Genomic DNA, 115,343 nt, shown 5'->3' on the forward strand with positions numbered 1-115,343 from the left:
GAAGTCAAACAGCTGTTGCATTTGATGATCCATTCTTTGTATTCCAACAAAGAAATTTTCTTGCGTGAACTGGTCTCCAACGCTGCGGATGCAGCGGACAAGCTGCGTTATCTGGCGTTGACCAATGATGCTCTGTATGAAGGCGACGGTGAACTGCGAGTCCGTATCAGTGCTGATAAAGAAAAAGGCACTGTGACCATCGAAGACAACGGCGTGGGTATGACCCGTGACGGCGTGATTGAGCATTTAGGCACAATTGCTAAGTCGGGCACCGCTGATTTCTTTAAAAATCTATCGGGCGAATCCTCAAAGGATTCACAGTTAATCGGCCAGTTCGGTGTCGGTTTCTATTCAGCCTTTATCGTGGCCAAGAAAGTCACGGTTCGCACTCGCGCTGCCGGTCATAAGGCCGATGAAGCTGTATTGTGGGAATCAGAAGGCGAGGGTAACTTCACCGTTGATACCATCACTAAGGCGAGCCGTGGTACTGAAATCACCCTGCACCTGCGTGATGAAGAAAAAGAATTTGCCGATGATTGGCGCCTGCGTTCAATCATCACTAAATACTCAGATCATATCTCTGTGCCGGTCGAAATGTGGCAAGAGGGTACGCCAGAAAGTGATGGTGCTGATGGCGAAAAAATTCCTGCGACCGAAGGTCAATGGAAAGTCATGAACAAAGCGACTGCTTTGTGGATGCGCAGCAAAGCTGACATCAGTGACGAAGAGTATCAAGAATTTTACAAACACATTTCTCACGATTATACCGACGCGCTACTGTGGAGCCATAATCGGGTAGAAGGTAAGCAAGAATACACTAACTTATTGTATATTCCTGCAAAAGCACCTTGGGATATGTGGAACCGCGACCGTAAGCACGGCCTGAAACTGTTTGTGCAACGTGTGTTCATCATGGATGATGCTGAGCAATTTATGCCATCTTATCTGCGCTTCGTGCAGGGCTTAATTGACTCAAACGATTTGCCGCTGAACGTATCCCGCGAAATTCTGCAGGATAACCACGTGACCAAAGCGATGCGTACTGGTATCACCAAACGTGTTCTTGGCATGCTGGAAAAACTGGCGAAAGACGATGCGGAAAAATATCAACAGTTCTGGGCTGAATTTGGCCAAGTGTTGAAAGAAGGGCCAGCGGAAGATTTCGCCAACCGCGAACGTATCGCAGGCTTATTACGTTTTGCCTCGACCCACACGGGCAGTGCTGCGCCGACTGTGTCACTCGATGACTACATCAGCCGCATGAAAGAAGGCCAAACTAAGATTTATTACATCGTTGCCGACAGCCATGAAGCCGCCGCTAACAGCCCACATTTAGAGTTGTTACGTAAGAAAGGCATCGAAGTCTTACTGATGTCAGAGCGTATCGACGAGTGGCTAATCAACCACTTAACTGAGTACAAAGAGAAACAACTGCACTCAGTGACCCGTGGTGATTTAGAACTTGGCGAGCTGGAAGATGCATCTGAAAAAGAAGCGCAAGAAAAGCTTGAGCAAGAATCGGTAGCTTTAGTTGAACGCATTAAAGCGGCATTAGGCTCGACTGTTGCGGATGTGAAAGTCACGTCACGCTTAACCGACACCCCAGCCTGTGTAGTGGCGGGTGAAGGCGAAATGTCGACTCAGATGATCAAGCTGATGCAAGCTGCGGGTCAACCTGTGCCAGAAGTGAAGCCGACATTTGAGATCAACCCAGCGCACCCATTAGTGTCGCGCTTAAATGATCTTCAAGATGAAGCCGCCTTCGCGGATTGGTCGAATCTGCTGCTGCAACAGGCACAATTGTCTGAAAAAGGTAGCCTTGCGGATCCATCGGCCTTTATCAAGCTGATGAACCAAATGTTGCTGGCTAATATGAAGTAAATGATGATCGGGGCCTTTCTTTGAACGGCCCCGATATTGTTTCTAGTGCAGGAAGAGTGGTTTGAGCCTAGCCTGTCACTCAATTCAAATACAAGCTGTTAAGACAACGATTTTAAAATAGCGCGTTAACACTCAGTGCTAGCGCTTCGTTTTAAAAGCATAAGGCCTCCCATGATTGAGGCCTTAAACGTTAAGGGAATACTATGGACAATATCCTCAGCCTGACTAAAGACAATATTCAGCAAGTGGTTGATGCCTCGATGCAGCAGATCGTGGTGTTAGCATTTTGGGCACAGCCGCAGGAACAAAGTGTGGCTATGCTGCACACTTTAGAGCAAATTGCCGCGCAAAATGCGGGTCGATTCGTACTCGCTAAAGTTGACTGTGAAGCAGAATTAGAAATTGCCAATTACTTTCGCATTCAAAGTCTACCGACCACGTTAGTATTGGATAAAGGTCAGCCTGTCGATGGTTTTGCTGGCCTGCAAGATGCGGCGCAAGTCACAGCCATGCTGGATAAACATTTACCGCCTATGTGGCAGTTACAGTTAGCACAGGCCAAAGCATTACTCGCCCTTAGCCAAGTAAGCGCAGAGGATCTTGCCACTGCTGCCGTGTTGCTTAAAGACGCGCATGCAGGCTCAAATCAAGCGGGTGAGGTGAGTTTAGTGCTCGCCGATGTGTATCTGATGCAGGGCGAATTAGTGTTAGCGCAAGCTATGCTTGAGAAAGTCGGGTTTGCCGACCAAGATGGTTACTACCAGAGTTTAAAAGCCAAGCTCGCACTTGCCCTAGATGCAGCGGATACCCCTGAAATTCGCGATTTACAGCAAAAGTTTGAGCAAAATCCAACAGATTTAGTGTTATTACTCGAGCTGAGTAAGGCATTGCATGCCGCCCACCGCGATGATGAAGCATTAGATCTGTTATTCGGTGTGCTCAGTAAAGATTTAGGTGCTGAAAATGGCACAGTAAAACAAGTGTTTATGGAAGTATTAACGGCACTTGGCCAAGGTAATCCCATAGCCAATCAATACCGCCGTAAGCTCTATACCTTGCTCTATTAATGATAAAAATGCTTAAGGAACGGCAGTTTATTTGCGGTTTCTGAGGCTAAAGTCGAAGCTAAAAGCCTTCTCAATGGCGGCGAGATGTGCGAAGATCGCCGCCCTAAGAAGAATATCAATGCGAAAAGAGGACTCTTGAGATGCGCATTATCCTATTGGGCGCCCCAGGTGCCGGTAAAGGTACCCAGGCCCAGTTCATTATGGAACAGTATGGTATCCCACAAATTTCCACTGGTGATATGTTACGTGCCGCGGTAAAAGCCGGTACTCCACTGGGTTTGGAAGCGAAGAAAGTGATGGATGCTGGTCAACTGGTTTCTGATGATCTGATCATCGGTCTGGTTAAAGAGCGTATCGCACAGGAAGACTGTGTTAAAGGTTTCTTGTTAGACGGTTTCCCACGTACTATCCCACAAGCGGATGCGATGGCGGCAAACGGTATTAGCATTGATCACGTGATTGAAATCGATGTGCCAGACGAAGAAATCGTTAAGCGCATGAGCGGTCGCCGTGTTCACCCAGGTTCTGGCCGTGTTTACCATGTGGTTTTCAATCCACCTAAAGTGGAAGGTAAAGACGACGTGACGGGCGAAGATTTAGCTATTCGTCCAGATGACGAAGAAAGCACAGTGCGTAAACGCCTCGCGATTTACCACGAGCAAACTAAGCCGCTGGTTGAATACTACGGTAAAGTGGCTGCAGCTGGTCAAACTCAATACAACAAGTTTGACGGTACTCAATCGGTTGCGGCCGTGAGTGAGCAGCTTGCCAGCGTGTTGAAATAACCGAAAAAGCTTAATTTACGAGAACGAGTTCTCATATTAGAAAAAAGCCTGCCGATGCAGGCTTTTTTTATGGGTATCGCAATGTTAGCCTCCAAGTGAACTTCATTAACCATGAGCCTAACGTTGAATCCTTCCCCTGCTTTTGGTGTGTTATTGGTTAACCTCGGCACGCCTGATGAACCTAGCCCTAAGGCCGTAAAACGATTTTTAAGTCAGTTTTTAAGTGATCCCCGTGTCGTCGATTTATCGCCGTGGATTTGGCAACCGCTGCTGAACGGCATTATCCTCAACACCCGTCCGGCGAAAGTCGCCAAACTCTACCAAAGCGTGTGGACGCCAGAAGGCTCGCCCTTGATGGTGATAAGTGCACGCCAAGCACAAAAGCTGGCGGTGGACTTAAGCGCTACGTTTAACCAGACCATTCCGGTTGAACTGGGTATGAGTTACGGCAATCCCTCCATAGATGTGGGATTTGAACGCCTGAAAGACCAAGGGGCAGAGCGCATTATTGTGCTGCCTTTGTATCCCCAATATTCCTGCTCGACGGTGGCAAGTGTGTTTGATGCCGTTGCCAGTTATCTTAAAACCGTGCGTGACATACCTCAGGTTCGCTTTAATAAAGACTATTTTGATCATGATGCTTACATAGCAGCGCTGGCGCATAGTGTGACGCGTCACTGGAAAACCCATGGGCAGGCCGACAAGTTACTCTTGTCATTTCACGGTATTCCACTGCGTTATGTGAAAGAGGGCGATCCATACCGCGAGCAGTGTTTTGTCACGGCGAAACTGTTAGCGCAAAAACTGGCGCTTAGCGAGTCGCAATGGCAAGTGTGTTTCCAATCTCGCTTTGGCCGTGAAGAGTGGCTCACGCCTTACGCTGATGAATTATTGGCCGAGTTACCTGCACAAGGAATCAAAAGTGTCGATGTGATTTGCCCAGCGTTTGCGACTGACTGCCTCGAAACCTTAGAAGAAATCTCCATCGGCGCTAAGGAAACCTTTTTAGATGCAGGTGGCAGCGACTATCGGTTTATCCCTTGTTTGAACGACGATGAGTTACACATTGAATTATTACGGCAATTAATCCAAGAACAAGCGGTATCTTGGGCCCATACCCAAGCCACCTGAAGAGTCGAGTTTCAGAGCGCCTAGGGTGATTCAATTCAAGGCGCATCAATGACAGAATGTCGGCCACCTTTTGAATTGATGCAACACGGAAGTGAAGTGCCCTAGGCGCTCCGTCCCGGGGGCAGATGTTAAACACGAGGTAATGCACTTTATACTGTGTTGACTATTTTTAACTTAGCCCACTAGGTCTGCAAATAGCCGCAATCGCCATGGATGGCGTGAATGCCAATAATGCAGGAGCAATAAATGGCCTTGCCTAAACCATTCCGTTAACTTCAGCCGCTGAATTCTGCATCTTCAGGTTGTTTGGGTATTGGAGCACTGGCTTCGAACTGATTTTGTGATAGAATCTGCGCCCTTCCGGCTAAGGGGTGGTTTTTTTGTCTCGCTAGCCTAGACTCAATATTTTTAGGATGCTGCTTGGCTTGACCGCCTCGGCAGACGCCAATTAGCATGGATGCCAGGAAAAGAGAGCCACTATGAAGTTTCCCGGTCAGCGTAAATCAAAACATTATTTTCCGGTTAAAACCCGAGATCCGCTGCTTGAACAGCTGACTCAACAGCCTCAGCCGTTTGCGACCTATATCAGCGGTATTGATCAAACTTTAGTGGATATCGAAGCGAAAGTGGAGGACGAATTGCTGAGCCGTTATGGCTTACCAAAAGGTAATTCGACCCTGATCAATGATGAACAGGCCCACAGACTCTACACTGAGTTAAAAATTCATGGCTTGATTAGCGATGAGTTTGCTGGTGGCACGATTGGCAACACAGTGCACAATTATTCTATTCTGGCCGATGACCGTTCAGTGTTATTCGGGGTGATGAGTCAGAATATCGAAGTGGGCAGTTACGCCTATCGCTATTTATGTAATACCTCTTCTAAAGTCGACCTTAACTTTCTACAGCCTGTAGATGGCCCAATCGGTCGCTGTTTTACCTTGATTTCTGAGTGTGGCGAGCGGACATTTGCGATTAGCAAAGGCTCGATGGATAAACTTACGCCTGAATATATTGATAAAGATGTAATACAGGGCAGCTCTGCCTTAGTGCTGACCGCGTACTTGATGCGCGCCAGCGATGGCGACCGTATTACCGATGCGGCCATGTGCGCCATCGAATACGCAAAAGCCGCCGAGGTGCCGGTAGTATTGACCTTAGGCACGCGTTTTTTGATTGAAGAAGATCCGCAATGGTGGCAAAACTTCATCAAAGAACATGTCACCATTTTGGCGATGAATGAAGATGAAGGTGAAGCCTTAACCGGTTCACGGGATCCTCTGCTCGCCAGTGAAAAAGCCTTGGAATGGTGTGACATGGTATTAACCACAGCGGGTCCAATCGGGCTTTATACTGCGGGTTATACTGAAGATTCTGAAAAGCGCGAAACCGTTCATACCTTGTTGCCGGGCGCGATCCCAGAATTTAACCGTTATGAGTTCTCCCGTCCAAAGCTTAAGAATGACTGTGAAACACCAATCAAAGTGTTTGCCCACATTTCACCTTATATGGGCGGTCCAGAAAAAATTGGGAATACTAATGGGGCAGGTGATGGCGCCTTATCGGCGTTATTGCACGATCTGGCGGCCAATACTTTCCACAAGACTAACGTGCCGGGTTCGAGTAAACATAAGCGCGATGGCCTGTGTTATTCCTCGTTTTCTCAAGTGTGTAAGTACGCTAACCGCGTCGCCTATGAAGTCTTAGCCCAGCATAGTCCGCGTTTATCCCGTGGTTTACCTGAGCGCGAAGACAGCTTAGAAGAATCCTACTGGGAAAGATAAGCCAGTACCTGTATTGGTATTAAGCTGACTGATTTACGCTAGGGCAATAACGGCAAACCGTTGTTGCCCTTATTTTTATGGCGTTTATCAACAATCAATCGGCCAAGCGCTAATTTTAACTACAGGCAGTTGCGAATAAATGTTAACGTTAGTCGGGTTCAGATAGTCCAAATACAGCGATTATTTAAGGTGGAATTTTCGGTGAAAGCGCAAATCTTAAGAGAAATGAAAGTACTCACGGCCATAGAGCCTGAGTTCGAAGTGCAACGTCGGGTCGCGTTTATTAAAACCAAACTAAAAGAAGCGCGCAGCAAGGCATTGGTATTAGGGATCAGCGGTGGGGTGGATTCTTCTACCGCTGGGCGTTTGTGTCAGTTGGCGGTGGACAGTCTAAACCACGAAAATAGCCAAGGCGATTACCAGTTTATCGCCGTGCGTTTACCCTATCAGATCCAAAAAGATGAGCATGAGGCGCAATTAGCCTGTCAGTTTATTCAGCCCTCTAAATTGGTCACAGTGAATGTGCATCAAGGTGTTGATGGCGTGCACAGCGCTACCGTCGCCGCGTTAGCCGAAGCTGGATTGCCTTTGCCCGATGTGGCAAAAGTGGATTTTGTTAAGGGTAACGTTAAAGCTCGTATGCGGATGATCGCCCAGTATGAACTCGCCGGACTCGTGGGCGGACTCGTGGTGGGGACAGATCACAGCGCTGAAAACATCACAGGTTTTTACACTAAGTGGGGCGATGGTGCCTGCGATTTAGCGCCATTATTTGGTCTTAACAAGCGCCAAGTTCGCCAACTTGCCGCGTATCTTGGTGCGCCAGAGTCTTTAGTGCATAAAGCGCCGACCGCGGATCTAGAAGACAATAAGCCGCTACTCGAAGATGAAGTCGCACTAGGGCTAACCTATGCGCAAATCGATGATTTCCTTGAGGGAAAAGATGTAGGTAAGGCGGTTGAAGACAAGTTGATTGGTATTTATAAGGCGACGCAGCATAAGCGTCAGCCTATCCCAACGATCTACGACTAACGCTAAATCGTACTCGAATAAGCACTCGTTTGAACTCCGTTCACGAGTGCTTTTTTATGCCTTTTTCTTACTGAGTCATTGAGCTTACTGCATTTGGCAATGCATCTTCTAGTAGGGATTATGGAACGGCTAAGTGTTGGCGTGTCAGGGCGATCAGTTGATTTGGGTATTGGCGATAATCCAAATAGGGCGTGAGTAAACAATGCTGCCCCTGCGAAGATGGAAGCGTCATCGCGGTTATGGATTTGTTTTGGGCGGTTAAATGCTGCGCATGGATATCGCTTGCAGAAATGGTGAGTCCTAAACACTTTACAGCCACTTGCCCCGCGATGAGATGGATCTTCGCGTTTGCCATTAACTCAGTGCCGCCTATGCAGAGAAGTTCATTTTGCTTGAGTAACACTTGGTCACGATAGCCACGCCAATCCTCTCCGACCGCGCTGATTTTTGCCATAATAGTGAAGATCTTACGCCAATGATTGCCATTTAACGCTATCAGAGTCGCGACAGCGTCTGGTTGAGTGTAATGCCAGTTGTCAGGTATCAGCGGCGCAGTAGGAAGATAGTAGGCGAAGCTAGCGTGGGGATTACCGATAATCATCGAGAGCGTATAAGTTTCGTTGGAATAAGGCGCTTTCGATCCTAACCCAATTAGGGCTTATGCAGTTAATAAAATAGCGCGGTTTATGGCTGTGGATGTTATTACGGTAAAAAGTTTGAAGGATGTTTTTTTCTAACCGTATAATTGGCTTGCTCATTTTATCTTATTGTTATGTAGGAACAGCCATGAAGGCCATCATCATAGGTTCGACAAAACACCTATTCTTAGCCGCAGTGTATGCGAGCATTGGCATAGCGCTGGCGTTACTCGCGACCGGGATTTACTTTCTCAATGCGCGTCCAGAATTGTCACTTTGGCATACGGTCGAGCTAGAAAATGAGTTCCATTACAATACTAAACTCGCTAATTTTAATGAGTACTTAGCGCTAGAAGAGCGCCTATTCGCCGAAGTTGAGCGCAAAGTCGTCCAAAAGATTCCCGCCAATGAGTTTTCTCCAGTTAACCGCTATGTCAAAAATAGCTTATCCGATCCTGCCCATTGGCCCCAAAATTGGAATCGCAGTTATGAATGGCCCGTAGTCGACGCCGAGTTTGGAGTATTGCTGCTCCATGGCATGTCAGACTCGCCCTATGCCTTATCCAATGTGGCAGCGCATTTTAAAGGTAAAGCCCATGTGCTGGGTTTAAGACTACCAGGACATGGCACTATTCCGAGTGGCTTGACTGAGGTTTATTGGCAAGATCTCGCAGCCGCAGTGAACTTAGCCACAGCGCATATGCGGCAATCTCTGAAGGGTAAACCGCTATTTGTTGTAGGCTTTTCGACCGGTGCCGCCGTAGCGCTTAACCATGAGTTAGAACGTATTAGCCAAGATAAAAAACCAGATTATGCTGGGATGATTTTTATCTCTCCCGCCATAGGGTTAGCGCCATTAGCGGCGGCCGCGCGCTGGCAGAGTTGGATAGGCCGGTTGCTGGAACTGGATAAACTGCAGTGGAACAGCATTCAAGTGGAGTACGATCCGTTTAAATACACTTCTTTTGCGGTCAATGCGGGCGATGTGGTGTATCAATTAGCGCTACGTAACCAAGGTTTATTGGCTGGGTTAACTTTGCCGCAAAGGGCACAAATTCCATCGATACTCACTTTTCAGTCGGTAGTGGATGCAACCGTTTCAACCTCGGCTGTGGTGAATCATCTTTATCAGACATTGCCTGAAAATGGTCACGAACTCGTGCTGTTCGACATGAACCGACTCGATGTGAATGCTAAAATGGTGTCCAATGATCCGCTGGCGGGCTTGTTGGCGAGCATCAATAGTCCTGCGCTGCATTATCGCGGCACTGTGGTGGAAAATATCAGTCATGAAACCACGCAAGTTCAAGCGCGCAGCTTTGGTTTAGCTGCACAGGGTAAAGTGGTCACAGAAGGCAATGAACAAGTGCGTGCATTAGATCTGTATTGGCCCGCTGGCGTGTATTCCTTGTCCCATATTGCGCTACCCTTTGGTGTGGATGATGGCCTCTATGGCGCGATCATTCAACCTGATTCACATCGGATCCAAATCGGTGCGACGGCTTCACGGGGAGAGCGCGGCTTGTATAGTGTGTCGGCATCGGAAATGTTGCGCCAGAAATGGAATCCCTTCTTCCCGTATCTACTTGAGTGCATGGATGAGTATCGACTCGCCCATATGCACTAGGATTTCGTGATTTATTAACCGCTCAGGTGTCATTACGCCTGAGCTTTCATTGATGATCACGCTGTGTAAATGTGCACTCAGAATCAAGCAGAGCCGTGCAACTTAGCCCGCTAGCATTCAGTACAATCCTGCGCAATCCAATAGTGACTGCTTGCAGCTCAGTTAATCTGACCTAAACCTTCTTTACCTTTGAACGACAATCTCCTCAACAGCTTTCTCTTAACCAAGTTCCAGTTAAACAATCAGGCTGCAAACAACCCGATCACGCCCCTGTTCCTTTGCCAGATACAAGTTATTGTCGGCCTGCTTAAGCCAGTACTCTAAGGAGTCGCTATAGGTGGCATTGGCAATCACAGCGCCGATACTCGCCGTGACATTAAAGCTTCGATGATCCTGCGGATTGATGATCACAGTGCCTGCGAGTTGCCGTTTAAACTCATTGAGATGTGCTTCGACTTTCAAGGCATTACACATAGGTAAAATCAGCAAAAATTCTTCGCCGCCGTAGCGGGAGATCAAATCAATATCTCGCTTGAAGAGCGAGGTTAAGAGTTCAGCAACCACTTTTAAACACTCGTCGCCACCCAAATGGCCATAAGTATCATTGATTTGCTTAAAATGGTCTAAATCCAATATGGCAAGCGTCATGGCATCTTGACCCCGTTCGCACATCTGTTGGATAAGTGGAAATTGATGCTCGGTATAGCGGCGATTATAGAGATTCGTCAGCGGATCGCGCTCGGCTAAATCCTTTAATTTCACATTAGCGGCCTCTAAATCTTGGGTGCGCTGCTGTACTTTTTGCTCAAGTTCTTGTTGGTGTTCGAGTAAGGCTTGTTGGTTCGAGGCCAAACTTTCATACAAGCTATAGATTTCTTTAGGGGTGCTTTTATCGAGTAGATCATGCTCAAACTTCTCGTCACTGGCTTTTTCTTGCTTAGCGGGACCGAAATGCTGCGCTAAAAGCGACAGAGGTTCGGTCAGTAACTTACTGATGGCTTTAGTAATAAAAAAGGCACCGACTAAGGAGCAAAACAGCAAAATTACCGTGTTGACATATTGGCGCTCAGCCAGTTTTAGAAGCGGCACAAAAGGTTCTAAAACATAGAGTTGCCATCCATTGTTTAACTTATGCTGGGCATAGATGTACTCAGGAGTATTTGAATCTAGGTTATGCAGGTTCATCAGTTGAAGCTGGGCGCGATAAATCTCACTGCCTTTGCTGAATGACAAGGGGGTGATCGGTGCTAGTCCTAACCCTTCGGAGGCATAAATCAGATTATTGTTCTCATCTGTCAGTAAAATAGATTGCTGCTCATGGTGCAGGTTTTGTTTATCTATGCTGGAAAAATAGCGTAAATCTAAGCTGCCTTCGACTATCCCTCTGGCTTGATTGGGATCATTTTGACTAAAAATCGGGGCACTAATGGCAATGATCACGTCATTACCAAAACCTCTGCCGATAAACGCGGGTGATACAAAGGTTTTATGGTTATAAAACGCTTGGGTAAAGTACTCCCTATCGCTCACCGAAGAAATGTCAGAGAGACTGTCTAATTTTACTACATTAGTCATTGGGCTTACAGCGAGTAAGTTGCCTTTTTCATTCGCAATCAGCATGGTTTTAAAACCTTGATTACTATCGTGTATGCTCGACAGTAATGCCTGCCACTCATTGATATCTGCATTCGACAGACTCAAAAACTTGGCTGTGCTAGCGATGACTTGGGTGTTGTAAGCGAGATAGTTGTCGGTTGCATGGCTTAAATGGGTTGCCGTATCGTCCAGATTGCGATTAATCATCACCTGTTGTTTGTCGATGAAAAAGTGATTAAAGACTAAGGATGAAACTAATAAACTCACAGTAATGATTAAGGTAAACAAGTAACTGAGCTGCGAGCTAGAAGTCCGACGGCTAAGATTGGTCAGCTTGCCTTTAAAATGCCACAGACTTGGAATAGCAACTACGCAGAGTTCACCAATTGCAGCGTAGAGCATGCCATTAACGGCTTGTTTTATTGCACTAAAAGGGATGTGGCTGGCAGGCATTCTAGCAATAACAGCCACATAAATGGCTAACAGCGGGATCCCCAATAACACCCAATAACTCACACTGGCATAGAGTATTTGAATGTCTCGGCGCCTTGCAAAACCAAGCCATAATGCTTCGAGTAAAAACAGTAAATACACGTGCGGGCTCGACCACACGATCATGAGTCCCGTTGCGGTAAATAGGGCGGTGATCAATGCATACCAAGGCCCTAAGAGTATTGCCACTATCACAACGGCCACGTTGCCGAGAATCAATTGCACATTAGCGAATAAAGGGATGGGAAAAAGATTCAGGACTAAGCCGAATACACCCAGAATAATGGCCAGTCTGAGATGAGCGGTTTGGAAGGCGGGTAAATGCAAAGAAAAGTCCCTTTGAAAATTTGCTTGTGTTAACTGTCTGTGATTATGGCACAAATAAACCCAATGCCTCTATCCCAGAGCTTCAATTGAAGCCCCCAATATAAAGCCATAATAGAAATGAATTGTAGGAACAGATTATGGGAACGGATTAAAGAAACGAATTATAGAAAGTAATAGTGCCAGTACTTTATCTAGGTAAACATAGGCTGAATTACTGGTCAGTAACAGGCAGATTAGTCGTATAGCTAATGGATGAGGCCATTTCCGAACTATTATCGACGAAAATTGTGTCATTCAGAACATAAACTAAGCAGTCGATCAAAGAGATGTAATGAAGCCCTTGCGCAGTTGCAAGGCAATTGCTACAGTTCTGGCTCACTTAAGATAAACCCCATAAACAGTATCTTAGGTGATGAGTGATTGAAGAAATTAGCTTGAAATAGCCACTAAGTTATAACGGACTCAATCAAGGCTGATAATTCAATTCACTTAAAAAATTTCGGTATGTAGCGCAGCCCGGTAGCGCACTGTCATGGGGTGTCAGGGGTCGGAGGTTCGAATCCTCTCATACCGACCAAATTAAATGCTTAATTGTTAGGCTGTTTTAATTATTAAGATAAGTGACAGTTAAGTAAAAACAAAACCCCGTGGTAGCATTGCTATACGGGGTTTTGTTTTTTTATATCTTTTTTGTGGTCATGAGGACTAACGCTAATCGTTTCAGCTCCAGTAGTCGACTTCATTGGTACAGTAAAGACAAAAATTCTTAACGTGAAATGACACGTTTCACATCGATATTTGCATTCGCCATTTAGCATTTAAGACATTATTGAGTAGGACATTTACCTATGCGCGCGTTTGTTTTACGAGCAAGATCAGCACCTACTGACAGTCAGTTGTTTTTGGCTTCTGTCGGCCAAGAGGCGCACACCGAGATTTTGGCTCATACCCTGATGAACACTATCTTTGTGGCTCAGTCCCATCGAAACGATGTTGTCGTTTATCTAGTGTTAGAAAGTACCCATGATTTTTCCCGCACTATTTGCTTTGATACCCGAAATATTTGCCATATTGGCGGTTTTCACGAACAAGCTTTGCTGACGAAAATTGCCAAGGCCTTAGATATTTCTCGGGGCATGACGAAAGAGCAAACTCGCGTTGTGGATGAGGGCATTACTGTGAGCACCATCAGTTTTGAAAAGCTGGTGCAGGACCTCGCGGTGGATTATCAATTGTTTATGATGGATAAGAAGGGCACTTCTATCCGTGAGCAGGAGTTTGTGGGTAATCCGTGCTTTTTGCTGACCGATCATATTCCTATGCCGAAGAAAAGTTTTAATACCTTGAAACGTCTTGGTGCGCAAAAGATCAGCCTTGGGCCTAAGATGCTGTTTGCTTCCCAGTGCGTGGTGTTGATCCATAATGAATTGGATATCAATCAGTAGCTTCGCCGCGCGTGCTGGCGGCATTAGCGATTATTGAAACTTTGAGTATTACTTCAAAATGAAGAATTATGTACCTCATCCAAGATATGGATCTCAACCAATTACCTCTGGTCACGTTTATTCTAAAGACGAAATTGAAAGTGCCCACTGGCGCTATGCTAGCTTGAAATATTTTCCTGAAACTGCAATACCTGCTGAACCAGAAAAACAGAATTATGCAGACTATTTTCGAAAACTGTACGTTGATATTGAAGAGACTTGTAAAGGTTGCCAAAGAGAGTTTATATTTTTTGCGCTTGAACAAAAATACTGGTTTGAAGAACTAAAATTTTGGGTTGATTCTCACTGTATCAAGTGCGTCAATTGCCGAAAAAGAGACTTTGAAATAAAGCAAATGCAAGTTGAATATTCAAACCTTATATCCAAAGTGGATAGAACAGCAGAGGAAACGCAGATAGTAAAAGCTATCGGGCAAGAGCTTTTTGAGCTGGGCTACATTAAAAATATAAATAAATTAAAGAAAATCAGCTATCAAACGCCAGCACAATGCGCCTTCGGCGTTTGACTCATCACATAGATACCTACGGTGCAACGTGCAGGATGACTTTATTCCTCTGCCAGAATAAGGGCTTGCTGTCTTTAATGAAGACAGCAATGAATCGGTTTTATATTTTCCCCTTTAAAAATGTGATCGCTTTTTGGGCTCTGCGTGACAAGGGCCATTCCGCGCGGTGGATAAGCCAAATGGTGTCTACAACTTGGCTGCCACATTCCACAACATAGATATCTTGTTGTCGTTCAAAGGCTTTGCGGGCGTATTGCGGTATAACTGTAAATCCTAGTCCTTTCGCGACAGGCTCAAGGATCAGGCTGATTTGGTTGGTAAATCCTTTACAGGGAATGTCCTGAATACCGGGATTACTTGGATATTTTCGGCTAAGTAACCGGGTTGCCATGGCCTCGCCATCGGGATGGGAGATAAACCCTAGCCGTTGTAAATCAACCCATTCATTTTGTTTGTGGCACGCAGGTACGACGAGCTCAAGCGGCTCTTCGGTGAAATGCGTGCTGTGAATGCGAGGATCAGACGGTTTTAAGGTCACCATGCCGATTTCATGTTCATTGGCTAATACCGAGGCGACTATTTCACTGTCAGGGGCAAAACGGTGGCGAATGTTTAACGCCGGAAAGGCTTGTTGAAGTTCGATTAACAACGGAAAGAGTGTTAAACCAATGCTTCCCGGAGTGATGATGCTAATGTCGCCGACCTCAGCATCATCATGGATCAGTTTCTGCTGTAAGCGTTTGTGCGCGCATTCGACGTCTTTAACATAGGTCAGCAGGTTTTCGCCAATCGGAGTGATTTCAAGTTGACGGGGGCGGCGTAAAAACAGTGTGCCGTATTCCTCTTCTAAGCGACTGATATGTTGGCTCACGGCCGCTTGGGTAATACCAATGGCTTCGGCGGTTCGGGTGAAGTTACCTTTCTCGACCAGAACAGCAAAGGTGTGTAACCACTGTGGATTTATCATAAGCAAACTTTATCAACTCTATAATCTGTGCGTGCTTTTAATTATGACACGATAAGGCTAGTCTGTCGTCATTCAGTATTCCATTCCTTTTTGATTCTATTTGACACAGGAAACACCCATGGCCGATCTATTTTCATCCTTCAAACTTAAAGACATCACCCTCAAAAATCGTATTGCCGTTGCGCCCATGTGCCAATATCAAGCCACGGACGGACTCATCAACGACTGGCATCAGGTGCATTACACTAGCCTTGCCCGTGGCGGAGCGGGTCTTGTTGTGGTTGAAGCCACCGCAGTTTCTCCCGAAGGACGTATTACCCCAAAATGCCTTGGGTTATGGAATGACGAACAAGCCCAAGGTCTCGCAAAGGTGGCTAGTGCTATTAAAAATGCCGGTGCAGTAGCTGGTATTCAGATTGGTCATGCGGGCCGTAAAGCGAGTGCCAATATCCCGTGGGAAGGCGATGATCATATTCCCAATGGTGAAGGACAAGGCTGGCAACCAATTGCGCCGTCTGCTGTTGCCTTTGGTGCAAACTTACCTAAAGTGCCTACCGCCATGACGATTGAGGACATTGAGCGCGTTAAAGCAGACTTTGTGGCGGCGGCAAAACGGGCCTTAGCCGCAGGATTTGAATGGTTAGAGCTGCATTTCGCCCACGGTTATTTAGCCCAAAGTTTCTTTTCAACCTATGCCAATCAACGCACCGACCAATATGGTGGCAGTGCAGAAGGGCGGGGACGCTTTTTGTTAGAAACCATTGCCGCGGTAAGAGACGTTTGGCCACAGCATTTACCCTTAACGGCGCGATTTGGTGTGATTGAATTCGACCATAAAGATGAAGAAACGCTAACTGAATCAATCGCCTTGGTGAAGCAATTTAAGCAAGCGGGGCTCGATATGTTAAACGTCAGCATTTGCTTCTCTACGCCGACGGCAAATATTCCATGGAGCCCGGCATTCCTGGCGCCTATTGCCGCGCGGGTTCGACAAGAAGTGGGTTTCCCCGTTGCGACGTCTTGGGGTATGGATAATCCAAACCATGCCAATGCTGCCATTGAAGATGAACAAATGGATTTAGTGATGATAGGTAAAGCCTTTTTAGCGAATCCACATTGGCCATATCAAGCGGCGCAAACCTTAAAGATAGCGCGCCCATCTTGGGTATTACCCGCTTCCTATGCTCATTGGTTGGAGCGCTACTCCACGGTTAAAGCCGATTGATTACGAATAGACTTGATCGTGAGTGAGTTCATTGCGAGCTAATTTTATGGTTGATTGGTTTGATTGTGACTTAGTTTTATTGTGGATTGGCGTAAGTTAAGTTCTTAATATTTAGCCCTAGTCTAAAAAGCCGTTATCTCTGGATAGCGGCTTTTTGTTTTGGGGATACGCAAACTCAGGTGGAAGGGGAATCGGTTAATCATCTTGTGATGAACTCTGATTTCTAAGCATTTCTTCTGTCGCTAGGGGAATAAAAAAAGCCCCAATCGGGATTGAGGCTTCTTCGACGAATATCACGAAGATCAATGATTGTAGAAACGTCGACCTTCGCGCATTACTTCAATCAACTCAGGCGCACTCATTTTCTTATTGAGCCTATGTTCATAGTTTTCATCGTAAATACGGTATTTGCCGTGGCGGTCAATCACTGTCACTTCGGCTTCTTGGTAGATTGCGAAGATGCGGCTATCACCAATATAGATCCACGTTTCTTTACTCGGCTGTAATAAGCTGCGGCCAGCGCTGTATTCTGTGGTGTTATTGGTGCAACCGAGCACATGGGTCATCAGGGTCGGCGCGATGCCGTAATGGCTAGTGCGGTATTTGACCTTAGAGGCGCCCGTATTGGGCCAGTGGATCACTAAGGGCACTTTGACACTTTGTGGTGACAGGTTGCGATTCGCTTCGTCACTGTTACTGGTGAACATCTTGCCATTTACCCCTGTGATAATCACTAAGGTATCCTTGGGCACATTGGCCAGCATTGCCTTAAGTTGTTGATCGACAAAATACAGTGATTGGCGATATTGATTAAACAGTACCTTTTGCGCCGGCATTAGGGCGGGATCGGCTTTTACTGTTTCAATGCCAAGGAAACCCACGGGAGTATCGAAATTCTCTGGCGCTTTTAAGTTAACGAGCGCAAACCAAGGTTTATTTTGGATGCTGTGCCACTCGTTAAAACTGGCCACTGTGTGCAAGTCGGCATCGGCGCTGCCATTGGTTTCTTTAGCAATCACAGGATTGAAATCATTAAACATTGCCTGTGACGAACGCAAATTAAGATTGGTTTCAGGCAGGAAAAGCCCCAGTTCATAACCCGCTTGCTGGAAGCTTCTGGTCATTAGCGGACTGGTGCTATTAAAAATTCGCGCATCGCCATAACTGCCTTGCAGGCCGTAGAGTAGCGAAAACATGCCGGTTCTAAATTGGTTGCCGCCGCTGAAATGCTGGGTAAAAGACTGATTACTTTCAGTGTATTGCTGCAAGAATGGCATGCTTTTACCATCAACCATATCCGCACGCAAACTATCGATGGTGATCATCAATACATTGATTTTAGTGTCAGCTTGGCAGGTCAGTGGCTGCTCGGGATAATTGAGTACACTGGTATTGTGATTGACATCGTCACCTTGTGACGAGCCATCAATACCGTGACTTTCCATAAAGGAGCGCGCAGTCGCAGGGTATGATAAAGGATAAGTATCATCGAAACGGGTAATTTCAGTGATATCGGCGGCATCGGCCCAAATGTGGATCAAGTGGCTACTGACAAAACAGATACCCACTAAGGTGATGACTTTATTGCCTAAATTCAGCTTTTGGATCTTCTCTATTCGCTTCCACAAAAAGTTCGCTGCCGTAAGCTCAATAGCAATAATGGCGAGTGGCGTGACAATATAGGAAGTACCGTGGAGCAGGGCATTGAGATCCGCCCAGGCCAAATCGAAGGCGAAGGGGCTCAAGTGCATGCCGTAATCGGCGTAAACAATAGTATCGTACAATAAGATACAGAGACTTAGGGTCGCAATCACCGCCGCGACGCCTCTTAATATCTTCGAATAAGGCAATATCAAGGTCAGTGGGAACAGACAGATCAAATAGGCGATAAAGGCGAGAAAGCTAAACTGACCAATAGTGCTGACGCTTAGATAAACCCAGCCATACCAAGTTTCTGGATAACCCACGCTGCCAAGATATCGGCTGCCGACTATCATGGCTAATATGCCATTGAAGAAGGCGAACCAATGTCCCCAGTTGATGAGCCGGGAAACCCGATCGCGGCTCATTTGCTTTTTTCGCTCGACCATAGTGATCCGCTTATTCCTAAAAGACCTTGTATCTTATATTCTTTTGACGATTATTACCCAGTTAACTTACTGGGATTTAACCGATTGTGCGAGTGCTTTTGCAAATTGTTCGGCCACGGCTTGGCGCGATTCGCTTGGTACTTTACGTTCTAGCAGGTTTGTCACGCAGTTACCCAATGCCATCAGGCTCAGGTCAGTCGGTGCTTTATGCTTTTCTAACACAGCCAATATTTCGGCGATTAATGATTCAACTTGGGTGTTTGAGTATTTCGATTGGATTGCCATAATCAAAAAATGTTTCACTTTGGAATGGATTAGCGGCATATAATAGCGGATTTATCCCAGTATCACTATCAGGGCTTATGAGTATTAACATCGAACACGCAATTATTCACGAGATTTCTCAGGACAGTCAGGGGCAATTACGCTGCCGTTTGCGTCCTCAACCTCTGCTGAACGGTCAGGCGGTCGAGGTGATGCTCGACGAGTTACACCAGACTTATACGGGAAAGGCCGGTAAAGGTTTTGGCTATTTTGGTATCCATGGCGACGACGGTGAGGCCAATCCTGCTTTTGCCAATGCGCTAACTCAATACCGTGGCGGCGATTTAGGATTTGTGGAATTTTCTGGCCAAGCCAGTAAATTACTGCAAGAAGAATTGTCGAAATACGATTTCAGCCAAGGCGGTTTTTTGCTGATGTCTTGTTACACCAGCATTACCAGCGATTATCTGTTTGTCGCCTTATTAAGTGCTAAGTCATCGATGACTGTGTTAGACGATATGGAACTGTCGCAAAATAATCATTTGGATTTAAACAATATCCAACTGGCGGCACGTATCGATTTGACCGAGTGGCAAGCCGATAAAGACTCGCGTAAATACATTTCTTTTATCCGCGGCCGTGCGGGACGCAAAGTCGCTGACTTTTTCCTCGACTTTATGGGTTGCGTCGAAGGCGTCAACACTAAAGCGCAAAACAAAACCCTGATGAACGCGGTTGAAGATTTTGTTGCCAGCAGTGAGCTGACGAAAGACGAGCGCCAGCAGTGCCGTAATAAAGTGTTTGAATATTGCAGTGAGCGCTTCGATGAAGGCGCTGACATTGAGATCAAAGATTTGGCTGATGAGTTAGCCGATCAAGGTATGGATTCATTCTACGATTTCGCCCGTGGTGGCAGTTATGATCTCGACGAAGAGTTTCCGGCCGACAAATCAACCCTGCGCCAACTGAAGAAGTTTTCAGGTACTGGCGGCGGCGTGACCTTAAGTTTTGATGGCGGCCACTTGGGCCAACGGGTGATTTACGATCCCATCTCGGATACGATTTTAATCAAAGGTGTACCCGCAAACTTAAAAGATCAGCTCGACCGTCGTCTTAAGGGCGAATAAACCGCGATAAACCTGTTGGTTTAATCAAGGTAACGAACATGAAAAGGCCGAGAGTGTTTACTCTCGGCCTTTTTGTTGGGTCTGTTCCGTCCTAAATAGCGTTGTCGATTTAGTGACTATTACTACTTTAATAGCTCATCGCTAACTGGCTTGCTACTCATTGGATCATGGCTAAAAGGCACTGGGCGCGGTGTGTTCTTGTTGGATGGCGGCAAAATCGGCAAGGTGATCTGAGGTTGATCCCCCGTCAACGAGACGAGAAAGGCGACCATTTCTAGATTTTCTTTGTCCGACAGTTTTTGGCCTAATTGAATATCGGCCATAGTGTTCACCGCTTCTTCTAAGGTCCAGACACTGCCGTCGTGGAAATAGGGATAGGTGAGTTCAATATTGCGCAGTGTCGGCACTTTAAAGACAAACTTATCGGCTTCTTTACCTGTGACGGCGATACGACCTTCGGCGGGATTATTAGTGTGGAAAGGTTTAATCAATCCCATCTTCATATACATAGTGCCACCGACGGCTGGACCGTTATGGCAGCTTACGCACCCTTTGCTCTTAAACAGTTGGTAACCCGCTTTGGCATCCACACTGATCGCATCTTGCTTACCCAATAAATATTGATCGAACGGACTATTTGGCGTGACTAAGGTTTTTTCAAAGGTGGAAATTGCATCGGTTAAGCGATCAATCGTGACGTTTTCATCGCCATAGACTTTGGCAAAATGCGCCCGATAGGCAGGCATAGAGGCAATAGTTTGTGTCGCGAGTGCATGGCTATAGCCCATTTCCTTAGGATTCTCGATAGGGCCAGCGGCTTGCGCTTGTAAATCACTGGCGCGGCCATCCCAAAATTGCGCCAGCATATAATTGGCATTGAGCACTGTGGGCGAGTTAATCGGGCCTTGTTGCCAATTATGGCCAACAGAGGTTGGTAGGGCATCGACTCCGCCAGTGGCTAAATTGTGGCAAGAGTTACAGGAGATGTAGCCCGATTTGGATAGCCTTGGTTCGAAGAACAGCATTTTACCGAGTTCAACTTTCTCCGGTTCAGTGACTTTCACCGCTTTTATCACTTCGATGGGTTCAGCACTGATGGCATGGGCACTGGCGAAAATACCCGCAATGAAAATAGCAATAGATGTGAGTTTGGTCATCTTGTTTTCCCTGTATAACCTTAATTAAATTGTGGTTTACAAGGGGATGGTAGAGGTTAATGTTAATAATTGATAACACCTTGTTTCGATTGGGTCTATCGCTGTTGCGGATTAAGCTTTTGCGATCTCATTCGCTGTTTTGACTGTGTTATTTTGCTAGGTTGAATCTTGTTTCAGTTAGGGTTTTATCTGTTAATCGGCAAGGTCGATGCATAGTGACTTTTTTGTCTATCAATATCTGATGATTACTCTATTTTCTCGATTAATATCTCGCATGATTAAGGTAGGGATAAACCCAAACAAGCAAAATCCTGGACGCGGGCGTGTTAAGGCGTGGGATATTGGCAGCGTTAGCGTTGAAAATGGCGGACTCATTTTTGGGCAAATGCACTTTTTGTTAGAATTAATGCAATACTCGGCTTGAGTGCAGGGCTAAGTTTTAATGCGTTTTAATACACAGTAGTTTTTTAATAAAGAATAGGGTTTTAATACAGCTCAGGATCAGACTGCTGCTCTGGGTTTGAACCAAAAACGGGTTCCTAAACTAAGCATTAAGTATCATTGCTGGATTTTTGCGTACCTGATACAAAAATAGAGACTCAACCCAATACAAATTTGCGGCAGAGCTGATTCATTTGTCGCGACAAGCGGCGGAATTGATTAGAATCTCCATTCATGTTGAGTTTACTCGTTTTGGGTACTCAAGTTAGCACGCTCGGCCATCGCTAAGTGGTGCTTTCAAATTAAGTAGGTGGACTGTTTTTCTGCCGAGGAGCGTTAATGCAACTGTTTGTCAAAGATTTAACTGTGATCGATTTTTCCTATTTGTGCCCAAAGCGCGGCATGGTGGGGGAGAGTTGGATTGTCGATGTTCTGCTTGAGGGCGGATTAGACGAGCAAAACATGGTGCTCGATTTTGCTAAGGTGAAACGCACCATCAAGCAGACCATAGATGCGGTGGCCGATCATCGTTTACTTGTGCCTACGGCGTGCAGCAGTGTGCGTTGGCAGCAACAGGGCGATAGAGTGTGGATGGATTTTGATAGCCAGTTAGGTGAAATCCATTTGGCCTGTCCTTCCCAAGCCTTTGCCTTAGTACCGACTGAACAAATTGATATTCCAAGCGTGAATGCCTTTTTACAGAAAGCGTTACGCGAAGCCTTACCTAAGAATGTCGAAGGGATCACGCTCACTTTGAGACATGAAATCCTCGATACGCCTTATTATCATTACAGCCATGGTTTACGTAAACACGATGGTAATTGCCAGCGTATCGCCCATGGACATCGTAGCCCAATTCATGTGTTTGAAAATGGCAGCCCAGCACCAAAGTGGGATGAGTATTGGGCCAAGCGCTGGCACGATATTTATTTAGGCAGTGAAGAGGATTTGGTTTCTGTTGACACCCTGAATTTATCGTCGCAAACGCGGATCACCGATGACAGTCATTATGGTTTCCATTACCAAGCGCCCCAAGGGGATTTCCAATTGGCGATGCCAAAGGAAGGCTGTGATTTAATTCCCCACGACACGACGGTTGAGTTGTTAGCCGACTATATTGCCACGACACTCGTCGCTAAAGTGCCCGGAAGTCAGTTTAAAGTGGTGGCATTTGAAGGTGTGGGTAAAGGCGCTATTGTGTCTAAGGGATAAGCTTGAGTAATGGCGTCGAGTAAATATAAATTACTTGCTCAATGAGCCTCGGCAGATTGTCGGGGCTTTTTTGTGTCTTCATAACCTTAGATAAAGCGCGATTGCTATTGTATGCAATACATCATTAGCTATTTGCGCCGCTGTGGATCGATTTTTATGGCGGGTTAGGTTAACGTGGCACACATGTTTAATTGGTAGTGTTTAGCGATTCAGTGTTAGTGATGAGTCAGTGATGTGCTGGTGATACGTTAGTGTCGTGCAGAACGCATTCAGTTGGCCTTGGCCCAAGTTGACCATCGATAAGGATTTTTGTAAAGATGTCCAAGAGTAGAATATTAGGAACTCAGATTTTGGAAACTATTGGTTTTGGAAACGTTTCGGGAAGAAATAAGATGTTGGGAAATCGTTTAACGGCATGGTTAACCTTGGGTTTAGTGCTTATGGCGCCTCATGTACAAGCAGCGGTGAGTTTGCAAGGCAAGTTAGAGCAAGGCGCATTAATGCGTGGTCAAGCGCCAGCGGGCACTCAGGTTAGTTTAAATGGTAAAGCCATCAAGGTCACGCCCGACGGTCATTTCGCCTTTGGTTTTGATCGCGATGGCGAACTGAGCCAGCAATTAACCTTAGTTTATCCCGATGGTTTGACTGAGGTTAAGCCTTTAACGTTAACCAAGCGTGAGTACAACATTCAAAGTGTGAAGGGCATTAGCTCGAAGATTATGAAGCCCGATCCCGTCGCGCAGGAAAGAGCGGCGAAAGACACGGCGCAGGTCAAAGCGGCACGGGCCACATTTAGCGAGCAAACGGCCTTTTTACAGGAGTTTATTTGGCCGCTGACTGGGCGTATTTCCGGTGTTTACGGCAGCCAACGTATTTATAATGACGTACCCGGTAATCCACATTTTGGTGTGGATGTGGCGGCGAAAACGGGCACTGTAGTGGTCGCCCCTGCCGATGGTGTGATAAGTCTGTCTGTGCCCGACATGTTTTATTCGGGTGGGACTATGGTGATCGATCATGGTTACGGCGTGAGTTCAAGCTTTTTGCACTTGAGTAAGCTGTACGTCAATGCGGGTGAAGTGGTTAAGCAAGGTCAAGCCGTGGCAGAGGTGGGTTCGACAGGCCGTGCTAATGGCCCGCACTTAGATTGGCGAGTGAACTGGTATCAAATGCGCCTCGATCCCACGACCATAGTACCACCAATGGCAACGGTGCTGGCGAATGAGAAAGCTAACAAAGCGGCTAAAAAGGGCTAGGTACGATATACAGTTCATGCTCACTAAAATGGCGCAATGATGCGCCATTTTTTATGATTCTTATCCTTAGCACTCAGTGAGTTGGATTTTTCTAGACTCGTTTGAACTGTCCGCTTGCAGATAATGAGTTTCAATCGATTAGCTTAAAAAGATTACTTCAACAATGGATGATCGGCGGGTAGCTGGCGGGTGATCCACAAAATCAGTTTGTGTTTCATGTTTGGCCCATCTTCTTTATCTTTGGCCAGTGGCTGGATCAAGTTGTCTGTGACCAATAAACGGTAAATACATTCCACTTTGTCTTTGGGCGAGATGCCCTTGTCGAAGTCCGCATATCCGCGTTTTTTGGCATATCCAACACCGATTTCCATGGCGAACTTCAATATTTGCGCTTCGTTCTTGTGTGGCTTCATTGGCGATCCTCTGTTTGCACATCGAATCCCTCAAGTGGACTCGATAATGTGTGCCTGATGGCATCTGCGAGTTATACATCCTAAGTTACGCTAAATATGCTGTTTTCTAGATTTAATTTTGGCAATTTTTGACAAAACCACCAAAAAACGGGCCTAAAAATAATCTGAACACTGAGTCTGATTAAATAGTCATCAGCTCAGGTCATCACTTAGGCATTATCTTCGATTTTGACTTAGTTTTTGACCAAGTTTTTAATTCAGATTTTAACTCAGGTATTCGCTAAGGCGAGTGCGGCAAGTGCCAATGTAAATCTAAGCTCAGTGTTCTCTTCTTTCAGATTTTAAGCCCGCCTAAAACACCTTCGCTACATTTGCTCGCTGGCGATCACTGCCTTTATGCCATGGGGATGCACTTTAATGCACACATCATCGCGTTTAAAGGCGATCGTCGGATTGGCTAAACGCTCTTTATCTCCTTTGGGCGAGCTCATCTTAATTTTTATCCCAGCAAGGGATGCTAAGCCTTGTGAACTCAAGTCAGGTGATCTTGACAGAACTGGCTCAGCAGCCTGTTCTGGTGGCAGTAAAGCGCTGAGTTTTGGACACAGGGCGAGCAAATCTTGGCTCAGGGTATCGCACTCTGTCGCTTTTGAATCAATGACTAGTTCTATGTGTTCCCAGCCTTCCTGCGGATAGACTTTGTCGCTGGGGTAGGGAAGTTCAACACAGGCAATGCTGAATTGACCGAGCGTGAGTGGGGTATCCAGTTCGATAATCAGAATCGTACGGCCATTGATAATATTGTCTGAAATGATCTTACCGACGCAGCCAAAGGCATCGCGCAGGGCATCGGCACTGGCGATGGAATTAACGCGCAGCGCGACATGATCGCAAACCAGTGCTTTATCCGCTAAACCTAAGGTTTCAAGTAAGGCTAAAATCTGTGCTTCGAAGGCGGGCCAGCTTTGGGTTAATTGCTCATAGCTGATGCTTGTGCTCTGCGGCGCGGCAGCTTCATTGGATGATGACATAAAGACTCCAAGTTATTTATTATTGCCGTCAGTTTTTATCCCTTACACAAATAACGGGGATAATACAGCTAACGATATGATGTAAATGGTTAAATGCTAAATAAAAACGCCCATTAAGCTGGGCGTGTTTGATATCGTGCAATTATCTATTTGGCGTGTTGCCATCGGGAAGTTGGCTAAGGTTACGGCCAAATCTCAATCGGCGTTCCTTCATCGACGACTTTCCACACTTCATCCATTTCGGCGTTGGTAATCGCGATACAGCCGTCTGTCCAGTTGTATTGCTGGGCTTGTTCTGGCGTCAGCGGCGACTTAGGGTTCTGGCCGTGGATCATGATCATGCCACCGGGTCTAATGCCTAAAGCTTTGGCTCTGAGTTTATCTTCTTCGTTGGGATAGGAAATATGGATCGATTTATAATAGGCACTGTCTGGCTTTTTATAATCTAAGGTATAACGCCCCTGTGGTGTGCGCTGATCGCCTTCCTTTAATTTGTGTCCTGCGGGCAAGTCACCCATGGCAATGCGATATTGTTTGAGTATTTTGCCATCGCGCAATAAAGCCATACTGGATTCGGATTTTGTGATCACCACAAGATCCACTTTACCCATGCCAGAGGCATGTAATACGGGTGAAACGAGTGCCGCGATAGTCACAGTGAGGGAGGTCAATGTGGAAAGTAGGGTGGCGCGCATGAAGTCCTCGAAAATTAACACTAGTTGTTGGCTTTTTTCGGCATCATACCGCAATTTTATCCTGCTGTGAGTAGATAATTTTGAGCTGAGTGCAATTGCATGGCAGACTCGTGGCATATTTATGATGTAATACCAATCGTATTAAATATCTGTTCATTCAGCTGGAGTTCAACGCGCTTTAGACAAGGCGAAGGCTTGAAGGCATAGTGGTGCTCTGTCGAAAGCCTTAAACGCAGTATAAAGCGCGTTGCCATGTAGTGAACATCAGCCGCCCTTCGGGAGCCACACAGGCATCCCACTCCGGTGTTGCATTGACTTAAAAGGGAATAACCATTTCTTCGTCAATGCGCCTTGGATTGAGATGCCTGTGAGGCTCTGAACTGATTAGATATTTAATGTGATTGGTATAATCCCAGTGTTACTTAGTTTGTTGCAAGGAAGTCAAAGTTTCTATGTCTGAAAATATCGAATCCGAAAGCCCATTAAAACGTCAATTACGCACCATTATTTTTGGCACTGATACCCCCGCTGGCCGCTATTTTGATATCGCCTTAATGGTGTGCATTGTGCTGAGTGTCGGTTTGGTGTTCCTCGATACGGTAGAAATGTTCCATCGTGAATATGGGCAGATTATTCGCGTCTTGGAATGGGTCTTTACTGTCATCTTTACCATTGAATATGGTCTACGTTTGTACTGTGCGACTCATCCTGTGTTATATGCCCGCAGTTTTTATGGCGTAGTCGATTTATTATCGGTATTGCCAAGTTATCTGGCGTTACTGATCCCTGGCGCCAACTTTACCTTAGTCATCCGGATACTGAGGTTATTTAGGATTTTCCGCGTACTCAAATTACTGCGCTATTTGAGTGAAGGAAATGTGCTGCTTAGGGCGATGATGCAGTCGAGCCGTAAGGTATTTTTGTTTTTCTTCTCGGTCAGTTTGATCGTTATGGTGCTCAGTGCGGTAATGTATGTGGTTGAAGGGCCTGATAATGGCTTTAGTTCAATTCCTAAATCTGTCTACTGGACTATTGTGACGATTACCACTGTAGGTTACGGCGACATTACCCCTAAAACGGGATTAGGACAGGCGATTGCGGCTTTTACTATGCTGATTGGTTACTCGATTATTGCGATCCCAACGGGGATTTTAACTGCCGAAATCTCCCAAGAAGTAGGGCGTCATCGAGATTTACGCTCGTGCAATCAATGCCATAAAACCGGTCACGATCTTGATGCCATGTACTGTAGCCGTTGCGGATGCGAGTTAGATAGTCTAGATACCCCCGTTGAAAAAGGCGCTTAGTCATTGCGTTGGCGGACACTTATTATTTTTTGCAGGTAAAACACACGTATGACGCAAGCCAAGTTTGTTGAAGGCCCCATATTACGCCACATCTTAGTGATGAGTTCGACCGCCGCAGTGGGGATTTCTGCCTTATTTGTGGTGGATTTACTGGATATCTTTTTCCTGAGCTTATTGGGGGAGCATGAGCTTGCGGCGGCTGTGGGTTATGCGGGCAGTATCTCCTTTTTCACTACGTCCATTGGGATAGGGTTATCAATTGCATTAGGCGCCTTAGTGTCTCGCTCGATAGGCGCAAAAGATGTGGTGCTGGCAAAGCGGTTATTACTCAATAGCGCAGTGGTGACAACGCTGATTAGTGTGCTGGTGGCCGCGGTGGTCACTACCTTCATCCCTGAGTTGGTTGCCTTAGTAGGCGCGAGTGGTCATACGGCTGAGCTCGCTGCCAGCTACTTGTATATCTTAGTGCCTTCCTTGCCCTTTATTTGTCTTGCGATGGCGCTCGGCGGGGCTTTGCGCGCCGTGGGTGATGCTAAGTTATCCATGATGTCGACCTTAGCGGGCGGCGGAGTCAATGCGGTGCTCGACCCGATTTTTATCTTCATGTTCGCCATGGGGATAGAAGGCGCGGCATTGGCATCCGTCTTAGCGCGGGTGGCGGTATTTGTGATTGCTGGCCGCGGCGTTGTGGTTAAGCATAAGTTGTTAGGTCATTTCGATAAGGCGCACTTTGTCGCCGATCTTAAACCCATTTTTGCCATTGCGGGACCTGCGATGTTAACTAATGTGGCAACGCCTATCGGTAATGCCTTTGTGACCCGAGCCATTGCCGATTTCGGTGACGCTTATGTGGCGGGCTGGGCGGTATTAGGGCGCTTAATCCCGGTGACCTTTGGGATGATCTTTGCGCTCTCGGGCGCGATTGGCCCTATTGTTGGGCAAAACTTTGGTGCGGGGCAGTTTGACCGAGTGCGCGAGAGCTTAACGCGAGCTATCCAGTTTTGTGCTGTGTATGTGTTGGTGATGTCATTAGTGCTGTTTTTACTTAAGTCGCATCTTGTCAGTGTGTTTGATATGAAGGGTGACAGCGCCGATTTAATCACTTTTTTCTGCAGTTATATCGCGGTATTCTTTATCTTTTCGGGGATTTTATTTGTGGCAAATGCGTCCTTTAATAACCTCGGCAAGGCAAAATACTCCACCCTGTTCAATGTCGGTAAAGCCACCTTAGGCACAGTGCCTTTTGTGTATTTTGGTGCACTCTGGGGCGGAGTTTACGGCGTATTGATTGGGCAAATATTAGGGTCTATTTTGTTTGGCACCTTAGGTGTGTGGGTTGCTTATCGTTTAGTGGATAAAGTGGCGGCGCAGGCACAGTTCTCCGCGATGGTGAATGTCGGTGGCGTCAATGCTGTTCCCCGCAATGTTGCGCTGACTGAGGAAGAAGAAATCGCTAACTGTGTGGCGGAGAACTTGCCGAGCGCGACCAATCCGCTTTCATCCTCCTGCGTGCAGATGGCGCAATTAACCGAGGAGCAAGAGAGTGAGTCGGTATTGCCGATAACGTATTTGGAAGAAGGTAAAAAGCCGAACTGACTTTAGAGGCTATGTGGTTTGCCAAAGCAGGCTAGCAGCGCGCCCTTAGGAATACTGAAAAACAAAATGCCACAAGATTGCTTGTGGCATTTTTGTTTGAAGCGGCGTCTGCAGTTAATCTAGTCGGGTTAACAATTCACAACAATACGCCGCTAGAAAGCGTTATTCTGCGGTACGCTTATTCTTCAGTACTGCTTATTCTTCAGTACTGCTTATTCTTCAATGCTTGGCGCGTCTTGTTGGCCTTCGACTTGTTCAGTCGTGGCTTCTACTGCCGCCATTTTTGCGCGATCGGCCTTAGAGATGTAACCTGATTTCGCTGGCGAGCCGATAGTCACGGGATCGACTTTATTCAGTCTGGCCTTAGCGCGTTTAGCTATTTTCTTGATGATCTTTTGTTTCTTGTTCATGACGTCTCTAATTTCGTTTCGCACCCGCTATGCGCAGGAATATGAGGCCAAGGGCTCAATTGAGGGCGGATTCTAACTCAATCTGAGCGAACTGACTATGTTTTGCTGAATTGTTTTATTGAAAGCTGTCGAAAAGAACCGCAATTTTTGGGCGACGAATTTGGCGGTCAATTTGACAATAGCGCGTTTTCACGGGAGTTTGACTCAAGTGGCGGTACAACGTTTAGTGCAATCGATGTCGAGTATTTTGCGCTACCTGCTGTCAGTAGGCGTTAAAAGCCATTATATTGCCCCGCATTATTAGTTCGATAAACTGACGCTAATGTCATTTTTATTGCTCCTGTACTACCCGAGGATAAGCTGTGTTACTCAATAAAATCACTTTTTTCGAGCGTTTTGAACACGATATCTTAAGTGGCGCGAAAACCATTACCCTGCGCGATGAAGCCGAATCCCATGTGATAACGGGGCAAATTCTGCCTGTGTCCACCTTTGAAACTGAACGCTGGTTTTGTGATATCCAGATTATCGATGTCACGCCAGTAAAGTTAACCGAGCTCACCGAGGTGCATGCTAAGCAAGAGAATATGACTCTGCCACAGTTACGCGATGTGATTGCAGAGATTTATCCCGGCCTTGAGCAATTGTTTATGATCCGCTTCAGGATTTTGTCGCAGTAATCTGTCACAGTAAAATGTGCAGTGAGACATTCTCGCTCAATTCTAAATAAAAAAGGCTGCGCTGCAGCCTTTTTGTTCATTGTTTTAATGTCACTTGCTTCAAAAGCATATTCAGTTGTTGAAGCTTGCTACACTGTCCAAGGTAGTAGCTTTTGAGCTACGCGGTCGGCTTGGCCTAAACGAATGGCGGCACGATGGCGCATTCGATACAAGGCTTGGTAGCACAAGGGTACTAAGTACAAGCTAGTCAAAGTCGAGAACGACAAGCCACCAATAATGGCGATTGCCATGGGCGAATACGGCGGGCCGCCGCCACCGATTTGGGTTTCACCCATCGCCAGTGGCACTAAGCCCAACACTGTGGTGCCCACTGTCATCAATACTGGGCGCAAACGCGTGATACACACATCTCGAATGGTGGCGGACAATTTGTCGAGATCCGGCGTCATCTGGTTAATTTGATCCACCAGAACGATGCCGTTATTCACCACAATTCCCATTAAAATCAAGATGCCTATCATGGCCATCACAGAAATAGGCGTGCCCGTGATGAACAGCGCCCAGAATACACCTGTGATAGAAAATAGGATTGAAGTGATAATCGCCGTCGGTAATAACAGAGACTCAAACAGCGCCGCCATGACGATATAAATCATCGCGACAGCCAATAGCATATTGGTTGCCATCACATTCTGATCTTCATCTTGACGCTCGAATCCACCGCGTAATGAATAGTCGTAACCATTAGGGAAATGGATATTTTCCATCACTTGCTTGATCTTAGTTTGCGCTTCTTCCGTGGTGAGGTTTTCTAAGTTAGCGCCAATCGACAAAGAGGTTTGGCGATTAAAGTGCTTAATCGTATCGAAGCGAGGTTGGATCTCAATCTTCGCTAAGTTATCCAAGGTGTACACCCTTTGGTCGATGCGCACTATCGGTAACTGCTTGAGTTTTTCGAGCGACTTTTGCCACTCTTTCTCATAGGCCATTTCGATGCGCAGTTCGCCATTGGGATCGTGACGGAACGAGCGCAGCGGTGAACCACGCAGTGCCATAGAGATACTCGAAGCGATTTCATTGAGTTTTAAATCTAACCGCGCCGCCATTTGCCTATCGATGCGGATAACCACTTCCTGTTGCGCACCGTTAAGCTCAGAGCGAACATCTTGCATTCCTTTGATATTTTGCAGTAAAGGGATTACTTGTTCGCTTAAGTTAATCAGCTCAGAGGTTGAGCGACCTGTGAGCGTCACGCGCACACCAGAGTTGTCATTACCCCAACCAAATTGCGGTTTGGCGATCGAATACTTAGGGAAGCCGCTGCGGATTTTCTTTTTCAACTCATCCAGTGGCATAGGTAAGTCTTTCTTCAGCAAGATCACTGATGAACCATCGTCGGATGAGTAGTAGCTGTAGACAGAATCAATATGAAATTCCTCTTTATTCTTATAAAGATACTCTTCCATTTGATTGACCATTGCCTCAGTGACATTGAGATTATGCCGACCTTCCACTTGATAGTTGATGTAAATCCGTTCCTTGCTCTGGCTGTCTTCTTGATCCTGTTTGACCATCGACAGCGGCAGGGCGGTGGACGCGAGAATGGCCACCGCAATAAAGCCTGAACGCCAAGGCCTCAGCAATACCCAGTTAAGCGTATTGTTGTAGAAGCGCTGTAACTTACCGGCATCCTTCTCGGGCGCGATGTCGAAGTGGAACTTAGTCAACATCAAAGGGATCAAGGTTTTAGCAACCAGTAGCGATGCCGCAAGCGAGATACAAATCGCGATGGCAACATGCTCGAGGAAAATTGTCAGCTCCACTTTCACGCCAAAAATATTGGGCAAAAATACGATGGCAGTGGTCATAGTACCCGCCAATACGGCGAGGGATACTTTATCGACGCCAGTCATCACTGACTCTTCATTATCCTTGAGTAATTTGCCTTGTTTCTCCTGCAGTACGCTCTCGGTCACCACCACAGCGTTATCAATTAACATACCAATGGCGAGTAAGAGTCCCATCATAGACAGGATATTCAAGCTGTAACCAAGTAAATACATGGCGGCGAGCGTCATACCGATTGAAATCGGCACAGACGACACGACCACTAAGGTCATTTTCAGATTACGCAGGAATAAGTACAGCACCACAAAGGACAGCAGGGCACCGATTAAACCCGAAAACAGTAAGTCCATCAGGGAGGATTTTACCCCTGAGGCTTGATCTTCCATGATAAACAGCCGAATACCTTGGAACTGTTGATCTTGCTTCGCTAGTTCGATGACTTTTAGTACGCGTTCTGACACTTCGACTAAGTTAGCGCCTGATTCCTTAAACACATCTAAACCGACAGCATAGTGCTGATCTAAATGGCGACCTTCGATACGCTCTGGCAAGGCAAACTGCACATCTGCAATATCGCCTAAGGTCAATCCTGGGATCAGCACCAGTGCTTTGATATCTTCAAGGTTTCTAAACTCGCCCTTCGGCGACACTTGGTAAACGATGTTACTGGCCCTGAGTGTGCCAGCGCTAATCACAAAGTTTTCTCTGCCGAGGCGGGCTTGCAAGTCGGTGGCTGAAAATCCACTGGCGGCAAGACGGTCGGCATTGATGCGCACTTCAATCTGCTTTTGTTCAACGCCGTACAGGCTGACCTTAGAGACACCTTCAACACGTTCAAGCGGACGCTTGAGCTGTTTATCGAGTAAATCGAATGCGCCTGACAGCTCGCGGTCGCTCGATATACGTATCGTGAGCACTGGCATGTCGGCGGTGGAGAATTGGCGGATAAAGACCCGCTCAACATCCTTTGGCAGTAAATGCCGCACCGCATCGATTTTTTCCCGCGCTTCTAGGCTCTTAGTGGCAACGTTTTCACCCCACTTCATGTTGATTTCGATTTCAGAACCTTCTTGGGAAGATTCTGATTCGAGCTCATCAATCCCACCCATAGTGGCGAGGGATTCCTCTAGCACTTTGGTGATATCGCGCTCTACTTCAGCGGGGGTTGAGCCCTTGTAGGGCACTTGCACCACAATCTGCGGAATATCGATACCGGGGAACATTTCCAGTGGTAACAAACGACTCGAGGCGAGACCAAACAGCAAGATAGCAAAGAAGAACATGCTGGTGGTCACGGGACGCTTAATGGCTAAACGGGTGAGGTTCATGGGCGAGCCTCCTCAACGTCATGCGCGATATTTGTTGCTGCAACGTCATACACTTTACGGTCGAACAGGGCGTAGAGCACTGGCAGCACAATTAAGGTCAGTAAAGTGGATAAACTCAGACCAAAGATCACTGTAATCGCCATAGGTGCACGCACCTCTGAACCATCGCCTAACCCCAGCGCCATCGGCAATAAGCCTAAGGTGGTGGTGAGCGTTGTCATCATAATGGGGCGTAGGCGTGATTTAGCGGCGGCGCGAATAGCATCGAGTTTTTCAACACCTTCACTACGCAGTTGGTTGATGCGATCAACAAGCACAATCGCGTTGTTCACCACGATACCCGCCAACATGATAAGGCCGATAAACACCACCACACTCAAATGGGTTTGGGTGATATACAGGCCCAGCACGCTACCCGCCAATGCCATGGGTACGGCAAAGAGGATAAGCAAGGGATGTAGCAGTGACTCAAACTGACTCGCCATCACTAAATACACTAAGAAAATCGCTAAGATAAGGGCAATTTTGAGTGACTGGAATGAGTGCTCCATTTCCTCATTTTGACCACCAAAGCGGGCTTGAACCGAAGCGGGTAGTACCTGTTGCGACAGTATTTGCTGCGCCTGTGCCACCGCATCGCTTAAGTCACCGTAGGCGAGGTTAGCCGACACCAGTGCCACACGTTGCTGGCTGATACGGTTAATCGCCGAGGGGCCTAATTGTAATGACACTTCGGCAACCGCACTTAAAGCAATAGGTTGATTGCTGTTCGGGTTGATGATTAAGGCATCGATATCGCTGATTTGATCGCGCTCGGCGAGTTCACTGCGCACCAGAATATCAATCTTACGATCACGTACCGTGTATTGGCTGGCAATGGTACCGCCAACGCGCTGAGCAATGCGGTTCGCAACTGTTGGCGCATCCATTCCGAGCGCTGCTAACCTTGCATGATCGAAACGGATACTCAGCTCAGGTTGACCATCACGCAGACTGGTATTCACGTCAGCAAAACGATCTGATGCGGATAATGCTTTGACTAGACTATCGGCACTGCGCTTGAGCAAGTTCAAATCGTAACCTGTGAGCTCAATCTCGAGTGGCGTTTTAAAGCTGAATAACTCAGGTTGCTCAATTTTTGCTTCAAGTTCAGGAATGCGGCGCGCGGTATCACGCAGCACTTGAGTGATCGCGTTATAGGCACTGTGATCTGTCAGTACCACTTGTAAACGGCCCCAGTTTTCACCACCGCGGGCAGTATCTGAAGTCATCAAACCACCGCTACCGGCTTGGCTATAGGCATGTTTGACTTCGGGTCTGTCCTTGATAGACAACGCGAGTTGTTGCAAAACCTTGTCGGTTTCACTCACCGCCGTACCTGGTGGCAGTAGGATTTCTACATAAAACTCGCCCTGATTCATTGGCGGAATAAGCTCCATACCTAGGCGAGGTAACAGGCTAATACACGCGCCCGTTATCGCAATGGTGAGCAGTAGCGTGGTCATTTGTTGACGCAGCGCCGAGGCCAGCAGCTTGTGATAAACCTTTTCGATACTGTGGTAGACAAAGTTAAACCCTGAACTCAAAGGACGCATGATAAGACCGATTAGCCACGAGAAGAAGCGGCCTAAAATCAGTACTAAGGTGAGTAGCGCACTGGGTGAGTAGCTAAAAATTAATAGTATAGGGAAGGAGAACACAGTCGCGCTATAGTGTTTAAACTTACCCATTTTAGTGGTGGGTTTATCCTTAGGTGTGGTTTTTATCAGTGCGGGTAAGGTTTTAAAGCCTTCGCGCGATGCCAGCATAGGGATAGAGGTTAAGGCGACTAATAGCGAGGCCAACAGGGCAAACGTGACTGTTAGCGCTTGGTCAGAGAACAGAGCGCCGGCAATCCCATCGACAAAGACTAAGGGCACAAACACCGCAAGGGTCGTCAGTGTGGAGGCGAAAATCGCGCCAGCTACTTCTTTCGTGCCTGTGACTGCGGCGTCTAACTTACTCATGCCTTCGCTACGACAGCGGTCAATGTTCTCTAATACCACAATGGCGTTATCGACTAATAGACCAATGGCCAGCGCGATACCGCCTAATGACATGATGTTTAAGCTGATATCGGCAAAATACATCATGTTAAAGGTGGCGATGACCGAGAAGGGGATCGAGATGGAAATAATCAGCGTTGGGATGATGTTACGCAGGAACAGGTAAATCACCAGCATAGATAATAAACTGCCCATCAGCGCCGAAGAGGTGACTTCACTGACCGCACTTTCGATAAACTCGGATTGATCGTAAATCACTTCGAGTTTGTTTTGCTTAGGATCTAGATTAATTTTGACGAGTTCATCGCGCAGTTTTTTGGCGACGGCGACAGTGTTAGCATCACCTTCTTTATAAATCGCAAGTTCAATCGATTCTTGGCTACCGATACGGGTGATATCGCTGCGCTCTTTATAGGCATCCGTAATCGTAGCGACTTCGAACAAGCGTACTAAGGTTTGCTCGTCGCGATAGACGATCACTTGGCCCAGTTCTTCCAATGAATTGAATTGGTTAAGTGTGCGCACCAAGTATTCGCGATCACCTTGGATCACTTTACCGGCAGAGAGGTTGATGTTTTCCTCATTAATACGACGTTTAATGTCGTCGGCATTGAGATTAAGTTGCGATAGTTTTTCTTGATTGAGCTGAATGTGTACTTCTTGCTCTAAACCACCGGATAAACGCACGGCGGCGACGCCAGAAAGCGCTTCTAAGCGACGCTTAAGCTCTTCTTCTGCGTAGGTGCGCATTTGCTTAAGATCGGCTTCTGAGGCATTGGGCACAGACAGCGCGAGACGCATGATTGGGTCAAGGTTGGGGTTAAAACGCAGTAATAATGGCTTTTTAACGTCCAAAGGCAGGGCGATAGTGTCGAGTTTTTCGCGCACATCTAAACTCGCCATGTCCATTGTGGTGCCCCATTCAAACTCGAGCACTACATCTGACATGCCTGAGCGCGAAATAGAACTGATTTTACGTAAGCCTTTGACCACGCCAACGGCTTCTTCAATCGGTTTAGAGACGAGCTGTTCAACTTCTACTGGCGCCGCACCGTCATACATAGTGCGAATGGTTAATGTGGGATAGCTTAAGTCTGGCAGTAACTTCACCGCTAAGCGGGAAAAGCCCACCATACCGAATAAAATCACCGCCAGCATGAACATCCATACCGTGACTGGCCGTTTAACGGAAGTGCTGATAATTGACATGAAAGGCTCCTATCAGTTCTTAGCAGAAGCAAGATCGAGTGGGGTGATCACTTCGACTAAGGATTGGTCTTTCAAGTTTTGCTGGCCACGGGTCACGACTTGTTCACCTGGGTTAATGCCTGCAATCACTTCTACAGAGTCACCTTCACGGTAGCCAATTTCGACTTCACGGCGGTTAGCATTAGTGCCATCGATAACATACAGAGCTTGCCTGTTATCTTGGTTAATCAGAGCGCTGTAGGGAACGGTAATCACGTTTTCATGGGTGTCATACTTAAGCTCAACACGGGTAAACATCCCTGCTTTTAGGCGCGCCTCTTGATTCGGTACGGCTAATGTCACTTTAAACGTGCCACTTTGTGGGTCAACAATCGGGCTTATCCGCAGCACTTTGGCATGGATAGCATTTTTACTTTGTTGATTGCTGAATACTTGTGCTTCTTGGCCGAGTCTTAAGCTGGCAAGTTGTTGCTCTGGCAGATGGACTATACCGTGGAGTTCATCTTGATTAACGATATAAAACAAGTCGCCAAATTCCTTCGCCATGTTGCCTGCTTTCACATAACGCTTAGCGACGACGCCGCTTATAGGGGACAGTACGCGGCTTTCTCTAACTTGTAGCTCGGCAAGATCTTTCTTAGCGATGGCGGCTTGCAAGTTATATTCAAGTTTTGCCATCGAATCTGCGCTGATAAATTCTTTGTTGCCCATTTTCTTCAGACGATTCAATTCCTGCTCAATGATTTTAACTTCGGCTTCTGAGCGGTCTAAATCGTATTGCTGTCTTTTGGCATCGATAACGGCGAGCACTTGCCCCTTCTGCACGCGGTCACCTTCTTCAACGGCCAATGATTCAATCAGTCCAGAGATGCGGCTGACGACATTGGCTTCTTGAGGCGCTTCTAAGGTGGCTGTTGTGCTGTAGAAAGATGAAACGTTTCCTTGCATCACTGTGGTGGTTTCGACGGGAATGGCATATTTTTCTTCTTTTTTAGCCACTTCTTCCTTACCACAGGCTGCTAGCATTGAAATCATTAGCAGGGGGAGGGCGAATTTAGCAATGTTTGACTTTTCCATAAGTGTGTTACCTGTTGTCTTTATTGTGATGCCATTTGATAGCAGAAACCGTGCCAACATTAAATATAGCTTAATTTCATATAGTTAAGCTATATTTAAGTTAAGGCTAATGTGCGAATCCCACTAAATGTAGCTAAAAAGTTTAAAAAGTGATGAGAATAACTAAAGGCGGTTAACAGCGGTTACGCAAGTAGGCAATTGCAACAATGTATTTTGTCTAACAAGGGGAGTGTCAAAGGGGATTTTTTGATATGAAAAAAGCGCCCTCAGGCGCTTTTTAATGCGTAAGTCGTGGGACTTAGCGTTTGTCTTGTGCGACGAAATCACGCGCAGTTTCGCCAGTGTATAACTGACGTGGACGGCTGATTTTGTGGCCTGGTTGATCTAACATTTCTTTCCAGTGTGCAATCCAGCCTACAGTACGTGCCAGTGCGAACAGCACAGTGAACATACTGGTTGGAATACCAATGGCTTTCATGATGATGCCAGAGTAGAAGTCGACGTTTGGATACAGCTTCTTAGAAATGAAGTATTCGTCTTCAAGCGCAATGCGCTCAAGCTCCATCGCCACATCCAATAGTGGATCGTTAACTTTCAGTTCTTTCAGCACTTCGTGACAGGTTTCACGCATAACTTTGGCACGTGGGTCAAAGTTTTTGTAAACACGGTGTCCAAAGCCCATCAGACGGAATGGATCGTTCTTGTCTTTAGCACGTTCAATGAATTCAGGAATGCGGTCAACTGAACCGATTTCTTCTAACATTTGCAAACAGGCTTCGTTAGCGCCGCCGTGTGCAGGGCCCCAAAGAGACGCGATACCCGCTGCGATACACGCAAATGGGTTAGCACCTGAAGAACCGGCTAAACGTACGGTTGAAGTCGATGCATTTTGTTCATGATCGGCATGTAAAATGAAGATCCTGTCCATTGCACGTTCAACGATAGGGTTAACTATGTATTCTTCACATGGCACAGCAAACATCATGCTTAAGAAGTTGCCCGCATAGCTTAAGTCATTACGTGGGTACACGAATGGCTGGCCTGAAGAATACTTGTAGCACATGGCTGCTATCGTAGGCATTTTTGAGACTAAGCGATAAGCGGCGATTTCGCGGTGACGTGGATCGTTAACATCCAGAGAGTCTTGGTAAAATGCAGATAATGCACCCGTCACACCACATAACATGGCCATAGGATGAGCATCACGACGGAAACCTCTAAAGAAGAAGGCTAGCTGCTCGTGAACCATAGTGTGGGTTTTAACTGTATGTACAAACTCAGTATATTGCGCTTTTGTCGGCAGTTCACCGTAAAGCAGCAGATAACACAGGTCTAGGTAATCGGAGTCAACGGCGAGTTGATCGATTGGATAGCCACGGTGTAACAATATACCCAGATCACCATCAATATAGGTAATTGCAGATTCACAGGAGGCAGTCGCTAGAAAACCTGGATCAAAAGTGAAGTAACCTTTGCTGCCAAGTTTACTGATGTCGATTACGTCAAAACCAGCGGTTCCCTGCTTTACTGGCAATTCTATCGAGTCGTTCCCTGGTAATTCTAATTTGGCTTTTAAATCAGCCATACCCCGTTCTCCTTACTTAGTTCTTATCTGTGAGTGCGGCATGTCAAACCGCCATTACTTTACAGCCATTCTAGATCACATTTCAATTTAAATAAGCGTTTTAATTTGTTAGACCATGGTATAAATGCCTTTACTTTCCCATGCGGAACTGGCACTTACAGTAAAAAATCGTCAAAAAAACATAATTTGCATTCTGTGATGTTTGTATTTGACATTTGCCGCGAGTATACTTGCCTCGCCCAATAAGGGCCGCAAACAACGATTATAAAGCACCCTTTGTTTACATGTTAAATGAGTGCGTGCTCAGATAGTTAACTGTTTGTTTAAACTTTGCTTTTGTGTTTACTTTTGCCGTGATTCACATCCCAGTTTAAAGTTTGTACAAAAGCGGTTCACATAACAAAAAAAATGCTCAATGGAGCTGAGTGAGCAGAACGTGAAAAAGCAAAGACCTGTCCATTTAGATCTGCAGACCATTCGCTTTCCTGCAACAGCGATTGTGTCAATTCTTCACCGTGTTTCCGGTGTCATCATGCTGTTCGCAGTTGGCATTCTCATTTGGTTGCTAAATTCATCTTTAGCATCAGCTGAAAGTTTCGCTGGCGTACAATCTCTATTCGATAACTTCGTTATGAAGTTCATCATGTGGGGCATTATGACTGCACTGGCGTATCACTTGTTCGGTGGCCTGCGCCACTTAGTAATGGATACCGGTCGTTGGGAAGAATTGTCATCGGGTGCCGCATCAGCGAAAGCTGTATTTGCCTTAACGGTAGCCTTTTCAATCATAGCGGGGATTTGGGTATGGTAACCAATGCAGCAAGTTTTGGACGCAGTGGTGTTCATGACTATATTCTACTACGCGCTAGTGCAGTGATCCTCGCCTGTTACACCATTTTCTTGGTTGGCTTTATTGCATGTAGTTCCCCTCTCACCTACGACGTGTGGCATAGCCTTTTTAGCGCTCTGCCGATGAAAGTGTTTACACTTCTGGCGCTGGTAGCATTATTAGTACACGCTTGGATTGGTGTATGGCAAGTGCTGACAGATTACGTCAAGTGCACGTCGTTACGTGGTGTTTTACAGTTCACCTTTGTCGTTACCGTATTTTGTTATTTAGCGGCCGGCATTGTTATTGTGTGGGGTGTCTAAGTGAGTATTCCAGTACGCGAATTTGATGCTGTAGTGATCGGTGCCGGTGGCGCTGGTATGCGTGCAGCGCTGCAGATTTCCAAAGAAGGTAAAAGCTGTGCGCTTTTATCAAAAGTATTCCCAACTCGTTCTCATACCGTATCTGCGCAGGGTGGTATCACTGTTGCGTTAGGTAACGCCCATGAAGATCATTGGGAACAGCATATGTACGATACCGTGAAGGGTTCCGATTTTATCGGTGACCAAGAAGCGATTGAATTCATGTGTAAAACCGGTCCTGAAGCCGTTATTGAACTTGAGCAAATGGGTTTGCCTTTCTCTCGTTTCGAAAATGGCACGATTTACCAACGTCCGTTTGGTGGTCAATCTAAGAACTTTGGTGGCGAGCAGGCTGCACGTACTGCGGCAGCTGCCGACCGTACTGGTCATGCTTTGTTGCACTGTTTATACCAACAAAACGTTAAGCATAAGACGCAAGTCTTCTCAGAATGGTATGCATTAGATCTCGTTAAAAACGATGATGGCGCCGTTGTGGGTTGTACTGCGATTGAAATTGAAACAGGCGATATCGTTTATTTCAAAGCCAAGGCAACGATTCTAGCGACAGGTGGTGCAGGGCGTATTTACGCTTCGACCACTAACGCGCATATCAACACCGGTGACGGCGTCGGTATGGCAATGCGTGCTGGCGTGCAAATGCAAGACATGGAAATGTGGCAATTCCACCCAACTGGCATCGCCGGCGCGGGTGTACTTGTGACTGAAGGTTGTCGTGGTGAAGGCGGTTATCTGCTGAACAAAGACGGCGAGCGCTTCATGGAGCGTTATGCCCCTAACGCGAAAGATTTGGCATCACGCGACGTGGTAGCACGTTCTATGATGACTGAAATCCGCGAAGGTCGTGGTTTAGACGGTCCATTAGGTCCACACTGTTTACTCAAGCTTGATCACTTAGGTAAAGAAACATTAGAAGCACGTTTACCAGGCGTGTGTGAATTGTCTCGTACCTTTGCCCATATCGATCCGGCCGATGGTCCAATCCCAGTATTACCAACCTGTCACTACATGATGGGCGGTCTGCCAACTAAGGTCAGTGGTCAAGTTATTCGTAAGAATGAAGACGGCACTGAACATGATGTTATCGGTCTGTTTGCTGTGGGTGAGATTGCCTGTGTATCTGTTCACGGTGCAAACCGCTTAGGTGGTAACTCATTGCTCGACTTAGTGGTCTTTGGCCGCGCAGCGGGTCAGCATTTAGGTAAAGCTTTGGATGAGACAGACGATCCAAAAGACGCAAGCGATGCGGATATTCAAGCATCTCTGGCGCGTCTGAATCGTTGGGAAAGCAACAAAGATGGCGAAGATCCAGCGCAAATCCGTAAGGATCTGCAGCTGTGTATGCAATTAAACTTCTCTGTATTCCGTCGTGGCGATGCTATGGCTGAAGGTTTAGAGCAATTGAAAGTCATCCGCGAACGTCTTGCAAATGCTAAATTGTCTGATAACTCTCGTGAATTCAACACTCAACGTATTGAATGCTTAGAGTTAGATAACTTAATGGCAACGGCGATTGCAACGGCTTATGCGGCTAACTTCCGTACTGAAAGCCGCGGTGCTCACTCACGTGAAGATTATTTAGAGCGTGATGATGAGAACTGGTTATGCCACAGCTTATTTGACCCAATCACTGAAACGATGGATCGTCGTGCAGTTAACATGGCACCTAAGTTACGTGAAGCATTCCCGCCGAAGAAACGTACCTACTAGGAGTTGCAAAGATGAAATTGACATTTGCAGTTTATCGCTACAATCCTGACGTAGATACTAAACCGTATATGCAGGATTACACCTTAGAAGTGGCTGAAGGCTCTGACATGATGGCGCTCGATGCACTGATCAAGTTAAAAGAGCAAGATCCGACTCTGTCATTCCGTCGCTCATGCCGTGAAGGTGTGTGCGGTTCTGACGGCGTGAACATGAATGGTAAAAATGGTCTGGCGTGTATTACCCCAATTTCAACCTTTAAAGGCAAGAAATTAGAAATACGTCCATTACCAGGTATGCCAGTTGTTCGTGACTTAGTCGTTGATTTAACTCAGTTCTATAAGCAGTATGAGAAGATCAAGCCTTACCTCATCAATGATGAGAAAGCACCAGCCCGTGAACACTTACAATCACCTGAAGAGCGTGCTCATTTAGATGGTCTGTACGAATGTATCATGTGTGCCTGTTGTTCTACGGCTTGCCCATCATTCTGGTGGAATCCTGATAAGTTTATCGGTCCAAGCGGTCTGCTTCACGCATATCGTTTCTTGATCGACAGTCGCGATACAGCAACAGAAGAACGTTTATCTGAGCTGGACGACGCCTATAGCGTGTTCCGTTGCCACGGCATCATGAACTGCGTTGACGTTTGTCCAAAAGGTCTTAATCCGACTAAAGCAATTGGTCATATTAAGTCCATGCTGTTGAAGCGAGCAGTGTAATGCGAGAACCCGAGCTGAAACCAATAATAATATAGCTCTTGAAGAGTCACTTTCTGGTAGCAGAAGGTGACTCTTTTGCGTATGTAATGGAAGACAACGCGCCGTATATCTGGACATCTAGGGGCGGCAGAAATTATGCGTCGAAGGTAATCTCTACAGACTGCATATTTAATACTATGGCTAAGCACGTGTATAAAGTTTGAAAGGAATAGAAATGCACCAAGGCATCATGAAAGCCTGGCTCGAATCATCTCACTTAAGTGGTGCAAATTCGACCTACGTAGAAGAGATGTATGAAGCCTATCAAGAAGACCCACAGTCAGTCGCTGATGATTGGCGTGCGGTATTTGATAATCTCCCTCCTGTGAACGGTGCCTCTGTTGATGCGCCTGAAGCTGCTCACTCAAAAGTACGTGATTATTTTCGCAGTTTAGCGTTAGAAGGACGCCATAAGAGCTCTGCTCGTGTGACGGATCCTGAAATGGATGCTAAGCAAGTTAAAGTCCTGCAGTTAATTAACGCCCATCGTTTCCGTGGTCACCAAGGTGCTAACCTTGACCCGCTTGAGCTGTGGAAACGCGAACCCGTTGCTGATTTAGATCCTGCCTTCCACGGCCTGACTAAAGAAGACATGGACCGTGAGTTTAATACAGGTTCTTTTGCTCATGGTGGCGAAACCATGAAGCTCGCGGATTTGGTAAAAGCGCTGAAAGCCACCTACTGTGGTTCTATCGGTGCTGAATATATGCACATTACCGATACCGATGAGAAACGCTGGATCCAACAACGTCTCGAACCTTCCTTAGGTAAAGCTAACTACGATAAAAGTGTTAAGACACGCATTCTTGAAGGCTTAAACGCCGCAGAAGGCATTGAAAAATACTTAGGTGCTAAATTCCCTGGTGCGAAACGTTTCTCGTTAGAAGGCGGTGATGCGTTAGTGCCTATGATGCGCGAAATTATTTATCGTGCAGGTGAAGCGGGTACTAAAGAAATCGTCGTCGGTATGGCTCACCGTGGTCGTCTGAACGTGTTAGTGAACGTATTAGGTAAGCGTCCTGCTGAACTGTTTGACGAGTTCGCGGGTAAGCATGCTGATACCCACGGTTCCGGTGACGTTAAGTACCACCAAGGTTTCTCTTCTGATTTCGAAACGCCGGGCGGCAATGTGCATTTAGCACTGGCCTTTAACCCATCGCACCTTGAAATCGTTAACCCTGTGGTCATTGGTTCTGTACGTGCCCGTCAAGACCGTCGCGGTTGTAAGGATGGCTTACAAGTCATGCCTATTACTATTCACGGTGACTCTGCAATTGCGGGTCAAGGGATAGTACAAGAGACATTCAACATGTCTCAAACTCGTGGTTTTACCGTCGGCGGCAGCATTCGCATCGTAGTGAACAACCAAGTGGGTTTCACGACGTCTAACCATGCGGACACTCGCTCGACTGAATACTGTACTGACATCGCTAAGATGGTTCAGGCACCGATTTTCCACGTTAACTCTGATGATCCAGAAGCCGTTGCTTTTGTGTCGCAGTTAGCCGTTGATTATCGTAACGAGTTCAAACGTGATGTGGTGGTTGAATTAGTCTGTTATCGCCGTCATGGCCATAACGAAGCCGATGAGCCAAGTGCAACTCAGCCGCTGATGTATGCCAAGATCAAGAAACACCCAACGCCACGTAAGATTTATGCAGATAAGCTAATCGCTGAAAACGTGATGGCTGCTGATGATGTGACTGGTCTTATCAATAATTACCGTGATGCATTAGATCAAGGTGATTGTGTGGTGAAAGAATGGCGCCCAATGACGCTGCATTCTGTTGACTGGACACCGTATATCGGTCGTGAGTGGGACGAAGCGTATCAAGCCTCTATGTCGGCTGAGCGTTTACAAAGTCTTGCTGACAAAATGAGTTATGTGCCTGAAAGCCATCCATTGCAATCACGCGTTGCTAAGATTTATAGCGACCGTTTAGCAATGGCGAAAGGTGAGAAGCCACTCGATTGGGGCTTTGCAGAAACCTTGGCTTATGCCTCGATTCTGGAAGACAACAAGCGTGTACGTATTACGGGTCAAGATTCTGGCCGTGGTACTTTCTTCCATCGTCATGCGGTATTGCACAATCAAAACGATGGCACGACTTACATGCCACTGCGCAACATCGCCGATGAGCAAGGCCCAGTTGATATTACTGACTCAGTATTATCTGAAGCCTCAGTGCTGGCATTTGAGTATGGTTATGCGACAGCAGAACCCGGCGGCCTGACCATTTGGGAAGCGCAGTTTGGTGACTTTGCTAACTGTGCCCAAGTGGTTATAGACCAGTTCTTGTCATCGGGTGAGCAGAAGTGGGGCCGTTTATGTGGTCTGACTATGCTGTTACCCCATGGCTATGAAGGTCAAGGCCCTGAGCATTCAAGCGCCCGTTTAGAGCGTTTCTTGCAAATGTGTGCTAACCACAACATGCAAGTGTGTGTGCCTTCTACGCCGGCACAGGTTTACCATATGTTGCGCCGTCAAGTGGTGCGTCCTATGCGTCGACCACTCATCGTTATGTCGCCTAAATCATTGTTACGTCATCCATTAGCGGTTTCAAGCTTGGACGATTTAGCCAGTGGTAGTTTCCAAAACGTGATCGGTGAAATCGATACGTTGGAAGCGAGCAAGGTTGACCGCGTTGTCTTCTGTAGTGGCAAAGTGTACTTCGAGCTACTGGAAAAACGTCGTAGAGAAAATATCACTAACGTAGCGTTAATCCGTGTCGAACAGTTATATCCGTTCCCACATGATGAAATGATCGTTGCTTTGGCTGATTACCAACATGTTAAAGATTTTGTTTGGTGTCAGGAAGAGCCACAGAACCAAGGTGCTTGGTACTCTAGTCAACACCATTTCTGGGCCGCGGTTCCTGCAGGTGCACAGTTAACTTATGCCGGTCGTGAAGCGTCAGCTGCGCCAGCATGTGGTTACCCTGAGTTGCACGCACATCAGCAAGAATCTTTAGTGAACAGTGCCCTGAAACTTACAATCACACTGTAGTAATAGACATTTTATAAAAGGATAGTTTTTCATGAGTATCGAAATCAAGGTACCCGTACTACCAGAATCTGTTGCCGATGCCACGATTGCCACTTGGCATGTGAAAGTGGGCGAGCAAGTTTCTCGTGATCAAAACCTGGTTGATATTGAAACCGATAAAGTGGTTCTTGAAGTGGTTGCGCCAGAAGATGGCCACATTGGCGAGTTTTTGTTTGAAGAAGGCGCCACTGTTCTGGGTGAACAAGTGATCGCTAAATTCTTCGCCGGTGCTGTATCTGGCAAAGAAGTCACTAAAGCGCAAGCTGAAGCGGCAACGCCTGCAGCTGAAACCAGCGATGAAAGCAGTGATGCGTTAAGCCCATCTGTACGCCGTTTACTGGCTGAGCACAATGTTGATGCCAGCAAAGTAAAAGGCACAGGTGTGGGTGGTCGTATTACTAAAGAAGACGTTGAAGCCTTTGTTAAGTCTGCCCCTAAAGCAGCGGCGCCAGCAGCACCTGCTGTGGCTCCGTTAGCGGCTGGCCGTAGCGAGAAGCGCGTGCCAATGACACGTCTGCGTAAGACAATCGCTAACCGCTTGTTAGAAGCGAAAAACTCTACCGCTATGCTCACGACGTTTAACGAAGTGAACATGAAGCCAATCATGGATATCCGTAAGCAATACCAAGATATCTTTGAAAAGCGCCACGGTATCCGTTTAGGCTTTATGTCTTTCTACATCAAAGCTGTGACTGAAGCGCTGAAACGTTTCCCAGAAGTCAACGCGTCTATTGATGGCGATGATATCGTTTATCACAACTACTTCGACATCAGCATCGCAGTATCAACGCCACGTGGTCTGGTAACACCAGTGTTACGTGACACTGATACCATGAACTTAGCTGAAATCGAAAAAGCTGTCCGTGACTTAGCCCTTAAAGGTCGTGACGGTAAGCTGACTGTGGCTGACATGACTGGCGGTAACTTCACTGTGACTAACGGTGGCGTTTTCGGTTCACTGATGTCTACACCAATTCTTAACCTGCCACAAAGCGCGATTTTAGGCATGCATGCCATTAAAGATCGCCCAATGGCAGTCAATGGTCAGGTTGAAATCCTGCCCATGATGTACCTGGCACTCTCATATGACCATCGTATTGTTGATGGCCGTGAGTCTGTTGGTTTCTTGGTGGCGATTAAAGACTTCCTAGAAGACCCAACTCGTCTGCTGCTTGATCTGTAAGCCAACTCGCTAAGAGTTTGCGCTTAAAGAAATAGCCAGACATACCCTCGTGACTGGCCCAAACGGGCCAGTTGGATTTGATTAGAAGTATACGGATAGATCATCATGAATTTGCATGAGTATCAGGCAAAATCCTTATTTGCCGAATATGGTTTACCAGTGTCAGAAGGTTTTGCATGTGATACAGCCCAAGAAGCTGTAGAAGCGGCAGGCCATATTGGCGGAAATTTATGGGTTGTTAAGTGTCAAGTACACGCAGGCGGCCGCGGTAAAGCGGGTGGCGTTAAAGTCACTGGCGATAAAGAAGAAATCAGAGCCTTTGCCGAACACTGGTTAGGCAAAAATCTGGTGACTTATCAAACTGATGAGAAAGGTCAGCCAGTTGCTAAAATTTTAGTAGAAAGCTGCACCGACATCGCTAACGAACTGTACCTAGGTGCCGTTGTTGACCGCGCGACTCGTCGCGTCGTGTTCATGGCGTCGACTGAAGGTGGTGTTGAAATTGAGAAAGTGGCAGAAGAAACGCCAGAACTCATCCACACTGCAATCATCGATCCTTTGACTGGTCCACAAGGTTATCAAGCACGTGATCTTGGCTTCAAGTTAGGTTTAAACCCAACTCAAATGAAGCAGTTCACTAAGATTTTCATGGGTCTGGCGACTATGTTCGTTGATCATGATTTCGCATTGCTTGAAATCAACCCACTGGTTATTACCACTGAAGGCAACCTACACTGCCTAGACGGTAAAATCGGTATCGACGGTAATGCACTTTATCGTCAACCAAAAATCAAAGGCATGCACGATCCATCACAGGATGATGCCCGCGAAGCTCACGCTGCTAAGTTCGAGCTGAACTACGTTGCATTAGACGGTAACGTTGGCTGTATGGTGAACGGTGCTGGTCTTGCGATGGGTACTATGGATATCGTTAACTTGCACGGTGGCAAGCCAGCGAACTTCTTAGACGTAGGCGGCGGCGCGACGAAAGAACGTGTAGCTGAAGCATTCAAAATCATTCTGTCTGACAGCAATGTGAAAGCGGTTCTGGTTAACATTTTCGGCGGTATCGTACGTTGTGACATGATCGCAGAAGGTATTATCGGCGCAGTTAAAGAAGTGGGCGTTAAAGTACCTGTTGTGGTTCGTTTAGAAGGTACTAACGCTGAACTTGGCCGTGAAGTATTAGCTAAATCAGGTCTTGATATCATTGCAGCTACCAGTCTGACTGACGCGGCTGAGCAAGTTGTTAAAGCTGCGGAGGGCAAATAATGTCTGTCTTAATCAATAAAGATACCAAGGTAATTTGCCAAGGTTTCACTGGCGGTCAAGGTACATTCCACTCACAACAAGCTATCGATTACGGTACGCAAATGGTGGGCGGTGTGTCTCCTGGTAAAGGCGGTCAAACTCACTTAGGTCTGCCAGTGTTTAACACTGTGAAAGACGCTGTTGCTGCGACTGGCGCGACTGCTTCTGTGATCTATGTACCGGCTCCTTTCTGTAAAGATGCCATTCTTGAAGCTATCGACGGTGGCATTGAGCTTATCGTTTGTATCACTGAAGGCATTCCTACACTGGACATGCTGCAAGTTAAAGTGAAGCTTGAAGAAACTGGCGTTCGCATGATCGGCCCTAACTGCCCAGGTGTTATCACCCCAGGTGAATGTAAGATCGGCATCATGCCAGGTCACATCCACTTAAAAGGCAAAGTGGGTATCGTTTCTCGTTCAGGTACTCTGACCTATGAAGCGGTTAAGCAAACGACTGATGAAGGTTTCGGCCAATCTACTTGCGTAGGTATCGGTGGTGACCCAATTCCAGGTACTAACTTCATCGACGTATTGGAAATGTTCCAAAACGATCCACAGACTGAAGCGATCGTGATGATCGGTGAAATCGGTGGTAACGCTGAAGAAGATGCGGCTGCTTACATCAAAGCACACGTGACTAAGCCTGTTGTGTCTTACATTGCTGGTGTAACTGCACCTGCTGGTAAGCGTATGGGCCACGCTGGCGCGATTATCGCTGGCGGTAAAGGTACTGCAGAAGACAAATTTGCTGCATTAGAAGCAGCTGGCGTGACGACTGTCCGCTCGCTAGCTGATATCGGCAAAGCGCTGCGTATTCGTACAGGTTGGTAAGCTAACCTTACGATGATAAAAGGCGCCTAAGGCGCCTTTTTTATTGGCTGTAAAATACTAATCGGATTGTGATAGGTATAAGTTGCAAAACACAGTAAATGATAGGAATGGGATTGAGCTAACACCATGAAGACTAGATATTTTTTCTTCTACGGGTTAGATTGATGCTTCTCTGCTCGGCAGTCGCCTGCGCCATGGGCGAGCATAGCGTGAGTAGAGCCATTAACCATGAGCCAAGTGCTTATGGCTTCAGTGCTGTTTCTGCAAAATATCTTGAATTCAAATTTATATCACACGGTTGCAGCCTTTCGCTGTGAGCGTATTTGTATTATGGGGCTTACCGCATTGGGGGAGGGTAAGCCACTGAGTCGATGTTAGCCACAGTAACGGCTTGAACATCACGTTTCTTTACGAGGGAAAGACTGTGAAAACACCTAAAATCATTATTTCGGAAATCGACTTAGAAAGACTAGAGCGATTATTAGAGTCACTGCCGGCAAATGCGTTTCCGGGCAAAGCGGCATTGGAGGCTGAATTAGACAGAGCCGATATCGTGCCTGCGTCGCAGATGCCAGCGAATGTGGTGACCATGAATTCGGAAGTGAAATTTAGCGTTTCATCCAGTAATGAGACTTTCTGTTTACGGTTAGTGTATCCAAAAGACGTAAACGGCGCGGGCACGATTTCTATTTTGGCGCCAGTGGGGAGCGCATTATTAGGGCTGTCACAAGGCGATGAGATTGAATGGCCAGGCCCTGGTGGTTCCATGGTAAAAGTGCGTATTGAAGAAATATTGTATCAGCCTGAGCGCAGCGGTGATTTTCACCGTTAAGATTTATATATTGGATATACACTGGCGTAGTGTCGTTGACCTTACGCCAGTGATCACCATGCTAACGATTGAGTGATGCGTCAAGCGATCCATTTTTGAAGGAGTAAAGATGATAACCCAAACTGAACGGTTAATTATTCGGCCATTTACCGAGCAAGATTGTGAAGCCCTGTATTTGATGAACAGTAATCCGGCGATGCTGAAATACATTCCCTCTGCCGCTTTTACGTCTCGCGAGCAGGCGGTTGAGTTATTTCATAAGGTGATCCAAGGCGATTATCAGCAACATGGTTTTGGCCGTTGGGCGGTAGAACACAAAGCCGACAAGCGTGTGATCGGATTTTGTGGTCCGAAATTTATCCCAGAATTTAATGAAGTCGAGTTAGGTTATCGTTATTTCCCTGAGTATTGGGGTACTGGGATTGGTACAGAGGCTGCATCCGCTGCATTAGCCGAATTTAAGCGCTTTGGGATTGAGCAGACGATTGCACTTATCTTAGAAGGGAATCTCGGCTCCGAAGGCGTGGCTAAGCGCGTCGGCATGCACTGGCGTGAGCAAAATGAGTTTATGGGGCATAAAGTGAATATCTACGCCAAGGTGTTATAGCGGCTTGCCTGTTCACATCGTCCAATAAAAAACCAGCCTCTGGCTGGTTTTTTGTGTCAAGCTGATGAAAGCTGAAGTCGACTAAGCGTCGTTATGCTCACAGGTATCATTGGTGCAAGTGCCATACAAATATAGGCTGTGATTTGTCAGCTTAATATTGTGTTTCATGGCTATTTCATCTTGACGACGTTCAATCATATCATCAGAAAATTCAATTACTTTGCCACATGATAGGCAAACTAAGTGATCATGATGATGCTGAGTCGAGAGTTCGAAAACGGCTTTACCGCTTTCAAAATGGTGACGACTGACAATACCTGCATCATCAAATTGGTTTAACACACGGTAGACGGTGGCTAGACCAATTTCTTCACCCAAATCGAGCAGCTTCTTGTACAAATCTTCTGCGCTGATATGTTGGTTTTCAGGCCCTTGCATCAGTTCTAGGATCTTGACTCGTGGCAGGGTAATTTTCAAACCCGCTTTTTTTAGCGCTTGATTTCCATCTGTCATTGCTAATCTCTTGATTGCAGAACCAATAGGTTCATCCGTGGATAGTGTTTGCCATTATAGGGGCTCAGGTTGAAAACTTAAACCTTTGTTCTGGCTTTATGGGGCGATATGCAGATAAATTGTGTCAATAGGCGTTAAATCACAATATTTTACGGCAATTCAAGCATAGTTTTTGTATGGTTATACCAAGGAATAATATTCACGGCCGCCAAAGTCAGTGAGAATAATTCAAATAAATAAAATAATAAGGAATCGGCATGTACCAGCAAATTGTGGTGTTAACCGGCGCAGGGATCTCTGCTGAGTCGGGATTACGCACCTTTCGCGATCAAGATGGTCTGTGGGAAGAACATCATATTGAAGACGTGGCTACGCCAGAAGGGTATGAACGTGATGCTGAGCTGGTGGAACGCTTTTACAATAGTCGTTGGCAGCAATTGCACAGTGGCACAGTTGAGCCCAATGCGGCGCACCTTGCCTTGGCAAAGTTAGAGGCAGAATTTCAAGGCCAGTTATTGATCGTGACCCAGAATATTGATGATTTGCATGAGCGTGCGGGTTCACGTCGATTACTGCATATGCATGGCGAGCTATCTAAAGGGCGCTGCCCGCGCTCACGTCAGACCTTTATTCTGCGTGAGCCTTTTGGTGTCGATAATTGTTGTACCTGCTGTATTCCTGCCCAGCGTTTACGCCCCCATGTGGTATGGTTTGGCGAAATGCCCTTAGGGATGGATCGTATCCACGATGCGCTGGATAACTGCGACTTGTTTATTGCCATTGGCACCTCTGGTACTGTGTATCCTGCCGCGGGCTTTGTGGATACCGCTAATCATCACGGTGCGCAAACGGTTGAAGTAAATATGATGGCACCCGATAGACACAGTCAGTTTCAATACCATCTGACTGGCAAAGCGGGGGAGTTAGTGCCTCAGTTGGTCGAGACTATTTTAGCGGGCCGAGTGATTGGCAGTGAGTCGAACACATGAGTGATAAAATCGCGATAATTATGCGTGGTTTACCGGGCAGTGGTAAGTCACATTGGGTTGAAACTTATATCTTTTCTCTTCCTTTAGAAAAAGCCATTGGCGTGCGCCAACGCGGCGTATTTTCGACCGATAGTTTTTTCTATCACCAAGATGAATACCGCTTCGATGCCAAGAAGTTACCTGAGTACCATCAATGTAATTTGACGGGGTTTATTCAGGCGCTGTCTTCAGGCGAGCCTGTGGTGATTTGTGACAACACTAATTTGTGCCGCTGGGAATACATGGCCTATGAAGCGGCGGCAAAAGCCTTAGGTTATCAAGTCCGAATTATGCTGATAGGCGAACCGAGCAATCCTGCTCATCAGTTGGAATGCGCAAAACGTAATCGTCATGGCGTGCCTTTGGCGCAAATTCAACGTATGGCAAAGGTATTTGAGGATTTTTAATCTAAGTGGCTTATCATCATGAGTGCCGTGACGCTTTTGTCGCAGTAAATCTGATTAGGCCCTTTACTTTACCTATGGCCTGCGATGTTTTCGTACTGTCACTTTTCGTCCTGTAACAAGGCTGTTGTACGCTGTTTCAAACCATTGCTTTTGCATAATGTCACTCACCATTTTCCTTCTCTCTTTGACCATGAGCCTTAAGCTTGATCCCAAAGACAGTTTATCCACTTAAGTCAGCGTATGATGGCCAATGTATAATGCGCGAACTTATGTGTGGCATTGACGAGTTAATGCTCGATTGTAGTTGGCATTATATTAATTATTGCGCGCAGACTAAGTACATCAAAGGAAGGGGCCATGCTCACTAAAATTTTACTGACAGTCTTAGTCATTGCTGGCGCTTGGTTTTTGCTGATGAAGCGCCAGCGACAAATTGTGCCTCAGGCCGCGAATATCAGCACTAAACGTTTAAATGAATCCCTGTGGCGTCGTTATTTACTCACAGGCGTGTTTGTGGTGCTCGGACTGAGCGTGCTCAGTTATAGTGTTTGGTATTGGCGCGATCAGCACAAAATAGTCACGGTAAGAATCGTGTCACCCAATACCGACAATAACGGCGAGTATCGCGTGCGCAAAGGCGATATTTCAGATTCGAAAATGGTGACGCTCGATGGCATCCATATTCGCTTTTCGACCCAAGAACGGCTGGCAATCATCGAGACCGACTAAGGCATATTTATTTTACTAAATTATCTTTCGCGCCTTTTCATTGCCAACTTATGCGGTAAACTAGCGACAATTTTTTAGCCTGCACTTAAGTGGGATCGTTAACTTAAGTTTTTTTCAGGAGGACAAATGATTACTGCTTATGTGTATGAAAATCGTCACCTTACCGTGACAGAGCTCGGCATACTGGACAGTATTCCCGCATCGACCATTTGGTTAGATCTGTATAAACCCGATGATTCGGAGCGAGAATGGTTAAGTCATTTTTCTGTTGAAGAAGTGCCTGACGAAGAAGATATCAATGAAATTGAGGCCTCGGCACGTTTTTATCAAAACAGCGATGGCCTGCATATCAATTCGTTATTCCCCCAGCGTGTCGGCCAAGATGTGCGTGGCGTTAACGTGTCCTTCAACCTTCGCACCAATTTTTTACTGACAATCCGTGAAGAAGACGTGGGTCTTATCCGCTTGCTGCGTAACTATTTACGTTTGGGCCGGTTAGATGTGTCGACGCCGCAGGAACTGTTTCTCGAATTATTTAATCTGAAAGTGGATTATCTGTCTGACTTAATCGAAGACGTTTACACAGTTCTCGAAAATGTCGGTGAGCAAGTATTTGATAACGATGAGCTTGATGATGTATTTAAGCTTATCACTCTGCAAGAGGACTCCAATGGTAAAATCCGTTTGAGTTTGCTCGATACCCAGCGTTCACTGCGTTATATGCAGCGTTACTATCGTGGCCAGCTATCCGATGAGCACTTAAAGGACTTGCGGGAAATGTTGTCGGATATCGAGTCGCTGATGCCCCACAGTCAGTTTATTTTCGATAAGTTAAACTTTTTGCTTGATGCGGCCATGGGTTTCAGTGGTCTGCAACAAAACAAAATCATTAAAATATTCTCGGTTGCCGCTGTGGTGTTTCTACCGCCGACCCTGATTGCCAGTAGTTATGGGATGAACTTTACCAGTATGCCTGAGCTTGAGTGGCAATACGGTTACCCGATGGCGATTGTGATGATGTTAGCCAGTGCCGCCGGTACTTACTTCTTCTTTAAGCGCAAGCATTGGTTATAAGTCAGGCGCTAGTAGCGTTGGTTTCTCAAATTAAAAAATAAGGGTCGAATGCAATATTCGACCCCTTCTTTTTATCACTGCTATTTAATCACGTTTATTCAATGGCTTTTACCAACGAGTTTGACTCGATGACTTTGATTAAATGCGTGAAATCCGTTAGGCATGAATCGCTATGCCGGTTAACTAATCAGCTATTTACGACTATCACCGCCAAAGTAGTAACTTACTCGTTCGCGGGGATTCAGGTACTCGTGGACCTTTTCGGGAAGCGCCGCAGGCGGTAAGCAGCGCACTATGCTGATCCCTTCAATCTCTAAATCAACGATAGGCGCTTGATCTTTAGGGACTAACGCATCGTAAACCAATAACTTAGGGCATAGCAGCTTGCTTAAGTTAACTGACATCACCATGGCATATTGACCGCTGGATAATTCCACCACACTGCCAGGAGGATAAATGCCTAACATCTTGATCATCTTGCCAATATATTCTTGATTGAGCTTAGTCTTGTATTGCTTGTACAAATGCCCCAGAGCGGCATAGGGCATTCTGGCTTTGCCCTGTTGGCTTGGGTAACACAGGGAATCATATTCGTTCACTACCGCAATCAGTTGCGATACTTTGTCTAACGCCTCTTCCTTTAAGCCTTTGGGATAACCACTGCCATCGAGACACTCGTGGTGATTGGTGATGGGAGCCAAGGCCGCTTGGGGGAAATTATCGGCTAATTTGAGCAGTTCTATCCCAAGTAACGGATGCTGCTTGATGAAATTAAGCTCTGGCGCTGACCAAGGGGTCGATTTTTTAAGAATTTGTGGTGGGACTTTTAATTTACCCACGTCGTGGAATAGGGCACTGAGACCTACTGTTTCAATCTCACTTCTATCCCATTCGAGTTCTTTGGCGATCAACATAGAAAGAATTGCGACGTTCAAAGAATGGTAGTAAATGCTTTCATCTTGCTTAGCATCGCTCATTAAGTGCAGCACTAAGTTATCTGAGTTGAGCAGCTGCTCGACTATGGTGTGCACCAAATCTTTAGCGTCATCGACCGCATTTAAGGGGCGATTACGCAGCTTAGAGATAAGGCTGCGCATCATGGCGACCGAGCGGGTAAAGTTTTGCTCGGTTTTATGAATGTCGCGGCGTAATTTCTTTTGCACTTCGATTTGTTCGGCCTTGTACTGATCCATGTCGTTTTTAAGCACATTGATCTCAGCACTTGGCGGTAATTTGATTGGGTTGACCGCATCAGCATGTATCGGGGCGACTTCACTGCGTTCTAAATCGACGATGACATGTTCGATGCCCAGATTTTTAATCAACTCGATTTGCGCAGCTTGTTTAATATGAAAGCTACTGAATAAAAAGGGGTGATCTTTCCAAGCCACGGGCAAACGCACAAAGTTGCCGACTTGAAGTTGATGGACTGAGACTTTACAGCTTTTTTTCATATTCTTGTTATCGTGAAGCCTAATGTGGGTTATTTTATCTCAATGATGCTGCTTTACAATTACTTAACTAACATGTCAGCATAGTAAGCCTAGAAAGTAGCCAATCCATTGAGGAAGTATGGACTTTATTGAAGTATACCCTAATGCGTTGCCAAACGACTTGTGTGACCGTCTCATTCTGGCATTTGAGCAACATGCTGGCGTTGTCGACGGACAAACGGGCAATGGCGTTGATCTGGAGAAGAAGATCAGCCGCGATTTGACCTTAGATAGTTTCGCCGACTTGCAGCCCCTCAGAAACGAACTCTTAGGTTATACCTTAAAGGGCGCGGTAGATTATTTCACAAAGTATTCAATGGCGTTAATGGGCGCGGTCGCTGTGTCTGTGAGTGATGCACAAGGCCAACCTGTAACGCTAACCCCTGCTAATTTTGCAGCGCTGGGTGCGCCTAGAGCCGATGGTTTAGTCAAGTATTTGTATCGCAGTGGCAGTATTAATGTTCAAAAGTATCAGCAGAATAAAGGCGGTTATCCCCACTGGCATTCGGAGCAATTCCCGCAAAATGGTCACAATGAAGCCTTGCATCGCGTCGTGCTTTATATGTTTTATTTAAATGATGTGGAAGCGGGCGGTGAAACCGAATTTTATTATCAGCAGCGTAAAATTTCCCCGAAAAAAGGCACTATGGTGATAGCACCTGCGGGATTCACTCATACGCATAGGGGTAATAAACCTGTGAGTGGTGACAAATACATTGCCACCTCTTGGATCATGTTCAATCGAGCAGAGCAGTTATACGCTGTGATTGCCTGATAAGTATGAGTATCCACATAGTTACACATCCTTGTTTTAACTATTTGTATTTGGTTATTTTGTATTTAGCCTTTGTTGTGAGTTATCCCTGTCCTTAAACAGGGATACTGATCCTAAATAGTGCACCTTCTAAGCGGCTTTCCTCTATTTTTAAACTACCACCGTAGCTGTGAACGATTTCATCACAGACGGCTAATCCGATACCTTGTCCTGGTGACTGGGTATCGGCCCGCACGCCGCGTTGGATAATCTTTTGTCTTAGGCTTTCTTCGACACCTGGGCCATCATCCTCGACAATAAGTTCAAACTCACCTTGTGAACTAATCTTAGCTGATACATGCACTTGGCTGATACATAAGCGGAAAGCGTTTTCCATCAGGTTGCCACACAGCTCCATCAAGTCGCCCTTGTTGCCGGGAAACATCAAGGAGGGAGGAATGCTCGCCGAGAACTGTACTTGCTTATCGCGGTAAATTTTAAATAACATTTGCGCTAATTGATCGACTAAGGGCGCAATCACAGTCTGTTCTTGCTTCAGGCCTTGGCGGCCTAACATGGCGCGTTTTAATTGATATTTGACCAGCTGATCCATCTGGCTGACCTGTTCCATGATCTTTTCGCTCGCCGATTGTTTACTCAAACTGGCGTCATCTGTGATGGCATGCACAGCCGCTAAGCGGGTCTTAAGACTGTGGGCTAAGTCGTTCATGGCATTTTGATAGCGCTGTTGTTGGGCGCTCGATTGTTGCAGCATTTGGTTGAGTGCTTGAGTTACCCCTTCGAGCTCAACAGGATAACCCTCTGAAAGTGATTTACTCTTCCCTTGGTTAATCGATTGCAGTTCATTCTGCATTCGTACTAAGGGTCGCATTCCCCAATAGGCGGCGCTGACCAATAGAATTAACGCTAAGGCTAATACCATGGCGAGTCGAATATAAGTGCGTTTACTGAACTTACTGTATTCCTGCTCGAGTTTGGCGGCATCTTTGAGGACGAGCAGGTTGTAATGTACGCTAGCAATTTCCACCGCGAGCAGATAGACGAAGTAACCTCTGTCATCGGCCATAGTAAGATAATAGGGCGGGGAGTCGTTGCGAATTTCGTTAAAACGCTCGCAAGTATCAAATAAACCACGGTCTACTGCGAGGGATGAAGTCCAAACTTGTTTGAATTTTTCATCGCAACTCGCAATCACATAGCGTTCTTGCTTATTATTTTCTTCCAGCCACGCACTGGTATCGGGGATGAGGTCGTGCTCCCGCAATTCGGCGGCGACTTGGGGAATTTCGGCAATGAGTTGTGCGGTTTCTTCGTTATAGCTATTTTGCGCATGCAGAATATTCACCATCCATGCGAGACCAAAACCCACTAAGGCAATAATCGATAGCGAGGTGAGAAACATCCGCGTCAGTAGACGTTTCTTAAATTTTAATCTTAGTTGCATGGCAGGTTAAATTTATATCCTTGGCCGCGAATGGTGACGATGGGATTGTCTATCCCATCGCGGGTCAATTTTTTACGCAGGCGGCTGACCATCACTTCAATCGTATTCGGATCGCCTTCTTTATCGCCGTAAATCACATCGAGCAAACGTTGTTTGGCAACCACCTCGTGGCAATGACGCATTAAATATTCGAGGATCAAATATTCAAAGGCAGTGACTTCCATGATTTCATCGCTCAGGGTGACTTGTTTGGCGGCGAGATCAAGTTTTAATTCTCCACTGCAAATCACAGGTTTAACAAAACCTGCGCTGCGGCGTACTAAGGCATCGAGCCTAGCGACGAGTTCTTCTTTTTGAAAGGGCTTGACTAAATAGTCATCGGCACCAGCATTAAGGCCTTCGACCTTATCCTGCCAATTAACTCGGGCGGTGAGGATTAATATCGGCGCTTTAAGACCCGCTTCTCTGAGTTGTTCAATTAAGCTAATGCCATCTTGATCGGGTAAACCTAAATCGACAATAGCCACATCGATGGGATAATTCGTGGCTTGATAGAAACCTTCTTTGGCAGTGAGCGCCACTTGAACTTGATTGCCGAGATCGCTTAATTGCACTTTTAAGTGGTGGGATAAAATAGGATTGTCTTCAACAACCAAAATTCTCATAATATACATGCCTTAAAGTGGATGAGCTAAGCCTTAGTTAGCAAAGCAGTCTACGCAAAATCACACTGATAACCAAATAGAGTATCAGCATATCTTAGTTGAACTTAACCTTTGCTGACCGAGCAAAACGTGTGGTCAAAATAAGTACTCATTTATTGTTGAATAAGAAAGTTTTACTGATGGATTGCTAGCGTATCGGTGAATTTCCCCAAGGAGACTTTTGTTTTCTGATCCGCAAAATACCGTTACCACAGATAATTGCACCTAAGGTAAATAACATCACCGCCATCATAATCAAAGATAATCTTAACCAAGGCGCTTCTTGCGCTAAACGCACTTGTATCACTTCGATCGTCGTAACGCCCCAGACGGCAAAGACACTCACAAATAATAAAGTTTGTAATAAACGCAGTAAGTAAACCGAGTTAAAGAATAAAACTAAGGGCGCAATTGCAAAGGGAATGGCAAAGCTAATTTGTTCATATCGTACAAAGTGGGCACACAATAGCCAGCAAGCTATCAGGATCCAAAGACTTCTCCACCACATTTATTTAGCTCCATTTAACGTATTAAGATAGTAAAAACAATGTAGCTAAAAACAAACTGCCATACTATTGGCATGTTCACATTTTGCTAATTGTAGAAAAATTAATTGGGCTAAGTACAGATAAAAGTGTAAACAAAAAGTGCAAACAAAAACGCCCAACACAGAGGCTGGGCGTGATGGGTATTTAACTAAGGCTAGTTAGAGCTATTTGAATGATGAACTTGCTCATCAAAATTTCTAGCAACCTTACCCGCTTGAGTGTCGTTAAACACTTGCTCGTTAAATTCACCTTCAGATTTCGCAATGACCACGGTCGCCACACAATCACCGGTGACGTTTACTGCGGTACGTACCATGTCGAGTAGGCGATCAACACCGATAATCAGTGCAATACCTTCAACCGGTAAGCCAACTTGATTCAATACCATGGCCAGCATGATAAGTCCGACACCCGGAACGCCTGCGGTACCAATTGATGCCAATGTCGCTGTCACAACAACGGCGGCATAATCGGTGAGCGAGAGTTCAATGCCAAAAACCTGGGCGATAAACACTGTGGCCACACCTTGCATGATTGCAGTGCCATCCATGTTAATGGTTGCACCTAACGGGAGCGTAAAGGCGGCAATCTTATTATCGACACCTAATCTATGCTCAGAGGCTTCTATGGTAATCGGTAAAGTGGCATTTGAACTTGCTGTTGAAAAAGCAAACAGCTGCACATCACGCATTTTACGAATGAAAATAAAGGGATTGAGGCCTGAGAAAAGTTTTAGAAGTGTAGGGTAAACAATAAATGCATGGACCAGTAAAACACCGAGAACCACGAAGAAATATTTAACTACGCTACCAAAGGTTTCTAAACCGAGCGTTAATGCAAGTTTTGCCATCAGCGCAAACACACCATAAGGTGCAAGCTGCATGATCAGTGTCACGACGCGCATGATGACTTCATTTAAATCTTCAAACAAAGCCGCAACGCGTTTACCTCTCTCACCAATATGGGCAATAGCAAAGCCAAAAATCACCGCAAAAATAATGATTTGCAGCATATTGCCTTCACTCAATGCTTGCATCGGATTGGTGGGGACGATATTGATAATCACGCTTGAAAGACTTGGCGCTTCTTTGGCGATGTACTCCATTTTCTCTGTAGCCAGTGAAGCGTTCCCAGGATGTATAAGGACTGCACTGACAATCGCAACCACGAGAGCAATAGCGGTGGTGAATAAATAGAAAGCGAGGGTTTTGCCCCCTAAACGGCCCAATTTTGAAGGCTCACTCAGTGAGCAAGTTCCACAGACTAGTGAAATAAAGACTAAAGGAACCACTAACATTTTTAAGCTGGAGATGAAAATGGTGCCGATAACATGTAAGAAACCTTCGGTAATATAGTCTTTTACGATATCGCTTTCTGGAAAGGTATTGCGTAGTAGGAGACCTAAGGCAATACCTGTTCCCATACCGATCAGAATTTTACTTGTAAGGCCGAGTTTATTTTTTATCGAAATTGCCATGGGGAGTCCTGTGTGTTTTTTATACATTCTATTTTTTGGCGCTCACAAGACTAGCAAGAAAACGGCGAAGATGAAATGACAAATAGCGTTAAAGTATTTGTGTTATTTGTGAGATAAAATAAGGTTCTAGTGAGTAAAATTGGTGAAAATTGTGTAATGTTAGCCTATAAGTAATAAGCGTCTAGCTTAAGTATTATCATCAGAGTAACAGGGAGCCTGACAATGAAGTCAGCGTATAAGGTTTTTCTCGCAGGATTTTGTTCGCTTTTATTAATTGCATGTGGAGGTGGAGGCAGCATCTCCAATGATGGTTCCGGCATCACGCCATCTGATATTTATAGCATCAAGCTGGAGCTCGTAAATTCTAGTGGTCAATCAATAACTGAAGTATCAAATGCTATTCCTGGCAAATTGAATGCGACACTAACCAAAAATTCAAGTGCGTTTTCTGGTGCGAGAATAGTCTTCAGTATTGATGGTCAAGGGGTGCTAACTCCTGATAATGGAGTCACAGATCCTGAAGGTAAAGTTTCGATCAATGTGTTGCCTGGAAATATTTTGGGTTCAGGGACAATCACTGCAACATATTCTCCTTCAGGTGTCAGTGCTGTTACTAAGGAAATCTCCTTTAACACTAAAGGAGATGGTGGTGCCGCTACTGGTGGTGTTCAGATGAGCTTAATGCTGACCGATTCATCCGGTACGGCTATTCAGAGCATTACTTCGACAACTCCAGGCGTATTAACGGCAACTGTGACTGGTTTATCGAAAGCTGCCATTGTCACTTTCGAAAGTACTGTTGGTGATTTACCAGTAAAAACGGCAATCACAGATTCAAATGGTAAAGCCAGTGTGACTTTATATGCTGGCAGTTCAATAAATGCGGGTACTGCAACGGCTTCATTAAGTTCTGGTGAATCTGATTTGATAGCGTTTAGTATTGGAGCCACTAACGTTGTTATGGGCAGTGGTTCGCCCTTTGTATCCGGAAAAGCCGATGTCAGTGCCGCAACATTATCTGCTGGCGGGACCGCTACAGTTTCAGTGTTATTGCAGGATAGCGATGGTAATCCTTTCACCGAACCTGTAGATGTCAAGTTTTCATCTACCTGTGCTAACAAAGCAACGCCTGAAGCTGTGCTGAGTACCCCTGTAACCGCAGTTGGTGGTCAAGCGATCAGTACCTATCTTGCTAAGGGATGCTCTGGAGATGACCCTATAACTGTAACAGCTGATGTGGGTGGTAAGACGCTTTCTGCAACGGGTACGATCAATGTATTATCCGCTAGTGTGGGTAGCATAGTCTTCCTCGATGCGAACCCTAAAAATATTGGTATAAAAGGTACGGGTGGCATAGAGTCATCGACATTACGCTTTAAAGTGCTCGATACCAATAACAATCCAGTTGCTAATAAAACGGTTAATTTCACTTTGAATAACCAGTCCTCGGCGGGAGCGAAAGTAAACCCATCGAGTGCAACTTCGAACAGTGAAGGGATTGTACAGACTGTAGTGAATTCAGGAACTATTGCTGAAACAGTTAGGGTGACAGCGACTATCGTAGGTTCATCAATTTCGAGCCAGTCGAATTTATTGGTTGTTTCTACAGGGAAACCTGATCAGGACAGTTTCTCGTTATCTGCAACGGTATTAAACGTTGAAGGTTGGCAATACGATGGTGCAGAAGTCACTATTACAGCCCGTTTAGCCGATGCCTTTAATAACCCTGTGCCAGATGGTACTGCTGTTTACTTTACTGCTGAAGGTGGTTCAATTGAAAGCTCATGTACCACAAATAAAGGTGTCTGTTCTGTTGTTTGGATTAGCCAATTACCGAGGCCTATTGGCTCGAACATTGGTTTCTTCGATATCAATGGAATACAACAGAAAGATCCTTCGGCTATTCTCGAAGAAGAGGAAAATCTTGTAGGCGATAAGTATTATGGCAATAAGTTTGGTCAACCTTATGGCGGACGAGTAACAATTACAGCTACTGCGATTGGTGAGGAGTCATTTCCTGATTTAAACAGTAATAATATTCTTGATACTTTGCAAGAGTTTAAGTTGTTCAGGGGCACTGTTGTTGCGGAAGGTAATGTTACTTGTGGACGTGATAATACCGGTGATTGCTATAACTTGAGCGATGCTTTTGTAGACCATAATGAGGATGGAATTTACACTCCTTATTACATAAACAAGCTTGAAATGTCTGAGCCATCGGGTGAACGGGAAACTCTTTTAGATTTCTCTTCAGGCTCCTCCAATACCTCAGGCGTTTTTGACGAAGCAGATAATGGTTATAACGGGGTGTTATGTGATTCTGCTCAATCTACTGAAATAATTTGTAGTGAGCAAAAATCAATTTATGTTCGCCGTTCACTTGTGCTTGTTATGTCAGGTAGTGACGCTATAGCAACGAGAACTGCAAATGTGGGAGTTGTAGATAATCTTGCTGGTAATGGTCAGATTGATATCGCTATCAAAGGTACAGCTTCAGTGCAATTTACTATTTCTGATATCAATAACCAGCAAATGCCAGCGGGCACTGTAGTGAGTTTTAAAGCTACTGGTGCAACAGTCACGAGTTCAGCAAGTTACACTTGGCCAAGCACTAATTACAATGGCGGACGTGAGTTTGTGGTCAGCTTAAAAGGCGGTGAGCAAGCCGATTCTGGTAACTTTATCGTAACTGCCACAACCCCAGGTATCAGCGGTTCAGGTATTGAAGGTACAACGACTGAAGTACTGAATATCCCGATTGTTGTAAAATAAATTTAAACTGTACTCAGTATTCTAAATAAAAAATAAGGTGCTAATAGCACCTTATTTTTTCATGTAAAACTGAATCTATCGCTGGAACTGATATGCACTTCCTAGTTTCATGATTTGCGTTAGCTCATCTAATGCTGTACGTGATTCGATGATTAGCTGAGGGTCAGCAAGATCTTGGGTGGTTAATCTGTCACGGTAATGTTTGTCTACCCAAAGGTTTAAACGCGCAAATAAGGCATCATTCATTAATGTGTGTTGATTTACTGCCGCGACTTCCATCTCATTCATCGCAACACGTAAACGCAGGCAGGCGGGACCGCCGCCGTTTTGCATGCTTTGTTTTACGTCGAAGTAAAGCACTTGCTTAATGGGGGTGTTTAGTGTCAGTAGTTCATTTAAATAGGTAAATACTGCGGGATTTTCTTGGCAATCGGTTGGGGCAATAATGGCCATTTCACCAGAGGGAAGCGTAATAATTTGGGTATTGAATAAATAGCTTTTGACTGCGTCGTTAATTGCCACTTTAGCGGTAGGCACTTCAATGAAATACAGTTCGGTATCGAGCTTACGTTTAATTTCATCAATTTTATGTTGGGTATTTAAGAAGGCTTGTTCATGATAGAACAGCACATTCTGGTTACCGACTGCGATAACATCGTTATGGAATACACCTTGATCAATGACATCAGGATTCTGCTGGATGAAGACGCAATTATCCTCTTCAAGCTGATGTAAGCGTGCCACTGCCATCGATGCCTCTAAGGTTTGTCTTGCTGGATACTTTTGCGGTTTAGGCGCATTGGGATTGGTGGCTTCTTGTCCATAAACGAACAATTCTACACCTGCATGGCCGTACTCGTTGCATAGCCGAGTGTGGTTCGCCGCACCTTCATCACCGAAGCTATTATGCTCAGGTAAGTGACTATGGTGATGAAAATAGTGGGGATCACTGAAAGTTGCTGTTAATATGCGCCCCGTTGTGAGGGGCTCGATGCTGCGATGCAGTTTATCGACTAAATTTGCTGGGGTGAAATGCAGTTTGCCGTCACGCGTATCTGCACTTGGTGAGACAGTTGCGGCATTGGCAGTCCACATACTGGACGCACTGCAGCAGGCATTAAGCAGCATAGGCGCTTCTTTCACAGCCTGTTTTAATACATTGGCGTCAGAGCCGGAAAATCCAATTCGGCGCAATGTATAGAGGTCTGGGCGCTCTTGAGGGGCTAACATACCTTGAACCATGCCCATATCGGCAAGTGCTTTGGCTTTTTGGAGTCCTTGTTTCGCAGCAGCTTTGGGGTTGGAAACTAAGGCGGCATTGCTGAGCGAGGCGACATTGCCAAAAGACAACCCTGCGTAATTGTGTGTTGGTCCAACGAGTCCATCAAAATTCGCTTCAAAGTGCTTCATTGCTTATCCTTGTGATAGGGAAAGTTATTATTTGTTCATATGGTCCCTGAGGGAACCCAGTATACTGAAGCTTTTCGAGTGCACAAGCGGACGGTTTTGTGCTCAAAGCGACTTTTTCACGATAAATGCATAACTATTTCTTGCTTGCTGGCAAATAATGAAATATTAGTTTTTAATTACGCATATTATATTTTTACATTTTTTCAACTTTGATTAAAAAGTGACTCGCTGGTACATATAAAAGAGGGATTAACTTGAAACTATCAGTACAACCCTCTATATATGGTGCCAATTTCCACCTTCTTGAGATTTTTTGGCGCAAATTAAACTATGGGTAAATCGCTAGTTATTGTCGAATCACCGGCCAAAGCTAAGACTATTAATAAATATCTTGGCAAAGAATTCATCGTTAAATCGAGCGTAGGTCACATCCGTGATCTGCCGACATCATCGACTTCAGAAGGCAATGAAAAGGTTAAATCCGCTGCCGAAGTTAAGAAAATGTCGCCAGAAGAAAAAGCTCAATATAAAAAGGTGAAAGATCAGCAAGCGCTGGTGTCTCGCATGGGCGTAAACCCTGAAAAGGGCTGGGCGGCTAAGTATCAAATTTTGCCGGGCAAAGAAAAGGTCGTTAAAGAGCTACAGGCACTTGCCGATTCTGCCGACCAAATCTATCTCGCAACCGACTTAGACCGTGAGGGAGAAGCTATCGCCTGGCATTTGCAAGAGGTGATTGGCGGTGATCCTTCACGGTATCAACGTGTAGTTTTCAACGAAATTACTAAGTCTGCGATTCAAGATGCTTTTAGCAAGCCTTCAACGCTCGACACTAACATGGTTAATGCCCAGCAAGCCCGTCGCTTCTTAGACAGAGTTGTCGGTTTTATGGTGTCGCCACTGCTGTGGAAAAAAGTCGCTCGCGGTTTATCCGCTGGCCGAGTGCAGTCGGTTGCTGTTCGCTTAGTGGTTGAACGTGAAAGCGAAATTAAAGCCTTTGTACCGGAAGAGTTTTGGGATGTACATGCAGAGCTGAGTACGCCAGCCCAAGAAGCCTTGCGGATGGAAGTGGTTAAGCATTTAGATGCGGCCTTTAATCCCATTAATGAACAGCAAGCGATGGCGGCGGTTCAAGCGTTATCGGCGGCGAGTTTTACCGTGCTGGCCCGCGAAGACAAAGCGACTCAAAGCAAACCTTCTGCGCCCTTTATTACGTCGACATTACAACAGGCGGCGAGTACGCGCTTAGGTTTCGGTGTGAAGAAGACCATGATGATGGCTCAGCGACTTTATGAAGCTGGTCATATCACTTATATGCGTACCGACTCGACCAATTTGAGTCAAGAAGCCGTTGAAAACTTGCGTGATATGATTGCCAAAGAGTTTGGTGATAAATATCTACCCGCTGAACCCATTCGTTATGGTTCTAAGGAAGGCGCACAAGAGGCTCACGAAGCGATTCGTCCATCGAACGTTCATGTCCAAGCGGCGACCTTATCGGACATGGAGCGTGATGCTCAGCGCCTATATGAGCTGATTTGGCGTCAGTTTGTCTCGTGTCAGATGACGCCAGCCCAATATGATGCCACTAAGTTGACCGTAAAAGCGGGTGACTATGAGCTCAAAGCAACGGGACGTACTTTACGTTTTGATGGTTGGACTCGCGTACAAACAGCACTCAAGAAGAAAAACGAAGAAGACAATACGTTGCCATTTGTGGCACAAGGTGATGTATTAGCGTTAAAAGAGTTGCAACCTAAACAACACTTTACTAAACCGCCTGCACGATATAGCGAAGCTTCTTTAGTTAAAGAATTAGAAAAACGCGGTATTGGCCGCCCATCGACCTATGCAACTATTATTTCAACGATTCAAGATCGGGGTTATGTAAAAGTTGAGAATCGTCGTTTTTATGCCGAAAAAATGGGCGAAATTGTCAGCGAGCGATTAGTCGGCAGTTTTGCTGATTTAATGAGCTATGACTTTACCGCCAGTATGGAGCAAACATTAGACGATGTGGCTCGCGGCGAATTAGATTGGAAAAAAGTGCTCGATGGCTTCTATGCTGACTTTACTAAGCAATTAGAAAAAGCGGAGTTGGATCCCGAAGAAGGTGGCATGCGTCTTAACCAAATGGTGATGACGGATATCAAGTGCCCAACCTGTGGTCGCCCTATGGGTATTCGTACGGGAACAACCGGTGTTTTCCTGGGTTGCTCTGGTTACGAATTACCTCCCAAAGAGCGCTGTAAGACAACGATGAACCTTACGCCTGGCGTTGAGGCGATTAGCGAAAACAGTGAAGATGCCGAGACTGATGCACTGCGTGCGAAGCACCGCTGTAGTATTTGCGGCACAGCGATGGACAGTTACCTAATTGATGAGAAGCGTAAGCTACACGTCTGTGGTAACAACCCGATTTGTGAAGGCTATGAAGTCGAAGAAGGCCAATTCAAGATCAAAGGCTATGAAGGTCCGCTGATTGAGTGTGATCGCTGTGGCCACGACATGGAACTGAAAAACGGCCGTTTTGGTAAGTATTTTGGTTGTACCAATAGCGAATGTAAAAATACGCGTAAATTACTCAAGAACGGTGAGGCTGCGCCACCAAAAGAAGATCCTATCTATTTGCCTGATCTGAAATGCAGCAAATCGGATGCCCATTTCGTATTACGTGATGGTGCAGCAGGGATCTTCTTAGCGGCCAGTACCTTCCCTAAATCAAGGGAAACCCGTGCACCTCTGGTTGAGGAACTGGTTCAATACCGCGAGCTGCTGTGGCCTAAGTATCAATATTTAGCCGATGCGCCCGTCACTGATGACGAAGGCAATAAGGCTGCGGTGAAGTTTAGTCGTAAGACGAAAGAGCAATACGTTGCGACTGAAGTTGACGGTAAAGCCACTGGTTGGTCAGCGCATTACGTTAATGGTAAGTGGGTGAGTGAGACTACCAAGAAAGCCAAGAAAAGCGCATAGCGGTGGATTAAGCTAGCTTAACGCCAAGAGAATAACAAAAAAGCCAAGTCAATGATGACTTGGCTTTTTTGTCTCGATTTTCTTTAGAGACTGATTTTTTGCGGCAGATAATGAGCCAAAAATGTTGCTCGCTTTACTCGCACTCACTCACCACGCCCAATAACGCTGAAGAACGAGTGGAAGACGTGCCGCTAATTCAACTTAAAGGTAAGCAGTAAGCAAATAGTAACTGATCACCATTTCTTTTTCGGTTGAAACAGCATGTCGATATCATCTTCTTCATTTTTAGGTCTAGGTGCACTGGGTTCAGATTGTTTTTGTGCGCCCATAATCTCATCAAGTAATTGTTTAGCCTCATCCACTTTACGACCAATGAAAGGGTCATTAGGTGTTTGTGCTTTAATAGCGTGCAATGTCGATAGTGCTTTGGTCACCATTTGTTTTGATGACCCATATTGCTTCATAAAACTGGCCGCTCTTGCACGGGAAAGCATGGAATCAACATTGATCCTGAGCTGTAAACTGTCGATACGACTTTCTTCCTGAGCAAAAATGCTCGGGTCGACTTTCCCTTTATTATGTTCGGCTCTGAGTATCGCCTTGAGTTTTTTTAAGGTTTGAACTAGCGCTAAAATTTGTTTGTCGTTATCGGGTAGTCTGAAATTCTCAATCGGTGGTGTTTGAGGCTGACTAGACTGCAGGGTTATTACTTGATTGTTAATGTCGGCTAGGCGGCGCTGGTAATCAGACTGTTGCTGACTATTACCAATTGCTGTCGCAGCCTGCAAAGCATCTTGCACGCGACGATACAAAACCAACACAATATTCGTGCTACAAGGCATCATCCCTGTGTTTGATAACACAGCTTCGGTTTCATCGATAATTGCTCTTTGACGGGCAAATTCAATGCGCCGCTCAGCCTCTGCGCGTTCTTTTTGTTGTTGTAATACGTTAATTCCGATAACAAGCAGTAAAAGCGCACCGATGAGGATCAGAACCAAGGTGAATGACATAGATGTTCCATTATTTATCCAATTGAGCTAATGCTACAATAAATCAATAAACTAGCATAGTTATCTTAGCCTAGGTTATCATTTCTGTCGTATGAATCTGCAGACTTGTGCTCTATATTCCTATTTGCTTTAAGTTTTACTATATACTATAACGATTGATTATAGCTGAGAGTGCTTTGAGGGCTCAGTTGTTAATGGCATTTTGCGTGTTCGAGATAAGGAAATAAGATGAAACTGCAACAACTCAGGTATATTGCTGAGGTCGTAAAACATAACCTCAATGTATCGGCGACAGCTGAAAACTTGTATACCTCTCAACCTGGGATCAGTAAACAAGTTCGCATGCTTGAAGATGAGTTGGGGATCCAAATATTTGGTCGTAGCGGTAAGCACTTAACCCATGTCACACCTGCAGGTTTGCAAGTGATCAGCATTGCCAATGATATCTTGGGTAAAGTTGAGAGCATTAAAAAAGTTTCTGAGGAATATACTAAGCCCGATCAAGGCGAGTTAAATATTTCCACAACAGACACTCAGGCGCGCTATGCATTGCCGACGATCATTCGCCAGTTTATTGATCGCTACCCTAAAGTGAACTTGCATATGCATCAGGGGACGCCGTCGCAGATCAGCGAACAGACGGCTCGCGGTGATGCGGATTTCGCCATTGCGACTGAAGCAATGCATTTGTATTCCGACTTGATTATGTTGCCTTGTTATCATTGGAATCGCTCCATCGTCGTTCCTAAAGATCATCCCCTTGCGACCCGTAGCCCAAATAATTTGATTAGCATCGAAGATTTAGCGCGCTTCCCCTTAGTGACCTATGTCTTTGGTTTTGACCGAGCCTCTGAAATTGAGAAAGCGTTCAATCGCGCCAACTTAGAGCCGCGTGTTGTTTTTAGTGCGACCAGTGCCGATGTGTTGAAAACCTATGTCCGTTTAGGATTAGGTGTGGGCGTCATCGCCTCTATGGCGATTGACCCTAATGTCGATAAAGATTTAGTTGCGATTGATGCTGGCCATTTGTTTGCCCACAGTACGACTAAAATTGGCTTCAGGAAGGGCAGCTTCTTGCGCAGTTATATGTATGATTTTATTCAGCACTTTGCGCCGCATTTAACCCGTGACGTGGTGGAGAAAGCTGTCGCCTTACGGGATCAACAGCTTATTGATGAAATGTTTGCCGATAAAAATCTTCCAATGCGTTAATTGGCCATAATTTACTGACATAAAAATGCCGCTAATATAAGCGGCATTTTTATGGAATAATGTTTAGCTGAAACTTCATTTATAAATCAAGGTATTAAACCTTAGTGCTTAAATCTAATCCCTTAAATCTAGGTGCTTAAATTTAGGTAATAAAAACAATAGCCATGTGGCATTCATAAAGCATAAACATGCATCAAGCTCATCACACATCCTAAGATGTATGCAGTTAAGATAAATCGACTTTATCCATCTCAAGCTGAGCAAGTGCTATGACGGCTTGTGTACGGTTACGAACGCCCAGTTTTCTAAAAATGGCAGTCGCGTGCGCTTTTATGGTCGCTTCAGACACGCCAAGATCGTAGGCAATTTGCTTATTTAACAAACCTTCGGCAAACATCTGCAACACTTTATATTGCTGCGGCGTGAGATCGGATAATTTGCTGGCCATTTTATCAACGGCATCGTCATTGATAGAAATAATCTCAGTGCCTTTAGGTAGCCAAATATCACCAAATAACACCGCACTCAGTGCATCTTTAAGGGTTTCCATCGAGGCCGATTTAGGAATAAAACCACTGCTGCCATAATGAATCGCACGGCTAATGGTATTGATATCCTCGTGTGCAGAAATCACTACCACGGGTAAATCGGGATAATGTGAGCGTAGGTGAATAAGTGTGGAGTAGCCGTGGGAACCGGGCATCTGCAAATCTAACAGTACAAGATCGTAATCGACGCTACGGACATCCAACACAGATTGCAGTGCGTCAGCACTGTCGGCTTCAAACCATTGTGCATGCTCAAACGCTGTGGTCAGTGCTTGACGTAGTGCATTTCTGAACAATGGGTGATCGTCTGCGATAATAATATTTAAGTTTTCTAGCTTCATGGCTTTTATGATTATGTTCGGTGCGCGTGAAGATTGAACTCAATGTAACAGAAAAGTAATCAAGGATCCTATTGCTTTATTCATGAATAAGGACAAAATTTTGATATGTTTCTGGTTGTTAGACTTTGGTCGGTGTTTTGCAAAATAGATTCGAATCGCACGATAGTAATGAAAAGCCCGAGATAACGGGCCGTTCTATCTCTTTAAAACGTCTAAAATTACTCGTATGTCCACACTTGAGTGGGATTTCGTTGTTCGTCAACCGCAACAAAGGTGAACACCCCGCGTATAGCATGCTCTCGGTGATCTTGATACATGTCTTCGACATAGATGTTCACTTCAACTTTCAATGAAGTGTTACCTACATGGATCACCCGCGCGATCAGTTCGGCTAATGTGCCTGCGGGGATCGGTTTTTTAAAATCGATTCTGTCGGAACTCACTGTTACTAAGGTTTTACGGCAAAAACGAGTTGCAGCAATAAAGGCCGTTTCATCCATCCACGCTAAAGCTTCGCCACCAAATAACGTATTGTGATGGTTGGTGATGGATGGAAATACCGCTTTGATTACCCGCGCTTCAGAGGAGTCGATTCGCGTTTGAATCGCTTCAGGAAATTGTGCTTCAGGGGTTTCGGTTCGTGAGGTATTTTCGGTGTTTGGAGAAATGGGCGTAAGCGACATACAGCAACCTAAGGTAATGCAGCAAATAAGGCAGAATTATAGAGATTTTTAATTCTTAAAGATAGAAAACCACTTCACTTTGAGCCTCTAGCAGATTTTATTGTCGGTTTATTGTCATCCCAAAACCACCGCCTCTGGCGGTGGTGATTGTTCCTTGAGGCTATAGCCTGAATTACGCCCATGCTAAAAGAGACTTCTTATTCACCACAAGTAAGAGGAAACGAAAAGCATGGGCGATTATAGAAGTTCATCACATGTTTATTGGCGTTGCAAATATCATATTGTTTGGACTCCGAAGTACCGTTTTAAAATTTTAAAAGGAAACCTTGGTAAGGAGTTATATAGGTCAATTTATATCCTTTGCAATATGAAGGGTTGTGAGGTTTTAGAATTAAACGTTCAGATAGACCACGTTCACTTGGTAGTCATAATCCCGCCGAAGCTGTCAGTATCAACGCTGATGGGAGTATTGAAAGGAAGAAGTGCGATAAGGCTATTCAATAAATTCCCCCATGTACGTAAAAAGCTATGGGGCAATAGCTTTTGGGCCAGAGGTTATTTTGTAGATACAGTAGGGGTTAATGAAGAAATCATTAGACGATATGTGCGCCATCAAGATAAACAAGATCAGGAACATGAGGCTCAATTGTCGTTGCAGATGATGTAGGTTCTTGGAATAGCCCCTTCCAGGGGCAAGTCAAAGCCGCCTTCTAAGAGGGCGGATTCTTTACTACTAACCTTTTAGGCGGCTATGCATAGCAGATAATATTTTAAACTCATTATTTAAGTATAAGTCATTAAAAGTAATGTAATTTTTATATTTTGTCATATCTAGTTATTTAATATAACACTTTAAAGGTTAACAAATTACTTACATTGAGCTACCTTGAATATTCCGCAGTAACCCCTTTGTTGTCATCTGACGTTGTATGTGCTCGTGTAAAGGACTATTTCGGTAACATACTATAATAAAAGAGGATTTCAACATGATCTGTAATATACCTTGGGTAATGAAGCAACAACGATTCGCGTGGTTAATGGCCACAGCTATGGCGGGTTTCAGTTATTCTCAAACGGCTGGAGCAGTGAGTTGCCAAGATATAGCAGCTTGGAACAGTAGCCAAATCTACGCAACCGTCACGCCTGTTACCTACGATAATTATCTCTATCAAAATAAGTGGTGGACCCAGAATGAAAACCCGAGCCAAACAGGGCAGTGGGGCGTATGGGAAAACAAAGGCGTGTGTGATGGTGCGCAAAACCAAGCGCCTACACTGGTCATCTTACAGCCGCAAAACAATGTGAGTGTGAATTTAGTGGATGTTGTCGTGCTGCAGGCCAATGCATCTGATGTTGACGGTACCGTTTCGAGCGTAAATTGGTTTGCAAATGGTCAGGCGGTAACGAGCCCTTGGACGACTAATGCGATCGGCAGTGTCCAGCTTAAAGCGGTAGCAACCGATGACAAAGGTGCGACGACCGAGAAAAGTGTTGTGCTAACCGTTATCAATGCTACGAGTGAAAACTTACCGCCTTCGACAGAAATTTTGTCACCTCTCAATGACAGCGCTGTCATTGTCGGCAACTCAGTAACCATTAGCGCGAATGCGAGCGATCCTGATACGGGCGATAGCATTACTAAAGTTGAGTTTTATCTTGATAGTCAATTGATTGCGACTGATAACAGTGCACCCTATTCGGCAACATGGCAGGCTGCAGGAGTCGGTGTGCATCAATTACAAACCCGTGCCTACGATAGTCACAATACCAGCGGCTTGTCGGCAATCATCAAACTCAATGTTGTCGCAGCTAATCAAGCGCCGAGCGTGACATTAACCGCGCCGCAGTCCAACTTTCAAACAGATTTAGGCACGGTGTTATCACTCGCAGCAACTGCGACTGACAGTGATGGCGATGTGGCCAGCGTGCGCTTTTATGCTAACGGTGTGCTCGTTGCTGAAGATGCAACCGCGCCATACAGTGCACAATGGACTGCCATTGAAAACGGTGACATTCGTTTCACCGCTGAGGCGATTGATAATCTTGGCCTGACAACATTATCAACCGCGGTTATTGGCCGAGTAGGTCAAGCACCAACTGATAATGAGGCTTGCCGTCCTGAAGGTTTAGTGGGTGATTCAGTATATTGCGATGTGTACGATGAACAGGGCCGCGAAAAAATGGGTAGCGATCACGCCCGCCGCGTTATCGGTTACTTTACTTCGTGGCGCACGGGTAAAAATGGCCAGCCGAGTTATCTCGCAAGTGATATTCCGTGGGATAAAATTACCCACATCAATTATGCATTTGCGCATATTGATTCGAATAACAAGGTCTCTATTGGCGACCCCAATAGTGCGACGAACGCGGCAACAGGATTAGAGTGGCCGGGCGTTACAGGCGCTGAGATGGATCCCGAGTTTGATTACAAAGGCCATTTTAACTTGCTCAATAAGTATAAAAAACGCCATCCAAACGTTAAGACTTTAATCTCGATTGGTGGTTGGGCTGAAACGGGCGGTTATTTTGATGATAACGGCAATCGCGTTGCCAGTGGTGGTTTCTATGAGATGACTCAGACGACGCAAGGGATTGAAATCTTTGCCGATTCTGTGGTGACTTTCTTACGCACTTACAGCTTTGATGGGGCGGATATCGACTATGAGTACGCGACATCAATGGCTAAATCCGGTAATCCTGATGATTTTGCGATGTCAGAGCCAAAGCGTGCGACCTTGTTTAAACAGTACGAACAGCTGATGAAAACCCTGCGTGAAAAACTCGATGCAGCCAGCAAGCAAGATGGTAAGCACTACATGTTGACCGTTGCAGCGCCAGCATCGGGTTATTTGTTACGTGGGATGGAGGCGTATCAGATGACCCGTTATCTCGATTACGTCAATATTATGAGCTATGACTTGCACGGCGCGTGGAATGATTTTGTCGGTCACAATGCGGCGCTATTTGACACTGGTACAGATGCAGAACTTGCGCATTGGGATGTTTATAGTGCGGCGCAATATGGCGGCATTGGTTATCTCAATACCGATTGGGCATACCATTATTTCCGTGGTTCTATGCCGGCAGGGCGGATCAATATCGGTATTCCTTACTACACCCGTGGTTGGCAAAATGTAAGTGGTGGCACCAACGGTCTATGGGGCTTAGCGGCATATCCGGATCAAACGGCTTGTCCTGTGGGTACGGGTGATGGGGCGTCAAACTGTGGTTACGGTGCTCAAGGAATTGATAACCTCTGGCACGATAGTGATGTACGTGGCGATGAGATGTTCGCAGGCTCTAACCCTATGTGGCATGCTAAAAACTTGGAACTCGGTATCAGCGGCAGTTATTTAAGCCTTTATGGATTAGATCCGCAAACGAATGTCGCCGATCGACTGACGGGTACCTATGAGCGCCACTACGACGCTGTGGCAGAATCTTCATGGTTATGGAACCCGACCAAAAAGGTGTATCTGTCTACTGAAGACGAGCAAGCTATGGCGCGTAAAGTGCAATATGTGGTCGATAACGGCATTGGCGGCGTCATGTTCTGGGAATTAGCGGGTGACTTTGGCTGGCATCCAGAGCGTAACAATGGTCAGGGTGAGTTCTTTGTGGGTGATACTATGACTAGCATTGCGTACAACGGATTTGCGCAAGCAACCCCGTATGGTAATCGCACCAGCAATCAGGTAATGCCATCACAAACATTAGCCTTAACGGCAAGTTTATCTGGCTATAAAGTGGGCGACAGTAACTATCCGATTACGCCAACCTTAACCATCACCAATAATAGCCAAGTGACTATACCCGGCGGTGCTGAGTTTGAATTTGATATTTCAACTTCAACTTCAGCCGAAATTGCCGATCAATCGGGTACGGGGTTAACTGTGGTAACGGATGGTTCCAATGTGGCAGGAAATAACGTGGGCGGGTTGGAGAATGATTTCCACCATGTTCGCTTTATCTTGCCAACTTGGAAAAGTCTGGCACCTGGGGCAACGTTTGACGGCACTATTAAGTACTATTTGCCTGTCTCTATGCCATCAAACTTTACTGTGAGTTTTAATGGCACTCGATATGGATTTGGTGCGGCGAGTTCCGTTGTTCCACCTGTGGATTGTGCTGCAAATCCAAGTTTACCTGAATGCCAAGTACCTGTGGTGGATAGTTGTGAAGCGGCGAGTGTCGATACTGCGGGTATTCCTGCTTATCCAAATTTCCCGCAAAAGGACTATCAGGGAAATCCAAGTCATGCAGCAACGGGCGATCGGATGAAAAACAGTAGCGCTGTTTACCAAGCTAAGTGGTGGACCAACGCGGCACCTGGATCTTCTGCAGATTGGGCGTTTGTGTGTAATCTATAACATTGTTTATGCACTATAAAAGTGTGCAAAGCCGTCAGTCGTAGTGTGTTGCTGTCGGCTATAAATACAATGGGTATTAAACCGCTGTTAATAAAAAACCGATCAAAGATCGGTTTTTTTTATTGGAAAATGTATATCGCTTCGGACATATTTTTCAAGCGTTAGGCTTATTTTGCTAACAATGCTTTTCGCTCGCGGGAAGCAGCTGCTAGTTTACGTAGCAGGACTTCTGAGTCATCCCAATGTAAGCAGGCATCTGTGATGCTTTGGCCATAACAGAGTGGTTGGTCTGCAACGACTTTCTGGTTGCCTTCCTGTAAGAAGCTTTCAGCCATAATACCGGCGATGGCAGTGCTGCCTGCCCGCATTTGCGCCATGATTTCATCGGCCACGTTAAGCTGCTTAAGGTGGTTCTTTTCACTATTACCGTGGCTGAAATCAACCACCATACGTTGAGTGACCCCAACAGAGGCAAGTTGTTGACGTGCCTTTTCAATATCTTCGGCGTGGTAATTCGGCGTTTTGCCGCCGCGCAGAATGATATGACCAAACGGATTACCGTGGGTGCGATAGACCGCCATCGCGCCATCTTTATCCGGTGAATAGAAAATATGCGGAACTTGTGCGGCCCGCACTGCATCGACGGCGATATTGATATTGCCATCGGTACCGTTTTTGAAACCAACAGGACAAGACAGTGCCGAGGCCATTTCACGGTGAACTTGGCTTTCTGTGGTGCGTGCGCCAATTGCGCCCCAAGTAATGAGATCGGCGATGTACTGACCGTTCACCATATCTAAGAATTCGGTGGCGATAGGTAATTTTAATTCAGTGATTTGTTGCAGCAACTCGCGAGCAATACGTAAGCCTTTGTTTGGCTCGAAACTGCCATCAAGATCGGGATCAGAAATTAATCCTTTCCAGCCGACAATCGTGCGAGGTTTCTCAAAATAGACCCGCATTAAGATGCACAAATCATCTTTCAATTCTTGATGTAACGCGGCTAAGCGCTGCGCATAATCTAATGCCGCTTTGGTATCGTGTATTGAGCATGGGCCTATGATCACCAATAGACGTTGATCTTCACCCATAATAATGGCTTCGACTTCACGACGTTGCTGAACCAGATAATCGGCCGCATCTTGAGTTAATGGGAACTCAGATGCCAGTTGCGCAGGTGAGATGACTTTTGCTAATAAGGAAGTGCGTAGTTCGTCTGTTTTTATGGTCATTCAAAATACCGAGCTTGCGTGCGGCGCTTTTCGCCAGATTGCCTCGGATTATAACGAATCGAACCGAGTTGCACAGCGCCAATTGTGTTAATTGTCGGCAACTGTGCAATGAATTTGATTTAACTTAGATTGATTTAGCCTAAATTCACTCGGTTTATCTTGCTGCTTTTGGCTCTACAAGCTTAGAACATGTGCCGTTCTAGGCCCGTGACATCCAATATTTTGGTGGCAATTTCTTCTACTGAATGATTCGTTGTATCTATATAAGGAATGCGTTCACGTTTAAATAGCATTTCCACTTCTTTGACTTCTAAGCGGCACTGCTTGAGTGACGAGTAGCGGCTGTTTTCCATTCTGCTTTGGCGGATCTCATGTAAACGCACAGGATCAATCGTCAAGCCAAACAGTTTTTTCTTATTGCGTTTCAGCGCGTCGGGTAATTTAAGGTTATCCATATCATCTTCGGTGAAAGGGTAGTTCGCGGCTTTGATGCCAAACTGCATCGACAAATACAGGCTTGATGGCGTTTTGCCACAGCGAGACACCCCAAGTAAAACCAGATCGGCTTGATCCATGTGTTTCATGGTCTGACCGTCATCATTATCCATGGCGAAATTAATCGCATCGATACGCGCTTCATAGCCGTGATTTGCTTTCCCATGGGTGCGATGCAACACTGGCGAAGCTGAAACCCCTAAATGTTGTTCGAGTGGGGCCACAAAAGTATTCAAAAAATCATAATCTAAGCCTTCACTTGAGTAGATGATGTCGCGGATCTCCGCTTTTACGATCGAATGGAATACTAACGGCCGCTCACCTGTTGTAATAAAACAATCATTAATTTGTCGCTTAACTTGCTCCGCTTTCGTCAAAGTTTCGACGAATGGAATTGTAAGTGACTCAAATTCTAATGGAAATTGCGAGAGAACCGCATGACCAAAAACTTCAGCTGTGATCGCTGTCCCGTCGGAGATATAGAATACTTTTGGTGCCATACTGACCTCTTGTAGTAATAAAATTACAAATAAAATTATAGATTTACGCGTGTTCGACAGGAGTGTAAAATGCCGCTGCCCTCGTGTGAAGGGGCCACTGAAATAAACTTGCGGAGATAGAACTGTGCAGCAATACGTACTCTGGTATCAAGAATTAGGCATGGGTGACGTCAACTTGGTTGGCGGTAAAAATGCTTCTCTAGGCGAGATGATCAGCAATCTGGCCAATGCCGGTGTTCAAGTACCTGGCGGATTTGCGACAACTTCCCATGCGTTCAACGAGTTCCTTGAACAAAGCGGAGTTAACCAGAAGATTTATGACATTCTAGCCACACTGGATGTAGATGATGTCAATGCGCTGGCTAAAGTTGGTGCACAGATCAGGCAGTGGGTTATCGACACCCCATTTCAACCAGCATTAGAGCAAGCCATTCGTGAAGCTTACGATAAACTTGCCGCTGAAACTAGCGAAGCGTCATTCGCGGTACGTTCTTCTGCAACAGCTGAAGATATGCCAGATGCGTCTTTTGCGGGTCAGCAAGAAACTTTCTTAAACGTTAAAGGATTTGAATCTGTACTGACGGCTATCAAGCACGTTTACGCTTCACTCTTTAACGACCGCGCGATTTCTTACCGTGTTCACCAAGGTTACGAACACCACGGTGTTGCCTTGTCTGCTGGCGTGCAACGCATGGTTCGTTCAGACAAAGCGGCTTCAGGTGTGATGTTCACTATGGACACTGAATCTGGCAATAACGATGTCGTGTTTATCACTTCATCTTTTGGTCTGGGTGAAATGGTTGTTCAAGGCGCGGTAAACCCTGATGAATTTTATGTTCATAAACCTATTTTAGCCTTAGGTCACAAGGCTGTTGTGCGCCGTAATATCGGTAGCAAGCTCATCCAAATGGTGTATTCAGATGATGCTGCTCACGGCAAACAAGTCAAAATTGAAGATGTTGCAAGCGAGCAACGCCGTCAATTCTCAATCAATGACGCTGAAGTTGAAGAGTTGGCAAAACAAGCTGTGATTATCGAGCAACACTATGGTCGTCCAATGGACATCGAGTGGGCAAAAGACGGTAACGACGGCAAATTGTATATCGTTCAAGCGCGTCCAGAAACGGTTCGTAGCCGTGAAGATGTGCAATTGATTGAGCGTTATCACTTAAAGAGCCGTGGCGCTGTGATCTGTGAAGGTCGCGCTATCGGTCATAAAGTGGGAACCGGCGTAGCCAAAGTATTAACGTCAATCGCCGATATGGATCAAATCCAACCAGGTGACGTGTTAGTGACTGACATGACAGATCCAGATTGGGAACCTATCATGAAACGCGCGAGCGCCATCGTCACTAACCGTGGCGGTCGTACTTGTCACGCGGCGATTATCGCCCGTGAATTAGGTGTGCCAGCGGTGGTGGGTTGTGGTGACGTGACTGACCGTATCAAGAATGGTCAAATCGTGACTGTTTCTTGCGCTGAAGGTGACACTGGCTTTATCTACGAAGGTAAACAAGAGTTTGAAGTGATTTCAAACCGTGTTGACTCTTTGCCAGAACTGCCAATGAAAATCATGATGAACGTGGGTAACCCTGATCGTGCATTTGATTTCGCCCGTTTACCAAACGAAGGTGTGGGTCTAGCGCGTTTAGAATTCATCATCAACCGTATGATTGGTATTCATCCAAAGGCACTGCTCGAGTTCAATCAACAGGATGCAGCACTGCAAACTGAAATCAACGAGATGATCGCAGGTTATGAATCACCGGTTGAGTTCTACATTGCCCGTCTGGTTGAAGGTATTGCGACTATCGGTTCTGCTTTCTATCCGAAGAAAGTGATCGTGCGTATGTCAGACTTTAAGTCTAACGAATACGCAAACTTGGTTGGCGGTGACAGATACGAACCAGAAGAAGAGAACCCAATGTTGGGCTTCCGCGGTGCAAGCCGTTATATCTCTGAATCGTTCCGTGACTGTTTTGCCTTAGAGTGTGAAGCGATCAAACGTGTTCGTAACGACATGGGTCTGAAAAACGTTGAAGTCATGATCCCGTTCGTACGTACAGTTAAAGAAGCTGAACAAGTGATTGGCCTGCTGAAAGAGCAAGGTTTAGAGCGCGGTAAAGATGGTTTACGCGTCATCATGATGTGTGAAGTGCCTTCAAACGCCCTGTTAGCGGATCAATTCCTTGAGCATTTCGATGGTTTCTCTATCGGCTCAAACGATTTAACTCAGCTAACACTCGGTCTTGACCGTGACTCAGGTATCATCAGCCACTTATTTGATGAGCGTGATGAAGCCGTTAAAATGCTACTTTCTTTAGCCATTAAAGCGGCTAAAACTAAGGGTGCTTACATAGGTATTTGTGGTCAAGGTCCTTCAGATCACGCCGATTTTGCGGCTTGGTTGGTCGAGCAGGGCATAGATACTGTATCGTTAAATCCAGACACTGTGATTGATACTTGGTTGTATTTAGCCGAAGCTCACGGTTGATCTAGATTGTAATTTTATAAACTTGTTAAAAAAGCCGCTTTTTAGCGGCTTTTTTTTGTTTATAATGGCGCCATAACGATAATTGACAGAAGCTATCTATGCTACCCCTGCTATCACATCAACAAACATTAGAGCCAGTGTATTTGGCATACCTTGATGCACTGGAGCAAAGTGAGTATTCCGGTGATATAGACAAACGTTACAGCGCACGTTTAGTGCAAGCAACGGACAACTCTGTATATCAATTCTTACCTCAAGCTGTGTTATATCCTAAAAATCAGCAGGATATCCAAATTGCATTGACACTGGCTGCTACGGACGCATTTCGCAGCGTGACCTTCAGTGCACGTGGCGGCGGTACCGGTACCAACGGACAATCCCTGACCCATGGTTTGATTTTGGATGTGTCGCGTTACATGAATCGCGTGCTCGAAGTGAATGCTGAGCAAGGTTGGGTACGAGTTGAAGCTGGCGTCGTTAAAGATGCACTTAACGATGCATTGCGTCCCCATGGATTCTTTTTTAGTCCCGATTTATCCACCTCAAACCGCGCCACGATTGGCGGCATGATCAATACCGATGCCTCGGGTGCGGGCTCACTGGTTTACGGTAAGACGTCAGATCACGTGCTGGCGCTGCGTAGTGTGTTGATTGATGGCAGTGTGCTGGATACGCAGCCCCTAGACGCTGGACTACTGTGCAACCCCGATAACGTCAGTGATAATCCGTTGGGGCAGAAACTGATTTCTGCTGTGGCGGCGGTATGCCGCGAAAAGCGCACTCAGATTGAAAACCAGTTTCCTAAGCTCAACCGTTTCCTTACTGGCTATGACTTAAAACATGTGTGGAACGACAACCTGACGCAATTCGATTTATCACGGATTTTGACAGGCTCAGAGGGCACGCTTGCGGTGATAACCGAAGCTAAACTCAATCTCACCCCGCTGCCGACTGAGCGCGCTATGGTGAACATTAAGTACGATTCGTTCCAATCGGCATTGCGTCATGCGCCATCCTTAGTTGCCGCGCGGGCGACTGTGGTCGAAACCGTCGATTCAAAAGTGCTGAATTTAGCCCGCGAAGATATAGTCTGGCACTCGGTATCTGATCTGATTCAAGAAGTGCCGGGTAAAGTCATCGACGGCCTCAATATGGTCGAATTTGCTGGTGACACAGTAGAGGTTGAGCAAAAGCTTGCGAGTCTTGAAGCTGTCTTGACTGAGCAGATCAGCAAAGGCGAGTGCGGCGTATTGGGTTACCAAGTGACGCAAGACAAGCCAAGCATTGAAAAAATCTACGGCATGCGCAAAAAAGCCGTTGGCTTATTGGGCGCCACTAAAGGACGTCGTAAACCTATCGCCTTTGCGGAAGATACCGCGGTGCCGCCCGAAAAACTCGCCGATTATATTATGGAGTTTCGCGGAGTACTCGATGGTCATAATCTGCAATACGGTATGTTCGGTCATGTGGATGCGGGCGTGTTGCATGTTCGGCCCGCACTCGATATGTGCGATGTTGAAGATGAAAAACTATTGCGGGTGATTTCTGATCAAGTCGCGGCACTGACGCTTAAATACGGTGGCCTGATGTGGGGCGAACACGGTAAAGGCGTGCGTGGTGAATACGGTCCATCTGTCTTTGGTGATGAACTATACGGCGTTCTACAAGATATCAAAGGCTTGTTCGATCCCGACAACCGATTAAACCCCGGCAAGCTGGTGGCACCTAAACATACTGGCGCCCTCTATTACGATATCGACAGTGCTAAGCGCGGTAAGTTTGACCGACAAATCCCCATCGAAGTACGTGATGCATTCCCCGATGTGATGAACTGTAACGGCAACGGCCTGTGTTTTAACTACAGCAGCTATTCGCCCATGTGTCCGTCGTTTAAGGTGACGGGTGACAGAGTTCAATCGCCCAAGGGGCGCGCAGGGCTCATGAGAGAGTGGCTCAGGCTGCTGGAGGCTGAAGGGGTTGATGTCAACGCATTGGCCAAAGCAAAGCCCTTAGGTTTACTGCAGCGCGTTCAAAATACCCTGAACGCCCAGCGCGATTATGATTATTCCCACGAAGTGATGGAATCGCTCAAGGGCTGTTTGGCCTGTAAAGCCTGCTCAGGGCAATGTCCGGTCAAAGTGGATGTGCCTAAATTTAGGGCGCAGTTCTTTAATATCTACTATCAACGCTATTTAAGACCGGCGAAGGACTATCTCGTCGCAGGTATCGAAGATAGCTTGCCATTAATGGCCGCTGCACCGCGTCTTACTAACTTTGCCGCGCAAAATCCATTGAGCCAATGGGTGATTAAAAAGGCGATTGGTTATGTGGATGCCCCTGCGTTATCTGTGCCGACCTTAAAGCAAAGACTCGATGGTCATGCAAGCCGTGGTTACGACTTAGCTGCACTACAGGCAATTCCAGAAGAGGCGCGCTCGCAGTTTGTGCTGGTGGTGCAAGATCCCTTTAACAGTTTCTATGACTCTGGCCTTGTGCTGCGCTTTATCCAGTTGATTGAAAAACTCGGTTTAAAACCGGTGTTGTTACCTTATAAACCCAATGGCAAGCCAACGCATATCAAGGGATTTTTAGATAAGTTCGCGAAAACGGCGCAGTCGAGTGCGGACTTTTTGAACCAAGTCCATAAACTGGGCATGCCTATGGTCGGTATCGATCCAGCCTTAGTCTTGTGTTATCGCGACGAATACCGTGAAGTCTTAGGCGCTAATCGCGGTAATTTTGAGGTCAAGTTAGCCAACGAATGGCTACTTAATGTCATCAAAGATTTACCTGCAAAAGCTGCGCAAGGTAAGCAATATACCTGGTTTAGTCATTGCACTGAATCGACGGCCAAGCCAAATACCGCCAATGAATGGACTAAAATCTTTGCCCATTTTGGTGCTAAGTTAACCGCAGTCAATTTAGGTTGTTGTGGTATGGCCGGAACCTACGGCCATGAGGCGGAAAACCTCGAGCGCTCTAAAGCTTTGTTTGAGATGTCTTGGCAGCAAACTCTCGCTAAGATTGAACAGCCGCAAGTGTTAGTGTCAGGCTATTCTTGCCGTACCCAAGTGAAACGTTTTGCCGGTTACAAGCCAAAACATCCACTGGAGGCTTTGCTTGAGTTAGCAAATATCTAGTGGTGTTTATCACTTAGCTTCGCCAGTGAGCTTGTTATTATCCTCACTGGCATATCCCAGTGTTGAATGTCACACTAAAGCCAGCCGCAATGCTGGTTTTTTTATGGATGATGGAGGCCTAGATGGAAAAGATGACTGACAGTATTCAACACACACTCAAACAATTCGCCGCCGATAGCGCATTAACGACAACAACGCCATTGTGCAGTGAAGTCCCATTGTTTGACATTAACGCCTTGGGTGATTGGACGTATTTGGGTACATCGCTGCCAGCAAAGTTTGCTAAGTTGTTCGCCAGTATTTTGCATTGCATCGATGATGAGTATTTCTTAATTACCCCAGTGGAAAAGGTACGAGTGCAGGTTGAAGATGCGCCGCTGCTGATTGTCGATTTCGAGCGAGCGCAACCTCATTCTCTGCTCAATGTGAGCACCAGTATTGACACTCTGCACCACAATGTGGATATAAAGCAGATGAAGCTCACCGATGACAGTGTTTATTTGCCACTTGAGCGCGGGTTATGGGGAAAATTAGGCCGTGCTTGTTACTATAATTTTGTGAATGAATTCAATTTATCTGATCTAAATGAGCAGTGAGTTCGTAGGTTAATCGCATAATTAGCTGTGGTGTTAGCTAGTTTATTGCGGGTTAAGTGGTAGTATTAAAACTGACTCTGGCTTCTTATAATGGCGCACAGGGTAAGTGAAAACGCGTTAAAACCTTTGTTGTAGGAGGTGCTGTTTGAATCGTCATGAAAGCTTAGGCTATCTTGTTTCCCACTTAAATATCGAGCTGCAAAATGAGCTTGATCTGCATCTTAAGCGATATCAACTCGATATAAAACTGTGGCCTGTGCTGTTTGCTTTGTGGCAAGAGGAGGGCATCAGCCAAACTGAATTGTCTAAGCGTTGCGATGTGGCAAATTACACTATGACGCGTTTACTCGATCAGTTGCAGGTACAAGGTCTTATTACCCGCCATCAAGAAGCCGATAATCGGCGCGCCTTTCAAATCTTTTTGACCGATGAAGCCAAAGCGTTAGAGCAAGATCTGATTTGCGAAGCTGAGCGGGTCAACGAAAAGTTCCTGTCTAACCTCAGTGATGAGGAGCAGCAGCAGTTCGTCTTACTATTAAATAAAATCAATCGCTTGGCTTAATGATACGGATTCATTCGGTATGGAGGGAAACTGCGGTTTAGCCGTTTTCACGGCTATCTGTATGTAATTATCTAAGTTGAGCTCCCCAGTTTAATCCCATCACTCATCTGTCTCTTCACGGGATTAAACTGGCTCAATCAATTCAAGTAAAGTGCAAAGACGCAGAGTAGGCTGACGGCTATGACTGAGTGTTGCAAATAACGGCGGCTGGCTAACAAATTTTCTTTGCCTTGTTTTAGGCTGGCGACGAGTGTGTGCTGCTTATAAATTCGGCACATCAACTCATCGGTTTGGGGATCGATAAGCAGTTCAAACTTGCAAGGTGCGCCGTCTTTAAGTTGGATGGTATGTTCGCTCTGAGGCTTAAAATTCAGCTTGTGCGACACCATCTGGCCGTTGACAAAGACCCGCTCTAAACCGCTCCAATTACTGGCTTGCAGTTCAACTACATCTTGGTTGAGATCATACTTGAAACGGATCATAGCGCTATCCTGTGCTGGGACCTGAGAGGCTAATTCAAGCAGACAAATATGACGTTTTCCAGCGTGATTTAATGAATATTCTGTGTCGAAATTAAAAGCGCGGCTAAACCATGAGCTTAGCGCGAGATTAAATTTTAGATAACAAAAAAGCGACCAGAGGTCGCTTTTGGGGATGTTACGCGGGCAGAAAAATTACTTTTTTGCGGCTTCGATAATGGCTTTCGCCATTTCATCAGCTACAGCGCCGGTTGTACGGTTCTGTGCATCAGCTTGGCTGAAGATTTTCAGCAGTGTGTTGTAAATTTCTTCTACTTTGGCGGTAGACCTTGCGGCGTCGTAATCTTTTTCGAATGACACATTGATAATGCCGCCTGCGTTGATCACATAGTCTGGCGCGTACAGTATGCCCATTTCTTTCAGCTGTTCGCCGTGGCGTACTTCAGCTAATTGGTTGTTGGCACAGCCAGCAACAATTTTGGCTTTCAGTTGCGGTAAGGTCGCATCGTTTAAAGTTGCGCCAAGGGCGCAAGGAGCATACACATCCACATCTTGCGCGTAGATTTCTTGAGGCGCGACAACAATGGCACCAAAGTCGGTAGCGACTTTGTCTAACGAGGCTTGATGAATGTCGGTCACAATCAGTTCAGCGCCTTCGTTATGCAAGTGTTTGCACAGGTAATAGCCAACGTGACCCACGCCTTGAACGGCGATTTTAAGGCCTTTTAGGCTGTCTAAACCGAGTCTATGTTTAACCGCAGCCTTGATGCCTAAATAAGTGCCAAGGGCGGTGAACGGTGATGGATCGCCACTCTTGCCTTCAAGACCTGCCATATAAGGGGTTTCTTCATGGGCAATCATGATATCAGCTGTAGTAGTACCGACGTCTTCAGCTGAATAATAGCGGCCGCCAAGACTATTGATGAAGCGGCCAAAAGCGCGGAATAGGGCTTCGCGGTCTTGTCTTTTTGGATCGGCGATGATCACTGATTTGCCACCGCCCATGGTTAAACCGGCAAGGGCATTTTTGTAAGTCATGCCACGAGAGAGGCGTAATACGTCAGTCAGGGCTTCATCATCCGATTGGTAATTCCACATCCGGCAGCCACCCACGGCAGGGCCAAGGTTGGTGTTATGGATGGCGACAATGGCCTTTAAGCCACTTTCTTTATCATGACAGAATACGACCTGTTCATGTTCGTCAAAGGATACATGATTAAATACAGCCACGTGAATTTCTCCGCTATACACAATGAAAAAGCCGACGAGGTGAGTCCCCATCGACTGCTTGTTATATTTATTGCAGAACCATAGCATTTAGCGATACTCTCAACCATGCATAATGACCGAATAAATACATTATTTGTGGCAATTTAGCTTTCCACTTTACGTAAACGTAAGCTTTGCGGTTGAAAATGGATTGTACTGAATTTAATGTAACGAATAGAATGAATCGCGTACTGATCCCAAGAATTAGGTTCGCGTTATAACAATAAGATAGGACGGAAGTATGACTGAACAAGCTGTCGACCAAACTCAACAGAATTTATCAGCTGAAGAAGTGGAAAAGCTGCGTCAAGAGTGGGTCAGAACTCAATTTCAAAAAGCCAATCGTTTCCTCGCTGAAAAAGGCGTGATCCCAAGTAAAGTCTTGGCCGATGAAAGTCGTTATCTTGCGCCTTACATGGCGATTTGGAAAATGGAATCAAAGCGTCCCAGCAACAAAACCTATTGGGTGATGTCGGGCGATTTACCATCGGATTTCGTCGATGTGAAAGTGGCTGCAACGGCCCGTGATGCGGTGCGTCATTTCTCTATGATGTGGCAAATGCAGGCGGAAAACTTGGTACGTTCAGGTGCAACCCGTGATGCCACGCAGGCCAAATTTGCGCAATTACTGGTATCGCGCGCTGAGAGTTTATATCGTATGCACAATGACGATAAGCTGTGGAATGCCTAAGCTCAAATGAGTTGAGGATTGTATTGAGGTAGTATTGAGTTAATACAATCACTTGTGTTGATTGATACTGATAATTGAAATAACAATAAGGCACTCAATTGAGTGCCTTTTTTATACTGACTTTTATGCAGATTTCCTATGTTGAGAACAAGGTCATCGAGCAAAGTCGATAGGGCTTATTCTTCGCTGTCGCTTAAGTAGAAGAAACCTTGATTGATGAGTTTCAATAGTAAGGCTTGAACTTCTTCATGCTGACATATTTCAGTCGCTTCATCGGCGCTTAAGCTCACGTTATCGCTCAACTGTGCGATAACGTCTACCGGTGTATTTAGCAATTCGTGCACATCACCATTGATGAATAATCGCGGCGTGGCGTCATTTTCAAGGCGCAATACTTTCAAACCGCCGATACGGCTCACGCCAGCACCTTGGGCGAAGGCATCTTGCAAATCTTCAATGCTGTAAGCTTCTTCGCCTTCACACAAATCAAGCTCGAAACGGTTTTGACTGAGCAGTTTACCTAACACGATTTGGTAGCTATTGGGATCTTGGCTCAGCTGACTCAAGAGTGACATTATGCCCACTTGATGATCTTGGCTGACAATACCCGCTGAACTCGGTTCAGTTTGCGACGTGAAACGCTGCTGACCTAAGTTATTGTCGAGCAGGTAATCGGCGACTTCACTGATCAGCTCTTGCTGGCTTGGTGCACGAAAACCAATTGAGTAACTCATTGCCACTGTTAGGGTTTCGCCGCAATGCGGGAAACCAGGTGGAATATAAAGCATGTCGCCTTTTTCTAGCACCACATCGATAATTGGGGTGAAGTCTTCTACCAGCGGCGAGTTGGGATTGCCACCACGGCGTTGTTGCGGGGTATTGTCACCCACAGTCCAGCGACGCTCACCTTCGCCTTGAATGATAAACACATCGTAGTTATCGACGTGCGGGCCTACGCCGCCACTTGGGGTTGCAAATGAGGCCATCAAGTCATCGAAACGCCAGTCAGGTAAAAAGCGTAGCGCTTCAACTAATGGCTGCGAATCAGGATACCAATGGTTGACCGCTTGCACTAGCAACTGCCAATGGGTTTCGCCATAGCTGTCGTAATCTTCAAACGGGCCTTGAACCACTTCCCAGTTATCGTCTTTAGTAACGACGATACGCGAAGAGATTTCTTCTTCACAGGCGAGGCCTGCTAATTCATCGGCGCTGATCGGATCTTCAAACTGTGGAAACGCTTTTTTGATCAGTAGGGGTTTCTTTTGCCAGTACTCACTAAGAAACTGGGCGATATCGAGATTGAGTGTATACATAGTGTTAAAAAAGGCGACCACATCGCGCAGATGTGAGTCGCCTTAATCCTTATTTCTGTTTATGAAAGAGTATTGTCCATCGCCAATTTCAGTTAAAAACTAAGTTCAGTTAAAAGCTTACTTCAGTTCGTCGACAAACGTTTCGGCGCGACCAATGTAATTGGCGGGCGTCATTTTCTTCAGTTCAGCTTTCACTGAGTCTGGTAATTCAAGTCCGTCAATAAACACTGACAGTTGTTGCGCGTCGATACGTTTACCGCGCGTCAGTTCTTTTAATTTTTCGTATGGCTTTTCAATACCATAACGACGCATTACCGTTTGTACGGGTTCTGCTAACACTTCCCAGTTGTGATCTAACTCATCACGCAGATGCGCTTCGTTAACTTCTAACTTGCTGATGCCTTTTAAGGTCGCTTGATACGCGATCAACGCATGGGCAATACCCACGCCTAAGTTACGCAGCACAGTTGAGTCAGTTAAGTCACGTTGCCATCTTGATAACGGCAGCTTAGACGCTAAATGTTGCATCAGCGCGTTAGCGATACCTAAGTTACCCTCAGAGTTTTCAAAATCAATTGGGTTAACTTTGTGTGGCATAGTCGATGAACCGATTTCACCGGCGATAGTGCGTTGTTTGAAGTGACCTAGGGCAATGTAACCCCAAATGTCACGATCAAAGTCAATCAGCACTGTGTTGAAACGGGCAACCGCATCAAACAGTTCAGCAATGTAATCGTGTGGTTCGATTTGCGTTGTGTAGGCATTCCAGTGCAGGCCAAGGCTAGTCACAAAACGCTCAGACAGTTCATGCCAGTTAACTTCAGGATAGGCTGACAGGTGAGCATTGTAGTTACCTACGGCACCGTTCAGTTTGCCCATGATTTCAACATTGGCGATTTGTTTGATTTGACGTTCAAGGCGCACTGCGACGTTCGCCATCTCTTTACCAAGTGTTGAAGGTGAAGCAGGTTGGCCATGGGTGCGTGACATTAATGGCACAGAGCGATATTCAATCGCCAGCTTTTTAATCGCAGTCAGCAACTCGTTGCAGTATGGCAGTAATACTTGCTCACGGGCTTCAGTCAACATTAAACCGTGGCTTAAGTTGTTGATATCTTCGGAAGTACAGGCAAAGTGAACAAACTCACCAACCGCTGCTAACTCGGCATTACCCGCGATTTTTTCTTTGATAAAGTATTCAACTGCTTTCACATCGTGGTTAGTGGTGCTTTCGATAGCCTTAACACGCAGCGCATCTTGTTCGTTGAAATTGTCTTTAATACCATCGAGCACAGCGATAGCTGACGCGCTCAATGTTGGCACTTCGCTAATGTCTGGGCAGTCTGCTAACAGTTTTAGCCAATTGATTTCAACCTGAACACGGTACTTGGTAAGACCGAACTCGCTGAAAATCCCTCTCAATGACGCGGTTTTACTACCATAACGACCGTCTACCGGAGAGATAGCAGTTAGTGCGGAAAGATCCATGTGAAGCTCCTTGATGAACGCTAATTTTATTATAGGGTAAGACTTTTCTTGGCTGTATCGACTATGGCTTTGCGGGCGAAGACTAAGTGTCGACGCTTACCGCCTAGTTGGCGCCACAGTACAGCGCTGCGCATGGCCGCAAGCAGCAGAGCGCGAATTTTTTGTTGTACGATAGGGCGTTGCAAGCACACTGGATTACCAGAGATTTGGATTTTTGGCCCTAAATTACTGATGATGTCACTGTAAATGCTGGCAAGATTGGCAATCACTTGTTCATCTGTGATCGCAAAATGATGTAGCTGGCGATTCACTTGATTAATGCGCTCGGCCAACATGCCTAAACCGCTGTTAGAGCGAACTAATTTTCGCTCTAACGCCAACACGCCAACTAAATAGCGGGTGATTTCAACATCTTTTTGACTGCTGTCACCGAGCTGATTCAAGATCAGCTTGTAGCCTTTTTGCAATACGATTTTGTCTTGGTAGACATCGGGCGTATTGTCAGGATTAGTGACGAGAATGGTGTTTAAGCTCGCCGCGAGCTCGGCATTATCTAATTCGCCATGGCGGGCTAAATGTTGAACTTGGGCAATGGCTTGCAGTATGCCCGCAAACGCCATGGTCCGATTAACTAATTGCTCGTTCACGCTTTACCCTCGGATCAATTGATCTATGATGCCGCCACCTAAGCAGACTTCACCATCATAAAATACCGCAGACTGTCCTGGCGTCACCGCCGCAACAGGTTCATCGAAGACCACGCGTAAGGTGTGTTCATCTGTGTAGGTAAGAGTACAAGGCACATCTTGTTGGCGATAACGGGTTTTCACTGCGATATGACAGCCATCGATAGGTCCGGTTCTATCCACCCAATGCAGTTGGTTAACTGTCATGCCGGTCGACATCAAACGAGGATGGTGTCCGCCTTGACCTACGATCAATACGTTACGCTCAAGATCTTTATCGACAACATACCAAGGATCGTCATTGCTGTTTTTCATACCGCCAATGCCTAGGCCTTTACGCTGGCCTAAGGTGTGGTACATCAGCCCTTGGTGCGTGCCTATGATTTCACCTTCTGGGGTTTCGATATTACCAGGCTGCGCCGGTAAATAAGTGCCCAGGAATTCAGTGAACTTGCGCTCACCGATAAAACAGATGCCGGTGCTGTCTTTTTTATCATGGGTGATTAGGCCCATTTCTTTTGCGATTTCACGTACTTCATGTTTTTCCAATTCACCGACAGGGAACAGACTTCGAGCCACTTGCTCGTGGCTAAGGGTGTAGAGGAAATAACTTTGATCTTTATTGCCATCGACGCCACGGAGCATTTGTGTGCTGCCATCGCTAATATCGCGGCGGCGCACATAGTGGCCCATGGCGATGTAATCGGCGTCGAGGATTTCGTCGGCAAATTCTAAAAATGCCTTAAATTTGATTTCTTTGTTACACATGATATCGGGATTTGGCGTGCGGCCCGCTTTGTATTCAGCGAGGAAATACTCAAAGACATTGTCCCAATATTCGGCAGCAAAGTTGACTGTGTGTAGCTTGATCCCGAGCTTGTCGCATACGGCTTGGGCATCTTTTAAATCTTCTGCGGCAGCGCAGTACTCGTTGTTATCATCTTCTTCCCAGTTCTTCATGAAAAGGCCTTCAACCTGATAGCCTTGCTGCATAAGCAAATAGGCTGAAACAGATGAATCTACACCGCCGGACATGCCGACAATGACTTTTTTTCCTGTATGAGTGGGTTCGATTGATGTCATAGATCCTAAAAACCATTGAGTATGTGTGTTGGCTAGGTTGTTGAAGTTAAGCCGCGACATTGAGCGCGTAACAAAAGTGCCTAACCTAGCTTAAAAAATATGGGCTAGCTTTAAATCCAAGCTAACTTAAAAGCTAACTTAAAAATCAAAATCTTGGTGTCGTGCGAGCGGTCAGTAGAACTCGTATTTACGGCCTACTGTACAGTCTACTATTTAGCCACGTAGAGGCCGATAGGCACTAGCACATGCATAAGTTTAACAAGCAGTTTATGCGGGGCGGTATTCTATCACGCCTAACTCGCTTGGGCTATCGCGAGGCGGTCACTATTGAGTAAGGAGAGGGGATAAGTTTGGCCCTGTTGTGCGTTATTAAGATAGTCTTTTAGGCAATCGAGCACTAAGGGGCTGCGCAGTAAAGATGACTTGGCTTCTATCTGTGCAAAACTCAGCCAGTGCGCACTGTGGATAGCGTTGTCCTGCGGCGCAGGTGAGGGCATATCATCTAACTGCACGAAGAAGGTAAAGCGCACAAAGGCTAAGTCTTCACTGGCGCTAAATTGATAGATGCCGACGAGTCCTTGGGGGTTAAGTGATAACCCCGTTTCCTCATATACTTCGCGCTCACAGGCTTGGATTAAGCTTTCATTTGCTTCTAAGTGACCCGCTGGCTGATTAAAGCGCTGCTCGCCATCAATCCACTCTTCCACCATCAGATATTTGTCCTGTGAAGTCGCATGAATAATACAAGCGACGGTCACATTGGGTTTATATCTTTGGCTCATAGTGCCTCCTTTGAGTGGACATGGTGCCACTTTTTAGTGGCGTTGAGCGTAGAAACTTGGCTGAAAGTTAGACTTCATCACCGAGGCGGATACATTTATGCTCGCCCGATGGCAAATTATCTAGACTCCATTGGCCTATTTTATAACGGATTAATCTTAAGGTCGGAAAACCGATATGCGCTGTCATGCGTCTGACTTGGCGGTTGCGGCCTTCATGAATTTGGATTTCTAACCAAGTTGTTGGGATATTTTTGCGTTCTCTCACTGGCGGATTACGTGGCCCAATATCGGGTGAATCCATGATTTTGACTTTAGCAGGCAGCGTCATACCATCATTTAATTCAACACCTTGGCGCAGTTTCGTCAGTGCATCTTCCGTCGGCACGCCTTCTACTTGCACCCAATAGGTTTTAAATGTTTTCTTTTTCGGTTCTGTCAGTCTTGCCTGTAATTGACCGTCATTGGTCAGCAGTAACAAGCCCTCACTGTCTCTGTCTAAGCGGCCTGCGGCATACACGTCAGCAATGGGGATATAGTCTTTTAGGGTTTTGCGACCTTGTTCATCGGTAAACTGGCAAAGTACATCAAAAGGCTTATTAAACAGCACGATAATCGGTGCGAGCGTTTGGCTCTGCACCGGTTTTGCCGCTGCAATTGCGCGTCGATTAGGATTTTTAAAGGGTTCTTTCTTTAAACTGCCATTGGCATTACGCGCTGGCGCCACTTTGCTATCTACGGCGGTAGCGCGGTTGACAGGGCCTCTGCTCGCGGACTTAGCGGGTTTAATCGTGCTCTTGGCTGGGGAACTGGCGCTGGAATTGGCACGTTTAGGTGGAAACTTGTTTTTGTTCATACTTTTGCTAACAGGAGGTTGAGACACGCTTACCTGACTTGATTGAGTCGTTAATGTGGTCATAGTGTACTTGGCATTCGCCGTTAGTGGAATTTGAATATTATTGCGAATGCTCTATGATGTCGGCCAGAAAATGTGATCTGTGCCTAAATGTTTATTAGGTTTTAATGAGTCGTTGTAACAAATTTTAGCTTGCGTGCAAAGGCAGAAGGGCATTGAGAATGTGAAAGGTTAAGGCGGATTCGATTGCCTTGATTGATATTTTCACTGTGCTCAGATTTGTTCGCCATGCTATAAAATTATTATAAAAAATATTAAATTTTACAATAATGTAGGATGTAACATGAAAGATAACTCATCAACAATTATTTACACTGAAACAGACGAAGCGCCAGCACTGGCCACCCTCTCACTCTTACCTATTATCAGAACGTTTACCGACGCCGCGGGCGTTGCGGTTGAAACCCGTGATATCTCGTTATCGGGCCGTATTATTGCCAGTTTCCCTGAGCAACTGACCGAAGCACAAAAGATTGGCGATCATCTGACTGAGCTTGGCGAGTTAGCGAATCAGCCAGAAGCGAACATCATCAAGTTACCGAATATCAGTGCTTCGATTCCACAATTAAAAGCCTGTATCCTTGAACTCCAGCAAAAAGGTTATGACATCCCTCACTATCCGGATGAGCCAAAAACCGACGCTGAAAAGTCAATTAAAACCCGTTACGACAAGATTAAAGGCAGTGCGGTAAACCCAGTATTACGTGAAGGTAACTCAGATCGCCGTGCCCCATTATCGGTGAAAAACTTCGCCAAGAAAAACCCGCATTCAATGGGTAAATGGGCTACAGATTCTAAGTCACACGTTGCTCACATGACTGACGGCGATTTCTACGGCAGCGAGCAGTCAGTGACTTTATCTGATGCGGGCAGCGTGAATATCGTGCTGACGCAAAAAGATGGCCAAGAAGTGGTGCTCAAGTCCGGTCTTAAGCTGCTGGCTGGCGAAATTATCGATGCTGCGGTATTGAGTAAAAAAGCCTTAGTGAGCTTCTATGAGCGTGAAATCGAAAACGCCAAAGCAGAAGATGTGCTGTTATCGCTGCATCTGAAAGCCACTATGATGAAAGTGTCTGATCCTATTATGTTTGGTCACGCTGTGAAGGTATTCTTCAAGCCAGTATTTGACAAACATGCGGCGCTTTTCGCTGAATTAGGCGTAGATGTTAACAATGGTTTTGGTGATGTTTATGCCAAGATCGCGACATTACCTGCCGATAGCCGCGCCGAAGTTGAAGCCGATATCGCCGCCGTTTACGCTGCACGTCCCGCATTGGCGATGGTTGATTCTGACAAAGGTATCACCAACTTACACGTGCCAAGCGACATCATTATCGATGCGTCTATGCCTGCTGCGATTCGTTCATCTGGCCAAATGTGGGGGCCAGATGGTCAACTGCATGACACTAAAGCTATGATCCCAGATCGTTGCTATGCCGGTATCTACCAAGAAACGATTGCCTTCTGTAAAGAGCACGGCGCTTTTGATCCTAAAACCATGGGCAGCGTGCCAAACGTGGGCTTGATGGCGCAAAAAGCCGAAGAGTACGGCAGCCACGATAAGACTTTTGAAATGCCTGCTGACGGTGTGGTCAACGTTGTCGATGCCAGCGGTAAGGTATTGATGAGCCACAATGTGGAAGCGGGCGATATCTGGAGAATGTGCCAAGTTAAAGACGCACCTATCCGTGATTGGGTCAAACTGGCCGTGCGCCGTGCCCGTTTAAGCAATACTCCTGCGGTATTCTGGTTAGATAGCAAACGCGCCCACGATGCGCAAATCATTGCAAAAGTGCAGCAGTACCTGCCAGAACATGATACTGATGGCTTAGAGATCAGCATTATGTCTCCAGAAGAAGCGACTCGCTTCTCGTTGGCTCGCATCAAAGAAGGCAAAGATACCATTTCAGTTACGGGTAACGTTCTACGTGACTACCTGACTGACTTGTTCCCCATCCTAGAGTTGGGCACCAGTGCCAAAATGCTGTCAATCGTTCCATTAATGAACGGCGGCGGTCTATTTGAAACAGGTGCGGGCGGTAGTGCGCCTAAGCACGTGCAACAGGTTGAGAAAGAAGGTCACTTACGTTGGGATTCACTCGGTGAATTCTTAGCTCTGGCGGCATCTCTTGAGCATTTAAGCCAAACTGTCGGTAATCCAAAAGCCCAAGTGTTAGCTGATACCTTAGATCAAGCCATTGGCCAATTCTTAGATAGCAACAAATCGCCATCAAGAAGAGTCGGTGAGTTAGATAACCGTGGCAGCCATTTCTACTTAGCCATGTACTGGGCACAAGCCTTAGCCGCGCAAACGGGCGATGAGCAGTTACAAGCTCACTTCATTCCGTTAGCGCATGCGTTGGCGGCAAATGAGCAAGTGATTGTGGCTGAATTAGCGACGGCACAAGGTGCACCAGTCGATTTAGGCGGTTACTACCGTTTAGATGCGGCTAAGGCTGAAAAAGCCATGCGCCCAAGCGAGACGTTAAACAAGCTGTTGATTGTTTAATCTCGTGAGTGTTAGTTTTTGGATGGCGTGCGCGTCAGTGTGGGCCATCAAAGTTGATGTAAAGTTGTAAGTCATTAGACTGATTTTGAAAAGGGATCTGCATGGCAGATCCCTTTTTTATGCCCTAAATTTACTGTCGAGACTGGTGATAAAATCTTTTTGTGGGGATGCTATGGGTGAGGGGCTGCGATTGATCTTGAATTAAATTCATGCGTAATGCTGACAAGCGATGGAGCATTAAGTGGTGAGGATTGATAAAACACGCAGCAATAAAAAGGCAGGGACAAGTCCCTGCCTTTTAGATCATTGGCCTCACCAAACGTTATTTTGTTGGTGAAATGGCTGAAGCGTGCATCCCTTTTGGACCGGCTTCTACTTCAAATTGAACGGGTTGGCCTGCTTTTAGAGTTCGATAGCCTTCCATTTCAATGGTAGAATAGTGTGCAAAAACGTCCTCACCACCTTGATCAGGGCAAATAAACCCGAATCCTTTGGCGTTGTTGAACCATTTAACAGTTCCGCTTGCCATACTTCCACTTCCTTCTGTTGTCTACTTACCAGTAAGATAGTAAAACCTGTATAGACGGGTATTCGTTCACCGTCTGCACAACAGAATGTAAGGAGTAAATGCGGAAGTCAAGCTAAAATTAACAAAGGGGTAACAACTGATTAATTTGAACGGATCAATTGGAAGAGGCCAACACGAGAGGCTAGTATTAAAAAATGGCAAAGATAGGAAATATTGAACACGTTGAAGAACGTGTCGAATCAGAGTTAATGCCGCCTTCGATGTATAAGGTGGTACTCAATAATGATGATTACACCCCAATGGATTTTGTGATTGAAGTTTTGCAGGTTTTCTTTCGCAAGAACGAGCAGGAAGCGACCGATATCATGTTGACGATCCATCACCAAGGAAAAGGTATTTGCGGTATTTTCCCGTTTGGGATTGCAGAAACTAAGGTGATACAAGTAAATCAATTTGCAAGACAAAACCAACATCCGTTACTGTGTTCGTTAGAGAAAGCATAAAACCGCTTTACTCTGTAGTCTGTTGTTAATTTTGGGGGTGCTTATGCTGAACAAAGACCTGGAAGTCACCTTAAATCTGGCGTTTCAGCAAGCCAGAGACGCGCGTCACGAGTATATGACAGTGGAACATCTGTTATTAGCTCTGATCGACAATCCTGCGGCTCAAGAAGCGTTAATCGCCTGTGGAGCGAATCTAGATAAACTCAGAGATGAAGTGGCAAGCTTTATCCAACAAACAACCCCAATCATTGCCGATATTGATGATGACAAAGAAACTCAGCCAACGCTGGGGTTCCAACGAGTGCTGCAACGTGCAGTATTCCATGTGCAGTCATCGGGTCGCAATGAAGTGAACGGCGCTAACGTGTTAGTCGCCATTTTCAGTGAGCAAGAATCCCAAGCCGTGTATTTACTGCGCCGCTGCGATATTAGTCGCCTAGACGTTGTGAATTTTATTTCCCATGGTTTCGCCAAAAATGATGATGCTGAGTCACATCAAGATCAAGAACGGGTTGAAGATCAGGGCGAAAGCAGCGAAGAGCGCAGCATGTTGTCGCAATTTGCGTCCAACTTAAATCAACTTGCTAAGCAAGGGATCATCGACCCACTGATTGGTCGTGATCAAGAAATTGAGCGCGCGATTCAAACCCTGTGCCGTCGCCGTAAAAATAATCCGCTGTTAGTGGGTGAGGCGGGCGTAGGTAAAACGGCGATTGCCGAAGGGCTGGCGTATCGGATCGTCAATAAACAAGTGCCAGATGTGATGCTTGAAGCCACAGTGTATTCCTTGGATTTAGGTTCACTGCTGGCGGGAACTAAGTATCGCGGCGACTTTGAAAAGCGCTTTAAGAACCTGTTAAAAGAACTGGCGGCTGATAAGCATGCCATCCTATTCATCGATGAGATCCACACCATTATCGGTGCGGGCGCGGCCTCTGGCGGCGTAATGGATGCCTCTAATCTGCTGAAACCTTTGCTATCTAGCGGTAACTTGCGCTGCATGGGCTCGACAACTTTCCAAGAATATCAAAGTATTTTTGAGAAAGACCGCGCACTTGCACGTCGTTTCCAAAAGGTGGATATCAATGAGCCTTCAGTGGAAGAAACCACTAAGATTTTGATGGGGCTTAAGTCTAAATACGAAGAATATCATGGGGTTCGTTATACACAGGCTGCGATCAGCAGCGCTGCAGTATTATCGGCCAAGCACATCAACGACAGACATTTACCCGATAAAGCCATCGATGTGATCGATGAAGCGGGTGCACGTATGGTGATGTTGCCTATGAGCAAACGTAAAAAGACTATAGGCCAAGCCGAGATTGAGTCGATAGTGGCGAAAATGGCGCGTATCCCTGAGAAGTCGGTATCCGCCACTGATAAGGACTTACTGCGTAATCTTGAGCGTAACCTTAAGATGGTGGTCTTTGGCCAAGACAAGGCCATTGAGAGTCTGAGTTCGGCCATTCGCTTATCGCGCAGTGGCTTAGGTACAGACAGGAAACCTGTGGGTAGCTTCTTATTCGCGGGTCCCACCGGTGTGGGTAAAACCGAAGTCACTAACCAACTAGCCAACTGTTTAGGAATGAAACTGGTGCGCTTTGACATGTCTGAGTACATGGAAAGCCACACAGTGTCACGCTTGATTGGTGCGCCTCCTGGATATGTGGGTTATGACCAAGGTGGCTTGCTCACCGATGCTGTGATTAAAAATCCGCACTGTGTGGTGCTATTGGATGAAATCGAGAAGGCCCACCGCGATGTCTATAACTTGCTGTTGCAGGTGATGGATCACGGTACTTTGACCGATAATAATGGTCGTAAGGCGGACTTCAGACACGTGACTTTGGTGATGACGACGAACGCGGGTGTTCAGGAGACTATTCGTAAGTCGATTGGCTTTACCCAGCAAGATCACACTCAAGATGCGTTATCTGAAATTAATCGGGTATTTTCGCCAGAATTTCGAAATCGTCTCGATTCCATCATTTGGTTCAACCATTTGGATATGACGATTATCGCCAAAGTGGTCGATAAATTCTTGGTGGAATTGCAGGCTCAATTGGATGCAAAACACGTTACTTTGGAAGTCAGCGACGAAGCCAGAACCTTGTTGGCCGAGAAAGGCTACGACAAGAACATGGGCGCGCGTCCAATGGCTCGGGTCGTGACCGAATTGATCAAACGTCCATTGGCAGACGAGATCTTATTTGGTGTCTTAGAGTCAGGCGGTGTGGCGCATGTGGATGTGAAGGAGGGCGAGCTTGTCATTCGTACCGAACGTCACGAAAAAGCGACAACAAAAGCTTAACGCTTGATTATCCATTAGTTTTAGACATAAAAATGGCTGCAATTGCAGCCATTTTTTTCATCTTTCGCAAACAAAAAAACCCGGCCTTGCCGGGTTTTTAAATCTAAGAGGCTATATCAGCGTGCGCGGAAGACAATGCGACCTTTGGTCAGATCATAAGGAGTCAGCTGGACGGTAACTTTATCGCCAGTAAGGATCCGGATGTAGTTTTTGCGCATTTTGCCTGAAATGTGGGCTATCACCACATGACCATTTTCAAGCTCTACACGAAACATTGTGTTTGGCAAGGTTTCAAGGATAGTGCCTTGCATTTCAATGTTGTCTTCTTTCGCCATTAATTAATTATCCCATTAGCCTTCGAATATAAAAAACGGGCGTATCATGCCCCAAATTCACCCTGCTGTAAAGGGGAAGTACTTAGCAAACTTGGGAATACTCCCAGCCCGTCGGTGTGAGAATTTGATATGGGCGATATAAACGCTTGTAGGACATCTTACGGTTTTCATCTATTTGATATCCGAGATAAACAAATTCTTTGTCCATCAGTTTTGCCAATCGGCACTGAATTAAAATTAACAGGGCGCCGAGGGAACGCTGTTCTTCGTCGGGGTCAAAATAGCTGTAAATCGCCGACAGACTATTGGGTAAGGTATCTGTGACCGCGACGGCTAATAATTTATCGCCGTTATAGACCTCGATAAACGTCGGCGGCAACCAATGGCAAAAAAGAAAGTGATTATATTGATCTTCACTCGGGGGAAACATAGGGCCGTCAAAATGCCGCTCACGAATGTAATGTTCATACAGGGCATATTGTTCGGCGGTTTGTTCCGATGTAATTCGCCAGGTCAGATCTTGGTTTTTTGCTAAAGTCCGTTTTTGACGTTTCGATGGCACAAATTCCTGCGCTGGCACACGAATAGGCTGGCACGCGCTGCACCTTGGGCAACGGGGTTTATAGATGGAGCCGCCACTGCGGCGAAAACCCACCGCGAGTAAACGCTCAAATAAAATGGGATCGAGCGTATCTTCTTGGATGACAAGTAGCTGCTCCTGCTGGCCATCGAGGTAGCTGCAGGGAAATATTTGACTGATACCGATAGCGATCGATGCTTTACTCGAGTTCAAGGATGACCTCTTTAGTGGTCCAAGTCGCTGGGTCCACGGGATTGTTTCTCAGTTCGCTCAGTAACGTTATAAAATCAATGCGTTTAATGGCTTTGGCTCCCAAACTTTCTAGGTGAGGATTCATCACTTGTGCATCGATGAGTTTGAATCCCATTTTGAGTAAATGCTGTTGCAGCGCTGCAACAGCGGCCTTGGACGCATTAGTTTTACGGTGAAACATGGACTCGCCGCAAAACACTTGGCCGATTGCTAAGCCGTAAAGCCCACCGATTAAACGTTCACCTTCCCAGACTTCAATGGAATGGGCGTGACCTGTGTGATGCAGTTCGCGATAGGCCATTTGAATTTCTTGGGTGATCCAAGTGCCGCTCTGTTTTTCTCTTGGCTGCGCGCATCCCGCCATCACATCGGTGAAGGCGTGATTGATTGTGATCCGCCAAGGTTGTTTTTTTAAGTATTTCCGCAAACTTGTGCTGATGTGTATTTCACCGGGAATAAACACGGCGCGGGGATCGGGCGACCACCACAAAATAGGATCATCTGAGTTAAACCAAGGAAAAATACCGTTGTAGTAAGCCGAGAGCAAGCGTTCAGGACGTAAGTCGCCGCCGATAGCCAATAACCCATTAGGATCGGTTAAGGCGAGTTCGGGTGAAGGAAAAGCTTCAAATTCGTGATTCAGAAAAGACAGTGACTTCACAATTGAGTATGATTTAGTTATAGACCTTATTATTAAGTTAGCGGAAATTCAGATATGTGGAAACCTACTCTAGCAAGCTTTATGTTTATTTTTGCGTTTATCCTCAGCCCCGCGAGTGCGGGTTATGACCGTAATCAAGCCGTGCCTGTCGAGAAAGTGCTCTATGGCGATATCACTTCGGTACGTAATATCACTGAAACCCAGCTGATTGAAGACCGTAATCGAGGTTGGAAAACCTTTGGTGGCGCCTTAGCAGGTGGGGTGATTGGTAATCAGTTTGGTGGCGGTTCTGGCCGTGATGTGGCGACCATTTTAGGCGCCTTGATTGGTGGCAGTGTCGGTAATCGATATGGCAGTGGCACGAGCGTGCAGTCATTGAAGCTGGTGGAATTGATGATCAATCAAGAAGATGGCACCCAAGTTATGGTGATCCAAGACTATGATACTGGCATGGTATTCAATGCGGGTGACAGAGTACGTGTCGTCTACCTACAAGGTGGTGTGCGTGTTGATGTCGCGATGTAAGCGACTGTCTTATCTTGATTAAGTCGTCATCTTCAGTAAATGGTCATCTCGAGTAAAGGACGGTAATGCAATGACACGGACAGAATTAACTCAATATTTAGCCGATTTTTTACATGTATCGGCGTTTAAAGATTACGCGCCCAATGGGCTTCAGGTAGAAGGCAAGGATGAAATCTGCACCATAGTGACGGGCGTGACTGCGTGTCAGGCCTTGATCGATGAAGCGATTCGATTAAACGCCGATGCGATTTTGGTCCATCACGGCTTTTTTTGGAAGAATGAGCCTGAAGTGATCACTGGCATGAAACAACGCCGGATTAAGGCACTGCTCAAGCATGAAATTAATTTATTTGGCTATCATTTGCCCTTAGATGCCCACCCAATGCTGGGTAATAACGCGACGTTGGGCAGGCAGCTTGGGATCGTCGACGCAGAAGCCATCGAAGAGGTGGCTCAGGGGCTGCTGTGGCGTGGAAAACTTGATCTTGCGGTTAGTGCTAGCGAATTTTCTCACACCCTTGAGGATGCGTTAGGCAGAGCCCCACTGCACATTGGTGATGGCGATGCCAAGATCCAACATTTAGCTTGGTGTACTGGCGGCGCGCAGGACTATATCGATGTTGCGGCGAGTTTAGGTGTGGATGCGTTTATCAGTGGTGAAGTGTCCGAACGCACGTTCCACAGTGCGGTGGAGCAGGGCATACATTATTTTGCGGCGGGGCACCATGCGACCGAACGTTTTGGGATTCAAGCCTTAGGCCGTCATCTCGCCCGCGAGTTTGATCTCGTGCACCATTTTGTGGATATCACTAATCCGGTCTAATCCTGTCTTAAAGCGGCTTATGATGATCATATTGCCGTTTTATCCCTAATCGAAAGGCGAGCATGGCTCGCCTTTTTTACTGTGAGTTATGGTGACTTATCAGCACTCAAACTTGTTCCTCTAGCGTTTGAGCAACCAGCTCTTAACTTTTAACTGAAACTAGATTAGCTCCAAAGTGGACAATACAAAGATGCCTAAGGTGCACGTGATTAACGAGCAGACTGTGGTCAGCGCGATAATATTGGCCGCAAGGGGGGCATTGCCACCCATGGCGCGTGCCATCACATAGCTTGCGGCTGCGGTGGGAGCAGAACTCATTAAAAAGACCAGCGCTAACTCAATCCCTCGATAGCCCAATAGCAAGGCCCCAAGCGTGATAAAAAGCGGGGCAAAGATCAGTTTCAATGCGGTCGAGAACCAAGTCGAATGCTTTTCATGTTTGAGTGAACCAATATCGAGCGAACCGCCAGTGCACAGTAACGCTAGTGGCAGGGTCATATTGGCAAAGTATTGGCCCGCATCGAGCACCATTTTCGGTACTGGAATAGCAAGTAAATAGAACAACATGCCGACCATAATGGCAATGATCAGCGGGTTTTTAGTAATGGTTTTAATAATCACGCCAAATGCGCGTTGGCTGGATTCTTCGCCTTTAGGGCTTAGGCAAATAACCGCTTGAATATTGTAGAGCAGCGTCATTGAGGCGACATAAACCGCAGCTAAAGCAACACCAGAACTGCCGTAGGCGTTGGAAACATAAGCTAAGCCGATAATCGCGGTATTGGCCCTGAATCCCCCTTGAATAATCACTCCTTGGTCTTTGTGCTTGGGAAATAGCTGCCCAGTTGCATAGGTGGAGAGTATAAAAAACAGGAAATTGGCCGCTAAACCATAGCCAATTAAGGGCGCACTGGAGGCGAGATCGTGATTGGAGCTAATAATGCTAAGGAACAGCAAGGCTGGCAGCGTCACGTTAAAGACTAGTTTTGATGCGACATCAATAAAGTTTTCATTAATGATTTGGGTGCGTTTTAGGATCACACCGAGCGCTAACATCAAACAGATTGGACCCGTAATCGAGGCAGAAAACAGCAACTGCTCAACGATATTTCCCATAACTACTCCTCGAATGATTCACTGAACACTGCGTCGATTTTAGACTTGTCACAGATATGAATATCACACTGCAGCAAATGCCTTGTCGATAGAAATACGAGCATTAACTCGATCTCTGAAACCTGTCACTTAAAGCAGTCGCTTAAACCTGTCAGCGAAACCTAGTGGCGTAAACTGAGTCTTTCAAAAGACTGAGTGACACTCGAAGCCACAAATAGGCTCAAACAATCGATACCAACAAATAAGGCCACATAAATGCGGCCTTATTGATTTTTCAAGCGTTATCTAGCGCAGATTACTTAACCCGCATGCCAGGCTGTGCGCCTTCATGGGGTTCTAAAATCCACAGGTCGCTGCCACCAGGGCCTGCGGCTAACACCATGCCTTCTGACATGCCAAAACGCATCTTACGTGGCGCTAAGTTAGCCACCATTACAGTCAACTTGCCTTCGAGATCTTCTGGCGAATAAGCCGATTTAATCCCGGCAAACACTTGGCGCGTTTCACCACCGATGTCGAGTTGTAACTTGAGTAACTTGTCGGCGTCAGCAACATGCTCGGCTTTGACGATGCGAGCGATACGCAGGTCGATTTTCGCAAAATCATCAAAGTTGATGGTCTCACTGATCGGATCGTCAACCAGCGGTTCACTGCTAACCGATGAAGCTTCAGCGGTTTTTTCAGGCGCTCCCGTCTTTGGTGCATCGGCCGTGACTTGCAGGTTATCCTTGGAATCAGCAACCATGGCATTGACTTTATCTAGCTCAACACGTTGCATCATTGCCTTGAATGGGGCGATTTCATGACCCGCTAAATCTTGGCTCAATGCATCCCAAGTGAGTGGTAATTGGAAGAATGCTTCCACATCTTGGGCTAAACGTGGCAATACAGGTTTTAGATACGTCACGAGAATACGGAACAGATTCAAGGCGTTTGAACACACTTGATGGGCCGCTTCTTGCTGATCGTCATGTTTTACCATTTGCCAAGGTGCTGCATCGGCTACAAACCCGTTGGCAATATCTGCCAGCGCCATGATTTCGCGCATCGCTTTGCCGTATTCGCGCGACTCGTAAAAGTCTGCAATCACGTCTTGCTTGGCTAAAAACGCCTCAGTCAGGGGGGTGTCGTTAATTTTCGCGAGCTTGCCATCGAAACGTTTAGTGATAAAACCTGCGGTGCGCGAGGCTAAGTTCACTAGCTTACCGACTAAATCTGAGTTCACGCGCTGGGCGAAATCTTCCAGATTTAAATCTAAATCGTCGATACGGCTGCTGAGTTTGGCGGCGTAGTAGTAACGTAAATATTCAGGATCTAAATGATCTAAGTAAGTACGCGCCTTAATGAACGTGCCTTTCGATTTAGACATCTTCGCGCCGTTGACCGTCACATAACCGTGGGCATAAACGCTGTTTGGCTGACGATAACCTGAGCCGTGCAGCATGGCTGGCCAGAACAAGCTGTGGAAGTAAACGATGTCTTTACCGATGAAGTGATAAACCTCAGCAGTTGAATCTTTGCCCCAGAATTCATCGAAGCTCAACTCAGGACGTTTTGCACACAGGTTTTTGAATGAACCCATATAGCCGATAGGCGCATCTAACCAAACATAGAAATACTTGCCCGGTGCATCGGGAATTTCAAAACCAAAATACGGTGCATCACGGGTGATATCCCATTGCTGCAGACCTTGCTCAAACCATTCGTCGAGTTTATTGGCCATTTCGACTTGTAGGGCGCCAGAGCGAGTCCACTCTTTTAGCATGCCTTCGAAGGCGGGCAGGTCGAAGAAAAAGTGCTCAGTGTCTTTCATCACTGGCGTTGCACCCGATACCGCTGATTTTGGATTGATCAGTTCAGTTGGACTATAAGTCGCGCCGCAAGAATCACAGTTATCGCCATATTGATCAGGCGACTTACACTTAGGACAAGTACCTTTTACGAAGCGGTCGGGTAGGAACATGGATTTTTCAGGATCGAATAACTGAGAAATGCTCTTGCTCTTGATATAGCCGTTGTCCCGTAGCTTGAGATAAATATCGCTCGCCATGAGACGGTTTTCTTCGCTGTGGGTGCTGTGATAGTTATCGAAAGCGACATTAAAATCGGCAAAATCCTGTTGATGTTCTTTGTTCACTTGGGCGATCATATCTTCAGGCGCTATACCTAATTGCTGCGCTTTAAGCATGATCGGCGTGCCATGGGCGTCATCGGCACAAATATAGTGGCACTCATGTCCACGAAGTTTTTGATAACGCGACCAGATATCTGTCTGGATGTATTCCAACATGTGACCTAAATGTATCGGTCCGTTTGCGTAGGGAAGTGCGCTGGTCACGAGAATTTTACGTTGTGAAGTTGCCATCTTGTCTCAAATATCGTGGTGGGCCAAAAATATTGGTAGAGATACTAACCGATTACAGGATGATTTTCATCAAAAGCTGAGCCGATTGAGCTAAATCTGCGCTAATGTTTTCTGCATTATCTGGTACACTTGGGCAAATTTATTGGTGGGGGTAATTCTTTTGTCTTCAACTCAAACTGATTATCGTCTAAATGACGATCTTCTCGGGCCAGTTCTGGCTATTCTCGATTCATTTGTTGACCCGTATCTCGCGAAAGGGTTAGTGAGCGCAGGATGCGTAAATAAACTGGCGTTGGAAGGTAAGCGTTTGCAGCTTGGCTTAGTCTATCCATACCCTTGCATGACCCAGTATCGCGACACTGTGATGGCGTTGACCAACAAGTTGGCCGTGCTCGATGCTATCGATGAAGTCGAGTGTGAAATCGATTTTCAACCTAAAGCCTATTCAGCGTTATCTTCTATCGCACCTATTGCCAATGTGAAGCAAGTGATTGCCGTTGCCTCAGGTAAGGGCGGTGTGGGTAAATCAACCACAGCGGTGAACTTAGCCTTGGCCTTAGCGGCTGAAGGCGCGCAGGTGGGTATTCTCGATGCGGATATTTACGGCCCGTCAGTGCCTATGATGCTAGGTATTCCTAATTTCAGACCGCTTTCCCCCGATGGCAAACATATGACCGCCGCCAGTGCCCATGGCATTGCAGCGCAATCGATTGGATTTATGCTCAGCGGCGATGAAGCCGCCGTGTGGCGTGGCCCCATGGCAGCGGGCGCCTTAGCGCAACTGCTCAATGAAACCCAATGGCCAGAGCTGGATTACTTAGTCGTCGATATGCCGCCGGGCACGGGTGATATCCAATTAACCCTGTCGCAAAAAGTGCCAGTGAGTGGCGCTGTTATAGTGACTACGCCGCAGGATATCGCGCTGGCCGATGCCAAGAAGGGCATCAATATGTTCCAGAAAGTGAACATTCCTGTGCTGGGTATCGTCGAAAACATGAGTTTCCATTTATGTCCCGAGTGTGGACATAAAGAACATCCATTTGGAACACACGGTGGCAGTAAAATCGCCGAGCGTTATCAAGTTCCACTGTTAGGCGCTTTGCCACTGCACATCAATATCCGTGAAGCCATGGATAATGGTGCGCCGACGGTCGTTGCCGATCCAGACAGTGAAGTAGCCGCACTTTATCGGGAAATTGCCCGTAAAGTGGGCGCAGAATTGGCTTTAAAGCAAAGCCAGAAAACAGTTTCTATTAGTGTTTCAGATGACGAGTAAGGTTTAAGGGTATGAATTCTCAGCAGTGTGTCATTATTGCAATTGCTGGCGCGTCAGCATCGGGCAAAAGTTTAATTGCCAAAACGATTTTTGACGAATTACGCCGCGATTTAGGCACAGATCAAATAGGGGTAATTAATGAAGACGCGTACTATCGCGATCAGAGTCATTTATCCATGGATGAACGGGTATTAACGAATTACGATCATCCAAAAGCGTTGGACCATCAACTGTTGTGCACCCATTTACAGTTGCTCAAGTCTGGCGAAGCTGTTGATATCCCTTGTTATAGCTACACAGAACACACTCGCATAGCAGAAACCCTGACGATGACACCGAAAAAAGTGATCATTTTAGAAGGTATCTTACTGCTGACCGATCCTAAATTACGTGCGCTGATGGACGCGAGTGTGTTTATGGACACACCGCTGGACATTTGTTTCCTACGTCGCTTAACCCGTGATGTGGCAGAACGGGGCCGTACGATGGAATCTGTGATTTCTCAGTACAAGAAAACCGTGCGTCCTATGTTCTTACAGTTTATCGAACCGTCGAAACAATACGCCGATATTATCGTTCCCCGCGGCGGTAAGAATCGTATTGCGACCGATATTTTAAAAACTCGTATCCAACATTTACTGGCAAAATAACGACATAAAAACTCAAGGAGTAATAGGCAAGATGCGCTTAACCGATATCGAAATTGAACAGGCCCTTGATAACGGCACTATCGTAATAGAACCTCGCCCAGGCATAGAAGCTATTTCAGGCGTCAGTGTTGATGTGCGCTTAGGTGGACAGTTTCGCGTCTTTAAAGATCATACTGCGCCTTATATCGACTTGAGTGGTCCAAGCGTCGAGATGCAAGCTGCGCTTGATCGGGTGATGAGTGAAATTATCGAAATCCCTGATGGCGAAGCGTTTTTCCTGCATCCTGGCGAATTGGCCTTGGCGGTGACTTACGAGAGCGTGACGCTGCCCGCCGATATCGTCGGTTGGCTCGATGGTCGTTCATCATTGGCGCGTTTAGGCCTGATGGTGCACGTGACGGCGCACCGTATCGATCCAGGTTGGCAGGGTAAAATCGTGCTCGAGTTCTATAACAGCGGCAAGTTACCTTTGGCCCTGCGTCCACGTATGACCATAGGTGCGCTTAACTTTGAACGCCTCAATCATGCGGTTGCACGTCCTTATAACACCCGTAAAAGTGCCAAGTATAAAGATCAGCAAGAAGCGGTCGCCAGCCGTATCAGTCAGGACTAACACAAGTGTTTTGGGTGAATGGCGCATCGCAGGCGAGTGTCGACCCTTCCGATCGAGGGCTTGCCTACGGTGATGGCTTGTTTGCGACTATGCGGACAGGCGCTGAGGGGATTTTGTTTTTCAACGCCCATCAAGCTCGTTTAACCGCAGGCGCCGCAAGGCTTGGGTTTCAATGGCAAATGAGTGAAGCACTGCAACAGCAGCTTCATGCCTTAGCCATTGAATATCCACATCATTGCATTAAGTTAATCGTTTCCCGTGGTGTCGGTGGCCGTGGTTACACACCGCCAGAAATGGTTAATCCTACCGAAATCGTCTCAGTTCATGCTATCCCAAGCCATTATGCAAAGTGGCAGCAAGCGGGCATTTGCCTTAAAACCTCGTCGATACGATTGGGTTTGCAGCCCTTGTTGGCTGGGATGAAGCATTTAAATCGACTCGAACAAGTCTTAATAAAATCCCACCCTTTACCTCAGGGGTTTGATGACTGGTTAGTTAACGATATCGAGGACAATGTGATTGAATCTTCGATGGCGAATGTGTTTTTTATCAAAGGCAATCGCGTTATAACCCCTTCATTAGCCCAGTGCGGCGTGGCGGGTGTGATGCGCGAACAGGTTATGATAGCCTTGCTTGAACAGAACATGAATATCGAATGTTTGCCCGTTGGCGCCGAGCGTTTAATTGAATTTGACTCAGCGTTTATCACTAACAGCGTTTTAGGAATTGTGGATGTGCTGGCGATAGACTCGCTCAAGTTCAGCCGTGCTCCGATTACCGCGCAACTTAGACAGACACTTTCACTCACCCTATGAAAAAACTCATTCTTATCGCCAGTTCAACCCTGTTGACCTTGCTGACATTAGTCTGTTTGGGCGCCTTTTGGGGCTATCAAACTGTTATCGAATACAGTCAAACGCCGCTGAGTCTCAGCGAGCCTAAAGAGCTGACCGTTGAACGCGGTACCAGCGTCAACCAGCTTGCACAGCAACTTGCCGACGATGGCGTGATTCAAGACACGTGGAAACTCAAGTGGCTACTTAAGTTCCGCCCTGAGCTTGCTAAGATCCGCTCGGGTCTTTACGAAATCTCACCTTCACAAACCATTACCGATTTGCTGAATGATTTGATTGCCGGAAAAGTGAAAACCTTCAGTTTGACCTTAGTTGAAGGTAAAACCATTGTTGAATGGGAACAACAACTTGCCAGTGCGCCGCATTTACAGATGTCACCAGAAGTGTTTGCCGCCGTGTTGATGGCGCAGGGCGATGATTCAGGTTTGCCAGAGGGTAAATTCTTCCCCGACACCTATCATTATACTGCTGAGGCGGATGTTAAAGTCCTGCTGACTCAAAGCTATAAGATGATGGAGCAAGAGCTTGCCAAAGCGTGGGCAGAACGGGCGCCGAATTTGCCGTTAAAATCCCCCTATGAAATGCTGATCTTGGCATCGATAGTCGAGAAGGAAACCGGCCAAGCCCATGAGCGCGACCAAATTGCCGGAGTATTTGTTAATCGTCTTAATCAAGGCATGCGTCTGCAAACCGACCCGACGGTTATTTATGGCATGGGCGAACGCTATAAGGGCAATATCACCCGTAAAGATTTAGTCGAAGAGACACCTTTTAACACTTACCGTATTTTCGGATTACCGCCAACGCCGATTGCAGCACCGAGTAAAGCCTCACTGATGGCAGTGTCTAAACCCGCTAGTGTGAGTTACCTCTATTTCGTGTCACGCAACGATGGTACCCATGTGTTTTCAAGCACACTTGAAGCACACAACCAAGCTGTAGATGTGTATCAGCGTAAGAAAAAACCGGCGACGCCAGAAAAATCACCAAAGTAAAAATGCAGAGAAAGAAAATCCAATGTCAGTTTTTGCAAAATTTATCGTTATTGAAGGTTTAGAAGGTGCGGGTAAGTCGAGTGCGATTAACCTTATTCGCGACTTTATTGAAAAACATACGGGTAAAGCGCCGATCTGCACCCGCGAGCCGGGTGGCACGCCACTGGCCGAACGTATCCGTGACTTAGTCAAAATTGCCGATGCGACCGATCCCCTGTGTGACGAGGCCGAGTGTTTACTCATCTATGCCGCCAGAGCCCAGTTGGTTGCCAATGTCATTAAGCCCGCGCTTGCGCAGGGTCTATGGGTATTGGGTGACAGACACAATTTATCGTCACTGGCCTATCAAGGTGGTGGCAGGGGCTTAATGCCGTTAGTGGAGGCGGTGAGCACTGCCACCCTTAAAGGTTTTAAACCCGATCTCACCTTGTACTTAGATTTAGATCCTAAACTTGGGCTAACCCGCGCGGCTAAACGCGGTGAGCTTGATAGAATCGAGCAACAAGCGATTGATTTCTTTGAACGAGCTCGCGCGACTTACCTTAAACTTGCCAGCGAAGATGACAGCATAGTGGTTATCGATGCGAGTCAAACCATGGCCGAAGTACATAAAGATATCTTAGCCGTGCTACAGGCGATGGCATGGTAGCCGAGTCAGGGTTTACGGCTGCGCAATTGCCTTGGCTCGAAGGGCCAAGGCAGGCATTTTTAGCGCAACTCACGCGACAAAAAATGCCCCATGCACAGCTTGTCGGCATTGATTCTGCCTATGGTGGTGAGCTGCTGAGTGTGTTCATGGCGCGTGCGGCCATGTGTTTGCAGCCAACACCGGCGGGGGCCTGCGGTTTTTGTAAGTTTTGTCAGCTCTTTGATGCGGGAAATCATCCCGATTTTTACCATATTGCTGCCGATGGCAATCAAATTAAAGTCGATCAAATTCGTGAGCTTTGCACGCGTCTTACTGCTACAGCCCAGCAAAGCGGTATGCGAGTGGCGATTATTCACCATAGCGAGCGGCTTAACTCCGCTGCCGCCAACGCACTCCTTAAAACCCTTGAGGAACCAGGTAAAGACACTTTACTGATATTGCAGTCGGATACGCCTGCACGTCTAATGGCGACGGTCAGCAGCCGCTGCCAACGCATTCCCTTCGTTGTACCAAGCCGAGAGACCATCAAAAACTGGTTAGCGCAGCAATGTGATATCCAAGAGGATGTCACTTGGTGCCTGAGTGTGGTGGGTGGACCGCTAAAGTTGGCAGAGAGCTTGCAGTCTGAAGGTGGTCAACAGAGCCGTTATCAATCCTTGCTACAGTTTCGCAAAGATTGGGCCCAAAGTTTGTCGTCTGGTCATCTGTGTGCTAGTTTGTTAACTATAAGTGAACAACAAATAATTGATGTTCTTAAGGTTTTATACCTGCTTATACGACAGGTGTTACTAAAAAATAGCCACCAAGATGCGTTTATCCATGCGCAGCTCGGGAACTTGGCGGCCAAGATCATGGGAATGTGTCATAGCTTAAGTACAATGCCGAGCGTCAATTATCTGGCTTTGTGTCAAAGTTATGTCTTAGAATATAGAGAGATAACAAATAAGTAATATGCCATGGTAGATCTCGTCGTTAATTTTGATACCTTACATCAGCTATATCGTGCCTATATGCCTTTTATTAAGCCGGCAGGATTATTCATTGCCACCAGTGAAGGGCATTACCTTGGCCAGCCGCTGACGATTGCGTATCGCTTACCGGGAGCGACCATAACGAATGAATTTCGCGGTGTTGTGGTATGGATCAATCCCTTAGGTGCTTCGGGCGGCCGTCCTGTAGGCATTGGCATTAAAATTGTTTCTGAGCCCGATAGCCATAAACACCACATCGAAAAATTACTGTCCCGCGAACTTGCCTCCGGCGATCTAACTTGCACTATGTAGGTTGGCCCGCATTATTGCTCTGGTTTGAAGGTTACTTAGGTTTAAATGTTACTTAGGTTTAAACGCTCTGCTTTAAGCGTTACTCTCGTTTAACTGTTCTAGTTTTAACATTGGCCCGCACTCTAAACTGACTCTTCACCTCCGCGGAATTTGACCTCGATCCCTTGGCTGGGTATCCTTGTCGTCCTTTTGTTATTCAGCTTGGAAATCCCTGTGCTTATTGATTCACACTGCCATCTCGATCGCCTTAAAGCGGCGCCTGATCAACAAACCCTAGAACATATTCTGGCCAGCGCGAAAGCCCGTGGCGTGGACTATATGCTATGCGTCAACGTGCGCCAGCAGGGATTTGAATCGATGCGAGATAAAGTTGCAGCCTTCGATCAGGTATTTTTATCATCGGGCGTGCATCCATTAGATGTTAAAGAAGGGCTTGATGTTGAGCAAATCCGTCGCTTTGCCACCGATCCTAAAGTGGTCGCGATTGGTGAAACTGGCCTAGATTATTTTTATGCCGACGAAACTAAATTGCTGCAACAACAATGTTTTGAGCAGCAGATCGCCCTTGCGGTCGAAGTGAATAAACCTTTGATTGTCCATACCCGTGATGCACGTGAAGACACGATCACTATGCTTAAGCAGGGCAACGCGGATAAAGTCGGCGGCGTACTGCATTGCTTTACCGAGAACTGGGAAATGGCGAAAGCGGCGATTGACCTTGGCTTTTACATTTCAGTATCAGGCATAGTCACCTTTAAAAATGCCGGTGAACTTCGCACTGTTATCCGTAAAGTGCCACAGGATCGCCTGCTGGTTGAAACGGATTCGCCTTATTTGGCGCCTATTCCACACCGTGGTCAAGAGAACCAGCCCGCCTATGTACGTGATGTGGCAGAGTTTGTGGCCGAGCTTAGAGGTGAGCGCTACGAGGATCTTGCTGAGTACACCAGTAATAACTTCTTTAATTTATTCAAAGATGCGGCGCGTTTAGTCGGCCGTTAGCTTTAAGTGTTTTGACCCATGTTATGCGATTGCGCGATTGCCAATACTGAGACATAAAGGCTCAGGCAAAAAGGCTCATGTAAAAAGGCTCAGGCAAAAAGACATTGGCATAAAAAAAGGCCCAAAACGATGAAAGCTGTTTGGGCCTAGGGGAATGGCTCGTTGAAGAGCCGTGCGCTACAGGTGAAAGCGCCATGCAGTGCGCTTTACAATAGACTCAGTGTAGTCGAGCTTTTGCCCTAGAGTCGCGTTCACCTTCCCCTTTTTTAGGTTATTTATCGCTAAAAAACAGCAGAACTATAACGATTTTGTCTGTTCTGGTAGCAATAACACTTTATCTTTCACTAAGTCTCTGGGCAGATTGTTTTTTAACTTATTACCTAAATGTTTCGCCATGCCTAACGGCGCGCCGCCATAACAGACGATCACTTCACCTTGGGCTTTGCCTGCGGTAGCTAAGGGAATATCTCGCCCCATCAAATACTCTTTGGCTTCAACATCGCTCACATCGACCGTTTTTGCCGTTGGGCTAAGTTGTTTTCCCGCTAAAGCAATAATCGCTTCATGGCGGACTTTAAAACCGTGCTTACTGTTATCGGCGAGTTTAATGCCAATACGCTGAAAGCGCATACGGCCGATAAAAGCATTGAATTCATGGGGAAATAGCCAGAATTCATCATCGCGAACCATGATGAGTTCGTCCGGTAAGCTGATGCCTAAATCCTGCTGAAAATAGTCTTTGATCCCTTGGGCTTGTTTCGCTGATGCGGTCGTGAAGGGGAAGTTTTTCTGCAGTTTAGGCTCAGGCTGTAACCGCGGCACAGAGGCAGTTTTTGTCAATTTAGCGACAAAGAAACCTTCACTGTCGTAAATCTGCGGCCAGACATGCAAGAAGCCTTCGGCAGTCGTGGCTCGCTCAGCGCCATCAAATAAATCGCTTAAGGATTCAAATTGCACGGCATCGCCGTAGACTTGCTTTAAATACTCGCACACGCCTTGGTTTTCGAGACGGTTTAAGGTGCAGGTCGAGTAGACCAAACTGCCGCCGGGTTTCAGGGCGAGAAACGCCGATTCGATTAAGGCTTTTTGGGTTTCGCTAATCGCCAACACATCGTCAAGACTCCAATGTTTTAACGCATCGGCGTCTTTACGCACTGTGCCTTCGCCGCCACAGGGCGCATCAATGAGCACGGCATCGAAACTTTCGTATAGGTATTCGCCAAACACACGGCCATCGAAATGGGTGAGAGCGCAGTGACTTGCGCCCATGCGCAGCACATTGGCGTGCAATACTTTCACGCGGCTCGCCGAATACTCATTCGCCACCAATAAACCTTGGTTTTGCATCAATGCGGCCATTTGCGTGGTTTTTGAACCCGGCGCAGAGGCGAGATCGAGTACGCACTGCCACTTTGCACTAGTCGTAAATGCACTAGGCGTAAAAAGTGCG

The 115,343-nt window shown here is 46.2% G+C and carries 96 protein-coding genes and 1 tRNA gene (2 of these 97 running past the window's edge); 56 read left to right on the forward strand and 41 right to left on the reverse strand.

The annotated features are described in order from the left end of the window. The 6 genes from htpG to nadE all read left to right on the forward strand — a co-directional run. On the forward strand, positions 1 to 1,881 hold the 3' portion of the coding sequence (gene htpG / locus KV201_RS02445; protein WP_006086212.1) for a molecular chaperone HtpG. It extends 33 nt beyond the left edge of the window; 1,881 of the gene's 1,914 nt are visible here — the last part of the coding sequence; its start codon lies beyond the left edge, outside the window; it ends in the stop codon at positions 1,879 to 1,881. Between the two features lie 203 nt (positions 1,882 to 2,084). Beyond that, on the forward strand, positions 2,085 to 2,948 hold the full coding sequence (locus KV201_RS02450) for a tetratricopeptide repeat protein (RefSeq protein WP_226058411.1): 864 nt from the start codon (positions 2,085 to 2,087) through the stop codon (positions 2,946 to 2,948). A gap of 140 nt (positions 2,949 to 3,088) precedes the next feature. After that, positions 3,089 to 3,733 carry an adenylate kinase gene (gene adk, locus KV201_RS02455; RefSeq protein WP_006082054.1) on the forward strand — a complete coding sequence of 215 codons (645 nt, stop codon included), beginning with the start codon at positions 3,089 to 3,091 and terminating at the stop codon, positions 3,731 to 3,733. 111 nt (positions 3,734 to 3,844) lie between these two features. Beyond that, positions 3,845 to 4,864: a ferrochelatase gene (gene hemH, locus KV201_RS02460; protein ID WP_226058412.1), complete on the forward strand. Its 1,020-nt coding sequence runs from the start codon at positions 3,845 to 3,847 to the stop codon at positions 4,862 to 4,864. Positions 4,865 to 5,343: 479 nt separating this feature from the next. Next, a complete protein-coding gene (locus KV201_RS02465) occupies positions 5,344 to 6,648 on the forward strand; it encodes an inosine/guanosine kinase (protein WP_006086215.1) in 1,305 nt (434 codons plus the stop codon). A 201-nt stretch (positions 6,649 to 6,849) separates the two neighbouring features. After that, entirely contained in the window at positions 6,850 to 7,680 is an 831-nt protein-coding gene (gene nadE / locus KV201_RS02470) for an ammonia-dependent NAD(+) synthetase (protein ID WP_226058413.1), read from the forward strand. 118 nt (positions 7,681 to 7,798) lie between these two features. Here nadE and KV201_RS02475 read toward each other — a convergent pair whose 3' ends face one another. Then, positions 7,799 to 8,281: a hypothetical protein gene (locus KV201_RS02475; protein ID WP_226058414.1), complete on the reverse strand. Its 483-nt coding sequence runs from the start codon at positions 8,279 to 8,281 to the stop codon at positions 7,799 to 7,801. A gap of 185 nt (positions 8,282 to 8,466) precedes the next feature. Between KV201_RS02475 and KV201_RS02480 the strand changes: the two genes are divergently transcribed. Beyond that, on the forward strand, positions 8,467 to 9,945 hold the full coding sequence (locus tag KV201_RS02480; protein ID WP_226058415.1) for a carboxylesterase: 1,479 nt from the start codon (positions 8,467 to 8,469) through the stop codon (positions 9,943 to 9,945). Positions 9,946 to 10,179: 234 nt separating this feature from the next. Here KV201_RS02480 and KV201_RS02485 read toward each other — a convergent pair whose 3' ends face one another. Continuing rightward, a complete protein-coding gene (locus KV201_RS02485; RefSeq protein WP_226058416.1) occupies positions 10,180 to 12,414 on the reverse strand; it encodes a diguanylate cyclase in 2,235 nt (744 codons plus the stop codon). 446 nt (positions 12,415 to 12,860) lie between these two features. Between KV201_RS02485 and KV201_RS02490 the strand changes: the two genes are divergently transcribed. From KV201_RS02490 to KV201_RS02500, 3 genes are all read left to right on the forward strand, one after another. After that, positions 12,861 to 12,937 (forward strand) — tRNA-Pro (locus KV201_RS02490). A 271-nt stretch (positions 12,938 to 13,208) separates the two neighbouring features. Then, complete coding sequence (gene trmY / locus KV201_RS02495) at positions 13,209 to 13,805, forward strand: tRNA (pseudouridine(54)-N(1))-methyltransferase TrmY (RefSeq protein ID WP_006086220.1); 597 nt, start codon at positions 13,209 to 13,211, stop codon at positions 13,803 to 13,805. Between the two features lie 58 nt (positions 13,806 to 13,863). Then, a complete protein-coding gene (locus KV201_RS02500; RefSeq protein WP_226058417.1) occupies positions 13,864 to 14,370 on the forward strand; it encodes a zinc-ribbon domain containing protein in 507 nt (168 codons plus the stop codon). A gap of 100 nt (positions 14,371 to 14,470) precedes the next feature. Here the strand turns inward: KV201_RS02500 and KV201_RS02505 are convergent, their stop codons facing one another. Next, on the reverse strand, positions 14,471 to 15,337 hold the full coding sequence (locus tag KV201_RS02505; RefSeq protein ID WP_226058418.1) for a LysR family transcriptional regulator: 867 nt from the start codon (positions 15,335 to 15,337) through the stop codon (positions 14,471 to 14,473). A 118-nt stretch (positions 15,338 to 15,455) separates the two neighbouring features. Here KV201_RS02505 and KV201_RS02510 point away from each other — a divergent pair, with 118 nt between their 5' ends. Further along, entirely contained in the window at positions 15,456 to 16,562 is a 1,107-nt protein-coding gene (locus tag KV201_RS02510) for an NADH:flavin oxidoreductase/NADH oxidase (RefSeq protein WP_226058419.1), read from the forward strand. Between the two features lie 302 nt (positions 16,563 to 16,864). Here KV201_RS02510 and KV201_RS02515 read toward each other — a convergent pair whose 3' ends face one another. Both KV201_RS02515 and KV201_RS02520 read right to left on the reverse strand, forming a co-directional pair. Continuing rightward, the gene (locus tag KV201_RS02515) at positions 16,865 to 18,652 is read right to left on the reverse strand and encodes a DUF3413 domain-containing protein (protein WP_115334438.1); all 1,788 of its coding nucleotides are present in this window, start codon (positions 18,650 to 18,652) and stop codon (positions 16,865 to 16,867) included. 66 nt (positions 18,653 to 18,718) lie between these two features. After that, entirely contained in the window at positions 18,719 to 18,937 is a 219-nt protein-coding gene (locus tag KV201_RS02520) for a YejL family protein (RefSeq protein ID WP_011847036.1), read from the reverse strand. 77 nt (positions 18,938 to 19,014) lie between these two features. Between KV201_RS02520 and yejK the strand changes: the two genes are divergently transcribed. After that, positions 19,015 to 20,043, forward strand: a complete 1,029-nt coding sequence (gene yejK / locus KV201_RS02525; RefSeq protein WP_006081997.1) for a nucleoid-associated protein YejK — start codon at positions 19,015 to 19,017, stop codon at positions 20,041 to 20,043. Between the two features lie 122 nt (positions 20,044 to 20,165). Here the strand turns inward: yejK and KV201_RS02530 are convergent, their stop codons facing one another. After that, a complete protein-coding gene (locus KV201_RS02530) occupies positions 20,166 to 21,200 on the reverse strand; it encodes a cytochrome-c peroxidase (protein WP_226058420.1) in 1,035 nt (344 codons plus the stop codon). A 780-nt stretch (positions 21,201 to 21,980) separates the two neighbouring features. Between KV201_RS02530 and KV201_RS02535 the strand changes: the two genes are divergently transcribed. Beyond that, positions 21,981 to 22,853 (forward strand): 6-carboxytetrahydropterin synthase, encoded by an 873-nt coding sequence (locus KV201_RS02535; RefSeq protein ID WP_006081995.1) that lies wholly within the window; start codon positions 21,981 to 21,983, stop codon positions 22,851 to 22,853. Positions 22,854 to 23,245: 392 nt separating this feature from the next. After that, positions 23,246 to 24,109: a M23 family metallopeptidase gene (locus KV201_RS02540; protein WP_226058421.1), complete on the forward strand. Its 864-nt coding sequence runs from the start codon at positions 23,246 to 23,248 to the stop codon at positions 24,107 to 24,109. A gap of 152 nt (positions 24,110 to 24,261) precedes the next feature. Here the strand turns inward: KV201_RS02540 and KV201_RS02545 are convergent, their stop codons facing one another. The 3 genes from KV201_RS02545 to KV201_RS02555 form a co-directional block, all read right to left on the reverse strand. Beyond that, positions 24,262 to 24,522 (reverse strand): DUF5062 family protein, encoded by a 261-nt coding sequence (locus tag KV201_RS02545; RefSeq protein ID WP_006081993.1) that lies wholly within the window; start codon positions 24,520 to 24,522, stop codon positions 24,262 to 24,264. Between the two features lie 365 nt (positions 24,523 to 24,887). After that, positions 24,888 to 25,553: a VOC family protein gene (locus tag KV201_RS02550; RefSeq protein ID WP_226058422.1), complete on the reverse strand. Its 666-nt coding sequence runs from the start codon at positions 25,551 to 25,553 to the stop codon at positions 24,888 to 24,890. A gap of 182 nt (positions 25,554 to 25,735) precedes the next feature. Continuing rightward, positions 25,736 to 26,248 carry a murein L,D-transpeptidase family protein gene (locus KV201_RS02555; protein ID WP_107404945.1) on the reverse strand — a complete coding sequence of 171 codons (513 nt, stop codon included), beginning with the start codon at positions 26,246 to 26,248 and terminating at the stop codon, positions 25,736 to 25,738. A 452-nt stretch (positions 26,249 to 26,700) separates the two neighbouring features. On the opposite strand from KV201_RS02555, the gene KV201_RS02560 reads away from it, so the two are divergent. Both KV201_RS02560 and KV201_RS02565 read left to right on the forward strand, forming a co-directional pair. Next, the gene (locus KV201_RS02560) at positions 26,701 to 27,555 is read left to right on the forward strand and encodes an ion transporter (RefSeq protein WP_006086228.1); all 855 of its coding nucleotides are present in this window, start codon (positions 26,701 to 26,703) and stop codon (positions 27,553 to 27,555) included. 48 nt (positions 27,556 to 27,603) lie between these two features. Further along, entirely contained in the window at positions 27,604 to 29,151 is a 1,548-nt protein-coding gene (locus KV201_RS02565) for an MATE family efflux transporter (protein ID WP_226058423.1), read from the forward strand. 212 nt (positions 29,152 to 29,363) lie between these two features. On the opposite strand, the gene KV201_RS02570 is transcribed toward KV201_RS02565, so the two are convergent. Continuing rightward, the gene (locus KV201_RS02570; RefSeq protein ID WP_006081988.1) at positions 29,364 to 29,561 is read right to left on the reverse strand and encodes a DUF2986 domain-containing protein; all 198 of its coding nucleotides are present in this window, start codon (positions 29,559 to 29,561) and stop codon (positions 29,364 to 29,366) included. A gap of 362 nt (positions 29,562 to 29,923) precedes the next feature. Between KV201_RS02570 and yqfB the strand changes: the two genes are divergently transcribed. Continuing rightward, on the forward strand, positions 29,924 to 30,241 hold the full coding sequence (yqfB, locus tag KV201_RS02575) for a N(4)-acetylcytidine aminohydrolase (protein ID WP_226058424.1): 318 nt from the start codon (positions 29,924 to 29,926) through the stop codon (positions 30,239 to 30,241). Positions 30,242 to 30,369: 128 nt separating this feature from the next. Here the strand turns inward: yqfB and KV201_RS02580 are convergent, their stop codons facing one another. The 4 genes from KV201_RS02580 to KV201_RS02595 form a co-directional block, all read right to left on the reverse strand. After that, positions 30,370 to 33,417: an efflux RND transporter permease subunit gene (locus tag KV201_RS02580; RefSeq protein WP_226058425.1), complete on the reverse strand. Its 3,048-nt coding sequence runs from the start codon at positions 33,415 to 33,417 to the stop codon at positions 30,370 to 30,372. Further along, positions 33,414 to 36,671: an efflux RND transporter permease subunit gene (locus KV201_RS02585; RefSeq protein WP_226058426.1), complete on the reverse strand. Its 3,258-nt coding sequence runs from the start codon at positions 36,669 to 36,671 to the stop codon at positions 33,414 to 33,416. The genes KV201_RS02580 and KV201_RS02585 overlap by 4 nt, the downstream gene beginning before the upstream one ends. Positions 36,672 to 36,683: 12 nt before the next feature. Beyond that, positions 36,684 to 37,748, reverse strand: coding sequence for an efflux RND transporter periplasmic adaptor subunit (locus KV201_RS02590; RefSeq protein WP_006081984.1), 1,065 nt, complete (start codon positions 37,746 to 37,748; stop codon positions 36,684 to 36,686). Positions 37,749 to 38,046: 298 nt separating this feature from the next. Then, positions 38,047 to 39,333, reverse strand: a complete 1,287-nt coding sequence (locus KV201_RS02595) for a citrate synthase (RefSeq protein WP_071939348.1) — start codon at positions 39,331 to 39,333, stop codon at positions 38,047 to 38,049. Positions 39,334 to 39,748: 415 nt separating this feature from the next. On the opposite strand from KV201_RS02595, the gene sdhC reads away from it, so the two are divergent. The 10 genes from sdhC (at position 39,749) to KV201_RS02645 (ending at position 50,822) form a co-directional block, all read left to right on the forward strand. Further along, positions 39,749 to 40,144: a succinate dehydrogenase cytochrome b556 subunit gene (gene sdhC / locus KV201_RS02600; protein WP_006081982.1), complete on the forward strand. Its 396-nt coding sequence runs from the start codon at positions 39,749 to 39,751 to the stop codon at positions 40,142 to 40,144. Beyond that, positions 40,138 to 40,485: a succinate dehydrogenase, hydrophobic membrane anchor protein gene (sdhD, locus tag KV201_RS02605; RefSeq protein ID WP_006081981.1), complete on the forward strand. Its 348-nt coding sequence runs from the start codon at positions 40,138 to 40,140 to the stop codon at positions 40,483 to 40,485. The genes sdhC and sdhD overlap by 7 nt, the downstream gene beginning before the upstream one ends. Beyond that, the gene (gene sdhA, locus KV201_RS02610; protein WP_006081980.1) at positions 40,486 to 42,252 is read left to right on the forward strand and encodes a succinate dehydrogenase flavoprotein subunit; all 1,767 of its coding nucleotides are present in this window, start codon (positions 40,486 to 40,488) and stop codon (positions 42,250 to 42,252) included. A gap of 11 nt (positions 42,253 to 42,263) precedes the next feature. Continuing rightward, positions 42,264 to 42,971, forward strand: coding sequence for a succinate dehydrogenase iron-sulfur subunit (locus KV201_RS02615; RefSeq protein ID WP_226058427.1), 708 nt, complete (start codon positions 42,264 to 42,266; stop codon positions 42,969 to 42,971). Between the two features lie 214 nt (positions 42,972 to 43,185). Then, positions 43,186 to 46,017, forward strand: coding sequence for a 2-oxoglutarate dehydrogenase E1 component (locus KV201_RS02620; RefSeq protein ID WP_006081978.1), 2,832 nt, complete (start codon positions 43,186 to 43,188; stop codon positions 46,015 to 46,017). A gap of 31 nt (positions 46,018 to 46,048) precedes the next feature. Further along, positions 46,049 to 47,239: a 2-oxoglutarate dehydrogenase complex dihydrolipoyllysine-residue succinyltransferase gene (gene odhB / locus KV201_RS02625; RefSeq protein WP_226058428.1), complete on the forward strand. Its 1,191-nt coding sequence runs from the start codon at positions 46,049 to 46,051 to the stop codon at positions 47,237 to 47,239. A 105-nt stretch (positions 47,240 to 47,344) separates the two neighbouring features. Next, complete coding sequence (gene sucC / locus KV201_RS02630) at positions 47,345 to 48,511, forward strand: ADP-forming succinate--CoA ligase subunit beta (protein WP_006081976.1); 1,167 nt, start codon at positions 47,345 to 47,347, stop codon at positions 48,509 to 48,511. Continuing rightward, positions 48,511 to 49,383 carry a succinate--CoA ligase subunit alpha gene (gene sucD / locus KV201_RS02635; protein ID WP_006081975.1) on the forward strand — a complete coding sequence of 291 codons (873 nt, stop codon included), beginning with the start codon at positions 48,511 to 48,513 and terminating at the stop codon, positions 49,381 to 49,383. The genes sucC and sucD overlap by 1 nt, the downstream gene beginning before the upstream one ends. Positions 49,384 to 49,807: 424 nt before the next feature. Continuing rightward, the gene (gene rnk / locus KV201_RS02640; protein ID WP_006081974.1) at positions 49,808 to 50,215 is read left to right on the forward strand and encodes a nucleoside diphosphate kinase regulator; all 408 of its coding nucleotides are present in this window, start codon (positions 49,808 to 49,810) and stop codon (positions 50,213 to 50,215) included. A gap of 109 nt (positions 50,216 to 50,324) precedes the next feature. After that, the gene (locus KV201_RS02645; protein WP_012587458.1) at positions 50,325 to 50,822 is read left to right on the forward strand and encodes a GNAT family N-acetyltransferase; all 498 of its coding nucleotides are present in this window, start codon (positions 50,325 to 50,327) and stop codon (positions 50,820 to 50,822) included. An 81-nt stretch (positions 50,823 to 50,903) separates the two neighbouring features. Here the strand turns inward: KV201_RS02645 and fur are convergent, their stop codons facing one another. Further along, positions 50,904 to 51,335, reverse strand: coding sequence for a ferric iron uptake transcriptional regulator (gene fur / locus KV201_RS02650; protein WP_006081972.1), 432 nt, complete (start codon positions 51,333 to 51,335; stop codon positions 50,904 to 50,906). A gap of 257 nt (positions 51,336 to 51,592) precedes the next feature. Here fur and cobB point away from each other — a divergent pair, with 257 nt between their 5' ends. From cobB to corA, 4 genes are all read left to right on the forward strand, one after another. Then, a complete protein-coding gene (gene cobB / locus KV201_RS02655) occupies positions 51,593 to 52,324 on the forward strand; it encodes a Sir2 family NAD+-dependent deacetylase (protein WP_012587459.1) in 732 nt (243 codons plus the stop codon). Beyond that, on the forward strand, positions 52,321 to 52,770 hold the full coding sequence (locus KV201_RS02660; protein WP_011847022.1) for an ATP-binding protein: 450 nt from the start codon (positions 52,321 to 52,323) through the stop codon (positions 52,768 to 52,770). Before cobB ends, KV201_RS02660 begins: the two co-directional genes overlap by 4 nt. Positions 52,771 to 53,127: 357 nt before the next feature. Next, positions 53,128 to 53,499, forward strand: coding sequence for a hypothetical protein (locus KV201_RS02665; RefSeq protein WP_226058429.1), 372 nt, complete (start codon positions 53,128 to 53,130; stop codon positions 53,497 to 53,499). Positions 53,500 to 53,625: 126 nt separating this feature from the next. Further along, entirely contained in the window at positions 53,626 to 54,573 is a 948-nt protein-coding gene (gene corA, locus KV201_RS02670) for a magnesium/cobalt transporter CorA (protein WP_006081968.1), read from the forward strand. A gap of 191 nt (positions 54,574 to 54,764) precedes the next feature. Here the strand turns inward: corA and KV201_RS02675 are convergent, their stop codons facing one another. Then, positions 54,765 to 56,027: an HD-GYP domain-containing protein gene (locus KV201_RS02675; RefSeq protein WP_226058430.1), complete on the reverse strand. Its 1,263-nt coding sequence runs from the start codon at positions 56,025 to 56,027 to the stop codon at positions 54,765 to 54,767. A gap of 118 nt (positions 56,028 to 56,145) precedes the next feature. Here KV201_RS02675 and KV201_RS02680 point away from each other — a divergent pair, with 118 nt between their 5' ends. Beyond that, positions 56,146 to 56,841 (forward strand): 2OG-Fe(II) oxygenase, encoded by a 696-nt coding sequence (locus tag KV201_RS02680; RefSeq protein WP_012089410.1) that lies wholly within the window; start codon positions 56,146 to 56,148, stop codon positions 56,839 to 56,841. Positions 56,842 to 56,935: 94 nt separating this feature from the next. Here the strand turns inward: KV201_RS02680 and KV201_RS02685 are convergent, their stop codons facing one another. The 4 genes from KV201_RS02685 to KV201_RS02700 form a co-directional block, all read right to left on the reverse strand. After that, entirely contained in the window at positions 56,936 to 58,285 is a 1,350-nt protein-coding gene (locus KV201_RS02685) for a sensor histidine kinase (RefSeq protein WP_226058431.1), read from the reverse strand. Further along, positions 58,276 to 58,950 carry a response regulator gene (locus KV201_RS02690; protein ID WP_226058432.1) on the reverse strand — a complete coding sequence of 225 codons (675 nt, stop codon included), beginning with the start codon at positions 58,948 to 58,950 and terminating at the stop codon, positions 58,276 to 58,278. Before KV201_RS02690 ends, KV201_RS02685 begins: the two co-directional genes overlap by 10 nt. Positions 58,951 to 59,137: 187 nt before the next feature. Next, positions 59,138 to 59,497 carry a hypothetical protein gene (locus KV201_RS02695; protein WP_006081963.1) on the reverse strand — a complete coding sequence of 120 codons (360 nt, stop codon included), beginning with the start codon at positions 59,495 to 59,497 and terminating at the stop codon, positions 59,138 to 59,140. A gap of 194 nt (positions 59,498 to 59,691) precedes the next feature. Then, positions 59,692 to 61,014: a dicarboxylate/amino acid:cation symporter gene (locus KV201_RS02700; protein ID WP_226058433.1), complete on the reverse strand. Its 1,323-nt coding sequence runs from the start codon at positions 61,012 to 61,014 to the stop codon at positions 59,692 to 59,694. A 222-nt stretch (positions 61,015 to 61,236) separates the two neighbouring features. On the opposite strand from KV201_RS02700, the gene KV201_RS02705 reads away from it, so the two are divergent. Then, positions 61,237 to 63,786: an Ig-like domain-containing protein gene (locus KV201_RS02705; RefSeq protein WP_226058434.1), complete on the forward strand. Its 2,550-nt coding sequence runs from the start codon at positions 61,237 to 61,239 to the stop codon at positions 63,784 to 63,786. A gap of 75 nt (positions 63,787 to 63,861) precedes the next feature. Here KV201_RS02705 and astB read toward each other — a convergent pair whose 3' ends face one another. Further along, a complete protein-coding gene (gene astB, locus KV201_RS02710; protein WP_226058435.1) occupies positions 63,862 to 65,196 on the reverse strand; it encodes an N-succinylarginine dihydrolase in 1,335 nt (444 codons plus the stop codon). A 330-nt stretch (positions 65,197 to 65,526) separates the two neighbouring features. Here astB and topA point away from each other — a divergent pair, with 330 nt between their 5' ends. Continuing rightward, complete coding sequence (gene topA, locus KV201_RS02715) at positions 65,527 to 68,169, forward strand: type I DNA topoisomerase (protein WP_006086246.1); 2,643 nt, start codon at positions 65,527 to 65,529, stop codon at positions 68,167 to 68,169. A 233-nt stretch (positions 68,170 to 68,402) separates the two neighbouring features. Here the strand turns inward: topA and zomB are convergent, their stop codons facing one another. Continuing rightward, positions 68,403 to 69,182 carry a flagellar motor control protein ZomB gene (zomB, locus tag KV201_RS02720; RefSeq protein ID WP_226058436.1) on the reverse strand — a complete coding sequence of 260 codons (780 nt, stop codon included), beginning with the start codon at positions 69,180 to 69,182 and terminating at the stop codon, positions 68,403 to 68,405. Between the two features lie 228 nt (positions 69,183 to 69,410). Between zomB and cysB the strand changes: the two genes are divergently transcribed. Further along, on the forward strand, positions 69,411 to 70,394 hold the full coding sequence (gene cysB, locus KV201_RS02725; protein WP_226058437.1) for an HTH-type transcriptional regulator CysB: 984 nt from the start codon (positions 69,411 to 69,413) through the stop codon (positions 70,392 to 70,394). 226 nt (positions 70,395 to 70,620) lie between these two features. Here cysB and KV201_RS02730 read toward each other — a convergent pair whose 3' ends face one another. Both KV201_RS02730 and KV201_RS02735 read right to left on the reverse strand, forming a co-directional pair. Further along, positions 70,621 to 71,283, reverse strand: a complete 663-nt coding sequence (locus KV201_RS02730) for a response regulator transcription factor (RefSeq protein WP_107947867.1) — start codon at positions 71,281 to 71,283, stop codon at positions 70,621 to 70,623. 218 nt (positions 71,284 to 71,501) lie between these two features. Further along, positions 71,502 to 71,966 (reverse strand): acyl-CoA thioesterase, encoded by a 465-nt coding sequence (locus KV201_RS02735; RefSeq protein ID WP_006081955.1) that lies wholly within the window; start codon positions 71,964 to 71,966, stop codon positions 71,502 to 71,504. A 229-nt stretch (positions 71,967 to 72,195) separates the two neighbouring features. Between KV201_RS02735 and tnpA the strand changes: the two genes are divergently transcribed. Beyond that, positions 72,196 to 72,633, forward strand: coding sequence for an IS200/IS605-like element ISSod23 family transposase (gene tnpA, locus KV201_RS02740; RefSeq protein WP_012088248.1), 438 nt, complete (start codon positions 72,196 to 72,198; stop codon positions 72,631 to 72,633). A 319-nt stretch (positions 72,634 to 72,952) separates the two neighbouring features. Further along, positions 72,953 to 76,336, forward strand: a complete 3,384-nt coding sequence (locus KV201_RS02745) for a glycosyl hydrolase family 18 protein (protein WP_226058438.1) — start codon at positions 72,953 to 72,955, stop codon at positions 76,334 to 76,336. A gap of 167 nt (positions 76,337 to 76,503) precedes the next feature. On the opposite strand, the gene KV201_RS02750 is transcribed toward KV201_RS02745, so the two are convergent. Both KV201_RS02750 and KV201_RS02755 read right to left on the reverse strand, forming a co-directional pair. Next, the gene (locus KV201_RS02750) at positions 76,504 to 77,568 is read right to left on the reverse strand and encodes a 3-deoxy-7-phosphoheptulonate synthase (protein WP_006086250.1); all 1,065 of its coding nucleotides are present in this window, start codon (positions 77,566 to 77,568) and stop codon (positions 76,504 to 76,506) included. A gap of 182 nt (positions 77,569 to 77,750) precedes the next feature. Then, complete coding sequence (locus tag KV201_RS02755) at positions 77,751 to 78,563, reverse strand: pyruvate, water dikinase regulatory protein (protein ID WP_006081952.1); 813 nt, start codon at positions 78,561 to 78,563, stop codon at positions 77,751 to 77,753. 124 nt (positions 78,564 to 78,687) lie between these two features. On the opposite strand from KV201_RS02755, the gene ppsA reads away from it, so the two are divergent. From ppsA to KV201_RS02775, 4 genes are all read left to right on the forward strand, one after another. After that, positions 78,688 to 81,057 carry a phosphoenolpyruvate synthase gene (gene ppsA, locus KV201_RS02760; RefSeq protein WP_006081951.1) on the forward strand — a complete coding sequence of 790 codons (2,370 nt, stop codon included), beginning with the start codon at positions 78,688 to 78,690 and terminating at the stop codon, positions 81,055 to 81,057. 98 nt (positions 81,058 to 81,155) lie between these two features. Then, positions 81,156 to 84,197 (forward strand): FAD-binding and (Fe-S)-binding domain-containing protein, encoded by a 3,042-nt coding sequence (locus KV201_RS02765; RefSeq protein ID WP_226058439.1) that lies wholly within the window; start codon positions 81,156 to 81,158, stop codon positions 84,195 to 84,197. Between the two features lie 122 nt (positions 84,198 to 84,319). Then, positions 84,320 to 84,793 carry a DUF1285 domain-containing protein gene (locus KV201_RS02770; protein ID WP_012587471.1) on the forward strand — a complete coding sequence of 158 codons (474 nt, stop codon included), beginning with the start codon at positions 84,320 to 84,322 and terminating at the stop codon, positions 84,791 to 84,793. A gap of 145 nt (positions 84,794 to 84,938) precedes the next feature. Then, the gene (locus tag KV201_RS02775; RefSeq protein ID WP_006081948.1) at positions 84,939 to 85,355 is read left to right on the forward strand and encodes a MarR family winged helix-turn-helix transcriptional regulator; all 417 of its coding nucleotides are present in this window, start codon (positions 84,939 to 84,941) and stop codon (positions 85,353 to 85,355) included. A 137-nt stretch (positions 85,356 to 85,492) separates the two neighbouring features. On the opposite strand, the gene KV201_RS02780 is transcribed toward KV201_RS02775, so the two are convergent. Together KV201_RS02780 and KV201_RS02785 are read right to left on the reverse strand one after the other, a co-directional pair. Further along, positions 85,493 to 85,837 (reverse strand): hypothetical protein, encoded by a 345-nt coding sequence (locus KV201_RS02780; RefSeq protein WP_006081947.1) that lies wholly within the window; start codon positions 85,835 to 85,837, stop codon positions 85,493 to 85,495. Between the two features lie 192 nt (positions 85,838 to 86,029). Further along, a complete protein-coding gene (locus KV201_RS02785; protein WP_226058440.1) occupies positions 86,030 to 87,064 on the reverse strand; it encodes a Glu/Leu/Phe/Val dehydrogenase dimerization domain-containing protein in 1,035 nt (344 codons plus the stop codon). A gap of 280 nt (positions 87,065 to 87,344) precedes the next feature. Between KV201_RS02785 and KV201_RS02790 the strand changes: the two genes are divergently transcribed. Beyond that, on the forward strand, positions 87,345 to 87,794 hold the full coding sequence (locus KV201_RS02790; protein ID WP_006081945.1) for a DUF4826 family protein: 450 nt from the start codon (positions 87,345 to 87,347) through the stop codon (positions 87,792 to 87,794). A gap of 176 nt (positions 87,795 to 87,970) precedes the next feature. Here KV201_RS02790 and KV201_RS02795 read toward each other — a convergent pair whose 3' ends face one another. The 6 genes from KV201_RS02795 to KV201_RS02820 form a co-directional block, all read right to left on the reverse strand. After that, positions 87,971 to 89,110: a cupin domain-containing protein gene (locus tag KV201_RS02795; protein ID WP_226058441.1), complete on the reverse strand. Its 1,140-nt coding sequence runs from the start codon at positions 89,108 to 89,110 to the stop codon at positions 87,971 to 87,973. 117 nt (positions 89,111 to 89,227) lie between these two features. Continuing rightward, positions 89,228 to 90,598 carry an adenylosuccinate lyase gene (gene purB, locus KV201_RS02800; protein ID WP_226058442.1) on the reverse strand — a complete coding sequence of 457 codons (1,371 nt, stop codon included), beginning with the start codon at positions 90,596 to 90,598 and terminating at the stop codon, positions 89,228 to 89,230. A gap of 29 nt (positions 90,599 to 90,627) precedes the next feature. After that, the gene (hflD, locus tag KV201_RS02805; RefSeq protein WP_226058443.1) at positions 90,628 to 91,245 is read right to left on the reverse strand and encodes a high frequency lysogenization protein HflD; all 618 of its coding nucleotides are present in this window, start codon (positions 91,243 to 91,245) and stop codon (positions 90,628 to 90,630) included. 3 nt (positions 91,246 to 91,248) lie between these two features. Then, entirely contained in the window at positions 91,249 to 92,367 is a 1,119-nt protein-coding gene (gene mnmA / locus KV201_RS02810; RefSeq protein WP_226058444.1) for a tRNA 2-thiouridine(34) synthase MnmA, read from the reverse strand. 293 nt (positions 92,368 to 92,660) lie between these two features. Then, the gene (locus KV201_RS02815; RefSeq protein ID WP_011847004.1) at positions 92,661 to 93,149 is read right to left on the reverse strand and encodes an NUDIX hydrolase; all 489 of its coding nucleotides are present in this window, start codon (positions 93,147 to 93,149) and stop codon (positions 92,661 to 92,663) included. Between the two features lie 67 nt (positions 93,150 to 93,216). Further along, positions 93,217 to 94,002, reverse strand: a complete 786-nt coding sequence (locus tag KV201_RS02820) for an rRNA large subunit pseudouridine synthase E (RefSeq protein WP_226058445.1) — start codon at positions 94,000 to 94,002, stop codon at positions 93,217 to 93,219. A 343-nt stretch (positions 94,003 to 94,345) separates the two neighbouring features. Here KV201_RS02820 and KV201_RS02825 point away from each other — a divergent pair, with 343 nt between their 5' ends. Next, positions 94,346 to 96,571, forward strand: a complete 2,226-nt coding sequence (locus KV201_RS02825) for an NADP-dependent isocitrate dehydrogenase (RefSeq protein WP_226058446.1) — start codon at positions 94,346 to 94,348, stop codon at positions 96,569 to 96,571. Between the two features lie 322 nt (positions 96,572 to 96,893). Here KV201_RS02825 and cspD read toward each other — a convergent pair whose 3' ends face one another. Further along, entirely contained in the window at positions 96,894 to 97,100 is a 207-nt protein-coding gene (cspD, locus tag KV201_RS02830; protein WP_006081937.1) for a cold shock domain-containing protein CspD, read from the reverse strand. Positions 97,101 to 97,294: 194 nt separating this feature from the next. Between cspD and clpS the strand changes: the two genes are divergently transcribed. Together clpS and clpA are read left to right on the forward strand one after the other, a co-directional pair. Beyond that, on the forward strand, positions 97,295 to 97,603 hold the full coding sequence (clpS, locus tag KV201_RS02835) for an ATP-dependent Clp protease adapter ClpS (protein ID WP_006081936.1): 309 nt from the start codon (positions 97,295 to 97,297) through the stop codon (positions 97,601 to 97,603). Between the two features lie 43 nt (positions 97,604 to 97,646). Continuing rightward, complete coding sequence (gene clpA, locus KV201_RS02840; protein ID WP_006081935.1) at positions 97,647 to 99,914, forward strand: ATP-dependent Clp protease ATP-binding subunit ClpA; 2,268 nt, start codon at positions 97,647 to 97,649, stop codon at positions 99,912 to 99,914. 116 nt (positions 99,915 to 100,030) lie between these two features. Here the strand turns inward: clpA and infA are convergent, their stop codons facing one another. The 3 genes from infA to aat form a co-directional block, all read right to left on the reverse strand. Then, positions 100,031 to 100,249: a translation initiation factor IF-1 gene (gene infA / locus KV201_RS02845; protein ID WP_006081934.1), complete on the reverse strand. Its 219-nt coding sequence runs from the start codon at positions 100,247 to 100,249 to the stop codon at positions 100,031 to 100,033. 82 nt (positions 100,250 to 100,331) lie between these two features. Further along, positions 100,332 to 101,042 (reverse strand): arginyltransferase, encoded by a 711-nt coding sequence (locus KV201_RS02850; protein WP_006086261.1) that lies wholly within the window; start codon positions 101,040 to 101,042, stop codon positions 100,332 to 100,334. Beyond that, positions 101,029 to 101,742, reverse strand: coding sequence for a leucyl/phenylalanyl-tRNA--protein transferase (gene aat, locus KV201_RS02855; RefSeq protein WP_226058447.1), 714 nt, complete (start codon positions 101,740 to 101,742; stop codon positions 101,029 to 101,031). The genes KV201_RS02850 and aat overlap by 14 nt, the downstream gene beginning before the upstream one ends. Positions 101,743 to 101,796: 54 nt before the next feature. Between aat and KV201_RS02860 the strand changes: the two genes are divergently transcribed. Together KV201_RS02860 and KV201_RS02865 are read left to right on the forward strand one after the other, a co-directional pair. Next, positions 101,797 to 102,267, forward strand: a complete 471-nt coding sequence (locus KV201_RS02860) for a glycine zipper 2TM domain-containing protein (protein ID WP_226058448.1) — start codon at positions 101,797 to 101,799, stop codon at positions 102,265 to 102,267. Between the two features lie 70 nt (positions 102,268 to 102,337). Then, positions 102,338 to 103,090 carry a Nif3-like dinuclear metal center hexameric protein gene (locus KV201_RS02865; RefSeq protein WP_063884454.1) on the forward strand — a complete coding sequence of 251 codons (753 nt, stop codon included), beginning with the start codon at positions 102,338 to 102,340 and terminating at the stop codon, positions 103,088 to 103,090. Positions 103,091 to 103,249: 159 nt separating this feature from the next. On the opposite strand, the gene KV201_RS02870 is transcribed toward KV201_RS02865, so the two are convergent. Both KV201_RS02870 and metG read right to left on the reverse strand, forming a co-directional pair. Next, positions 103,250 to 104,206, reverse strand: coding sequence for an AEC family transporter (locus KV201_RS02870; protein WP_226058449.1), 957 nt, complete (start codon positions 104,204 to 104,206; stop codon positions 103,250 to 103,252). Between the two features lie 295 nt (positions 104,207 to 104,501). Continuing rightward, positions 104,502 to 106,571 (reverse strand): methionine--tRNA ligase, encoded by a 2,070-nt coding sequence (metG, locus tag KV201_RS02875; protein WP_226058450.1) that lies wholly within the window; start codon positions 106,569 to 106,571, stop codon positions 104,502 to 104,504. A gap of 160 nt (positions 106,572 to 106,731) precedes the next feature. Here metG and apbC point away from each other — a divergent pair, with 160 nt between their 5' ends. From apbC to KV201_RS02920, 9 genes are all read left to right on the forward strand, one after another. Then, positions 106,732 to 107,847 carry an iron-sulfur cluster carrier protein ApbC gene (gene apbC, locus KV201_RS02880; RefSeq protein WP_006086266.1) on the forward strand — a complete coding sequence of 372 codons (1,116 nt, stop codon included), beginning with the start codon at positions 106,732 to 106,734 and terminating at the stop codon, positions 107,845 to 107,847. 11 nt (positions 107,848 to 107,858) lie between these two features. Beyond that, positions 107,859 to 108,497, forward strand: a complete 639-nt coding sequence (gene udk / locus KV201_RS02885; protein WP_006081926.1) for a uridine kinase — start codon at positions 107,859 to 107,861, stop codon at positions 108,495 to 108,497. 31 nt (positions 108,498 to 108,528) lie between these two features. After that, a complete protein-coding gene (gene dcd, locus KV201_RS02890) occupies positions 108,529 to 109,110 on the forward strand; it encodes a dCTP deaminase (protein WP_006081925.1) in 582 nt (193 codons plus the stop codon). Positions 109,111 to 109,115: 5 nt separating this feature from the next. After that, positions 109,116 to 109,925 (forward strand): aminodeoxychorismate lyase, encoded by an 810-nt coding sequence (gene pabC, locus KV201_RS02895; protein WP_226058451.1) that lies wholly within the window; start codon positions 109,116 to 109,118, stop codon positions 109,923 to 109,925. After that, complete coding sequence (gene mltG, locus KV201_RS02900; protein WP_012089387.1) at positions 109,922 to 110,959, forward strand: endolytic transglycosylase MltG; 1,038 nt, start codon at positions 109,922 to 109,924, stop codon at positions 110,957 to 110,959. Before pabC ends, mltG begins: the two co-directional genes overlap by 4 nt. 22 nt (positions 110,960 to 110,981) lie before the next feature. Beyond that, on the forward strand, positions 110,982 to 111,608 hold the full coding sequence (gene tmk, locus KV201_RS02905) for a dTMP kinase (protein ID WP_226058452.1): 627 nt from the start codon (positions 110,982 to 110,984) through the stop codon (positions 111,606 to 111,608). After that, complete coding sequence (gene holB / locus KV201_RS02910) at positions 111,602 to 112,558, forward strand: DNA polymerase III subunit delta' (protein WP_226058453.1); 957 nt, start codon at positions 111,602 to 111,604, stop codon at positions 112,556 to 112,558. The genes tmk and holB overlap by 7 nt, the downstream gene beginning before the upstream one ends. Before the next feature lie 6 nt (positions 112,559 to 112,564). Continuing rightward, on the forward strand, positions 112,565 to 112,891 hold the full coding sequence (locus tag KV201_RS02915) for a PilZ domain-containing protein (RefSeq protein WP_006081920.1): 327 nt from the start codon (positions 112,565 to 112,567) through the stop codon (positions 112,889 to 112,891). 213 nt (positions 112,892 to 113,104) lie between these two features. Then, a complete protein-coding gene (locus tag KV201_RS02920) occupies positions 113,105 to 113,893 on the forward strand; it encodes a TatD family hydrolase (protein WP_006086270.1) in 789 nt (262 codons plus the stop codon). Between the two features lie 297 nt (positions 113,894 to 114,190). On the opposite strand, the gene rsmF is transcribed toward KV201_RS02920, so the two are convergent. Continuing rightward, positions 114,191 to 115,343 carry the 3' portion of a 16S rRNA (cytosine(1407)-C(5))-methyltransferase RsmF gene (gene rsmF / locus KV201_RS02925; RefSeq protein ID WP_226058454.1) on the reverse strand. The gene runs 308 nt beyond the window's last position, so 1,153 of the gene's 1,461 nt are visible here — the last part of the coding sequence; its start codon lies beyond the right edge, outside the window — the gene reads right to left on this strand; the stop codon is at positions 114,191 to 114,193.

The sequence above is a fragment of the Shewanella sp. SR1 genome (assembly GCF_020447145.1).
GTDB classification, from domain to species: domain Bacteria; phylum Pseudomonadota; class Gammaproteobacteria; order Enterobacterales; family Shewanellaceae; genus Shewanella; species Shewanella baltica.

What these genes read in the sequence shown, in the direction of transcription:
- KV201_RS02450 (WP_226058411.1), top strand. Translation starts at nt 2,085, where the DNA reads ATGGACAATATCCTCAGCCTGACTAAAGACAATATTCAGCAAGTGGTT.
- adk (WP_006082054.1), top strand. Translation starts at nt 3,089, where the DNA reads ATGCGCATTATCCTATTGGGCGCCCCAGGTGCCGGTAAAGGTACCCAG.
- hemH (WP_226058412.1), top strand. Translation starts at nt 3,845, where the DNA reads ATGAGCCTAACGTTGAATCCTTCCCCTGCTTTTGGTGTGTTATTGGTT.
- KV201_RS02465 (WP_006086215.1), top strand. Translation starts at nt 5,344, where the DNA reads ATGAAGTTTCCCGGTCAGCGTAAATCAAAACATTATTTTCCGGTTAAA.
- KV201_RS02475 (WP_226058414.1), bottom strand. Translation starts at nt 8,281, where the DNA reads ATGATTATCGGTAATCCCCACGCTAGCTTCGCCTACTATCTTCCTACT.
- KV201_RS02480 (WP_226058415.1), top strand. Translation starts at nt 8,467, where the DNA reads ATGAAGGCCATCATCATAGGTTCGACAAAACACCTATTCTTAGCCGCA.
- trmY (WP_006086220.1), top strand. Translation starts at nt 13,209, where the DNA reads ATGCGCGCGTTTGTTTTACGAGCAAGATCAGCACCTACTGACAGTCAG.
- KV201_RS02500 (WP_226058417.1), top strand. Translation starts at nt 13,864, where the DNA reads ATGAAGAATTATGTACCTCATCCAAGATATGGATCTCAACCAATTACC.
- KV201_RS02505 (WP_226058418.1), bottom strand. Translation starts at nt 15,337, where the DNA reads ATGATAAATCCACAGTGGTTACACACCTTTGCTGTTCTGGTCGAGAAA.
- KV201_RS02510 (WP_226058419.1), top strand. Translation starts at nt 15,456, where the DNA reads ATGGCCGATCTATTTTCATCCTTCAAACTTAAAGACATCACCCTCAAA.
- KV201_RS02515 (WP_115334438.1), bottom strand. Translation starts at nt 18,652, where the DNA reads ATGGTCGAGCGAAAAAAGCAAATGAGCCGCGATCGGGTTTCCCGGCTC.
- KV201_RS02520 (WP_011847036.1), bottom strand. Translation starts at nt 18,937, where the DNA reads ATGGCAATCCAATCGAAATACTCAAACACCCAAGTTGAATCATTAATC.
- yejK (WP_006081997.1), top strand. Translation starts at nt 19,015, where the DNA reads ATGAGTATTAACATCGAACACGCAATTATTCACGAGATTTCTCAGGAC.
- KV201_RS02530 (WP_226058420.1), bottom strand. Translation starts at nt 21,200, where the DNA reads ATGACCAAACTCACATCTATTGCTATTTTCATTGCGGGTATTTTCGCC.
- KV201_RS02535 (WP_006081995.1), top strand. Translation starts at nt 21,981, where the DNA reads ATGCAACTGTTTGTCAAAGATTTAACTGTGATCGATTTTTCCTATTTG.
- KV201_RS02540 (WP_226058421.1), top strand. Translation starts at nt 23,246, where the DNA reads ATGTTGGGAAATCGTTTAACGGCATGGTTAACCTTGGGTTTAGTGCTT.
- KV201_RS02545 (WP_006081993.1), bottom strand. Translation starts at nt 24,522, where the DNA reads ATGAAGCCACACAAGAACGAAGCGCAAATATTGAAGTTCGCCATGGAA.
- KV201_RS02550 (WP_226058422.1), bottom strand. Translation starts at nt 25,553, where the DNA reads ATGTCATCATCCAATGAAGCTGCCGCGCCGCAGAGCACAAGCATCAGC.
- KV201_RS02555 (WP_107404945.1), bottom strand. Translation starts at nt 26,248, where the DNA reads ATGCGCGCCACCCTACTTTCCACATTGACCTCCCTCACTGTGACTATC.
- KV201_RS02560 (WP_006086228.1), top strand. Translation starts at nt 26,701, where the DNA reads ATGTCTGAAAATATCGAATCCGAAAGCCCATTAAAACGTCAATTACGC.
- KV201_RS02565 (WP_226058423.1), top strand. Translation starts at nt 27,604, where the DNA reads ATGACGCAAGCCAAGTTTGTTGAAGGCCCCATATTACGCCACATCTTA.
- KV201_RS02570 (WP_006081988.1), bottom strand. Translation starts at nt 29,561, where the DNA reads ATGAACAAGAAACAAAAGATCATCAAGAAAATAGCTAAACGCGCTAAG.
- KV201_RS02580 (WP_226058425.1), bottom strand. Translation starts at nt 33,417, where the DNA reads ATGAACCTCACCCGTTTAGCCATTAAGCGTCCCGTGACCACCAGCATG.
- KV201_RS02585 (WP_226058426.1), bottom strand. Translation starts at nt 36,671, where the DNA reads ATGTCAATTATCAGCACTTCCGTTAAACGGCCAGTCACGGTATGGATG.
- KV201_RS02590 (WP_006081984.1), bottom strand. Translation starts at nt 37,748, where the DNA reads ATGGAAAAGTCAAACATTGCTAAATTCGCCCTCCCCCTGCTAATGATT.
- KV201_RS02595 (WP_071939348.1), bottom strand. Translation starts at nt 39,333, where the DNA reads ATGGCTGATTTAAAAGCCAAATTAGAATTACCAGGGAACGACTCGATA.
- sdhC (WP_006081982.1), top strand. Translation starts at nt 39,749, where the DNA reads ATGGAGCTGAGTGAGCAGAACGTGAAAAAGCAAAGACCTGTCCATTTA.
- sdhD (WP_006081981.1), top strand. Translation starts at nt 40,138, where the DNA reads ATGGTAACCAATGCAGCAAGTTTTGGACGCAGTGGTGTTCATGACTAT.
- KV201_RS02615 (WP_226058427.1), top strand. Translation starts at nt 42,264, where the DNA reads ATGAAATTGACATTTGCAGTTTATCGCTACAATCCTGACGTAGATACT.
- KV201_RS02620 (WP_006081978.1), top strand. Translation starts at nt 43,186, where the DNA reads ATGCACCAAGGCATCATGAAAGCCTGGCTCGAATCATCTCACTTAAGT.
- odhB (WP_226058428.1), top strand. Translation starts at nt 46,049, where the DNA reads ATGAGTATCGAAATCAAGGTACCCGTACTACCAGAATCTGTTGCCGAT.
- sucC (WP_006081976.1), top strand. Translation starts at nt 47,345, where the DNA reads ATGAATTTGCATGAGTATCAGGCAAAATCCTTATTTGCCGAATATGGT.
- sucD (WP_006081975.1), top strand. Translation starts at nt 48,511, where the DNA reads ATGTCTGTCTTAATCAATAAAGATACCAAGGTAATTTGCCAAGGTTTC.
- KV201_RS02645 (WP_012587458.1), top strand. Translation starts at nt 50,325, where the DNA reads ATGATAACCCAAACTGAACGGTTAATTATTCGGCCATTTACCGAGCAA.
- fur (WP_006081972.1), bottom strand. Translation starts at nt 51,335, where the DNA reads ATGACAGATGGAAATCAAGCGCTAAAAAAAGCGGGTTTGAAAATTACC.
- cobB (WP_012587459.1), top strand. Translation starts at nt 51,593, where the DNA reads ATGTACCAGCAAATTGTGGTGTTAACCGGCGCAGGGATCTCTGCTGAG.
- KV201_RS02660 (WP_011847022.1), top strand. Translation starts at nt 52,321, where the DNA reads ATGAGTGATAAAATCGCGATAATTATGCGTGGTTTACCGGGCAGTGGT.
- KV201_RS02665 (WP_226058429.1), top strand. Translation starts at nt 53,128, where the DNA reads ATGCTCACTAAAATTTTACTGACAGTCTTAGTCATTGCTGGCGCTTGG.
- corA (WP_006081968.1), top strand. Translation starts at nt 53,626, where the DNA reads ATGATTACTGCTTATGTGTATGAAAATCGTCACCTTACCGTGACAGAG.
- KV201_RS02675 (WP_226058430.1), bottom strand. Translation starts at nt 56,027, where the DNA reads ATGAAAAAAAGCTGTAAAGTCTCAGTCCATCAACTTCAAGTCGGCAAC.
- KV201_RS02680 (WP_012089410.1), top strand. Translation starts at nt 56,146, where the DNA reads ATGGACTTTATTGAAGTATACCCTAATGCGTTGCCAAACGACTTGTGT.
- KV201_RS02685 (WP_226058431.1), bottom strand. Translation starts at nt 58,285, where the DNA reads ATGCAACTAAGATTAAAATTTAAGAAACGTCTACTGACGCGGATGTTT.
- KV201_RS02690 (WP_226058432.1), bottom strand. Translation starts at nt 58,950, where the DNA reads ATGAGAATTTTGGTTGTTGAAGACAATCCTATTTTATCCCACCACTTA.
- KV201_RS02695 (WP_006081963.1), bottom strand. Translation starts at nt 59,497, where the DNA reads ATGTGGTGGAGAAGTCTTTGGATCCTGATAGCTTGCTGGCTATTGTGT.
- KV201_RS02700 (WP_226058433.1), bottom strand. Translation starts at nt 61,014, where the DNA reads ATGGCAATTTCGATAAAAAATAAACTCGGCCTTACAAGTAAAATTCTG.
- KV201_RS02705 (WP_226058434.1), top strand. Translation starts at nt 61,237, where the DNA reads ATGAAGTCAGCGTATAAGGTTTTTCTCGCAGGATTTTGTTCGCTTTTA.
- astB (WP_226058435.1), bottom strand. Translation starts at nt 65,196, where the DNA reads ATGAAGCACTTTGAAGCGAATTTTGATGGACTCGTTGGACCAACACAC.
- topA (WP_006086246.1), top strand. Translation starts at nt 65,527, where the DNA reads ATGGGTAAATCGCTAGTTATTGTCGAATCACCGGCCAAAGCTAAGACT.
- zomB (WP_226058436.1), bottom strand. Translation starts at nt 69,182, where the DNA reads ATGTCATTCACCTTGGTTCTGATCCTCATCGGTGCGCTTTTACTGCTT.
- cysB (WP_226058437.1), top strand. Translation starts at nt 69,411, where the DNA reads ATGAAACTGCAACAACTCAGGTATATTGCTGAGGTCGTAAAACATAAC.
- KV201_RS02730 (WP_107947867.1), bottom strand. Translation starts at nt 71,283, where the DNA reads ATGAAGCTAGAAAACTTAAATATTATTATCGCAGACGATCACCCATTG.
- KV201_RS02735 (WP_006081955.1), bottom strand. Translation starts at nt 71,966, where the DNA reads ATGTCGCTTACGCCCATTTCTCCAAACACCGAAAATACCTCACGAACC.
- tnpA (WP_012088248.1), top strand. Translation starts at nt 72,196, where the DNA reads ATGGGCGATTATAGAAGTTCATCACATGTTTATTGGCGTTGCAAATAT.
- KV201_RS02745 (WP_226058438.1), top strand. Translation starts at nt 72,953, where the DNA reads ATGATCTGTAATATACCTTGGGTAATGAAGCAACAACGATTCGCGTGG.
- KV201_RS02750 (WP_006086250.1), bottom strand. Translation starts at nt 77,568, where the DNA reads ATGACCATAAAAACAGACGAACTACGCACTTCCTTATTAGCAAAAGTC.
- KV201_RS02755 (WP_006081952.1), bottom strand. Translation starts at nt 78,563, where the DNA reads ATGGCACCAAAAGTATTCTATATCTCCGACGGGACAGCGATCACAGCT.
- KV201_RS02765 (WP_226058439.1), top strand. Translation starts at nt 81,156, where the DNA reads ATGCTACCCCTGCTATCACATCAACAAACATTAGAGCCAGTGTATTTG.
- KV201_RS02770 (WP_012587471.1), top strand. Translation starts at nt 84,320, where the DNA reads ATGGAAAAGATGACTGACAGTATTCAACACACACTCAAACAATTCGCC.
- KV201_RS02780 (WP_006081947.1), bottom strand. Translation starts at nt 85,837, where the DNA reads ATGATCCGTTTCAAGTATGATCTCAACCAAGATGTAGTTGAACTGCAA.
- KV201_RS02790 (WP_006081945.1), top strand. Translation starts at nt 87,345, where the DNA reads ATGACTGAACAAGCTGTCGACCAAACTCAACAGAATTTATCAGCTGAA.
- KV201_RS02795 (WP_226058441.1), bottom strand. Translation starts at nt 89,110, where the DNA reads ATGTATACACTCAATCTCGATATCGCCCAGTTTCTTAGTGAGTACTGG.
- purB (WP_226058442.1), bottom strand. Translation starts at nt 90,598, where the DNA reads ATGGATCTTTCCGCACTAACTGCTATCTCTCCGGTAGACGGTCGTTAT.
- mnmA (WP_226058444.1), bottom strand. Translation starts at nt 92,367, where the DNA reads ATGACATCAATCGAACCCACTCATACAGGAAAAAAAGTCATTGTCGGC.
- KV201_RS02815 (WP_011847004.1), bottom strand. Translation starts at nt 93,149, where the DNA reads ATGAGCCAAAGATATAAACCCAATGTGACCGTCGCTTGTATTATTCAT.
- KV201_RS02820 (WP_226058445.1), bottom strand. Translation starts at nt 94,002, where the DNA reads ATGAACAAAAACAAGTTTCCACCTAAACGTGCCAATTCCAGCGCCAGT.
- KV201_RS02825 (WP_226058446.1), top strand. Translation starts at nt 94,346, where the DNA reads ATGAAAGATAACTCATCAACAATTATTTACACTGAAACAGACGAAGCG.
- cspD (WP_006081937.1), bottom strand. Translation starts at nt 97,100, where the DNA reads ATGGCAAGCGGAACTGTTAAATGGTTCAACAACGCCAAAGGATTCGGG.
- clpS (WP_006081936.1), top strand. Translation starts at nt 97,295, where the DNA reads ATGGCAAAGATAGGAAATATTGAACACGTTGAAGAACGTGTCGAATCA.
- clpA (WP_006081935.1), top strand. Translation starts at nt 97,647, where the DNA reads ATGCTGAACAAAGACCTGGAAGTCACCTTAAATCTGGCGTTTCAGCAA.
- infA (WP_006081934.1), bottom strand. Translation starts at nt 100,249, where the DNA reads ATGGCGAAAGAAGACAACATTGAAATGCAAGGCACTATCCTTGAAACC.
- KV201_RS02860 (WP_226058448.1), top strand. Translation starts at nt 101,797, where the DNA reads ATGTGGAAACCTACTCTAGCAAGCTTTATGTTTATTTTTGCGTTTATC.
- KV201_RS02865 (WP_063884454.1), top strand. Translation starts at nt 102,338, where the DNA reads ATGACACGGACAGAATTAACTCAATATTTAGCCGATTTTTTACATGTA.
- KV201_RS02870 (WP_226058449.1), bottom strand. Translation starts at nt 104,206, where the DNA reads ATGGGAAATATCGTTGAGCAGTTGCTGTTTTCTGCCTCGATTACGGGT.
- metG (WP_226058450.1), bottom strand. Translation starts at nt 106,571, where the DNA reads ATGGCAACTTCACAACGTAAAATTCTCGTGACCAGCGCACTTCCCTAC.
- udk (WP_006081926.1), top strand. Translation starts at nt 107,859, where the DNA reads ATGAATTCTCAGCAGTGTGTCATTATTGCAATTGCTGGCGCGTCAGCA.
- dcd (WP_006081925.1), top strand. Translation starts at nt 108,529, where the DNA reads ATGCGCTTAACCGATATCGAAATTGAACAGGCCCTTGATAACGGCACT.
- mltG (WP_012089387.1), top strand. Translation starts at nt 109,922, where the DNA reads ATGAAAAAACTCATTCTTATCGCCAGTTCAACCCTGTTGACCTTGCTG.
- tmk (WP_226058452.1), top strand. Translation starts at nt 110,982, where the DNA reads ATGTCAGTTTTTGCAAAATTTATCGTTATTGAAGGTTTAGAAGGTGCG.
- holB (WP_226058453.1), top strand. Translation starts at nt 111,602, where the DNA reads ATGGTAGCCGAGTCAGGGTTTACGGCTGCGCAATTGCCTTGGCTCGAA.
- KV201_RS02915 (WP_006081920.1), top strand. Translation starts at nt 112,565, where the DNA reads ATGGTAGATCTCGTCGTTAATTTTGATACCTTACATCAGCTATATCGT.